This is a genomic window from Crossiella sp. S99.2, assembly GCF_023094165.1.
GTDB lineage: Bacteria > Actinomycetota > Actinomycetes > Mycobacteriales > Pseudonocardiaceae > Crossiella.
In genome coordinates this window covers 1-99,518 of the sequence record NZ_JALMDK010000023.1, presented here as the reverse complement: position 1 = coordinate 99,518, position 99,518 = coordinate 1, and the positions used below count along the sequence as shown (strand labels likewise).

72 protein-coding genes and 1 riboswitch are annotated in these 99,518 nt (G+C 70.8%); of the genes, 38 read left to right on the top strand and 34 right to left on the bottom strand.

Features of this window, described 5'->3' with window-relative positions; all coding sequences use genetic code 11:
* Positions 1–331: 331 nt before the first annotated feature.
* Entirely contained in the window at positions 332–1,903 is a 1,572-nt protein-coding gene (locus MZC64_RS45385; protein ID WP_247765784.1) for a GGDEF domain-containing protein, read from the top strand.
* A gap of 68 nt (positions 1,904–1,971) precedes the next feature.
* Here the strand turns inward: MZC64_RS45385 and MZC64_RS45380 are convergent, their stop codons facing one another.
* Positions 1,972–2,511 (bottom strand): hypothetical protein, encoded by a 540-nt coding sequence (locus tag MZC64_RS45380; protein WP_247765783.1) that lies wholly within the window; start codon positions 2,509–2,511, stop codon positions 1,972–1,974.
* 138 nt (positions 2,512–2,649) lie between these two features.
* On the opposite strand from MZC64_RS45380, the gene MZC64_RS45375 reads away from it, so the two are divergent.
* Genes MZC64_RS45375 through MZC64_RS45345 form a run of 7 tightly spaced genes read left to right on the top strand, consistent with a single transcriptional unit; the run spans position 2,650 to position 9,761 of the window.
* Positions 2,650–4,155, top strand: coding sequence for an ABC transporter substrate-binding protein (locus MZC64_RS45375; protein WP_247765782.1), 1,506 nt, complete (start codon positions 2,650–2,652; stop codon positions 4,153–4,155).
* 8 nt (positions 4,156–4,163) lie between these two features.
* Positions 4,164–5,111, top strand: a complete 948-nt coding sequence (locus MZC64_RS45370; protein ID WP_247765787.1) for an ABC transporter permease — start codon at positions 4,164–4,166, stop codon at positions 5,109–5,111.
* Complete coding sequence (locus tag MZC64_RS45365) at positions 5,108–5,935, top strand: ABC transporter permease (RefSeq protein WP_247765781.1); 828 nt, start codon at positions 5,108–5,110, stop codon at positions 5,933–5,935. The genes MZC64_RS45370 and MZC64_RS45365 overlap by 4 nt, the downstream gene beginning before the upstream one ends.
* Complete coding sequence (locus MZC64_RS45360) at positions 5,932–6,756, top strand: ABC transporter ATP-binding protein (protein WP_247765780.1); 825 nt, start codon at positions 5,932–5,934, stop codon at positions 6,754–6,756. Before MZC64_RS45365 ends, MZC64_RS45360 begins: the two co-directional genes overlap by 4 nt.
* Positions 6,749–7,558, top strand: coding sequence for an ATP-binding cassette domain-containing protein (locus MZC64_RS45355; protein ID WP_247765779.1), 810 nt, complete (start codon positions 6,749–6,751; stop codon positions 7,556–7,558). The genes MZC64_RS45360 and MZC64_RS45355 overlap by 8 nt, the downstream gene beginning before the upstream one ends.
* 26 nt (positions 7,559–7,584) lie before the next feature.
* Positions 7,585–8,358, top strand: a complete 774-nt coding sequence (locus tag MZC64_RS45350) for an SDR family NAD(P)-dependent oxidoreductase (RefSeq protein ID WP_247765778.1) — start codon at positions 7,585–7,587, stop codon at positions 8,356–8,358.
* 14 nt (positions 8,359–8,372) lie between these two features.
* Positions 8,373–9,761: an amidase gene (locus tag MZC64_RS45345; RefSeq protein ID WP_247765777.1), complete on the top strand. Its 1,389-nt coding sequence runs from the start codon at positions 8,373–8,375 to the stop codon at positions 9,759–9,761.
* Here MZC64_RS45345 and MZC64_RS45340 read toward each other — a convergent pair.
* A complete protein-coding gene (locus MZC64_RS45340) occupies positions 9,758–11,092 on the bottom strand; it encodes a salicylate synthase (protein WP_247765776.1) in 1,335 nt (444 codons plus the stop codon). The two genes, MZC64_RS45345 and MZC64_RS45340, sit on opposite strands and share 4 nt — an antisense overlap.
* Before the next feature lie 198 nt (positions 11,093–11,290).
* Here MZC64_RS45340 and MZC64_RS45335 point away from each other — a divergent pair, with 198 nt between their 5' ends.
* The gene (locus MZC64_RS45335; RefSeq protein ID WP_247765775.1) at positions 11,291–12,634 is read left to right on the top strand and encodes a lysine N(6)-hydroxylase/L-ornithine N(5)-oxygenase family protein; all 1,344 of its coding nucleotides are present in this window, start codon (positions 11,291–11,293) and stop codon (positions 12,632–12,634) included.
* Positions 12,635–12,939: 305 nt separating this feature from the next.
* On the opposite strand, the gene MZC64_RS45330 is transcribed toward MZC64_RS45335, so the two are convergent.
* Together MZC64_RS45330 and MZC64_RS45325 are read right to left on the bottom strand one after the other, a co-directional pair.
* Positions 12,940–13,674 carry an ABC transporter permease gene (locus MZC64_RS45330; protein WP_247765774.1) on the bottom strand — a complete coding sequence of 245 codons (735 nt, stop codon included), beginning with the start codon at positions 13,672–13,674 and terminating at the stop codon, positions 12,940–12,942.
* Between the two features lie 5 nt (positions 13,675–13,679).
* On the bottom strand, positions 13,680–14,573 hold the full coding sequence (locus tag MZC64_RS45325; RefSeq protein ID WP_247765773.1) for an ABC transporter ATP-binding protein: 894 nt from the start codon (positions 14,571–14,573) through the stop codon (positions 13,680–13,682).
* 136 nt (positions 14,574–14,709) lie between these two features.
* On the opposite strand from MZC64_RS45325, the gene MZC64_RS49020 reads away from it, so the two are divergent.
* The 4 genes from MZC64_RS49020 (at position 14,710) to MZC64_RS45305 (ending at position 19,615) form a co-directional block, all read left to right on the top strand.
* Positions 14,710–15,885: a histidine kinase gene (locus MZC64_RS49020; protein WP_247765772.1), complete on the top strand. Its 1,176-nt coding sequence runs from the start codon at positions 14,710–14,712 to the stop codon at positions 15,883–15,885.
* A complete protein-coding gene (locus tag MZC64_RS45315) occupies positions 15,882–16,487 on the top strand; it encodes a response regulator transcription factor (RefSeq protein ID WP_247765771.1) in 606 nt (201 codons plus the stop codon). Before MZC64_RS49020 ends, MZC64_RS45315 begins: the two co-directional genes overlap by 4 nt.
* A gap of 45 nt (positions 16,488–16,532) precedes the next feature.
* Positions 16,533–18,062: an amidohydrolase family protein gene (locus MZC64_RS45310; protein WP_247765770.1), complete on the top strand. Its 1,530-nt coding sequence runs from the start codon at positions 16,533–16,535 to the stop codon at positions 18,060–18,062.
* A 194-nt stretch (positions 18,063–18,256) separates the two neighbouring features.
* Positions 18,257–19,615: an amidohydrolase family protein gene (locus MZC64_RS45305; RefSeq protein ID WP_247765769.1), complete on the top strand. Its 1,359-nt coding sequence runs from the start codon at positions 18,257–18,259 to the stop codon at positions 19,613–19,615.
* 27 nt (positions 19,616–19,642) lie between these two features.
* On the opposite strand, the gene MZC64_RS45300 is transcribed toward MZC64_RS45305, so the two are convergent.
* From MZC64_RS45300 to MZC64_RS45270, 7 genes are all read right to left on the bottom strand, one after another.
* Entirely contained in the window at positions 19,643–20,521 is an 879-nt protein-coding gene (locus MZC64_RS45300; RefSeq protein ID WP_247765768.1) for an ECF transporter S component, read from the bottom strand.
* Positions 20,518–22,122: an ABC transporter ATP-binding protein gene (locus MZC64_RS45295; RefSeq protein ID WP_247765767.1), complete on the bottom strand. Its 1,605-nt coding sequence runs from the start codon at positions 22,120–22,122 to the stop codon at positions 20,518–20,520. Before MZC64_RS45295 ends, MZC64_RS45300 begins: the two co-directional genes overlap by 4 nt.
* The gene (locus MZC64_RS45290; RefSeq protein WP_247765766.1) at positions 22,119–23,234 is read right to left on the bottom strand and encodes an energy-coupling factor transporter transmembrane protein EcfT; all 1,116 of its coding nucleotides are present in this window, start codon (positions 23,232–23,234) and stop codon (positions 22,119–22,121) included. Before MZC64_RS45290 ends, MZC64_RS45295 begins: the two co-directional genes overlap by 4 nt.
* Position 23,235: 1 nt before the next feature.
* On the bottom strand, positions 23,236–24,096 hold the full coding sequence (locus MZC64_RS45285) for an LPXTG cell wall anchor domain-containing protein (RefSeq protein WP_247765765.1): 861 nt from the start codon (positions 24,094–24,096) through the stop codon (positions 23,236–23,238).
* Positions 24,093–26,852, bottom strand: a complete 2,760-nt coding sequence (locus MZC64_RS45280) for a prenyltransferase/squalene oxidase repeat-containing protein (RefSeq protein WP_247765764.1) — start codon at positions 26,850–26,852, stop codon at positions 24,093–24,095. Before MZC64_RS45280 ends, MZC64_RS45285 begins: the two co-directional genes overlap by 4 nt.
* A gap of 83 nt (positions 26,853–26,935) precedes the next feature.
* A riboswitch (cobalamin riboswitch) is annotated at positions 26,936–27,061 on the bottom strand.
* A 17-nt stretch (positions 27,062–27,078) separates the two neighbouring features.
* On the bottom strand, positions 27,079–27,501 hold the full coding sequence (locus tag MZC64_RS45275) for a helix-turn-helix domain-containing protein (protein ID WP_247765763.1): 423 nt from the start codon (positions 27,499–27,501) through the stop codon (positions 27,079–27,081).
* A gap of 187 nt (positions 27,502–27,688) precedes the next feature.
* On the bottom strand, positions 27,689–28,135 hold the full coding sequence (locus MZC64_RS45270; RefSeq protein WP_247765762.1) for a hypothetical protein: 447 nt from the start codon (positions 28,133–28,135) through the stop codon (positions 27,689–27,691).
* Between the two features lie 220 nt (positions 28,136–28,355).
* On the opposite strand from MZC64_RS45270, the gene MZC64_RS45265 reads away from it, so the two are divergent.
* Positions 28,356–30,140 carry a fatty acyl-AMP ligase gene (locus MZC64_RS45265; RefSeq protein WP_247797796.1) on the top strand — a complete coding sequence of 595 codons (1,785 nt, stop codon included), beginning with the start codon at positions 28,356–28,358 and terminating at the stop codon, positions 30,138–30,140.
* Here MZC64_RS45265 and MZC64_RS45260 read toward each other — a convergent pair.
* Positions 30,116–31,348 (bottom strand): PucR family transcriptional regulator, encoded by a 1,233-nt coding sequence (locus MZC64_RS45260; protein WP_247765760.1) that lies wholly within the window; start codon positions 31,346–31,348, stop codon positions 30,116–30,118. The two genes, MZC64_RS45265 and MZC64_RS45260, sit on opposite strands and share 25 nt — an antisense overlap.
* 265 nt (positions 31,349–31,613) lie before the next feature.
* Between MZC64_RS45260 and entS the strand changes: the two genes are divergently transcribed.
* From entS to panD, 3 genes are read left to right on the top strand one after another with little or no spacing between them, the layout of a single operon-like run.
* The gene (gene entS, locus MZC64_RS45255) at positions 31,614–32,897 is read left to right on the top strand and encodes an enterobactin transporter EntS (protein WP_247765759.1); all 1,284 of its coding nucleotides are present in this window, start codon (positions 31,614–31,616) and stop codon (positions 32,895–32,897) included.
* A 43-nt stretch (positions 32,898–32,940) separates the two neighbouring features.
* The gene (locus MZC64_RS45250; protein ID WP_282106942.1) at positions 32,941–33,153 is read left to right on the top strand and encodes an MbtH family protein; all 213 of its coding nucleotides are present in this window, start codon (positions 32,941–32,943) and stop codon (positions 33,151–33,153) included.
* Between the two features lie 35 nt (positions 33,154–33,188).
* Entirely contained in the window at positions 33,189–33,611 is a 423-nt protein-coding gene (gene panD, locus MZC64_RS45245; RefSeq protein ID WP_185003290.1) for an aspartate 1-decarboxylase, read from the top strand.
* Positions 33,612–33,711: 100 nt separating this feature from the next.
* Here panD and MZC64_RS45240 read toward each other — a convergent pair whose 3' ends face one another.
* The 4 genes from MZC64_RS45240 to MZC64_RS45225 form a co-directional block, all read right to left on the bottom strand.
* Positions 33,712–34,716, bottom strand: coding sequence for an iron-siderophore ABC transporter substrate-binding protein (locus tag MZC64_RS45240; protein ID WP_247765757.1), 1,005 nt, complete (start codon positions 34,714–34,716; stop codon positions 33,712–33,714).
* 134 nt (positions 34,717–34,850) lie between these two features.
* Positions 34,851–35,846, bottom strand: a complete 996-nt coding sequence (locus tag MZC64_RS45235) for an iron-siderophore ABC transporter substrate-binding protein (protein WP_247765756.1) — start codon at positions 35,844–35,846, stop codon at positions 34,851–34,853.
* Positions 35,847–35,976: 130 nt separating this feature from the next.
* Positions 35,977–45,504, bottom strand: a complete 9,528-nt coding sequence (locus tag MZC64_RS45230) for a non-ribosomal peptide synthetase (RefSeq protein WP_247765754.1) — start codon at positions 45,502–45,504, stop codon at positions 35,977–35,979.
* Positions 45,501–53,018 carry a non-ribosomal peptide synthetase gene (locus MZC64_RS45225; protein WP_247765752.1) on the bottom strand — a complete coding sequence of 2,506 codons (7,518 nt, stop codon included), beginning with the start codon at positions 53,016–53,018 and terminating at the stop codon, positions 45,501–45,503. The genes MZC64_RS45230 and MZC64_RS45225 overlap by 4 nt, the downstream gene beginning before the upstream one ends.
* A 120-nt stretch (positions 53,019–53,138) precedes the next feature.
* On the opposite strand from MZC64_RS45225, the gene MZC64_RS45220 reads away from it, so the two are divergent.
* The 6 genes from MZC64_RS45220 (at position 53,139) to MZC64_RS45195 (ending at position 62,666) form a co-directional block, all read left to right on the top strand.
* Complete coding sequence (locus tag MZC64_RS45220) at positions 53,139–56,561, top strand: amino acid adenylation domain-containing protein (protein ID WP_247765750.1); 3,423 nt, start codon at positions 53,139–53,141, stop codon at positions 56,559–56,561.
* A gap of 7 nt (positions 56,562–56,568) precedes the next feature.
* The gene (locus MZC64_RS45215) at positions 56,569–58,188 is read left to right on the top strand and encodes a (2,3-dihydroxybenzoyl)adenylate synthase (RefSeq protein ID WP_282106941.1); all 1,620 of its coding nucleotides are present in this window, start codon (positions 56,569–56,571) and stop codon (positions 58,186–58,188) included.
* Between the two features lie 120 nt (positions 58,189–58,308).
* Positions 58,309–59,337, top strand: a complete 1,029-nt coding sequence (locus tag MZC64_RS45210) for a FecCD family ABC transporter permease (RefSeq protein WP_374205899.1) — start codon at positions 58,309–58,311, stop codon at positions 59,335–59,337.
* Positions 59,334–60,386: an iron chelate uptake ABC transporter family permease subunit gene (locus tag MZC64_RS45205; protein ID WP_247765748.1), complete on the top strand. Its 1,053-nt coding sequence runs from the start codon at positions 59,334–59,336 to the stop codon at positions 60,384–60,386. Before MZC64_RS45210 ends, MZC64_RS45205 begins: the two co-directional genes overlap by 4 nt.
* 4 nt (positions 60,387–60,390) lie before the next feature.
* A complete protein-coding gene (locus MZC64_RS45200; RefSeq protein ID WP_247765747.1) occupies positions 60,391–61,221 on the top strand; it encodes an ABC transporter ATP-binding protein in 831 nt (276 codons plus the stop codon).
* A 101-nt stretch (positions 61,222–61,322) separates the two neighbouring features.
* A complete protein-coding gene (locus MZC64_RS45195) occupies positions 61,323–62,666 on the top strand; it encodes an ABC transporter substrate-binding protein (protein WP_247765746.1) in 1,344 nt (447 codons plus the stop codon).
* Positions 62,667–62,802: 136 nt separating this feature from the next.
* Here the strand turns inward: MZC64_RS45195 and MZC64_RS45190 are convergent, their stop codons facing one another.
* Positions 62,803–63,180 (bottom strand): STAS domain-containing protein, encoded by a 378-nt coding sequence (locus tag MZC64_RS45190; protein ID WP_247765744.1) that lies wholly within the window; start codon positions 63,178–63,180, stop codon positions 62,803–62,805.
* A gap of 15 nt (positions 63,181–63,195) precedes the next feature.
* Positions 63,196–63,789, bottom strand: a complete 594-nt coding sequence (locus tag MZC64_RS45185) for a short chain dehydrogenase (RefSeq protein ID WP_247765742.1) — start codon at positions 63,787–63,789, stop codon at positions 63,196–63,198.
* Positions 63,790–63,875: 86 nt separating this feature from the next.
* Here MZC64_RS45185 and MZC64_RS45180 point away from each other — a divergent pair, with 86 nt between their 5' ends.
* Positions 63,876–64,757: a helix-turn-helix domain-containing protein gene (locus tag MZC64_RS45180; RefSeq protein ID WP_247765740.1), complete on the top strand. Its 882-nt coding sequence runs from the start codon at positions 63,876–63,878 to the stop codon at positions 64,755–64,757.
* Here MZC64_RS45180 and MZC64_RS45175 read toward each other — a convergent pair.
* Complete coding sequence (locus MZC64_RS45175; protein ID WP_247765738.1) at positions 64,708–65,064, bottom strand: hypothetical protein; 357 nt, start codon at positions 65,062–65,064, stop codon at positions 64,708–64,710. The two genes, MZC64_RS45180 and MZC64_RS45175, sit on opposite strands and share 50 nt — an antisense overlap.
* A 66-nt stretch (positions 65,065–65,130) precedes the next feature.
* On the opposite strand from MZC64_RS45175, the gene MZC64_RS45170 reads away from it, so the two are divergent.
* Entirely contained in the window at positions 65,131–65,919 is a 789-nt protein-coding gene (locus tag MZC64_RS45170) for an AraC family transcriptional regulator (RefSeq protein ID WP_247765736.1), read from the top strand.
* 81 nt (positions 65,920–66,000) lie between these two features.
* On the opposite strand, the gene MZC64_RS45165 is transcribed toward MZC64_RS45170, so the two are convergent.
* Positions 66,001–66,468, bottom strand: coding sequence for a MarR family transcriptional regulator (locus tag MZC64_RS45165; RefSeq protein WP_247765734.1), 468 nt, complete (start codon positions 66,466–66,468; stop codon positions 66,001–66,003).
* A 34-nt stretch (positions 66,469–66,502) separates the two neighbouring features.
* Here MZC64_RS45165 and MZC64_RS45160 point away from each other — a divergent pair, with 34 nt between their 5' ends.
* Positions 66,503–67,654, top strand: coding sequence for a PP2C family protein-serine/threonine phosphatase (locus MZC64_RS45160; RefSeq protein WP_247765732.1), 1,152 nt, complete (start codon positions 66,503–66,505; stop codon positions 67,652–67,654).
* Here MZC64_RS45160 and MZC64_RS45155 read toward each other — a convergent pair.
* Both MZC64_RS45155 and MZC64_RS45150 read right to left on the bottom strand, forming a co-directional pair.
* Positions 67,651–68,298 (bottom strand): response regulator transcription factor, encoded by a 648-nt coding sequence (locus MZC64_RS45155; RefSeq protein ID WP_247765731.1) that lies wholly within the window; start codon positions 68,296–68,298, stop codon positions 67,651–67,653. The genes MZC64_RS45160 and MZC64_RS45155 overlap by 4 nt on opposite strands.
* Positions 68,295–69,449 carry a sensor histidine kinase gene (locus tag MZC64_RS45150; RefSeq protein ID WP_247765730.1) on the bottom strand — a complete coding sequence of 385 codons (1,155 nt, stop codon included), beginning with the start codon at positions 69,447–69,449 and terminating at the stop codon, positions 68,295–68,297. The genes MZC64_RS45155 and MZC64_RS45150 overlap by 4 nt, the downstream gene beginning before the upstream one ends.
* A 145-nt stretch (positions 69,450–69,594) precedes the next feature.
* On the opposite strand from MZC64_RS45150, the gene MZC64_RS45145 reads away from it, so the two are divergent.
* From MZC64_RS45145 to MZC64_RS45130, 4 genes are read left to right on the top strand one after another with little or no spacing between them, the layout of a single operon-like run.
* The gene (locus MZC64_RS45145) at positions 69,595–70,956 is read left to right on the top strand and encodes a hypothetical protein (RefSeq protein WP_247765785.1); all 1,362 of its coding nucleotides are present in this window, start codon (positions 69,595–69,597) and stop codon (positions 70,954–70,956) included.
* The gene (locus MZC64_RS45140; protein ID WP_247765729.1) at positions 70,953–71,357 is read left to right on the top strand and encodes a FixH family protein; all 405 of its coding nucleotides are present in this window, start codon (positions 70,953–70,955) and stop codon (positions 71,355–71,357) included. The genes MZC64_RS45145 and MZC64_RS45140 overlap by 4 nt, the downstream gene beginning before the upstream one ends.
* A gap of 11 nt (positions 71,358–71,368) precedes the next feature.
* A complete protein-coding gene (locus MZC64_RS45135; RefSeq protein ID WP_247765728.1) occupies positions 71,369–72,484 on the top strand; it encodes a hypothetical protein in 1,116 nt (371 codons plus the stop codon).
* Positions 72,485–72,489: 5 nt separating this feature from the next.
* Complete coding sequence (locus MZC64_RS45130) at positions 72,490–73,017, top strand: hypothetical protein (protein WP_247765727.1); 528 nt, start codon at positions 72,490–72,492, stop codon at positions 73,015–73,017.
* Between the two features lie 92 nt (positions 73,018–73,109).
* Here MZC64_RS45130 and MZC64_RS45125 read toward each other — a convergent pair whose 3' ends face one another.
* Both MZC64_RS45125 and MZC64_RS45120 read right to left on the bottom strand, forming a co-directional pair.
* Positions 73,110–73,763 carry an SUMF1/EgtB/PvdO family nonheme iron enzyme gene (locus MZC64_RS45125; RefSeq protein ID WP_247765726.1) on the bottom strand — a complete coding sequence of 218 codons (654 nt, stop codon included), beginning with the start codon at positions 73,761–73,763 and terminating at the stop codon, positions 73,110–73,112.
* 12 nt (positions 73,764–73,775) lie between these two features.
* Complete coding sequence (locus tag MZC64_RS45120) at positions 73,776–74,585, bottom strand: oxidoreductase (protein WP_247765725.1); 810 nt, start codon at positions 74,583–74,585, stop codon at positions 73,776–73,778.
* Between the two features lie 98 nt (positions 74,586–74,683).
* On the opposite strand from MZC64_RS45120, the gene MZC64_RS45115 reads away from it, so the two are divergent.
* A complete protein-coding gene (locus tag MZC64_RS45115; protein ID WP_247765723.1) occupies positions 74,684–75,484 on the top strand; it encodes a LuxR C-terminal-related transcriptional regulator in 801 nt (266 codons plus the stop codon).
* Between the two features lie 52 nt (positions 75,485–75,536).
* Here MZC64_RS45115 and treZ read toward each other — a convergent pair whose 3' ends face one another.
* From treZ to MZC64_RS45090, 5 genes are all read right to left on the bottom strand, one after another.
* Positions 75,537–77,264, bottom strand: a complete 1,728-nt coding sequence (gene treZ, locus MZC64_RS45110) for a malto-oligosyltrehalose trehalohydrolase (protein WP_247765721.1) — start codon at positions 77,262–77,264, stop codon at positions 75,537–75,539.
* Positions 77,261–79,552, bottom strand: a complete 2,292-nt coding sequence (gene treY, locus MZC64_RS45105) for a malto-oligosyltrehalose synthase (RefSeq protein ID WP_247765717.1) — start codon at positions 79,550–79,552, stop codon at positions 77,261–77,263. Before treY ends, treZ begins: the two co-directional genes overlap by 4 nt.
* A gap of 31 nt (positions 79,553–79,583) precedes the next feature.
* Complete coding sequence (gene glgX / locus MZC64_RS45100) at positions 79,584–81,746, bottom strand: glycogen debranching protein GlgX (protein ID WP_247765716.1); 2,163 nt, start codon at positions 81,744–81,746, stop codon at positions 79,584–79,586.
* A 114-nt stretch (positions 81,747–81,860) separates the two neighbouring features.
* On the bottom strand, positions 81,861–82,532 hold the full coding sequence (locus MZC64_RS45095) for a bifunctional 2-polyprenyl-6-hydroxyphenol methylase/3-demethylubiquinol 3-O-methyltransferase UbiG (protein WP_247765715.1): 672 nt from the start codon (positions 82,530–82,532) through the stop codon (positions 81,861–81,863).
* Positions 82,529–82,798, bottom strand: a complete 270-nt coding sequence (locus MZC64_RS45090) for a glutaredoxin domain-containing protein (protein ID WP_247765714.1) — start codon at positions 82,796–82,798, stop codon at positions 82,529–82,531. Before MZC64_RS45090 ends, MZC64_RS45095 begins: the two co-directional genes overlap by 4 nt.
* 171 nt (positions 82,799–82,969) lie before the next feature.
* Here MZC64_RS45090 and MZC64_RS45085 point away from each other — a divergent pair, with 171 nt between their 5' ends.
* On the top strand, positions 82,970–84,184 hold the full coding sequence (locus tag MZC64_RS45085; RefSeq protein ID WP_247765713.1) for an MFS transporter: 1,215 nt from the start codon (positions 82,970–82,972) through the stop codon (positions 84,182–84,184).
* A gap of 403 nt (positions 84,185–84,587) precedes the next feature.
* Positions 84,588–85,787: a diguanylate cyclase gene (locus MZC64_RS49015; RefSeq protein ID WP_247765712.1), complete on the top strand. Its 1,200-nt coding sequence runs from the start codon at positions 84,588–84,590 to the stop codon at positions 85,785–85,787.
* Positions 85,788–85,791: 4 nt separating this feature from the next.
* Here MZC64_RS49015 and MZC64_RS45075 read toward each other — a convergent pair whose 3' ends face one another.
* The 5 genes from MZC64_RS45075 to MZC64_RS45055 all read right to left on the bottom strand — a co-directional run bounded on the left by MZC64_RS45075 (position 85,792) and on the right by MZC64_RS45055 (position 90,833).
* Positions 85,792–87,225, bottom strand: a complete 1,434-nt coding sequence (locus MZC64_RS45075) for a caspase family protein (RefSeq protein WP_247765710.1) — start codon at positions 87,223–87,225, stop codon at positions 85,792–85,794.
* A complete protein-coding gene (locus MZC64_RS45070) occupies positions 87,226–87,579 on the bottom strand; it encodes a hypothetical protein (RefSeq protein ID WP_247765708.1) in 354 nt (117 codons plus the stop codon).
* Between the two features lie 121 nt (positions 87,580–87,700).
* Positions 87,701–89,149 (bottom strand): caspase family protein, encoded by a 1,449-nt coding sequence (locus MZC64_RS45065; protein ID WP_247765707.1) that lies wholly within the window; start codon positions 89,147–89,149, stop codon positions 87,701–87,703.
* Between the two features lie 6 nt (positions 89,150–89,155).
* On the bottom strand, positions 89,156–89,515 hold the full coding sequence (locus MZC64_RS45060) for a hypothetical protein (protein WP_247765705.1): 360 nt from the start codon (positions 89,513–89,515) through the stop codon (positions 89,156–89,158).
* Between the two features lie 160 nt (positions 89,516–89,675).
* Positions 89,676–90,833, bottom strand: a complete 1,158-nt coding sequence (locus MZC64_RS45055; RefSeq protein WP_247765703.1) for a glycoside hydrolase family 88 protein — start codon at positions 90,831–90,833, stop codon at positions 89,676–89,678.
* Positions 90,834–91,081: 248 nt separating this feature from the next.
* On the opposite strand from MZC64_RS45055, the gene MZC64_RS45050 reads away from it, so the two are divergent.
* From MZC64_RS45050 to MZC64_RS45030, 5 genes are read left to right on the top strand one after another with little or no spacing between them, the layout of a single operon-like run.
* Positions 91,082–93,970, top strand: a complete 2,889-nt coding sequence (locus MZC64_RS45050; protein WP_247765701.1) for a glycoside hydrolase family 95-like protein — start codon at positions 91,082–91,084, stop codon at positions 93,968–93,970.
* Between the two features lie 14 nt (positions 93,971–93,984).
* On the top strand, positions 93,985–94,809 hold the full coding sequence (locus tag MZC64_RS45045) for a polysaccharide lyase (RefSeq protein ID WP_247765699.1): 825 nt from the start codon (positions 93,985–93,987) through the stop codon (positions 94,807–94,809).
* A 16-nt stretch (positions 94,810–94,825) separates the two neighbouring features.
* Entirely contained in the window at positions 94,826–96,841 is a 2,016-nt protein-coding gene (locus MZC64_RS45040) for an NPCBM/NEW2 domain-containing protein (RefSeq protein WP_247797795.1), read from the top strand.
* Entirely contained in the window at positions 96,838–98,064 is a 1,227-nt protein-coding gene (locus MZC64_RS45035; RefSeq protein ID WP_247765675.1) for a Gfo/Idh/MocA family oxidoreductase, read from the top strand. Before MZC64_RS45040 ends, MZC64_RS45035 begins: the two co-directional genes overlap by 4 nt.
* Positions 98,061–99,314, top strand: coding sequence for an ABC transporter substrate-binding protein (locus MZC64_RS45030; protein WP_247765673.1), 1,254 nt, complete (start codon positions 98,061–98,063; stop codon positions 99,312–99,314). The genes MZC64_RS45035 and MZC64_RS45030 overlap by 4 nt, the downstream gene beginning before the upstream one ends.
* The last annotated feature ends 204 nt before the right edge of the window (positions 99,315–99,518 follow it).

Below are 99,518 nucleotides of genomic sequence, written 5' to 3'. Positions count from 1 at the left end.
GAAGCTAAGTCCTCCAGCGCCGATGGTACTGCATGCGTGAGCGTGTGGGAGAGTAGGACGCCGCCGAACTAAATTTGAGAAGGCTTCCGGCCCCGTGGGTTCGCCCCGGGGCCGGAAGCTTTTTCGCATTTGGGCCTTGTTTGTGCCCTTTAGTGCATTGAATTCATTGACCGAAAAACGCAGAGTGCATGTTGCACATTGCCGGTCAGGGGTGCCGTTGTCACCCGATCAGGTCGACAGTTCTGGCGGCTATTACTACAGTGGTCCGGTCCCTGCATATCCGCCGCTTTAGTCGACAGCGGGAGCAATGGCCGCGCGAACGTTCCGTGTGTTGACCACGACGACCCTGGCTGGGTTGTCGTTGCTGGTGGTCGTCACCAGTTCGGGGATCTTGTCCCCCTGGGCGTCGATGATCACGGACAAGGCGTTTCAGCTGGTAGCGGCCTTGTTCGCAGTGTTCGGGTACTCCTGGACCGCCCGCGGTCGCACCGGGGTCGGCCGGCGGTGGCGGAACTGGATGGCCGCGGCGAGCATCGGGCTGGCCTTCGGGCTGGCGGCGCTGACCGTGGGCTCGATGGTCGGGATGACCCGGACAATCGCGATTGTGGCCTCCGCAGCCTTTGTGATGGCGCCATTGCTGTCCATGGCCGGGGTGGTCGAACTGGCCCGCGGTGAGCATTCCGAGGTGGCCGCGCCGGTGGCGAAGCGGCGCTACGGCGGGGCGATGCTGCTGGTGGACGCGCTGATCATCCTCGGCTCGCTGTCCTTCCTGTTCTGGGTGGCCTCGGCCATCCCCAGCGGGGCGCCCCGCTCCTGGTTCAGCAGCGGTCCCGGCATGATCACCCTGCTGGTGCACCCGGCCGCCTACGTGGTGCTGCTCGGCGTGGTCGCCACCCTGTCCCGGATCCGGCAGACCGCGCGGCAGCTGCCGGTGGTCTTCCTCAGCGTGGCCTTCGCCTGCCAATCCGCCTCCGGCTGGCTGTTCGCCTACCTGATCTCCAAGGGCACCGGGCACGTGCCACCGATCGCGGACGTCGGCTTCATGGCGGGCACCCTGATCTTCGCGCTGGCGCCGTGGGCGCCGGTGGAACGCGGGCCGGCCGGGCGCGACCCGGGCAGGTTGCAGGCCGGGGACTACCTGCACCTGGTGGTGCCGTACGTGCCACTGGTGATCACCGGCGTGTTCATCGCGATCGGCACCGCGCTGGGCATCCAACTGGGGATCTGGCAGGTCTACCTGGGGCTGTTCTGCGTCGGCCTGATCATGGCCCGCCAGCTGCTGACCTCCGCGGACAACATGCAGCTGCTCAAGCGCCTGCAGGACAGCCAGCGGCAACTCGAACATCAGGCCTACCACGACTCGCTCACCGGACTGGCTAACCGGGTCGTCTTCCGGGAACGGCTGAGCGGGGCGATCCGCAGCCGGATCGACGAGCACCGGCCGCTGATGCTGCTGTTCATCGACGTGGACGACTTCAAGGCTGTCAATGACAGGTTCGGACATGCCGCAGGGGACGCGGTATTGCGCGCGGTCGGTGAACGGCTGCGTGGTTGCGTGGTCGCCACGGACACGGTGGCGCGGCTGGGCGGGGACGAGTTCGGGGTACTGCTCGACGGCACCGACCACCCGCCGGAAGAGGTCGGCGAGCGGGTGCTGTCCGCGTTGCAGGTCCCGTACGCGATCGCCGGGCAGCAACACGTGGCCAGGGCCAGCATCGGCGTGGTGTGCCTGACCGTGTTCGAGCACGACCTGACCGCGGACAAGCTGCTCGGCCTGGCCGACGCCGCGATGTACTCGGCCAAGCGCCGCGGCAAGGGCAGGCTCATCGTGCACGGCACCGGCGTCGAGGTCACCGCCGCCGCCCCGCCCCGCACGCCGAGTTGGCCCAAGTCGCACGCCTAGTTGGCCCAACCGGGCGTCCCACTTTGCCCAACTGGGCGTGCCGGTGTGGCCAAGTGGGTGGGGGCGAGCTAGCAGCCTCCGAGGTTGACGCGGAAGGGCTCCAGCAGGCCGATCGGGGTTGACTCGCCTGGCTGGTGCAGCTCGACTGTTCGCTGTGATCGGAACGGTTCGCTGACCGGGGGGAAGGTCCGGGCGCGGCCGACCAGCTGCAGCGGGGTCGAGGTCCGCAGGTGCAGGGGCCTTCCTGAACCGGGGGAACGTTCGATGTCCACCGCGCAGTGCAGGAACAGCGCGCTCACGCCAGGGGCCTCGGCGCCGCCGGTGTCGACCAGGCTGGTGGGGGCCGAGTCCGGTTCGGTTCGGGTGATGGTCACCTTGCCGAGGTGCGGGTGATCGGCCAGCAGATGGAAGCCCAGGACGCGGAGCCGGCTGCGGCCGTCGACGGAGGCTTCGGCGCGCAGGCGCAGGCCGCCGGAGAAGAACAGCAGGACCGGGCGGAGGCCGAGTTGCAGGCCGACCCGGGGTGCGAAGGCCAGTAGCGGCACCTCGGTGCCGGGCTTCGGCGGTGTGGACCGCCGGGCGAGCTGTACTGGTGCGTTGCCCTCCACGTTCGAACCTCCCTACCCCAGTACTGACAACGCGTTCTCTGCGCAAGCTAACCCGGGATGACACACACCACCGGACTCAGTGCGGATTTGCACCCGTTGGGGGCGGCCAACGGTCGGTGAAAGCCGTAGTGTGCCGACATGCGACGATCATCCAGCGGACTGCGCGCGGTCGCGTCGCTTCTCGTCCTCAGCGTCGTTTTCGCCGGATGTTCAGCGGGTGAGTTGGCCACCGCACCGGCTGATCCGAACACCGTGAGCATCGGTTTCACCGCTGAGCCGCAGAACTTCGACTTCACCAGGACCGACGGGGCCGCCATCCCACAGGTGTTGCTCGGCAACGTCTACGAGGGTCTGGTGAAGCGAGACGAGGGGGGCCGGATCGCGCCGGGACTGGCCGAATCGTGGACGGTGAGTCCCGATCGGACGGTCTACGACTTCCGGCTGAGGCCGAATGTCCGCTTCGCGAACGGGGCGCCGTTCAGCGCCGAGGACGTGAAGTTCAGCCTGGAGCGGGTGCGCACCGACTGGGCGGTCTCCCTCAAGTCCACAATGGACGTTCTACGCCAGGTCGATGTGCTCTCCCCGCTGCACGCCAGGGTGGTGCTGAACCGGCCGAGCAACGGCTGGCTGTTCGCCATGACCGGGCGGGTGGGCGCGATGTTCACCCCGACCGGCGTCAACGAGCTGGGCACCCGGCCGGTGGGCACCGGACCGTACGAGGTGTTCTCCCGGACCAGGGGCGATTCCATCGTGCTGCGGGTCCGCGAGGGCTACTGGGGATCGCGGCCGGCCTACACCACCGTGCAGCTGAAGTACTTCCGCGATCCGACCGCGCTGAACAACGCGCTGCTGAGCAACGGCATCGACGTGATCTCCACCGTCGGCGCGCCGGACTCGATCCCGCAGTTCACCCAGGACCGCCGGTTCACCGTGCTGGAGGGCACCACCAACGGCGAGGTGGTGCTGTCCTTCAACAACCGCCGGGCGCCGCTGTCGGATGTGCGGGTGCGCCGGGCGCTGACCCACGCCATCGACCGGGCCGCGTTGCTGCGATTGGCCTGGGCCGGGCGAGGGGTGCTGATCGGCAGCATGGTCCCGCCGACCGACCCGTGGTTCGAGGACCTCACCGGCGTCACGCCCTACGATCCGGACCAGGCCCGGAAACTGCTGCGCGAGGCCGGGGTGAGCGGGCTGAACCTGACCCTGCGCATCCCGAACCTGCCGTACGCGATCTCCTCGGCCCAGGTGATCAAGTCCTACCTGGACAAGGTCGGCGTGACCGTGGGCATCGAGCCGGTGGACTTCCCCTCGGTGTGGCTCAAGCAGGTGTTCACCGAGCACGACTTCGACCTGTCCATCGTGCAGCACGTCGAGGCCCGCGACATCGACAGCTTCGGCAACCCGAACTACTACTGGGGCTACGACAACCCGGCCGTGCGCACCCAGCTGGACCGGGCCGACCAGGTCGATCCGGACACCCAGAACCGGCTGATGCGCGAGGTCGCCCGGACCATCGCCAGGGACGCGGCCGCCTGCTGGCTGTTCGTTTTCCCCAACCTGGTGGTGGCCAGGACCAAGGTGAGCGGGCTGCCGCGCAACGAGATCGGCGAGTCCTTCGAGTTCGCCCGGCTGGGCAGGCAGTGACCGCGGCGATGCTGCCGCGACTGGCCCGGCGTACGGCGATTCTGCTGGTCAGCACACTGATCGCGTCGGTGGTGGTGTTCGCCTTCCTCGCCGTGCTGCCCGGTGACCCGGCCCAGGTGGCGCTGGGCCTGAGTGCCTCGCCCGAGCTGGTCGAACAGACCCGGCGCGAGTTCGGCACCGACCGGCCGCCGGTCGCCCAGTACCTGGACTGGCTCGGCGGGTTCGTCACCGGCGAGTTCGGCCGCTCCTACGTGACCAGGGAACCGATCGGCCCGCAGCTGCTGGACCGGCTCGGCGTGACCGGATGGCTGGTCGGGGCCGGGATGCTGGTGGCGCTGCTGATCGCGGTGCCGGCCGGGGTGTACGCGGCGGTGGCGCGGCGACGGGCAGGCGGGGTCGCGGTGTCCTGGCTGAGCCAACTCGGCCTGGCCGTGCCCGGGTTCATCGCCGGCATCCTGCTGGTGCAGTTGTTCGCGGTGCGCTGGCAGCTGCTGCCCGCCGGGGGCTGGACACCGCCGGTGCGGGATCCCCTCGAATTCCTGCGCGGACTGATGCTGCCCGCGCTGGCCCTGGGCTTGGTGCAGGGTGCGGTGCTGACCAGGTATGTGCGCTCCGCGGTGCTGGACGTGTCCACAGAGGACTATCTACGGACGGCGCGGGCGAAGGGGCACACCAGGTTCAGCGCGCTGCTGCGGCACGGGCTGCGCAACGCCGCCGGACCGGTGCTCACCGTGCTCGGCCTCCAGCTCAGCACCCTGCTGATCGGCGCGGTGGTGGTGGAGCGGGTGTTCGTGCTGCCAGGACTGGGCAGCCTGCTGCTGGACGGGGTCGCGGCCAGGGACCTGCTGGTGGTGCAGAACGTGGTGATGGTGCTGGTGTGCGCGGTGCTGCTGGTCAACTTCGCGGTGGACGTGCTGCACACGGTGCTCAACCCGCGGCTGCGGCAGGCCACGTGAGCGCGCGCGAAGGCCGCTCGGCCAGCCTGTGCGCCGGGACCGTCCTCATTGGACTCGTGGGCTGCGCCGCGCTGCTGTCGCTGGTGTGGACCCCGCACGATCCGACCCTGGTGGACGCCACGCTGCGGCTGACCGGGCCGGGGCCGGAGTACTGGCTGGGCACCGACCGGTTCGGCCGGGACATCGTCAGTCAGCTCATGGTCGGCGCGCAGACCACCCTGCTCATCGGGCTGGTCTCGGTGGGCGCGGCGGCGCTGCTCGGCACCCCGCTGGGCGTGCTGGCCGCACTCGGGCCGCGCTGGCTGGACGAACTGGTGATGCGGGCCAACGACCTGCTGCTGGCCTTCCCGACCCTGTTGCTGGCCATCATGTTCGGCGCCGTCTTCGGCGCGGACACCAGCACCGCGATGATCGCCATCGGCATCGCCACCGTGCCCGGGTTCGCCCGGATCGCCAGGGCGGCCACCGCGCAGGTGCGCTCGGCCGAGTTCGTGCTGGCGGCGCGGGCCGCCGGGCGCGGACGGACCGGGATCGCGGTGCGGCACGTGCTGCCCAACATCGGCGGCCTGGTCATCGTGCAGGGCTCGGTGTCCTTCGCGATCGCGGTGCTGGCCGAGGCGGCCCTGTCCTACCTGGGCTTCGGCACCCGGCCGCCGACACCGAGCTGGGGCCGGATGCTGCAGGAGTCCCAGGAACTGCTCTCGGTGGAACCGCGGCTGGCGGTGGCGCCCGGGATCGCCATCGCGGTGGCGGTGCTGGGGTTCAACCTGCTCGGCGACGGGTTGCGGGATCGGTTCGACCCGCGGCTGGCAGGTCGCCGATGAGTGTGCTGAGGGTGGCGGAGCTGACCGTGTCCACTGTGGACCGTGCGCTGGTGCGCGGGGTGTCCTTCGAGGTGGCGCGCGGTGAGCGGGTCGGGTTGATCGGCGAGTCCGGGTCCGGCAAGACGATGACCGCGGCCGCGGTGATGGGGCTGCTGCCCGAGGGGGTGCGGGCCAGCGGGTCGGTTCGACTGTCCGGAGTGGACGATGACCTGCTCCGGCTGCGTGAGCGGGAACTGGCCAGGGTGCGCGGGCGGCGGATGGCCATGGTGTTCCAGGAGCCGATGACCGCGCTCAACCCGGCCATGCGGGTGGGCAGGCAGGTCGCCGAGACGATGACCCTGCACCGCACCAGAACCCGCCGGGCGGCCAGGGCTGCCGCGGTGGAGTTGCTCGACCAGGTGCGGCTGCCCGATCCGGCGATCACCGCGCGGGCCTACCCGCACGAACTCTCCGGCGGGCAGCGGCAGCGGGTGCTGCTGGCGATGGCGCTGGCCAACGATCCCGAGGTGCTGATCTGCGATGAGCCGACCACCGCGCTGGACGTCACCGTGCAGGCCAAGCTGCTCAGGTTGATCCGCGCGGTCACCGAGGAACGCGGCACCGCGCTGCTGTTCATCACCCACGACCTGGCCGTGGTCGCCGACATGTGCGAGCGGGTGCTGGTCATGCACGGCGGCAAGGTGGTGGACGCCGGCCCGCTGCCCGGCCTGTTCACCAGCCCCCGGCACCCCTACACCCAGGGCCTGCTGGCCGCCTCCGACCTGGAGAAACTCGACGAGCACGGGAAACTGCGCACGATCACCTGGAATGGCGATGACTGAACCCCTCATCCAGGTCCGCCACCTGCGCCGGACCTACCGGCGGGCCCGCACCTCGCTGCTGCGGCCCGGCGCCGAGATCCCGGCGCTGCGTGAACTGTCCTTCGACATCGAGTCCGGACAGCGCTTCGGCGTGGTGGGCGAATCCGGGTCGGGCAAGTCGACGCTGGTGCGGCTGCTGGCCGCGCTGGACAAACCCACCGCCGGCTTGATCCGGTTCCAGGGCAAGGAGATCACCGGACTGCCCGAGCGGCGGCTGAGGTTCCTGCGCCGGGAACTGCAACTGGTGTTCCAGGACCCGATGGGCTCGCTCAACCCGCGACTGCGGGTCGGCGACATCATTAGCGAACCTCTGGTGGTGCAACGGATCCCGGGACGCAGGGAACGGGTGGCCGAACTGCTGGCCGCGGTTGGACTGCCGGTGGACGCCGCCGACGGGTACCCGCATCAGTTCTCCGGCGGGCAGCGGCAGCGGATCTCTCTCGCCCGGGCGCTCGCGCCCAAGCCCAGCGTGCTCATCGCCGACGAACCGGTCAGCGCCCTGGATGTCTCGGTGCGGGCGCAGATCCTCAACCTGCTCGACGACCTGGTGCACCGGTACGCGCTGACCCTGGTGCTCGTCTCGCACGACCTCGGCGTGGTGCGGCACGTCTGCGACACCGTGGCCGTGCTGCGCCACGGCGACCTGGTCGAGCTGGGACCGGTGGCGAGGGTCTACGGCGCGCCCCAACAGGACTACACCGCAGGGCTGATCGCGGCCGCGCCGAGTCTGGCGCGGTCGCTGGCCCGGTTCGACCCAGAGTGATTCGGCCAGAGTGAGGAGTGTCCACAATGGACTATTCGAGCCTGTTCCGGTTGGACGGCAAGACCGCCGTGGTGCTCGGCGGCGGCAGCGGCATCGGCCGTGAGTCCGCACGGGCACTGGCCGCGCACGGGGCCAAGGTCGTGTGCGCGGACTACAACCAGGTCACCGCACGGGAAACCGCCGAACTGATCGGCCCGGCCGCCAGCGCGGTCCAGCTCGACGTGCTGGACTCCGACGCGCTGGCCAAGACCGCGGCCAGCCTCGGCCAGATCGACATCGTGGTGCTCACCGCAGCGGTCAACGTGCGCAAACGGCTGCTGGACTACACCCGCGCCGAATTCGACCGGGTGATCGCGCTGAACCTGACCGCCACCTTCGAGGTGGTGCGGGCCTTCGGCGGGGCCATGGTCGAACGCGGCAGCGGCAGCATCATCGCCTTCTCCTCGATCCGCGCGGTCACCGTGGAACCCGGGCAGGGCGCCTACGCCGCGACCAAGGCGGGCATGGTGCAGCTGCTGCGCACCGCGGCCGCGGAGTTCGGGCCCGCCGGGGTGCGGGTGAACGCGATCGCGCCCGGCGTGGTGGAGACCCCGCTGACCCAGCAGATCAAGAACAGTCCCGAGTGGTACCAGGCGTATGCCGACAAGAACGCGCTCGGCCGGTGGGCGAAACCGCAGGAGCTGGCCGGGGCGGTGGTGTACCTGGCCTCGGAGGCGGCCAGCTACGTCACCGGCTCGGTGCTCAGCGTGGACGGCGGCTGGACCGCCGTCGACGGCCGCTTCGACCCGCCGGCGAGCTGAGAGGAAACCCCGGTATGGCAACGGAACTGCCCGACCTGACCGCCGTCGAGCTGCTGGACGGCTACCGCACCGGCGACCTGTCCCCGGTGGCGGTGACCGAGGCGGTGCTCGCCCGGATCGGCGCCTGGGAACCCGACCTCCAGGCCCTCTACGCCCCCGACCCGGCCACCGCGCTGGCCCAGGCCAAAGCCGCCGAACAGCGCTGGCGGCGAGGTGAACCACAGGGTGCGCTGGACGGTGTGCCGGTCACCATCAAGGAGAACATCGCCACCGAGGGCGTGCCGGTGCCGCTGGGCACCGCGGCCACCGAACTCGCGCCCGCGCCGGTGGACGCGCCGCCCGCGGCCCGGCTGCGGGCGGCGGGCGCGGTGTTCCTGGCCAAGACCACCATGCCCGACTTCGGCATGCTCACCTCCGGCCTGTCCAGCTTCCACCCGCTCACCCGCAACCCGTGGCGGCTGGACCGCAACCCCGGCGGCTCCAGCGCGGGCGCCGCCGCGGCCGCCGCGGCCGGGTACGGGCCACTGCATGTGGGCACCGACATCGGCGGCTCGATCCGGCTGCCGGCCGGACTGTGCGGACTGGTCGGGCACAAGCCGAGTTTCGGGCGGGTGCCGGTGGATCCGCCGTTCCTGGGCCGGGTCGCCGGACCGATCACCCGCACCGTGGCCGACGCGGCACTGCTCATGTCCGTGCTCGCCCAGCCCGACGACCGCGACTACTGGAGCCTGCCGCCCGAACAGATTCCCTGGCAGCAGCTGGACATCGAGGTGAAGGGCCTGCGGATCGGGTTGCAGGAGGAGGCGGGCGCCGGACTGCCGGTCGAACCCGAGGTCCTGGCCGCGGTGCGGGCCGCGGCGGCGGCGTTCGAGGCGGCCGGGGCGATCGTCACCCCGGTGCGGCCGTTCCTCACCCAGGAGGTCCTGGACGGGCTCGATCGGTTCTGGCGCACCAGGTTCGCCGCGGACCTGGCCGGGTGGCCGCCGGAACGGATCGCGAAGATCCTGCCCTACATCAGGGACTGGGTGTTCGACGGGTCCGAAGTGGACAGTCTGGCGGTGTACCGCGGCTTCGCCCAGATGGACGTGATGAGCGCGGCGGCCACCAGGGCCTTCCGCGAGTACGACTTCGTGCTCAGCCCGGTCTGCCCGGTGGTTTCCTTCGGCGCCGAACAGGCCTCACCGGTGGACGATCCGGCGAAACCCTTCGAGCACATCGGGTTCACCGTGCCGTTCAACATGTCCGGCCAGCCCTCGCTGTCCCTCAACGCGGGTTACAGCGCGGACGGGTTGCCGATCGGCGTGCAGATCACCGGCAAACGCTTCGACGATATCGGGGTGCTGCGGCTGGCTCGCGCGTTCGAGCAGCTCCGGCCGGCACAGCGGCCCTGGCCGACGAACTAGTTGCCGCGTACCAGGTGGGGGGCGACGCTGCGGAGCTTCTCGCAGGTCTCCTCCAGCTCGCGGTCCGGATCCGACTGCTCGATGATGCCCGCCCCGGCACGCAGCCAGGTCCGGCCCGCGCGCTGGAACACCGTGCGCAGCACCAGCGCCGCGTCCAGGGTGCCGTCGCTGTCCGCGCGGAACACCGCGCCGCTGTACAGCCCGCGCGGCTCGGACTCGTGCCGGGCGATGGTCTCGTAGGCCGCGCGCTTGGGCACGCCGGTGGAGGTGACCGCGGGGAACAGCGCGGCGAAGGCTCCCCAGGGGCCCTCGCCGGCGGGCAGTTCGCCGGTCACCGTGGAGGCCAGGTGCTGGGCGCTGCCGCGCTTCTTCACCGACATGAACCCGTGCACGTCCACGCTGCCCGGCCGGCACAGCTCGGCCAGCTCGTCGTGCGCGACCTTCACCGAGATCGCGTGCTCGTAGATCTCCTTGCTGTCCCGCAACAGATCCTGTTCCAGGCGCTGGTCCTCCTCGGCGGAACCGGTCAGCGCCCTGGTCCCGGCCAGCGGCTGGGTGGTGACCCGGCCGTGCGCGTCCACTTCGAGGACCGTCTCCGGGCTGAACCCAGCGGCCCGGATCCCGCCCAGATCGAGCAGGAAGGAGCGGGCCGGGGTGTTGCGGCGGCGGCCCACCAGGTAGGTGCCTGCCAGGTCCACCGGCTGCTCCACCGGGACAACTCTGGAGAGGATGACCTTCTGCAGGCGGCCCGCCCGGATCTCCTCGATCGCACCGGCCACCGCGGCCCGGTACTGCTCCGCGCCCGCCTCGCCCAGCTCCACCGGCACCGCCTGGTACGTGGGTTCGGCGACCGGTTCGGCCAGCAGCGCGGCGACCTTGGCCAGCAGCGCAGGATCGGTGCCGGTGACCACCGCGGCGCCCTCGGTCAGCCGGGCCTCCACGGCCGGGATCACGAAGTGCAGCAAGGGATCCTCGCCCACCTGGTCCAGCAGGCCCGCGTGCGCGTAGGCGAACTCGAACCCGGCCCAGCCGTAGGCGCGCCAGCCGGTGAAGGGGAGTTGTGCGAGCAGTTCGCCGATGCGTTCCAGCGGGGTGCGCTGCCAGGGCAGGGTGCGGTGTAAGTCGCCTGCGACCAAGGTGATCTCGGTGCGGGTGACGGTGATCCGGGCCGCCGCGCCCAGCGCCACCGCGAACTCGCCGGAACGCTCGTAGAGCACGTGCGTCTCGCTCAGTCCCGCCTCGGTCAGCCGGGTCGCCACGAGCAGCGGATCGGCCACCAGATCGACCGTGAGCTGCTCGTTGTCCTGTCTGGCTGGCGCTTCGAGCGGCACCGGCGTCCTCCACCACTCAAGATCGGACGGTTCTGGTAGGCAACGCTAACTTAGGTTAGGCTAAACACCTAGCCTGGGCGGGGCGACTGTGTCGTGCGCGGCATCTGGGCGTTGTGAACTTGACAGGGGCCCGTCTGATTGTTTCGGTAAGGCTAACCTAAGTTTCCAGTGCCGTGGCTCGGCAGTGAAGGGGCAAGCGTGTCGACTGCGACCGAGGAACGAGAGAGTCCGGTCCTGGACTTCGTGGGCATTGGGTTCGGTCCGTCCAACCTCGCGCTGGCCGTGGCGATGGAGGAGCGCAACCAGCAACAGCCGGACCAACGGCAGTTGCGCGGGGTGTTCTTCGAGAAGCAGCCGCGGTTCGGCTGGCATCGCGGGATGCTGATCGAGGACACCACGATGCAGGTCTCCTTCCTCAAGGACCTGGTCACCATGCGCAACCCCACCAGCCCGCACAGCTTCCTGTGCTACCTGCAGGACAAGGGCAGGCTGGCCGACTTCATCAACCACAAGATGCTGTTCCCGACCAGGGTCGAGTTCCACGACTACCTGGAGTGGGTGGCCGGGCGGTTCGAGCACCTGGCCGAGTACGGCAGCGAGGTGGTCGAGCTGCGCCCGGTGCACACCGCCGACGGCGTGATCGACTACTTCGACGTGGTGGTGCGCAAGGACGGCGAGCTGACCGAGCACCGCGCCCGCAACATCGTGCTGGCCGCCGGGCTGCGCCCGAACCTGCCCGCGGATGCCGAGGTCTCCGAACGGGTCTGGCACAACCAGCAGTTGTTGCACCGACTGGAGGAGCTGCCCGAGTCCGCGGCCAAGCGGTTCATCGTGGTCGGCGCCGGGCAGAGCGCCGCGGAGACCACCGAGTATCTGCACCGGCGCTACGCCGACGCCCAGGTGCACGCGGTGTTCGCCCGCTACGGCTACGCGCCCGCCGATGACAGCGCCTTCGTCAACGGCATCTTCGACCCGGAGGCGGTGGACTACTTCTTCTCCGCCAGCGACGAGGTCAAGCGGATGCTGCTGAACTACCACCGCGGCACCAACTACTCCGCGGTGGACATGGACCTCATCGACCAGCTCTACGCCCGGGTGTACCAGGAGAAGGTCCGGGGTGTGCACCGCATGCACATCCACAAGATCTCCCGGCTGACCGAGGTGCACGCCACGCCGAACGGGGTCCGCGCGGTGCTGCGGTTCCTGCCCAACGGCGAGATGAGCGTGATCGAGGCCGACGTGCTGGTCTACGCCACCGGCTACCGGCCGGTGGACCCGTTGTCGCTGCTGGGCGAACTCGGCGAGCACTGCCACCGGGACGAGCGCGGCGAACTCCGGGTGGACCGGGACTACCGGGTGTCCACTCAGGACGGTGTGCGAGCCGGGATCTACTTGCAGGGCTCCACCGAGGCCAGCCACGGCATCACCTCGACCCTGCTGTCCAACACGGCGGTCCGGGTCGGGGAGATCCTGGACTCCATCCTGCTGGCCACCGAACGGCCACCGGCTGAGCTGGTCAAGGACCAGGCTGTGCCCGCCTGATCTGAAGCCCCTGAAACGGAGAACGCCCGTGCGACCCCTCCAGGCGCACGGGCGTTTCCTTGCCAGGTTCGGCCACCCCGCTGGCGAGAAGACCTGGCGCGCACTTCGACCGAGCGTTCACTAGTTGCGAAAAGGCGTGGCGCGCAGCGACACGGCGGGCCTTTCACCGGCGGCGGGGTGCCGATTTTTCGCGTTGCCTTGTCGTGCGTCCGACGCATCCGAAGCTTGCTTCGCGTGCGGCGGATGCACGACGAGGCGACTCAAGAGCGAAAAATCCCGCGCGCGGAGCGCGCCAATGTGACAGCTCAGCGCGGTTCCCAGCGGTAGAACTTTGCGGTGATCACCCCCAGCACCACCGCGGACAGCGCGATCCCGGCGGGCAGGATCAGGGCGATCTCGGACAGCTGGATGCCCGCGCCTCCACCGCCCCAGCCCTTGGCCAGCATGTCGGTCGGCCCGTTCAGCGGCATCAGCATGCCGAGGGTGCGGGCCAGGTCGGAGTCGGCGAAGGTGGCGATCATGCCGCCGAGCGCGGCGACCAGCACCGGCATCGCGGTGATCTGGGTGACCTCGACACTGGAACTGAGGCTGGCCGTGGCCGCGCCGGCGAGCAGTGCGATCGCCGCGCCGAGCAGGATGCCGCCCAGGGCCAGCAGCGGGTTCTCCGGCAGTGGGGCGCCGATGGCCACGCAGAAGGCCAGGTAGCCCAGCATCTGCGCCAGGGTGACCACGATCAGCGGGGTGACCATGCCGGCGATCAGGGCCGCGTCGGTGATCTCCGCGGTGCGCATCCGCTTGAGCACCAGGGACTGGCGGCGGGCGGTGAACACCGTGGTGCTGACCAGGAAGGTGGACACCAGCAGCACGATCATGAAGCTGTGCGCGAACATCGAGCCCCAGCCGGCCGCGGTGTCCGGCCGGTCGTTGGAATAGGCCACCACGCACATCGCCACCGGCACCCCCAGCACCGATGCCGCGTTGATCTTCTTGCGCAGCAGCAACTTCAGCTCGGTCAGGCCGAGCAACACAGCGGCACGCATGCCGGTCATCCCTTCTCCGACGTCGCGAGGAAGACCTCGTGCAGTGAGGCCGGGCTCGCGTTGAGGTTCTCCAGCTCCAGCCGGTGCTGGCCGGCCCAGTTCAGCAGGGTGGTGAGATCCGTTTGCAGGGCAAGGGTTTCCACCCTGACCCGGTGACCGTCCACTGTGGCCGAGCCGTGCAGTGGCGGCAGGGCAGGGGCGTGCGGGGGCAGGTCGGCGGTGATGGTGGCCGGGCGACCGGAGAGCACCTCGTGCAGCGTGCCGGAGATCTGCGCGATCCCGTTGTGCATGATGGTCACCTGGTCGGCCAGCGCCTCGGCCTCCTCCAGGTAGTGCGTGGTCAGCAGGATGGTGCTGCCGGACTCCTTCAGCTCCCCGACCCTGGCCCAGAGCCGTTGCCGGGACTCGGGGTCCAGGCCGGTGGTCGGCTCGTCCAGCACCACGAGTTCGGGCGCGCCCCAGGTGGAGATGGCGAAGTCCAGCCGCCGCCGCTCACCGCCGGAGAGCTTGTCCACCTGGACATCCGACCGGTGCGAAAGGTCCACTCTGGACAGTGCGGTGGCCACCTTGTCGGTGCGGCTGGACAGGCGTTGCCACAGTCGCAGGGTCTCGGCCACGGTCAGTTCCTCGATCAGCCCCGCGTTCTGCAGCATCACCCCGGTCCGGGCCTGCACCTGGTAGCGGTCGGCGTGCGGGTCCAGCCCGAGCACCCGGACCCGGCCCTGAGCGGGCTTGCGGAAGCCCTCGATCACCTCCAGGGTGGTGGTCTTGCCTGCCCCGTTGGTGCCCAGCAGGGCGAAGGTCTCGCCGCGGCGTACGGTGAAGTCGATCCCGCGCACCGCGGCGAACTCGCCGTAGCGATAGTGGAGGTCCTCGACCTCGATCACGTTGCCGTTCATGAGGGCAAAGTTAGGGATCCGGCGGACACGCGGGCAGTGTGCGATGTCAGGGGGTGGCATGACGGGTGTCGTCTCCGGGCATGACAGGTGTCATCTCCTGGGCGGCGCGAACGCCGCGCGCTGCTAGTTTTGGCTGGTGACGGCCATCAAGGAGCAGGAGTCGGCGTCAGCCGCGGCGCTGGAGCACCTCCGGAAGTACTGCCGGGACGCCCTCTACGGCGGCGCCGGCCTGGCGGTGCTGTTCCCGTTGCTGTCCCTGCTGAACTCCCCGGAGCTGAGCCCGGTCCGGGTGGCGGTCCTGCTCGTGGGCTGGGCGACGTTCAACGTGCTCTTCCTGCCCGGCGCGCTGCGGCTGCTGCGCGATCCGTGGCGAGTGCGGCCGCTGCGTTCCGGGGTGCCGTTGCTGGCGCTCGGGCTGGCGCTCACGTTGCTGGCCCTGGTGTGGGGCGCCGTCGGGATGTTCTGGGCGGTGCTGCCCGGTCTGGCCTGCGCGGAGTTGCTGCTCAACCGGTCGGTCCGGTACGTGTGGCCGCTGACCGGGGTGCTCTCCGCGGTCTTCGCGGGGCTGGCGCTGCTGGCCAACGCGACGGCGGGCGTGCCGGACCTGGGCCGCCAGGTGATCATGTCGGTGGTGCTGCTCGGGGTGACCTGCTACCTGCAGGAGACCACCGCGCGACTGTGGCGGTCCAGCCGGGAGCTGGACAACGCGCGGCTGGCCGCGGCCGAACTGGCCGCCACCAAGGAACGGTTGCGGCTGTCCCAGGACCTGCACGACATCCTCGGGCACGCGCTGGAAGTGGTGTCGTTGAAGAGTGAGCTGGCCGCCCGACTGTCCACTGTGGATACCCAGCGGGCGCACGACGAGATGGTGGAGGTGCAGGAGCTGGCGCGCGGGGCGTTGCAGGACGTGCGGACACTGGCGCACGCGCAGCGCGGCACCGATCTGGTGGGTGAGCTGGCCGGGGCGCGGAAACTGCTGGCCTCGGCGGAGATCCGGTGCGAGGTGGACGCGCGGCCGGAGGAGTTGTCCGCGGCGCAGCGGGAGTTGTTCGGCTGGGTGTTGCGGGAGGCGGTGACCAACCTGCTGCGGCACGCCGACGCCCGCCGGTGCTGGATCACCCTTGCCGGGCAAGGGGAATCGGTGGTGCTGCGGGTGGGCAACGACGGGGTGCTGGACGCGGGGGAGTGGGGATCGGGGCTGGCCGGACTGGCGGCGCGGATCAGCGGGGGCGGCGGCGAGTTCAGCGCGGTGGCGCGGGACGGGGAGTTCGTGGTGACCGCGAGCCTGCCGAAGCCGGCGGTGACCCGGTGATCAAGGTGGTGCTGGTCGACGACGAGCGGCTGACCCGGCAGGCGGTGGCCGCGTTGCTGGGCCTGGAACCGGATCTGACCGTGGTCGCCGATGTCTCCGACGGGTTGCAGGGCCTGGCCGCGGTGGCCGAGCACGGGCCGGATGTGGTGGTGCTGGACGTGGAGATGCCGGGGCTGGACGGGCCCGCGGTGGCCGCCCGGCTGGCGCGGGAGTTCCCGGCGGTGCGGGTGGTGATGCTGACCCGGCATGCCCGGCCCGGGGTGTTGCGGCAGTCGTTGTCGTTGGGGGCCAAGGGGTTCCTGGCCAAGAATGCCCCGGCTTCGTTGCTGGCCGAGGTGATCCGGCGGGTGCACGCGGGTTTGCGGTACGTGGACCCGGAGTTCGCCGCGGACGCGCTGGCCGAGGCGGACTGCCCGCTGACCGAGCGGGAGCTGGACGTGCTGCGGCAGGTGCACGACACCGCGACCGCGGCCGATATCGCGGCCGCGGTGCACCTGTCCGCGGGCACGGTGCGTAACTACGTGTCCTCGGCGATGGCCAAACTGGGGGCGCGGACCAGGGCGGAGGCGGCCCGGATCGCCCGGGAGCACGGCTGGCTGTGAAATTGGGGGTGACTTGCCCCAGGGGGATGGGGCCATCATGGGGTCATGACCAAACTGGGGGTCAACCGACGTGAGTTCATGAGCTGGATGTCCAGGAGCGGGGTCGCCCTCGCCGCTGCTGGAGGACTGTGGCCGGCGCTGGCCGGTTCGGCCGGTGCGGACACGGTGCAGGTGACCGTGTTGCGCGGGGCCACCCTGATCGACGCGACCGGTGCCGCGCCCTGCCCGGACTCGACCGTGGTGCTGGTGGCGGATCGGATCGTCGCGGTTGGCGGCGCCGGCCTGGCCGCACCGGCTGGGGCCACGATCATCGACCTGCGCGGCAAGTACCTGCTGCCCGGGTTCTGGGACATGCACACGCACCTGATGCAGTTGCGCACCATCGTGCCCAAGTCGCACCTCGTGTACGGGGTCACCGGGGTGCGGGAGATGTGGGGGCTGCCCGAATCGCACCAGGCCCGGCGGGAGTTCGAGGCCGGGACCGCGCTTGGGCCGCGCATGGTCATCGGCAGCGCGATCATCGACGGGCCCGCGTCCTTCTATGGCAGGGGCATGCTGATCGTGCGCACCGAGGCGGAGGCGCGGGCCGCGGTCCGGGCCGAGCACGCCAAGGGCGCGGAGTTCGTCAAGGTGTATCAGATGCTCACGCCCGAGCTGCTGACCGCGATCGCGGACGAGGCGGAGAAACTGGGACTGCGCATTGCCGGGCACCTGCCGGATTTTGTGCCGGTGGACGCGGCGCTGGTGTTGCGGCAGAAGTCCTACGAGCACATGTTCGGGTTCCTGTTCAGCACTTCGCGGGAGGAGGCTGAGTACCGGCGGAAGATCGCGGAGTTGCCGTTTGATCCGGCGGCTTCGTATCCGTGGTTCCGGGCGGTGCGGGAGTTGGAACGGCAGGCCGGGGACTCGTTCAGTCCGGCTAAGGCGGTCGCGCTGGCGCGGAAGATGCGGGAGCGGGATGGCTGGTTGTCGCCGACGTTGCGGGTGCTGCACATGGTGACCTCGCCGAAGGAGACCTTTGCCGGGGATGAGCGGATGAAGTACCTGCCGCCGTTCTACAAGGAGTCCTGGGCGAATGGGGCGGCCGGGTGGGCGCCGGTGACGCCGGAGCAGATCGCGCAGCAGCGGGAGTTCTACGAGCGGCAGCTGCGGTTGGTGGGGATCCTGCACAAGGCCGGGGTTGGCGTGATCGGCGGGACGGACTGCGGGAATCCGTACTGTTTCCCGGGTTCTGGGTTGCATGACGAGCTGGAGCGGATGGTCGCGGCCGGATTGTCGCCGATGGCGGCCTTGCAGACGGTGACCCGGGATGCGGCCCGGTATGTGGGGCTGGCTTCGTCGGTGGGGACGGTGTCGGTGGGGAAGAAGGCGGATCTGCTGGTGCTGGACGCGGATCCGTTGGCCTCGATCGCGAATACCCGGCGGATTCACTCGGTGGTCAGCCGGGGGCGCGTTTTCGGGCCTGCGGATCGGGTGCGGTTGCTGGGGGAGATTGAGCAGGCCGCGCTGGAGTTCCAGCCGCCGACGGCTGGGGCTCGGAGTGCGGCCGTGGTGATGCCCGGGAGTTGTTGCTGACACTTCTGGGTGGCGAGGCTTGAACTTGACGTTACGTCAGGGTGCAGGCTGCGGGCATGAGTGAGAACGGGACGAGTCGCCGGGAGTTCCTAGGGTGGCTCAGTGGGATCGGGGCGGCCGCGGTGGCCGGGAGCTGGTTGGGCTCAGGGGTGGCCGCGGCCGCTGATTCTGTTGCGGTGCAGGTGTTGCGTGGGGTGACGCTGGTGGACACCGGTGCTTCCTCCGTGCGCCGGGATGCCACGATGGTGTTGGGGGACGGGCGGATTCTCGCGGTGGGTGGGCGGGAGCTGCCGTTGCCGGCGGGGGCGGAGGTGTTTGATCTGCCTGGGAAGTATGTGATTCCGGGGTTGTGGGACATGCACGTGCATGGGGCCTACCTGGAGAAGATCACCTTGCCGTTGTGCCTGTTGCACGGGGTGGTGGGATTCCGGGAGATGTGGGGGTTCCCGCAGCACCACGACCTGCGGCGGCGGATCGAGGCCGGGGAGGTTTTCGGTCCTCGGTTGATTATCGGGAGCGCCATTATCGACGGGCCGGATTCGGTGTTGCCGATGTCGCTGATCGTGCGGACGCCGGAGCAGGCGCGGCAGGCCGTGCGGGATTCGGTGGCCGGTGGGGCGGATTTTGTGAAGGTGTATCCGTTCCTGGATCGGGTGTTGTTGCGGGCGGTGGCGGAGGAGTGCCGGGTTTTGGGGGTGCGGTTCGCCGGGCACGCTTCGGATCATGTGTCGATGAGTGAGTCGAGTTCGCTGGGGCAGCGGACTTTTGAGCACATGTACGGGTTGTCGCTGGCGACGAGTACGCGGGAGGGGGAGTTGCGGCGGCGGATCGCGGGGATGCCGTTGGATCCGGCGGATCCCTTTGTGTGGTTCAAGGGGGTGCGGGAGATCGAGCGGGAGGCTGCTGCTTCGTACAGCGCGGCCAAGGCTCGGGTGCTCGCGCATCAGTTGCGGCGCAATGGTTCCTGGCAATCTCCTACGTTGGTTGCGATGCGGGTCTACTCCTCGCCGGCGGAGGAGTTCGCGGGGGATGAGCGGATGAAATACCTGCCGCCGTTTTACAAGGAGTACTGGGCGGGGCAGTTGGCTCGGTGGGCTCCGGTGACGGCGGCGGAGATTCGGCAGCAGCGGGAGTACTTCGCGGCCCGGCTACGGATGGTGGCGGAGCAGCATCGGTTCGGGGTGGGGACGCTGCTGGGTACTGATGCGGGGAATCCTTATGTGTTTCCCGGGTTTTCGGTGCATGAGGAGCTGGAGTTGCTGGTGCGGGCCGGGTTGTCGCCGATGGATGCGTTGCGGGCCGGGACTTCGGAGGTGGCTCGGTTCCTGGGGGAGGCGGAAGGGGCTGGGACTTTGCGGGTTGGGCAGCGGGGGGATGTTGTTGTGCTGGATGGGGATCCGTTGGCTTCGATTACGAACACGCGGCGGATTCACCTGGTGGCGACGCGGGGGCGGGTGATCACCGCGGCGGATCGGGTGCGGATGCTGGCGGAGGTGGAGAAGGCCGCGTTGGAGCCGCCGGTGGGGGGCGCTGCGCGCGTCGCGTGTTGCTGAGCGGTCGAGTTGGCCCAAGTCGTACGCCTAGTTGGGCAAACTGGGCGTCCCACTTTGGCCAACTGGGCGGTCGGTGAAGGTGACGGGGGCGTCGAAGGCTGCTCGCCTGGAGGCTCGGCGTAGTACGGCCAGCACCGCGTGGCCGGTGAGCAGGATGGCGATGGTGTTGGTGATGGCTCTGCCGGTGTCCCAGCCGAAGCTGGAGGTGATGAGGGTGAAGATGAAGAAGCGGTGCAGGTTGTCGGCCAGGGGGGCGCCGGGGATGTAGCCGAGCTGGGTGTCGATGGTGGCGGTGAAGGGCCAGAACCACATGTTCATCACGAAGCCGAAGGCGTAGGCGGCGAAGATGCCGTAGCCGATGAGCATGGCTATTTCCCAGCGGCCCTTGACTTTGCGGGGGAGCAGTCCGGCGCCCAGGCCGATCCAGGAGCTGGCGATCATTTGGAAGGGGAGCCAGGGGCCTACGCCCGCGGTGAGCAGGGCGGAGGCGAACAGGGAGGTGGAGCCCAGGACGAAGCCGAAGCCGGGGCCGAAGACCCGGCCGGCCAGGACCAGGAGGAAGAAGACGGTTTCGATGCCTGCGGTGCCTGCGCCGAGGGGACGGAGGGCGGCGTTGATGGCGGAGAGGACGCCGAGCATGGCCAGGGCTTTGGTGTCCATGCCGCCGGTGGTGATTTCGGCCAGGATGATCGCGAGCAGGACGGGGAGGGCGATCAGGAAGATCAGGGGGGCGTCGTTGCTGTGCGCGATGGCTTCCGGCTGGGCGATGGCGAAGAGGGGCCAGAGGAACATGGCCAGGCCCGCGAGGGAGGCGATGGTGAGGACCAGGGCGGTGCGGGGGCTGACACGGAGGGCCCGCGGGTCGAGGGTGGGCGTCAGCTTCGCGGGCTTGGGTTGTGTGGTCATGACAGGGCCTCGGCTACTTCGGCGACCGTCAACCAGGGCTGGGGGTTGAGGATTTTGGCTACCTGGGGGGCGAAGGCGGGGCTGGCGATGATGATGTCGGCGGTGGGGCCGTCGGCGACGATTTCGCCTTCTGCCATGACGGTTACCCGATCTGCTGTGTTGGCAACGAGTTCTACGTCGTGGGTGGCTATTACGACGGTTCGGCCTTCGTTGGCCAGGGTGCGGATGAGGGTGGCGAACTCTTTTTTGGCGGTGTAGTCCAGGCCTCGGGTGGGTTCGTCGAGGAGGATTACGTTGGGGGCCGCGGTGAGTTGGATGGCCAGGACCAGGGCGAGACGTTGGCCTTCGGAGAGGTCTCGGGGGTGGGTGGTGTCCTGGATGTTGGGGGCCAGGCGGTTCAGGATGGTGCGGCAGGTGCCTTGGGGGGACTGGCTTTCCTGGTCGGCTTCGGCGCATTCGGCGGCGACGGTTTCCAGGTAGAGCAGGTCGCCGGGGGTTTGCGGGACCAGGCCGACCAGGGACCGGGCGGTGGCGGCGGAGACGGTGCGGGGGTCTTGGTTGTTGACCGAGACGGTGCCGCTTTGGCGGGGGCCGGAGCCTTGCAGGGCCCAGAGCAGTGAGGATTTGCCGGAGCCGTTTCGGCCCATGAGGGCGAGGATCTGGCCCTGGTGGAGGGAGATGGTCAGTTCGCGGACGGCGATTACCTGGCCGTAGCGGACGGTGATGTTGTTGGCGGAGAGGGTGGCTGGGGAGTGGGTTTGGGTTCTGCCTTGGGTGGGTTGGGGTTTGTCGGCTAGTTGGGCTCGGAGGGGGGCTGCTTGGCGGCGGGCGTCCCGGATGGAGAGGGGGAGGGGGGACCAGCCTGCGAGGCGGCCTAGTTCGACCACGGGGGGTGCGATGGTGGTGGATTGCAGGAGGGTGGCCGGCGGGCCTTGTTCGAGGGTTTTGTTGCCGGGTAGGTGGATTAGCTGGTCCGCGTATTGGACTACGCGTTCCATCCGGTGTTCGGCTACCACGACGGTGACGCCCAGGTCGTGGACCAGGCGGGTGATGGCGGCCAGGACGTCTTCGGCCGCGGTGGGGTCCAGGGCTGAGGTGGGTTCGTCGAGGACGAGTACCCGGGGGTGGGTGGTGAGGACGGAGCCGATGGCCACTCGTTGTTGCTGGCCGCCGCTGAGAGTCCTTAGTGGACGGTTGCGGAGTTCGGCGATGCCGAGGAGGTCGAGGGTTTCCTCTACTCGTTTGCGCATGACTTCTGGCGGGATGGCCAGTTGTTCCATGCCGTAGGCGAGTTCTTCCTCGACGGTGTCGGTGACGAAGCCGGCCAGGGGGTCCTGGCCTACGACTCCGACCAGGTGGGCCAGGTCTCGGGGTTTGTGGGTTCTGGTGTCCAGGCCGTTGATGGTGACCCGGCCGCGCAGGGTGCCGCCGGTGAAGTGCGGGACCAGGCCGTTGATGGCGCCAAGGAAGGTGGACTTGCCGGTGCCGGTGCGGCCGGTGACCAGGCAGAGTTCGCCCTCGCCGATTTCCAGGTCCACTGTGGACAGTGTGGGTTCGCTGGCGCCTGCGTACTGGATGGAGACCTGCTCGAACCTGATCACCGGTGTTGCTCCGTGGTGGGTGGGGGTGGGCTGAGCCAGGCGGGCAGCACGGCGATGAGCACACCGAGGGTGGGCAGGACGGACAGTTCGGGCCAGGCCAGCGGGTTCAGCGAGGGGTAGAGGTTGGCCGGGTCGACCGCGCCGGTGAGGAAGAGCAGGGCGCCCGCGGTGATGCCGGTGGCGGCGACCAGGATTTCCGGCAGGTGCCAGTGGTCGGGGCGGTAGATGCTGCGCTGGACTCGTTTGCCGCCGATGACGAAACCCGTTGCGGCGATGGCGAGTCCGCCCACCAGGAAGGGCAGGCCGAGGGCCCGGGGTGTGGTGCCGTCGAGGAGGCCGTAGACGCCGACGCAGACGCCGGAGAGGCCGAGTAGTACCAGGGTGCCGGTGAGCAGGCGGGATCTGGGGCTCGCGGTGCCGCGGCGGCCGTAGCCGCGGGAGTCCATCGCGGCGGCCAGCAGCAGCGAGCGGTCCAGGGCGTCGGCCAGGACCGGGATGACGATGCCGCGCAGGGCGCGCATGCCGCGTTGCCTGCCACCACGCAGGCGGCGGGCGCGGCGGACCCGGTGCACGCTCTCAATCAGTTGCGGGGCCACGGAAAGGGCGACCACGACGGCCGAGCCGACCTCATACAGGGCGCCGGGGACGGCTTTGAGCATGCGTTTGGGGTTGGCCAGGGCGTTGGCGGCGCCCAGGCAGATCAGCATGGTGGCCAGGCGCAGGCCGTCGTAGAGGCCGCCCAGCAGTTGTTCGGCGGCCACCGGGCCGAACAGGCGGATGCCCGCGACCAGTTCGGGCAGCACGATCTGCGGCAGGGTGAACAGGACCGTCTCGCCCTGGCCGCCGCCGAAGATGATCCGGAACAGCACCCGCATCAGGATGATGAACGCGCCGAACATCAGGTACATCCGGAAGGCCAGCGCCCAGGGCGCGTTGCCGCGGCGGCTGACCACCACGTATCCGGCCACGGCCAGGATCATGATCAGCAGCAGCGGGTTGGTGGTGCGGCCGGCCGCGGTGGCCAGGCCCAGCGCCCACACCCACCACGCGCCGGGATGGAGGGTGCGGGGCAGCCGGGCGGACAGCCGCGTCACGGCTTGGGTCAGGGTCACGTCAGCTCGGGTTGTCGGCGTTGCGGCGGCGACGCCAGGCCAGCAGGCCCGCGCCGAGCACGAGCACGGCCACCGCGCCGATGCCGAGTGCGGTGGAGAGCGGGAAACCCTGCTCCGGTTTGGGTTTCTCGGCTTCCACGCCGCCGGTCCAGGCCAGGCCCTCACTGGTGGACGGCGGTGCGCTCGACGAGGTTGGCGTGTCCGAAGTGGACGGTGGGGTGGTCGCCGAGGTGGGTTCGCCGCTGGGCGGCGGGGTTTCCGAGCTGGGTGGCGGGTTCGCGCCAGGCGGCGGCTGACCGCCGGGTGGTGGGTTGCCGCCGGGGGGCGGTGGGTTGCCGGGTGGCGGCTGGTTGGTGCGTGGCGGTTGCTGGGGGTTGGGGCGCTTGGGGGCGATGCGGGGGGCCGGGTTGGACTCGGCGGTGCGGTCCTTGGAGAAGGACCAGCCCTCGAAGCTGCCCGGCGGGGGCGTCCGGTTCAGCACGCCCAGCTGGCTGTAGGTCCAGCCGCCGCCGTTGGGCGCGTGCCAGTAGGACCAGTAGGCGCTGGCCGGCGGGGTGTCCATGCAGGGCTCGGTGTCCGAGCCCGGTTTGCCCTCGATGCGGCAGACGAACGCCTCGCCCCAGCGGGCGGTGCCGGTGATGTTGATGCCCGCGGCGCGCAGCGCGGCATGGCCGCTGGCCTGTTTTCCTGGCGCACAACGGATGATCGTGCTGCCGCCGAGCTGCTGGAAGTCGATGATCACGGTGACGCCGGTGTCGTCGGGGCAGTAGCCGGGGGTGCCCGCGGCGAAGGCCGGTGGCGCGCCGATCGTCGTGCCCGCGAGGACCGCGAGCACGACGATCAGCCTGTGTAGTGCGGTCATGCGGCTCGCCGCCTGCGGGTCAGCACCACCATGGCCGCTCCGGCGCCCAGCAGCAGCGCGCCCGCGAGCAGGGTTTCGGAGACCTCGGCGCCGGTGCGGGCCAGTGCGACCGGGCGGTACTGCGGCTGCGGGGCCGGGCCGGGATCGTTGCCGGGCGCGGGGTCCGGCTGCGGCGGGTCGGTCGGTTTGGGCTCGGGTTTCGGGTCGGCAGGCTTGGCCACCCGCTCGGCCGGCTTGACCGGGCCGTTGTCCTTGGTGAGGAAGGACTTCCCGGCGGTGGCGGGCAGGGCCTGGGCACTGGCCAGGAGGTTGCTCTCGGCGCCGGGGTTGAGCGGCAGGCCGCCGTCCTGGCGTTGCAGGCTGAGCAGCCAGGCGCGGCTGTCCTTGGCCTCCTGGCGCACACCGAGCAGGCCCATGGTGGCGTAGGCGGTGCTGTTGACGTTCTGGCCACCCGGTCCGGTCCAGGAACCGTTGCCCTGGCGCAGTTTCTCCAGCGCGCGCACCGACTCGGTCAGCGCGGTCTTGCGTTCCTGGCTCAGCGCGCCGCCGCCCTTGGGCACCGCGTTGAGCGCCTGCAGGGCCAGGCCGGTGGCATCCGGGATGCCAGTGGCACAGCCCTCGGCGGCAGGGAAGCCGACCGGCATGGTGGCGTCCTTGCAACGGGCCGCGACCAGTGCGGTGGCCGCCTTGTCCGCGCGGGTGGAATCACCCACCGCGGTCAGCGCGAGGATGCCGAAGGACTGGCCGAAGGTGTTGGCGTTGTTGCCGAAATCGCTGATGTCGGCGAATCGGCCGTTGTCCCCGAGCAGTCCGCTGAGCTGGTCCACCAGGTCGATGCCGCCGACCGCGCGCGGGTTCTTCCCGGCCAGGGTGAACAGAAAGGCGAGCTTGGCGGTGGCCCCGGCGTAGCGGGCGCCCGGCTTGTCGAAGCCCTTGCCCTGGGTGTAGGTCTCGACGCTGTCCTTCTTGTCCAGGAAGGCCAGCACCTTGGTCAGGCTGCTGGGCTGCCTGCCGGAGAGCAACAGGCCGTAGGCCACGTCCGCGGTCTGGCCGTAGTCCACAAAGGACTGTGTGCCCGCGGTGACCTCCACGTGGTCGCCATTGACCAGTTTGCCGGTCAGGTACTTGGCCAGCTTGCCGTTGGGGCCCGCGTCCGGGACGTCCGGACCCAGTTCACCGAGCGGCACCCCGGCCAGGGTGAGCAGCGCCTGCGCGGTGGCCCGGCGCCAGGAGTCCTGCGCGCCCGGCAGTTCGGGGAAGCCGTCCTTGACCGCCTCGTCGAACTGGGCGCGGTTCCAGGCGATGCCGCCGGCTTGGGCGCTGGCCTTGCCGCCGTTGTCCTTGGTGAGCTGGTGCGAGCGGACGAACTCGGCGGCCCGCTCGGCCGCCTTGGTCCGGCCACCGGCGGCCAGTGCCTGCCCGCCGAGTCCGGTGCTGTTGGTGTTGGAGGGCGCGGTCGGGCCGGAGCCGCCGATGCCGCCGGCCTCGTCCTGCTTGCTCTCCAGCCAGTTCAGCCCTTTGGTGGCCGCGTCCGCCGCGCCGGTGCTGCCGGTTTTGGCCGCGGCCAGCAGGGCCTGTACCGCCATCCCGGAGGAGTCCGGGTCCAGCACCGCCGTGGGGTCCTCGTCGCAGCGGGCGCCGGTGGCGCCGAAGCTGGTCCAGGACAACCGGAATCCGCCTGTCGCGCACTGCTGCTTGACCAGGAAGTCCACCACCGGCTGCGGGACTCCGCCGCTGCGGGCCAGGCCCAGCACCGCGAAGCTCTGGCCGAACAGGTTGGTCTCGGACTTCGGTTTCACGTCCCGGTCGCGCAGCTCGCCCGCGTACGCGCCCGCGTCGGCGCCCGCGATCAGGTTCAGCGTCTCCTGACGCAGGTCGACGCCGCCGAAGTCGGTCGGGTCCACGCCCGCGGCCACCGCGCCCAGCAGTGCTTTCGCGGTCTGGTCGCCCTGGCGTTCGTTCGGGTTCTCACTCCACGGGTTGCCGATGTAGTCCAGCACGGTGCGTTCCAGCGCACCGGTGATCTGCTGCTGGGCCGCCGGATCCGCCTTGGTGGCCACCAGCGCGAACAGCGCGTCCAGGGTCAGCCCGTGGTCGGGCTTCTCGGGGCCGACCATGCCGGGCAGCAGGCCGTCCTTGAGAAAGCCGGCCAGCCAGCGGCTCGCCTCCGGACCACCCGCGGCGACGTCGTCGGTCTTGGGCGTGGTCTTGGTCTCCGGCTTGGGCGTGGTCTTGGGCGCGGCCACGGTGGGCCGGACCGGGGCCACTCGCGGCGGCGGGTTGGTGCTGCCGGTCTTGTCCTTGGAGAAGGACCAGCCCTCGAAGCTGCCCAGCGGAGGCTTGCGCCCGGTCACGCCGGAGGTGCTGTAGGCCCAGGCGCCGCCGTTGGGCGCGTGCCAGTAGGCCCAGTACGCGCTGGCCGGCGGGGTGTCGATGCAGCGTTCGGTGTCCGCGCCCGGCTTGCCCTGGATGCGGCAGATGAACGCCTTGCCCCAGCGCCGGGTGCCCTCGACGACGAAGCCGGAGTTCTCCAGCGCGGTCAGCCCGGATGCCTGCTCGCCGGGCGCGCAGCGGATCTCGGTGTCCCCGCCCAGCTCCTGGAAGTCCACCACCACGGTGACCCCGTTGCCGTCCGGGCAGTAGCCGGGACTGCCGGGGACCGGTGCCGGCGCGGCCGCGGCCAGTGGCGCGGCCATGGTCAATAACAGTGCTGCCCCGGCGAACGCGGACAGCGCTCGCCGCCAGATCTGGTTCATCCCCAGTGCCTTCCTCGCGGTGGTCGAGTCCGGCAGGCGCACAGGGGAGCCAACCGGCTCCACCCTGTAGTCCTCGACAGATGAAGCCGCGCAGCTCAGTCAGGCAGTCCGGCTCGCGATCGGGAAGATCGCCTACGGTTGCGGGTCAGCGCCGGGATTTGACCGGCTTCCCCTGTACTGAGACAGATCCTGACGGTACGGCGCGGTATGGCGAGGACACAAGCGGCTAGGAGGAGGGCTGCGGCACGTCCGCGGCCCGCTGGTCGAAGGCCCGCCGCGCGGTCACCACCTGCGGCAGGTTGCCGGTGGACCAGGCGCGCACCGCGGCCAGTGGCTCGGCGGCCGAATGGCCCAGCTCGGTCAGCTCGTAGTCCACCCGCAGCGGCACGGTCGGGTACACGGTGCGGGTGACCAGGCCGTCGCGTTCGAGGGTGCGCAGGGTCTGGGTGAGCATCTTCTGGCTGATGCCCTCCAGCTTCACCCGGAGCTGGCCGAACCGGCGCGGGCCGTCCTCCAGCGCGCCGATGGTCAGCGCGGTCCACTTGTCGGCGAGCATGTCGAGCAGACCCCGGCAGGGGCACTGGCGGGAGTAGACGTCCCGCACCTCCGCATCGGGGATCCAGTCCGTCTTCACCTGCGTACTTCCCATGGGTAACTTGGTATCACATGGAGTGCAGGGGTGGGAATGACGCGTGCGGTGGTAGCGGACTAGACCACCCGCGGCCAGCCCACTTGGCCCAACCCGGCGTACGACTTTGGCCAAGCCGGCGTACGAGTTGGGCCAACTTGGCGTCCGTAACGGCCAACTCGGCGTACGACAACGGCCAACACGCGGGTTAGGTTTCGCGGTGTTCGGTGATGGGGGAGGGGACCATCGCTTCGGTGACGGCGTGGCCCATGCGGCGCAGGGCGGCTTCGATGGCGAGGCGGATGGAGCCGTTCATCGGGAGCAGCGGCAGCCAGGGTTGGGCGTTCCACTCGGGGCCGCGTAAGCCTGGGCTGACCGTGACGCTGGCCAGCTCGTCGTTGGGCAGCACCAGTTCCAGGCGCGCCTGGCGGACCACGACCTCGGCGCTGTGCTCCGCCCGGGGCGGGGGCACCGGTTCGTACTGGGCGGCGACCAGCCACTCCAGGTCATCGCTGATCCGCTGGACGGACTCGGCGATCCCGATCAACAGTTCGGCCCGGCGGTACTGGCAGCTCTCCTCGGTCGCCTGGCGCAAACGCCCGGCCACCTCGGTGAGGGCCACTGCGGCCTCGGACTCGGTTCGGCACTCCACCATGTCGTGATCAACGGCACGGCCACGAGAAAGTCGCGGTTCCCAATCGTTGTCACCCGATTGTGTAAGGCGACTTGTCACCTGGCTCACAAAATTCCCAGCGGGCGGGACTGAGCCGGGTTTGTGGTCGGCGGAATGTCACCGGGGTTCACCTCCTGGCTATTGACAGTGTTCCTCGTTGATAAATAGCGTCCAGCTCGGGGAAGTCGGAGGAGAAACCATTGTGATCGGGTCTTTTCGTGCTGCCGCACTAATTCCGCAACAGCTCTTCCATAAGCTGGACCAGGGCGGATTGTCGCTGCCGGACAACCTCAACCGCTGGGCGGCCGGGTTCGGCGATCAACCGGCGCTGACCTTCCTGGACCACCACGGTCCCCGTCCGCTCGGCGAGGCCGTCGTGCTGACCTGGGCCGAGCTGGACCGCAGGGTCAGCGCGGTCGCCGCCTGGATCCAGCGCCGCGCCTGCCGTGGCCAGCGCGCGGCCATCCTCGCCCCGCACGGGCCGGACTACGTGATCGCCTTCCTGGCCGCGTTGCGCGCCGGGATCATCGCGGTGCCGCTGTTCCCGCCCGGCCATCCCGGCACGGTGGGCAGGCTGGCCGCGATGTTCGCCGACTGCGGGCCGCGGCTGGTGCTGACCACCCGCGCCCAGCTGGCCGCGGTGGACGGGTTCCTGGACAGCCACGGCCTGCGCAAACCCGAGGTGGTCGCGGTGGACGCGCTGCCCGACGCGATCGGCGCCGAGGTCGAACCGGCCTGGCACACCGGCGACGACGTGGCCTACCTGCAATACCCGCCGACCTGGACCGGCGCCCCCTGCGCGGTCCAGGTGACCTTCCGCAACGCGGTGGACAACGCGCTCACCCTGGTCGAGTCCATCGGCGCGCTGCCCGGCCAGTCGCCCTCGGTGAGCTGGCTGCCGCTGCACCACGCCGAGGGCCTGCTGCTCGGGGTGATCGCGCCGGTCGCGGTGCGGGCCCGCGCGGTGCTGATGGACCCGGCCGCGTTCCTGCTCAAACCCGAGCGCTGGCTGCGCGCCCTGACCGCGAACCCGGGTGCGGTCAGCGCCGCGCCCGACTTCGCCTACGGCTACTGCGCGGCCCGGATCGGCGCCCAGGAGAAGGCGGTGCTGCGGCTGGACCACGTGCGCGCGCTGTTCGTGGACGGGGCCAGCGCGCAGGCGCAGACGCTGAGCCGGTTCCTGGCCGCCTTCGCCGAATGCGGACTCCGCCCCGAAGCGGTGCGCTGTGGCTACGGGCCGGTCGGCGCGGCCGCCCTGGTCTCGGTGACCACCGCCGAACCCCGGCGCACCGGTTTCGACCGGGCCCTGCTGCGCCGGGGCCGGGCCGAGCCACGCGCGGAGAACGCCCCCGACGCGCTGACCCTGCTCTCCAGCGGCACCCCCACCCGGCACCGGGTGCGGATCGTGGCCACTGGATCCACGCTCGATCCCGCAAGCGGATCTTCGGCAAACGGCCGGACACTCCCCGACGGCGCGGTCGGCGAAGTCTGGGTCTCCGGCGCGCTCGGCCCCGGATTCTGGGGCAGGCGCAAGCCGGGCGAGCGGCCCTTCGGCAACCGCCTGCCGGACGCGGACGCCCCGGCGCACGGCTGGCTGCGCACCGGGGACCTCGGCCTGATCGACGACGGCGAGCTGTACGTGCTCGGCCGGGTCGGTGAACTGCTGACCGTGCGCGACCGCCAGCACTACCCCTACGACGTGGAGGCCACCGTGGGCGGCGCGCATTCCGCGTTGCGCGCGCACCAGGCCGCGGTGTTCACCGTGCGCGAGTTCGACCGGGTGCTCACCGTGCTGGTGGCCGAACGGGTCCGGGAATGCTCCACCCAGCAGGTGGCCGGTCAGGTCCGGCGCGCGGTGACCGCCCGGCACGGCCTGGTGCTGGACCGGGTCGTGCTGGTGGACAGCGGACGGCTGCCGCGCACCCCGGATGGGGCGGTGTGCCGCGCCACCACCCGGGACCGCTACCTGACCGGCGGCTTCGACTGACCGGGCGGACCAGCCGTTCCTGACTGGCGCAGCCGGGCGGCCCGCAGCACGAGTTCCAGCTCGAAGCGGGCCGCCGGATCGGTCAGCGTTTCCCCGAACAGGCTCTCCAGCTGGTGCAACCGGTATCGCACGGTCTGCGGGTGGATGCCTAGCCGGGCGGCCACTTCGGGCGCGCCGCTGCGGGTCTCCAGCCAGGCCAGCAGGGTCTCGGTGAGCCGCTCGCGCTGGCGCGGGGTCAGCTCGGCCAGCGGCGCCAGCACCCTGGTGGTCAGCTCGTCGAGCAGGAAGTCCTCGTGCAGCAGCCACAGCGTGCACAGGTGGTCGGCGCAGTGCTGCACCTCCAGCGCGGGCAGGGTGCCCGCGCGCATCAGGTTCAGCGCGTGCCGGGCCCAGCGCAGCGATTCGGCGGCGTTGGCCAGCTCCACCGTGGGGCCGACCGCGACCAGCCAGTCCTGCAGCGGTCGGTCCAGCAGCCGCTCCTGCTCGGCGCCGGCCGGGATGAGCAGGCAGGGCGCACTGCCCTCGAAATCGACCAGGATGGCCCGGTCCAGGCGTGGCTCGCCCTTGTTCACCCGGTCCGGCCGCGGCTCCAGGGCTACCGCGCACACCCGGTCCGGCAACTCCCACTCGGCGGCCGCGGCCAGTTCGATCACCAGGTGCCGTGGGTTGGGCGGATCGGCCAGCAGCACCTCCAGCAGCCGCCGGCGCCGGCGTTCCCTGGCGCCGGTGGCCCGCTGCTGGGCGGCCACGTAGCCCTCCACCGACAGCGCGGCCAGCTCGTCGATGTGCGCGAACACCGCCTCGCCGAGCAGCCGCATGGTGTCCACCGACAGGTGCACCCGCTCGCCGAAGTCGGTCAGCCGCCGCCAGGCGATCCGCGCGCCGAGCCGGTAGGCCCGCTGCAGCGTGTCCAGGCTGCGGCCCTCGTGGAACTCACCGCGGCCCAGTCGCCGGTACATCTCCGCGATCGCCGGTTTCGGCGCGCCCGGGTCGGCCACCCGGTCCACGAACTGCATCAGCGCGTACTCGATCCCATCGCTGATGATCTGCCCGAACGACTCGTCGAGCGGCCGGGAGTACTCGGGTATACCGCGTTGGATCTCGCCGAGTATCTGGTTCGCCACATCCGGGACCTCGGCCCGCATCAGCGGGGCCAGATCGCGGGAGAGGACTTTCCACGGGTCCATGCCCGTGCGCAGCTGGTTCACGCCCGACTCCAATGGCGGAGGAGGTCGAAGCATTTCAGGGAGGGGTCAACAATGCTGTGCTGATCGTCCGTTGTCATCCTTCGAAGGAACTACATCCCATGATCCGGCCTGTTTCCTGGAAAGAGCGCTCTCATTTGTTCCTCCCGATCAAAAACCGCTGGTCGGTGTACTCCGTCACTCCTGCTAACGAGCGGGATGGGCCTGGGGGAACGCAACCGTTCGCGCCGGATGTCGGGTTTAGGTAAGCCTAAGGTAAGTTCCGGGGGTGCGACTCGGACAGTTCGTCATGGACACCGCCCCGCTGCGCAGCAGCCCGCCGTTCCGGCTGGTCTTCGCCGTGCAGGTGATCGCCATGGTCGGCACCAACCTCACCGTGGTGGCGGTCAACCTGCAGATCTTCGCCATCACCCGGTCCTCGCTGCAGGTCGGCCTGGTCAGCCTGGTGCTCGGGGTGGCCCTGCTGGTCGGGCTGCTGGCCGGCGGCGTGCTGGCCGACCGGGCGAGCAAACGCCTGATCATCGTGACCACCCGGCTGGGCATGGTGCTGGTGCTGGGCCTGCTGGCCTGGAACGCCACCCTGGACTCGCCCAGCCTGGCCCTGATCTACGTCACCGCGATCCCGGCCGGGCTGATCAGCGGACTCGGCGCGCCCGCGCTGATCGCGGCCACCCCGGCGCTGGTCGGCCCGGAGAACCTGGCCGCGGCGGGCGCACTGACCGCGATCACCACCCAGATCGGCGCCATGGTCGGCCCGCTGCTGGCCGGGTTCATCGCCGAATCCTGGGGCCTGGCCGTGTGTTTCGCCCTCGACGGGGCCACCTTCCTGCTCGGCGCGGTGCTACTGGCCTTCCTGCCCAAGCTGGAGCCGGAGGGTTCGGTCGAACACGCGCACCCAGTGCGCTCCATCGTGGAGGGCTTCGCCTTCCTGCGGCGCAGCCGGGTGGTCACCGGCCTGCTGCTGATCGACGTCTGCGCGATGGTCTTCGCCATGCCGTACGTGCTGTTCCCGGAGATGGGCGTGGCCGTCTTCGGCGGCGAGTTCGCCACCGGGCTGCTCTACGCCGCCCCCGCGGTCGGCGCCTTCCTGGCCGCGCTGACCAGTGGCTGGACCGCGACCGTGGCCCGCTCCGGACTGGTGCTGATCGGCTCGGTGTTGTTGTGGGGCCTGGCCGTGATCGGCTTCGGGCTGAGCCCGGCGCTGTGGGTGGCGCTGCTGTTCCTGGCGGTGGCCGGCGCGGCCGACACCATCTCGGAGATCCTGCGCCGCACCCTGTTGCAGCACCACACCCCGGAACGGCTGCTCGGCCGGGTGGGCAGCATGTGGCTGGCGCAGGCCACCACCGGCACCTCCGCGGGCAACGCGGTGATGGGCGGCCTGTCCCGGCTGCTCGGTTCCGGCATGGCCCTGGTGGCCGGTGGCGCGGTCTGCGTGCTCGGCGTGGTCGGCCTCGCGATTGCCTTGCCTGAGCTGCGTAAAGCCACGTTGAGCGGACCCAGCGCGGACGAGCGCGAACGCGTCACAGATGGTTGCAAGGTTAGCTTTACCTAACCTAAGCTGCGAGACGTTTGGACAGTCGCTCAAGGAGTTGTGGATGAACCCGCTGGATGACGAGAACGGCACGTTCTACGCCCTCGTCAACGAGGAGGGCCAGTACTCGCTGTGGCCGGTCTTCGTGGACGTGCCCGCAGGCTGGACGGTCGCCTTCGGCAAGGACTCCCGGGCCGCCTGCCTTGAGTTCATCGAGCGGAGCTGGACCGACATGCGCCCGAAGAGCCTTGTCGAGGCCATGCGCGCCGCGGACTGACTTCTCACCTGACGTGCTACGAAGGAGAGCGCCACGTGCGGCGTACGTTGATGAACGGCAAGATCCACCGGGCTACCGTGACCCAGGCCGACCTGCACTACGTCGGTTCGGTGACCATTGACGCGAACCTCTTGGAAGCGGCCGACATCGTCGAGGGCGAGGTCGTGCACATCGTCGACATCACCAACGGCGCCCGCCTGACCACCTACGCCATCACCGGCGAGCGCGGCAGTGGCGTGATCGGCATCAACGGCGCGGCCGCGCACCTGGTGCACCCCGAGGACATGGTGATCATCATGTCCTTCGCGGAGTTCACCGAGGAAGAGCGGGCCACGCACGTCCCGCACGTGGTGCACGTGGATGAGCGGAACCGGATCCTGGCCCTGGGCAACGATCCGGCCGAGCCGGTGCCGGGCAGCGAGCAGCTGTCCGGCCGCGTGGTCGCGGCCGCGCACTAGACCAGCGGCGGCCGGCGGTTCGGGGCCGGCGGCAACCGCGTACGAGGGCGGTCACCCGGGGTGCGGGTGACCGCCCTTCCTTATCTCACAACGGTTATGCTCAGGCCGCGGTCTTCTTCACCGCGGCGGAGAGCATCGGCACCAGCTTGTCGATGGCGTAGGGGATGCTCAGCGGTGACGGCGCGCGGATCGAGTGGAACTCGGGCAGCGCGAGGATCAGCTTGCCGCCCTTGCGCACCACGGCCAATTTCTGGAACAGCGGGTTCTGTTCGACCGCGTCCCGCTGCTGCTCGTTGCCGTAGTAGCTGAGCAGCACGTCCTGGTCGAGCAGGTCGAACTTCTCCGCGCTCAGCTCGACCGCGAAGGTGCCGCCGGGCTGGTTGCGGATGTTGTCCGGCAGCACCAGGCCGAACTCGCCGAGCAGCTTGGTCGCGGTGTCCTCAGTGGACTTGAGCAGGTGCACGGTGCCCGCCTGGCCCGCCACGAAGTAGCCGAACCTCTTGCCGGTCAGCTCCGGATTGGTCTTGCGGACCCCGGCGATCCTGGCCTCGGCCTCGCCGATCACCTGATCCGCCAAGGCTTTCCGGCCGATCGCCTGACCGACCTGCCGGGTGACCTGCTGCCAGCTGTCCTGGTACGAACCGGTCTCATACCCGGTGGTCGGCACGATCGCGTTCAGCTTCGACCAGTACTTGTCCAGGCCGGCGTCGAAGTTGGCCAGGATCAGGTCCGGTTCGAGCTTGAGCACCTGTTCCGGGTCGAACCCGTTGTCGCCGGGGACCAGCAGGGTGGGCGTGGCCCCGCCGAGTTTCGCCTTGGCCCACGGGGTGATCCCGTCCGGGTGCCCGTCCATCCGCACCATCGCGATCGGCTGCACACCGAGGGCGAGCAGCGCGTCCTGGTCGGCGGTGCTGAGCGCCACGATCCGCTTGGGCGGCGCGGTGATCGTGGTGCTGCCCAGCTTGTGCTTGAGGGTGACCGGGAAGGCGTCGGTGGATGCGGTGGTCTGCGGGGCTTGTTCGCCACCGCCGCCGCAGGCGACCAGGGTGCCGAGGCCGAGCAGTGCGGTGGCCGCGGCCGCGAGTAGTCGGGTTCCGGTTGTCATGTGGGTGTTTCCCCCCTGTGTTCGGTGTTGGACGGAGTCCTCGGTTACCGCACAACGACAAGGGCCGCGCTGACGAGCAGCGCGGCCCCGGTCCTGTGCGCTGGGCCGGCAGGACTCACCGGCTCAGTCCGGCATCAGGCAGCGGTCTTCTTCACCGCGGCGGACAGCTTCGGCACCATCTTGTCGATGGCGTACGGGATGCCCAGCGGCGAGGGGTTGCGGATCGAGTAGAACTCGGTCAGGTCGATGACGATGTTGCCGCCCTTGCTGACCACCTTGAGCTTGCTGAACAGCGGGTTCTGCTCGACCTCGCGCTGGTGCTGCTGGTTGCCGTTGTAGTAGGTGACCAGCACGTCCTGGTCGAGCACGTCGAAGCGTTCCGCGCTCAGTTCGGCCGCGAAGCTCGCCCCGGGGAGCTGCTGGATGGCCGGCGGCAGCACCATGCCGAACTCGCCGAACAGCTTGCTCGCGGAGTCCCCTGCCGACTTCAGCACGTTCATCGTGCCGGTCCGCCCGGTGACCCCGAAGGCGAACTTCTTGCCGGTCAGCTCCGGGTTGCTCGTCTTGATCCCGGCGATCTTGCCCTCGACCTCGGTGACCAGCTTGTCCGCCTCGGCGGACTTGCCGACGGCCTGGCCGACCTGGCGGGTGACCTGCTGCCAGGTGTCCTCCACCGGACCGGTCTGGAAGGCCGTGGTCGGCACGATGTCGTTGAGCTTCTTCCAGTACTTGTCGATGTAGAAGTCGTAGCCGGCCAGGATCAGGTCCGGTTCGAGCTTGAGCACCTGTTCGACGTCGATGCCGTTGTCGCCCACGGTGAGCAGGGTCGGCGTGGCGCCGGTGACCTTGGCCTTGCTCCACGGCGCGATGCCGTCGGCCATGCTCGTCTTGATCGTGGCGATCGGCTGGATGCCCAGTGCCAGCAGGGCGTCCTGGTCGGTCTCGCCGAGCACCACGATCCGCTTGGGCGCGGCCTTGATCGTGGTGGTGCCGAGCTTGTGCGTGATGGTGATGGGGTAACCCGGCGCGGCACCGGCCGACGTGTCCTTCGGAGTGCCGGCGTCACCGCCGCCACCGCACGCGGTCAGGCCCAGCACCAGTGCCGCCCCGGCCGCGACCAGACGAACCATTCGACTCGACGACCTGTGCGTTCGCGTCGTCATACAGATGTCCTTCTTTCCTGGCGACGATTAGGTTAGCCAACCCTAAACGACGAGTTCGGTTCCGCGATCACGGGACGGTCCGCTGGCGGTAACGGAATTACTGCACTTGCCCAGCCCCGTTCCGCTCCAGTGCGGCGGTGAGCACCGGCCCGAACGCGGCGACCGCGTCGGGGGAGAGCAGCTCGTCGTGCGGGTAGGGCAGCTCCTGGTCCTCGATCCGGCCGGTGGCCAGCGCGGTCCAGTTCGCTGCGCCGGTGCCGGCGGATCCCTTGGCGCTGAACAACACCAGCGGTCCCGAGTAGACCGGGTAGCCGGTTTCGGGCAGCAGCCGGTCGTGGGTGGTCCAGGCCCGGATGAGTGCCTCGGTGGTCTGCTCGTCGGCGGTCAGGCGCAGGCGGTCCCGGATCTGCCCGGCGGAGAGGGGTTCGTCCGGGGGCAGGGCCGGGTCGGCTGGCTGGGCGTCCAACACCGCGAGGAGGGCCACGTCCGCGCCGTCGGCCTGGAGCAGGCCGGCGATGGCGTGCGCGAGCTGACCGCCGAAGGACCAGCCGAGCAGGTGGTACGGGCCGCTGGGCTGCACGGTCCGGATCCGGCGCAGGTGTTCGCGGGCCAGCGCGTCGAAGCTCGGCACGTCCTCGCCCGTCACCACCGGGGACTGGAGGCCGTAGAGCGGCCGGTCCGCGTCCAGGTGCGGCACCAGCGCGGCGTAGGGCCAGGCCAGGCCGAAGCCGGGGTGGATGGCGAACAGCGGTGGCTGGGCGCCTTCGGGGTGCAGGGCCAGCAGTGGGGCCAGCGCCGGGTCGGCGCCGTCGGCAGACCCGAGCCGGTCGGCCAGCGCGGCCACGGTGGGCGCGGCCATCACCGCGCCGACCGAGACGCCCTCGACGCCGCTGGCCCGGATCCGGCTGACCAGTTGCATGGCCAGCAGCGAGTGGCCGCCCAGCTCGAAGAAGCTGTCGTCCACGCCGACCCTGGGCACGCCGAGCACCTCGGCGAAGACCTGGCACAGCACGGCTTCCCGCTCGGTGCGCGGTCCCCGGCTGGACACCTTGGCGCCCAGGTCGGGGGCGGGCAGCGCGGCCCGGTCGAGCTTGCCGTTGACGGTCAGCGGCAGCGCGTCCATGGCCACGAACGCCGAGGGCACCATGTATCCGGGCAGGCGCTGCCCGGCCCACTCGCGCAGTTCCTCCGCTGTTGCCGTGCCGACGATGTAGGCGACCAGGAGTTTGACGCCGGGCAGGTCGGTGTCGGCGGCGATCACCGCGACCTGCCGGACACCGGGGTGTTCGGCCAGGGTGGTGTCGATCTCGCCGATTTCCACCCGGTAGCCGCGGATCTTGACCTGGTCGTCGGTGCGGCCCAGGTAGTCGATGGTGCCGTCCTGGCACCAGCGCACCAGGTCGCCGGTGCGGTAAAGCCGGTCACCGGGCGCGCCGAAGGGGTTGGCGATGAAGCGGTCCGCGGTCAGCGCGGCCCGGTCCAGGTAACCGCGGGCCAGGCCGATGCCGGCGATGTACAGCTCGCCCGCCACCCCGGGCGGGACCGGGCGCAGGTACTCGTCGAGCACGTGCGCGGTGGTGTTGAAGATCGGGCGGCCGACGGTGGGGGTGTCCCGGTCGGTGGTGCCGCCGCCGAGGGTGTTGATGGTGTATTCGGTTGGGCCGTAAAGGTTGTAGCCCAGCACGCCGGGGGTGTCCCTGAGCGTTTCCCACACCTGGTTGGACACGGCCTCGCCGCCGAGCAGCACGAGCACGGGGCGGTGGCCGGGGTTCTCGTCGAGCAGGCCGTTGTCGATGAGCTGCTGGCAGTAGGTCGGCGTCACGTTGATGACGTCGATGGCGTGCTGGTCGCAGTAGGCGGTGAGGGCTTCGGCGTCGCGGCGCAGTTCCTCGTCGCAGACGTGCACCTCGTGGCCTTCGACCAGCCACAGGAGTTCTTCCCAGGACATGTCGAAGGAGAAGGACACGGTGTGCGCGATGCGCAGTCGCCGTCCGGCCTCGGCCACCACCGGGTCGAAGATCTCGGCGCGGTGGTTGAACTGCATGTTGGTCAGGCCGCGGTAAGGCGTGAGCACGCCCTTGGGTTTGCCGGTGGAGCCGGAGGTGTAGATGACGTAGGCCGGGTGTTCCAGGCGGTGCGGGTCGGTGCGGTGGAAGCCGCGGCGTTCGGTGTCGGCGAGATCGTTGCCGGGCAAGGAATCCAGCTCGGCCGCGGCCGCGTCCAGCAGCACCGTGGGGGCCGAGGTCGCGGGCAGGGTGGCGGCGACCTCGGTGGTGCTGACCAGGCAGACCGCCTTGGCGTCGGCGAGCATGAACGCCAGCCGCTCGGCCGGGTAGTCCAGGTCAAGCGGCAGGTAGGCGGCGCCGGTCTTGAGCACCGCGAACAGGGTGGCCACCATGTCCGCCGAGCGCGGCAGGCCAAGGGCCACCACGGTTTCCGGTCCGGCGCCGCGACTGACGAGCAGCCGGGCGATCCGGTTGGCGCGCTCGTTCAGTTCGGTGTAGTTCCAGCGGATCTCACCGGGCAGGTCCGGATTGGCGACCAGGGCGGGCGCGTCCGGGGTGCGGGCGGCCTGCTGTTCGAGCAGGTCGGCGATGGTGAGCGCGGGGATCTCGCGTTCGGTCCGGTTCCAGGCGTCCAGGCGGGCCCCGGCCGCGCCGAGCACGTCCAGTTCGCTCATCCGCACGTCCGGCCGGGCCACGGCCTGTTCGAGCAGGTCGAGCAGCCGGTCCAGCAGGTTGGCCGCGGTGGTCCAGTCGAACAGGTCGGCCGCGTACTCCACGTCCAGGCCCATGCCGTCGGTGTCCGTGCCGTAGTCGCGCAGCACGAAGTCCAGGTCGAACTTGGCGGTCGGCGGGTCGAACCGGCCCTCGGTCACGGTCAGGCCGGGGAAGATCGCCGCGCCGGTGCCCTGGTTCTGGTAGCCGACCATCACCTGGAACAGCGGGTTGCGGGAGAGCGTGCGGGTCGGGTTGAGCGTTTCGACCAGGCGCTCGAAGGGCACGTCGGCGTGGCTGAGCCCGGCCAGGTCGGTGCGCCGGACCCGGTCCAGCAACTCGGTGAAGCTGGGGTTGCCGCTGACGTCGGCCCGGATGACCAGGGTGTTGACGAAGAACCCGATCAGGTCGTTGAGCGCTTCCTCGTCCCGGCCGGCCACCGGGCTGCCCAGCGGGATGTCGGTGCCCGCGCCGAGCCGGTGCAGCAGGGCCGCGACCGCGGTCTGGAACAGCATGAACACGGTGGCGTCCTGGCCGCGGGCGAGTTGCCGCAACCGCACCGCCAGGTCCGGGCCGATCTCCCGCTGGATGGTCTCGCCGCGGAAACTGGCCACCGCCGGGCGGGGCCGGTCGGTGGGCAGGGACAGCTCCTCGGGGATGCCCTCCAGTTCCCGCCGCCAGTAGCCCAACTGCTTGGCCTGCAAGCTTTTCGGGTCGTCCGGCGCGCCGAGCAGGGCGCGCTGCCACAGCGCGTAGTCCGCGTACTGCACCGGCAGCGGGGTCAGCTCCGGGGCCCGGCCGTCGTGCCGGGCGGCGTAGGCGGCGGTGAGGTCCTCGACGAAGGGCCGCAGCGACCACTCGTCGAAGGCGATGTGGTGGAACACGGCCAGCAGCACCGAGTCGGCCGGGCCGAGGGTGAGCACGGCCAGCCGGATCGGGTGGTCGGCGGCCAGATCGAAGGGCACCGCGATGGCCGCGGCCACCGCGGCGTCCAGCTCGGCCTCGGCCACCGCGGTCACGGTGACCTCCGGGGTGATCTCCGCGACCGGCCGGATCCGCTGGTACGGCAGGCCTTCGTGGGTCTCGATCACCGTGCGCAGGCTCTCGTGCCTGGCCAGCACATCGGCGAAGGCCGCGCGCAGGGCGGGCAGATCCAGCTCGCCGTGCAGCCGGACGCCGGTGGGCACGGTGTAGGCGCTGCCCGCGGTGTCCATGTGGTCCAGCAGCCAGAGCCGTTGCTGGGCGAAGGAGAGCGGGATCCGCTCGGGGCGGGCGCCCGCGGTGAGCACCGGCTGGACGATCGCGGGTGCGCTGTCCAGGGCCTTGGCGGCGAGTTCGGCCACGGTGGGGCAGGTGAACAGGTCCCGGATGGCCAGGTCCACGTCGAGTCCGGTGCGGGCCTTGCCGATCAGCCGGGCGGCCAGCAGCGAATGCCCGCCCAGGTCGAAGAAGTTGTCCGCCACGCCGACCTTGGGCACGCCGAGCACCTGGGCGAACAGCTCGCACAGGGCTTCCTCGGTGGGGTTGGCCGGTGGCCGTCCGCCGCCGGCGCCCGCCGCGAGGTCGGGGCTGGGCAGGGCGCGGCGGTCGAGCTTTCCGTTGGTGGTCAACGGAAGTCGTTCCATCGTGATCAGGGCGGCGGGCACCATGTAGTCGGGCAGCACGGCCTTGAGGTGGTCGCGGACCCTGGCCACCAGGCCGGAGTTGTCCCTGGCCGCGGACGGGTTGTTGGCGTAGCCGGACAGCGCGGAGTTGCGGGCCCTGGTCGGGGCGTAGGCGCCCAGCAGGATTTCGTCCTGGGCCAGGGTGAACACCGCGTCGTAGCTGCCGTCGGTGGTGTCGGACCAGGTGAGCAGCAGCCGGTGCCCGGACTGGGCGGCCAGTTCGTGCAGGGCCTCGGGTTCGACACCCACGCTGGTCTTCGGATTGAGCAGGCTGCGTGCGCCGGTGACCGGAGATCCGGCCTCCAGCGCGCGTTGCGCGGCGACCTCGGCGGTGAGCCGGGCGTTGGGGATGCGGGTGATCCGCAGCGAGTCCGGGCGGTCGGCCAGCCGGGCGGCCAGGTCGAGCGCGCCGTCCCATGGCAGCGCCGGACCGTCCACAAGGGACAGTGTATCCGCGCCTGCCTTGCGCAGCACCACGTCGTAGCGGTGCCGGGACAGCTCGTTGTGCATGTGCCCGCGCTTGATCCGCAGATCCACCCCCGCGAGGGTGGGCAGGTGGTCGCCGAGGGCGGTGAAGTAGTCCGGGTCGACCAGGAGTTCCTTCTCCAGCAGCACGGCGCGTTCGATCGCCTTGCGCAGCGCGGCCTCGTCGGTGCGTTCGTCGGCGCGGCCGAGCTGGATGGCGGTGTGGAAGGTGCGGGCCAGCCGCAGGTTGCGCACATCGCCGACGAACAGCGCGCCGCCGGGGGCCAGGAGGTCCAGTGCCTTGCCGATGACCTCGGTGAGGTAGTCGATGTTCGGGAAGTACTGGATCACCGAGTTGATCACGATGGTGTCGAAGTGCCCGGCGGGCAGGCCGTCGGTGTCGTGTGCGGGCCGGCAGCTCAGTTCGATCTTGGCGGCCAGTTCCGGGTCGGCCAGGAGGTCGTGGCCGAGTTTGTCGATGACCGGGGCGGCGAAGTCGCAGGCCCAGTAGGACTCGGTGTCGCGGGCCAGGCCGGAGAGCAGCAGGCCGGTGCCGACGCCGATTTCCAGCAGCCGCTTGGGTTTCAGCTCGCGGATGCGGTCTAGGGTGGCGGCCCGCCACTCGCTCATGTCGGTGAACGGGATGGGGTCGCCGTCGTAGCTGCTGTCCCAGCCCGCGTAGTCCTCGTCGAAGACCGCGGTGGGGATCTCAGTGTACTCGTCGCTGTAGATCTGGTTCCACTCGGCGATCTGTTCGGCCTCGACCTCCGAGCGGGCCTCGTCCCCGCTGACCTCGGCGGGCACCAGATAGCCGAGAAGTCGTTTCACCCCAGGCAGATCGGTGTCCGCCGCGATGACCGCGGCCTGGGCGACCTCGGGGTGCGCGGCCAGCGCGCTCTCCACCTCGCCGATCTCCACCCGGTAGCCGCGGATCTTGACCTGGTCGTCGGTGCGGCCGAGGAAGTCCAGGTTGCCGTCCTGGCGTTCGCGCACCAGGTCGCCGGTGCGGTACATGCGTTCGCCGGTGGCGCCGTAGGGGTCGGCGATGAAGCGGTCGGCGGTGAGGCTGGGGCGTTTGAGGTAGCCGCGGGCCAGGCCGACGCCGGAGATGTACAGCTCGCCGGGCACACCGACCGGCACCGGCCGCAGGTAGGCGTCCAGGATGTAGGCGCGGGTGTTCCAGATGGCCTTGCCGACCGTGGAGGTCGCGCTGTCCTCGGTGCCGCCGCCGAGGGTGTTGATGGTGTATTCGGTTGGGCCGTACAGGTTGTAGCCGAGCACGCCGGGGGTGTCGCGGAGTGCGGTCCAGACCTGTTCGGACACGGCCTCGCCGCCGAGCAGCACGAGCACCGGGCGGTGGCCGGGGTTTTCCTCCAGCAGGCCGTTGTCGATGAGCTGCTGGCAGTAGGTGGGCGTGACGTTGATGACGTCGATGGCGTGCTTGTCGCAGTAGGCGGTCAGCGCGAGGGCGTCCCGGCGCATGTCCTCGGTGAGCACGTGCACCTCGTGGCCTTCGACCAGCCAGAGCAGTTCTTCCCAGGACATGTCGAAGGAGAAGGACACGGTGTGCGCGATCCGCAGCCGCCGCCCGGCCGCCTCGACCACCGGGTCGAAGATGGCCACCCGGTGGTTGAACTGCATGTTGGTCAGGCCGCGGTACGGGGTGGCCACGCCCTTGGGCTTGCCGGTGGAGCCGGAGGTGTAGATCACGTAGGCCGGGTGTTCCAGCCGCCATGGGTCGGTGCGGTTGAATCCACGGCGCTCGGCGTCGGCGAGATCGTTGCCGGGCAAGGATTCCAGCTCGGCGGTGATCTCCGGCGAGTCCAGCAGCACGTGCGGGACCTCGGTGTGCGGCAGCGTCGGGTCGACGTCCACAGTGGACAGCACGCACAGCGGCACGGTGTCGGTGAGCATGAACTCCAGCCGGTCGGCCGGGTAGTCCAGATCCAGGGGCAGGTAGGCGGCGCCGGTCTTGAGCACCGCGAACAACGCGGCCACCATGTCCGAGGACCGCGGCAGGCCAAGGGCCACCACGGTTTCCGGCCCGGCGCCATGCTGGACCAGCCAGCGCGCGATCCGGTTGGCCCGCTCGTTCAGCTCCGCGTAGGTGTGCCGGACCTGCCCGAAGACCAGCGCGGTCGCCTCGGGCGTGCGCGCGGCCTGCTGCTCCAGCATGTCCGCGATGGTGGTGTCCGGCACCGGGTTCGCGGTGTGGTCCCAGCCCTGGCGCAGGTGGGTCAGCTCGTCCGGCAGCAGCACGTCCAGCGCCGAGCACGTGGTGTCCGGCGCTTCGACGAGCGTGCGCAGGATCTGCACGTAGCGGGCCACGACCCGATTGATCTCGGTGGCGGCGAACAGGTCCTCGCGGAACATCGCGCGGACCACGGTGCCCTCACCAGGGTCGACCACCATGGTCAGGGGGTAGTGCGTCGCGTCGCGGATCTCCTGGCCGATGACCCGCAGCGCGTGATCCGGGCCGAAGGTCTGCTCCCGGTCCGGCCGGGGCACGTTGCGGAAGACGAACAGGGTGTCGAACAGCGTGGGGTGGCCCGCCATCCGCTGCAGCTCGGCCAGGTTCAGGTAGGGGTAGTCGAAGAGCTGGGCCTTGCTCCACTGCACCGAGGCCAGCACCTCGCCGATGGTGGCCTCGGCGGTGGCGGTGACCCTGGTCGGCACGGTGTTGAACAGCACGCCGACGGTGGTCTCGATCCCCTCCACATCGGGGTGGCGGCCGGAGACGAGGGTGCCGAAGACGACGTCCTGCCGACCGGTCAGCCGGCCCAGCAGCAGCGCCCAGGCCGTCTCGTACAGCGTGCTGGTGGTGATGCCCAGCTCCCGGCAGCGGGCCTGCAACCCGGTCACCAGCGCGGCGGGCAGCGCGACGGACAGCTCGCCGTTGGCGGTCAGCTCAGCACGCAGGTCGGCGGCCGGCGCCAGCAGGGTGGGTTCGTCGATGCCCGCCAGCGCGCGCTGCCAGGCCGACCGGGCGGCGGCGAGGTCCTGGCCGCCGAGCCAGTCGAGGTAGGTGCGGAAGGAGGTGACCGGACTGCGTTCCTCGGCCACGGCGTCGGTGTAGAACTTGAGCAGGGACAGCAACATCTTGCCGGAGGCCCAGCCGTCCAACAGGATGAGCTGGGAGGTCATGATCAGCCGGTGGCTGTCCGCGCCGAGCTGGGCCAGGCCGAAGCGGATCAACGGCGGCTCGGTCCGGACGAAGCCGCGTGTCCGCTGCGCGGCGGCGAACTCGTCGAAGGCGGCGTCCGCGCCCGCGGTGGCTACCGCCGAGGTCAGGTCGGCGTAGTCGAACGGGACCTCGAAGCGTTCCGGCACCACCTGGATGGTGGTGTCCTCGACCGTGACGAAGGCCGCGGTGAGGTTCGGGTACTTCACCAGGGTGCGCCGCACCGCCTCGGCGAAGGCGGCGACCTCGACCGGGCCGCGCAGGTCCAGCACGACCTGGCGCAGGTAGACGTTCTGGTCGTCGCCGTCAAGCATGAGGTGGAAGAGCAGCCCCTCCTGCATCGGCGACATCGGCAGCACCTCGGCGATCCCGGCGCCGTCGAGCGCACTGGCCACCGCGTCCCGCTGGGCCGAGGACAGCGGATCCGGCTGCCCCGGCGTCGCTTCGGCCAGTGCCCGGCCCACCGTGGCGAGCAGCCGGTCCCCGTCCAGTCCGGGCAGGGCCGAACTGTGCCAGCTGATCGAGGTGTGCACCCTGGCGTGGGCGGGGTCGAACCAGACGCCGAACCGCAGCAGGTACCGGTCTGAGGCCGGGCCGCCCGCCGCGGGCAGCGGGTGGTCGCCGAGGTCGGTGACGCCGTGCTCCAGCAGGATCGCGGCCGCCCGCACCTCGTCGAAGGCGGCGGCGGTCTGCGCGCTGAGGTGCTTCGCGACGCCGTACTCGGTCGCGGCGCCCGGCTCGATCGCCAGTGCCTCGGCCACGGTCGCCGGTGCGGCCAGGTTCGCCGCGGTGAGCAGCACCGGGTGCACCCGGCGCAGATCGCCGACGGTGCGGGCGAACCTGGCCCGGCCGCCGTCGCGGCCGGACTCGGCGAGGTCGAACAGGATCCCGTCCGCGGGCTCGCCGACCACCTCGGTCAGCGCGGTGACCATCGCCGAGACGGCGGCCGCGCGCGGATCCCCGGCGGGCCGCAGCGGCAGCACCGCCCCGGCGCCGAGCCACTGCCCGTCGGCCGGGACGTCCTCGGCAGCCCAGGGGGCGGGCAGGTCGAGTTCGTCGACCTGGTCGGCCAGCACCAGCCACGGTTCGATCCGGTCGGCCAGCGCGGGATCGGCCGCGAGCCGGTCCAGTTCGGCCCGGTACTCCCGCACCGGGGCTCCGGTCCCGGCCGCGCCGTCGGCCAGCAGGGCACGCAGGTCGTCGAGCAGGATCTGCCAGGACGGGCCGTCGACCACGGTCTCCGCGGCGGCGAGCACCAGCAGGTCCTCGGCGCCACGGCGGAGGCAGAGCGCGGCCAGGCCGGTGGTGTGTGCCAGCCGGGCGCCGAGCCGGTCGGCCGCCTCGGTGATCGCCTCCGCCGCGGTGTCCGCACCGGATTCGACCACCCCGGCCCAGATCGGGGCGGCGCCGAGCGCGTCATGGGCGGCCACCAGTGCGGTGACCGCGGCCAGCGTGCCTGCCTCGGCACCGCCAGCCGGGAGCGAGAGCACCCTGACCCCGACCGGGACGGGGGAACCGGGGAACGCCTCGGCCCACCAGCATTCGGTGGCGCTGGGCGCGAGCTGGTCCGTGCCGGACTGCCTGGATGTGGTGCTCAACTCTGCTGCTCCGATGCGGTCGTAGTGGTCACTGCCTCGTGCCAGAGGTCCAGAAGTTCGCGCAACCTGCCGGGGTCGACGCTCTCGTCGCCGGTCAGGCGCAGCACCCAGATCCCGGGGCCAGGGGTGTAGGCCGCCTCGACCGGCCAGCCCGGATAGGGCGCGGAGTCCGGGCTCGCCGCCCGCAACAGCACCTGGCCGCTGGGCGCGTCCGCCAGCGCCTTGCCCGCCCGGCCGGTGTGCCGGACGGTGGGGTAGCCGAGGCCGCGCTCGTCCCAGCCGTCCAGATCAGCGCCCCGCTCGTCGAAGGCGAGTGGGTAGACCACCGACAGCGGGCCTGCCGTGGCGCTGAGATCGCCGGTGGGCTGCTTGGCCAGTCGCCGGGGGTCCGCCATCCGGTCCACGAGTTGCGGGGTGCCAGCCGGGACCGCGCCCCACCGGCGCAGCGCGGTGAGGAACCCGGCCACCAGCTGCTCCTCCTCTGCGGGGCGCGCGAGGGTGACGGTGTGCCGGGTGATCGCCCCGCCGGTCCGGCCGGTCCGGGCCGCAGCCGGGATCGCGCCGGTGGTCTCCAGGATCGCGGTGCGCCACAACTCCAGCGCCGCCGCCTGCTGCGCGGCCAGTTCGGTCAGGTGCTCGGTCCAGCCCTGGAAGCTGCCTGCCGAGGGCAGTTCGGCGCGCGGACCGTCCTGGAGCAAGATGACCAGCTCGTCCGCGAGCAGTTCCAGCGAGGCCGGATCGGCCGCCAGTCCGTGCGCGAGCAGCAGCAGCCGGTGCGGTCGGCCGGTCAGCAGGGTGACCCGGAAGACCTCGCCCGCGCCGATGTCGATCGCGGCTGCGGCGGCCGTGTGCGCCGCCTCGGCCTCGGTCGCCGTCGCCGGCACGCTGAGCACGCGGTGCCCGCTGGGCAGCAGGTGGGCTCGCCACAGCCGGCGGTTGCCGGTGTCCACGACCAGGCCGAGCGCGTCGTGCCGGTTGGTGACGATCCGGATGGCCTCGGCGAGGCGGCCCGGATCGGCGCCGGGCGGTAGTTCCCTGGTGGTGGACACGACGAACTCGTCGACCCCGAGTCCGCTGGCGCGCAGCCAGTGCACCAGTGGGGGCAGCGCGATCGGGACCGGAGTCCCGGCCTCGGCCGAGAGCTCGGGCTCGGCCGCCGCGACCGCCGCGGCGATCCGGGCGATTGTCTGGTGCTGGAAGACGTCCTTGACCCCGACCGGGATCCCGGCCCGCCGGGCGATGGCCGCCGTCCGCGCCGCGCTGATGCTGTCGCCGCCGAGGGCGAAGAACCCCTCGTCGATCCCGAAGCCGGTGGCGCCCAGCACCTCCGCGAACACCTCGTGCAGCGCCCGCTCGGTCGCGGTGCCCGGCTCCCGGTACGCGTCGGCGGCTCGCGGTGTGGCCGGTTCGGGCAGCGCGGCCCGGTCGACCTTGCCGTTGGCGGTCAGCGGGAGCCGCTCCAGCGGCACCAGCACGGCGGGCACCAGGTGCTCCGGCAACCGGTCGGTCAGCTGCCGCAGGAGTGCGTCCAGGTCCAGCCGGGAGCCGGTGCGCGGGACCAGGTAGCCGACCAGCCGGGCGCCGCTCTGTCCTTTGTGCACGGTCACGACGGCCTCGGCCACGCCGGGCTGCTCGCGCAGCACCGCCGCGGTCTCACCCGGCTCGATCCGCACGCCGCGGATCTTGACCTGGTGGTCGGTGCGGCCGATGAAGTCCAGCGCGCCGTCCGCCCGCCGCCGGACCAGGTCGCCGGTGCGGTACAACCGGCTGCCCGCCGGTCCGTGCGGATCGGCGATGAACCGTTCCGCCGTGCCCGCCGGGCGGTTCAGGTAGCCCTGGGCCAGTCCCGCGCCTGCCAGGTACAGCTCTCCCGGCACGCCGACGGGGACCGGGCGCAGCGCGTCGTCCAGCACATGGCAGCGGGTGTTCCACAGCGGCAGGCCGATCGGGACCTTCGGCTCGGTGGAATCGCGGTCATGACGCCAGAAGGTGACGTCGATGGTCGCCTCGGCCGGGCCGTACATGTTGTAGATCGCGGCGCCGAGCAGGTCGCCGGCGCGCCGGGCCAGGCTCGCCGGCAGTGCCTCGCCGCCGCAGAACACCCGGCGCAGCGAGGTGCAGCCGGCCGCGGCGGGCTCGGCGAGGAATGCCTCCAGCATCGGCGGCACGAAGTGCAGGGTGGTGACCGAGCGCGCCGTGATCAACCGGGCCAGGTACTCCGGGTCCCGGTGACCGTCCGGCCGGGCCACCACCACCGCGGCGCCCTCGGCCAGCGCCCAGAAGAACTCCCAGCCCGAGACGTCGAAGCCGACCGGTGTCTTGTGCAGGACGCGGTCCTCGGCCCGCAGACCGTGGTGGTCCTGCAGCCAGGCGAGCAGGTTCACCACCGCGCCGTGCGGCACCACCACCCCCTTCGGCCTGCCGGTGGATCCGGAGGTGTGGATCACGTAGGCCGGGTGGTCGCGGGTCAGCGTGGTGGTCCGGTCCGCGTTGGTGAGCGCGGTGGCGGGCAACGCGGCCAGCCTGGTCGCGGTCGCCGGATCGTCGAGCCGGACCAGGCCGGGATGCCCGGCGAAGGCCGCCGCGGACTCGCCCGCCGCGACCACCGCGACCACGTCGGCCGCCGCGGCCATGTCGAGGCGGCGCCGCGGTGGGTGCCCGGGGTCCAGGGCCAGGTAGGCCGCACCGGTCTTGAGCACCGCGAACAGTGCGGTGAACAACTCGACCGAACGGGGCAACTCGATCGCGACCACCGCACCGGGCCCAGCGCCGTGCGTGCGCAGCAGCCGGGCCAGCCGGTTGGCCTCGGTGTGCAGCGCCCGGTAGCTGACCTCGGTGTCCTCGAACAGCACCGCGGTGGCCTCGGGGGAGCGGCCTGCCTGTGCCTCCAGGCGGTCCACCAGCGTCCCCGCCGGGATCTCTCGCGCGGTGTCGTTCCACCCCTGGTCCAGGCCTGCTCGCTCCGCGGGCAGCAGGATGTCCACAGTGGACAGACGCTGATCCGGGCCGGCGAGCACCTGGCGGAGCAGGAGTCGCAGCCGTTCGGCCAGCTCGGTCACCAGCTCGTGGTCGAACAGGTCGGTGCTGTACACGATGGTGCCGTGCACGCCGTCCTGCTCGGTCTCGCCCAGATGCACGCTCATGTCGAACTTGACCGAGCCGGTGGCCGGCAGGAATGGCTCCGCGGCGACACCGGGCAGCCGGAGCGGGTCGCCGCCGTCCTGGCGGGGCACCAGCATCACCTGGAACAGCGGCGAACGGGCCAGGGAACGTTCCGGGCGCAGCCGTTCGACCACCCAGTCGAAGGGCACGTCGGCGTGCTCGTAGGCGGCCAGGTCGGTCTCCCGCACCCTGGCCAGCAACTCGGTGAAGCTGGGATCGCCGCCCAGATCGGTCCGCAGCACCAGGGTGTTGGCGAACATGCCGATCAACCCGTGCAGGTCGGGGTCGGTCCGGCCGGCGATCGGTACGCCGAGCGGGATGTCCGTGCCCGCGCCGAGCTTGTGCAGCAGGGCGGCCACCGCCGCGTGCAGCACCATGAACACGCTGCCGCCGGTGCGCCCGGCCAGCTCCCTGGCCGCGAGCAGCATTTCGTGTGGGAGGCGGAAGTCCAGCAGGTTGCCACGGTGGCTGGCCACCGCGGGGCGCGGGCGGGAGGTGGGCAGGGTCAGCTCCGCGGGCGATCCGGCGAGCTGCCGTTCCCAGTAGTCGAGCTGAGCCGCGGCCGGCGTGCCGGGTTCCGTGCGGTCGCCCAGCACGGCCCGGTGCCAGCCGGTGTAGTCCGCGTACTGCACCGGCAGCGGCGGCAGGTCCGGGCGCGAACCCGTGGTGCGGGCCTGGTAGCCGTGGGCCAGCTCGGCGAACAGCGGCCCGAACGACCAGTCGTCGGCCGCGGTGTGGTGCAGCAGCACGAGCAGCACCACCTCCTCGGCCGCGGTCCGGAAGAGAGTGGCCCGCACCGGCAGTTCGGTCGCCACCAGGAACGGCCGCGCGGCGTCCTGCTCGAGCTGGGACCGCAGTTCGGCCTCCGGCCAGTCGCGGGCGTCGACCTGGGTTGGCCGCCAGTGGGCGAGCGCCTCCTCGGCGGGCAGGATCCGTTGCTGGGGCAGGCCCTCCGGGCCCTCCACCAGGAGGGTGCGCAGGGTCTCGTGCCTGCGTAGCAGGTCGGTCAGCGAGCCGGTGAGCGCGTCCAGGTCCACCGGGCCGCGCAGTCGGATTCCCCGGGAGATGGTGTAGGTGGCCGAGGGACCGTGCAACCGCTCCTCGAACCACATGCCCAGCGCCGCGAACGAGGCCGGCACGGGTTCGGTGCGGGCGATCTCGCGTACCGCGGGCCTGCCGGAGCCGGTCGTCGCCACCAGGGCGGCGAGCGAGCGGACGGATCGGGCCTCGAACACCTGCTTGAGCGTCAGTTCGGCGCCCAGCTCGGCCCTGACCCGGCTCACCAGGCGAGTGGCCAGCAGCGAATGCCCGCCCAGGGCGAAGAAATCGTCCTCGATGCCCACCGCGGGCACCCCGAGCAGTTCGGCGAACAGCCCGCACAGCAGCCGTTCCCGGTCGTCGCGGGCTTCGCCGCCCGCACTGGCGGCCTCGGGCGCGGGCAGCGCGGCGCGGTCGAGTTTTCCGCTGGGGGACAACGGGATCGCGGGCAGTTCGACCAGAACCGCCGGTACCAGGTGGCTCGGCAGGTGATCCGCGAGTCGGTCGCGCAGGCCCTCGGTGGAGCCGACCACGTAGCCGACCAGGCGGGTCTCGCCGCCGATCTCGCGGGCCACCACCACCGCGTCGTCCACAGTGGACTCCACGCGCAGGACCGCCTCGATCTCACCTGGTTCCACCCGGAAACCGCGGATCTTGATCTGCTGGTCGGCGCGGCCGAGGAACTCCAGCACCCCGTCCGCGCGGCGGCGCACCAGGTCGCCGGTGCGGTACAGGCGGCTGCCGGGTGGGCCGAAGGGGTTGGGCAGGAAGCGTTCCGCGGTGCGGGCCGGTGCGCCCAGGTAGCCGCGGGCCAGGCCGTGGCCCGCCAGGTACAGCTCGCCGGGCACGCCGAGCGGACTGGGCTGGAAACCGTGGTCGAGCACGTAGGCCTGGGTGTTGGCCACCGGGGTGCCGATCGGCACCGGACCGGTCGCACCCGGCCGGTGGGTCTGGGCGAGGCTGTCGCCCGCGGCCTCGGAGCAGCCGTACAGGTTGACCACCCTGGCCTGGGGCCAGCGGGCGGCGACCGCGTCGGCCAGCGCGGCGGGCAGGGCCTCGCCGCTGGTGATCCAGGTGCGCACCGAGTCCAGCGCGCCGGGCGGGGCGATGTCGAGCAGGGTGGCGAGCAGGCTCGGCACCACGGTGACCAGCTCGATCCGCTGCTCGTCGACGAGCTGGACCAGCCGGGCCGGATCGGCGGCGGTGGCCGCGTCGGCCAGCACCACGGTGGCCCCGGCGACCAGCGCGCCGAGCAGTTCGGTGGAGCCGTCGATGAAGCTGAGCGGGCTCTTGGCCACCCGGACCCGGTCCTGGGTCAGCGCCCGGCCCCAGGCCAGCCGGTTGGCCAGCGCGAGCTGGGTGCCCTGCACGGCCTTGGGGCGGCCGGTGGAGCCGGAGGTGAAGATCACGTACGCCGGGTGCTCGGCCGAGGGGCGGCGGGGTGGTTCGCTGGAACCGTTGTCCGCCAAGGAGAACACCTGCTCCGGCGGCAGTCCCGCGGTCGCGGCGAACCCGGGTTCGCACAGCACCAGGTGCGGGGCCGCGTCGGTGAGCATGAGCGTGATCCGCTCGGCCGGGTAGGCCAGGTCGATCGGCAGGTAGGCCGCGCCGGAGCGGACGATCGCCAGCAACGCCACCACCAGCTCGGCCGAGCGGGGCAGCGCGAGCGCGATCGTGCGTTCCGGGCCCGCGCCGCGAGCCGCCAGCCGCGCGGCGAGTCGCTCCGCGCGCTCGGCCAGTTGCCGGTAGCTGAGCCGGTCCGCGCCGAAGACCAGCGCGGTGGCCTCCGGGGTCCGCTCAGCCTGGTCGAGGAACTGTTCGGCCACCGAACGCCAGTCCGCCCCGGCCGCGGTGTTGTTGAAGCCCTCGACCAGCGCGGTCCGCTCCTCGGGCCCGAGCAGGTCGAGACGGCTGATCGGAGTGTCCGGAGTGGACAGTGCGGCGGTCAGCAGGTGTTCCAGGTGGCCGAGCAGGCGGGTGATCCGGTCGGCGGTGAACAACTCGGTGCGGTAGGTGGCCTCGAACAGCAGGGTGTCCTCGGTGAGGATGGCCTGCAGGCCAAGGTCGGTCTGGGTGGTGCCGTTGTCCACGTGCCGCCAGCTCGCCCGCACGCCGGGCAGGTCCAGGGTCAGGATCTCCCCGGCGATGAAGGCCAGCACCACGTCGAACAGCGGGGCGTGGCCGGGTGCCCGGCGCGGGCGCACCGCGTCCAGCAGGCTGTCGAAGGGCAGCGACTGGTGCGCGAAAGCCTCGCGGGTGCCGGTGCGCACCCGGTCCAGCAGCTCGCGGAAGTCCGGTTCGCCGGCCAGATCGGTGCGCAGCACCAGGGTGTTGCCGAAGTTGCCGACCAGGTGTGCCAGCTCAGCCTGCTCGCGGCTGGTGGCCACGGTGCCGAGCGCGAGGTCGGTGGCGCCGGTGTAGCGGTGCAGCAGCGCGCTGGTCGCGGCCAGCAGCACCATGAACGGGGTCACGTTCTCCCGGGCGGCGAACTCGCGAAGTCGTTGCGGCAGCGCGGAATCGAACCGGCGGACGATCAGGTGACCCGCTTCGGCCTGCTGGGCAGGGCGCGGGTGGTCGGTGGGCAGGTCCAGCGGCTCAGGGGTCGGGGTGAGCCGCTCGCGCCAGAACGTCAGATCCGCCTCGGGGGCCTGCCAGGTGGTGCGCTGCCAGGCGGCGAAGTCGGCGTACTGCACCGCCGGGGCGGGCACCTGGGCCGCGCGGTAGCGGGCGGCCAGCTCGCCGAAGAGACCGTGCCAGGTCAGCCCGTCGCAGGCGATGTGGTGCACCACCAGCACCAGCGCGTGCTCCCGCGCGCCCAGCCGGAGCAGCACCGCGCGCAGCGAGTCCTCAGCGCTCAGGTCGAAGGGCGCCGCGGCGAACTCGGCCGCCGCCGCGTCCGCGGCCGCCTCCAGGTCCGCCGAACCGGTCAGCTCGTGCGCGGACAGTGTGAAACTGCTCTCCTCGGCGACGACCTGATGCGCCGATCCGTCGGCCTCGGCGAGGTAGCGGGTGCGCAGGATCTCCTGGTTCCGGACCAGCTCGCCCAGCGCCCGCCCCAGCGCCGCCTCGTCCAGTTCGCCGGAGAGCCGGATGAGCATGGCGACGTTGTACGCGGCGCTGTCCGGCCGGCTCTGCTGGTGCACCCACATGCTCTGCTGGGCAAAGGACAATGGCGTGCGCGCCGAACGATCCCGGGGCTTGATCCGGTCGGGCGCGACGTCCTCGGCGATGCCCGCTTTGGCCATGAGCTGGCGCATCAGAGCGCGCCGCTTGGCTGCGGCGGCGTCGTCCCGCGCGCCCGGTTCGTTCGTCATCAGTCGTTGTCCTCGGAGAGCGCGGAGCAGGGGCTATGAGGTAAACCTTGCTTAGGTTAGCCTCACTTTTGCAAGAGGCCAGTGTGCCATGCAGCCTGGATCACAAGGGAGCACAAGCCCGTGTCGAGCAGCCCGACCGCCGATGACCTGCGCCGTGAAGTGGCACAACTGGTGGACCGCACGCCGGAGGAACTCCTGGACGCGGACAACCTCATCGAGCTGGGGCTGGACTCGATCCGGCTGATGCGGCTGGCCGGGCAGTGGCGCAAGCGCGGCATTGAGGTGACCTTCGCCGAACTGGCCGAGCGGCCCAGCCTCGGCGAATGGTTCGAACTGCTCAGCGGACGCCTCGCTCCCGCGCCCGCCCCGGTGGCGCCCGCCGCGCCGGTCGAGCGCTTCGACAGCGCCGCCGAGTTCCCGCTGGCCCTCATGCAGCACGCCTACTGGGTCGGTCGCGGGGACGGGCAGGCGCTCGGTGCGGTGGCCGCGCACCTCTACGTCGAGTTCGACGGTGGCGAGGTCGACCCGGACCGCTTCGCGCCCGCGGTGCGCGCCTTGGTCGCCCGGCACGGCATGTTGCGGGCCCGGCTCACCGACGACGGCCGCCAGCGTATCCAGGACCAGCCCAGCTACGACGCGCTCACCGTCGAGGACCTGCGCGAACACGCCGACGCCGAGGCCCGCCTCGCCGAACTGCGCGAGCAGTGGTCGCACCAGATCCTGGACATCGAGGGCGGCCAGGTCTTCGCGCTCCAGCTCACCCGGCTGCCCGGCGGGCGGAGCAGGCTGCACGTGGACGTGGACATGGTCGCCGCCGACGCGCTCAGCTTCCGGGTGCTGCTCGCCGACCTCGCCGCGCTCTACCAGGGCGACACCCTCGCCCCCATCGACTACAGCTACCCGCAGTACCTCGCCGAGCGTGCCCCGCTGCGCCGCGAGGCATGGGAACGCGCGCGCAGCTGGTGGCAGAGCAGGCTGCCCGAACTGCCCGCCGCGCCCGACCTGCCGCTGGTGCCCGAAGCCGACCGCGGCGACAGCCTGCACACCGTGCGCAAGCACCTGTGGCTCGCGCCCGAGGACAAGCAGCGGCTGATCGAACGCGCGCACCAGCACCGGATCACCCCGGCCATGGCCCTGGCCACCGTGTTCGCCGAGGTGCTCGCCGCCTGGAGCGGACAACCCCGGTTCCTGCTCAACCTGCCGCTGTTCGACCGCGAGAACACCCACGCCGACGTCGGCAAACTGGTTGGCGACTTCACCAGCTCGGTGCTGCTGGACGTGGACCTGTCCGAACCGCGCTCCTTCCTGGAGGACGCGCGCAGGCTGCAGGCCCGCATGCACACCGACGCCGCCTACGCCGACTACTCCGGCGTCGAAGTGCTGCGCGACCTCTCCCGCGCCAACGGCGAACAGATCCTGGCCCCGGTCGTCTACACCAGCGCGCTCAACCTCGGCGAACTGTTCGACGACAAGGTCAAGGGCAGCTTCGGCGAACCGGTGTGGATCATCTCCCAGGGCCCGCAGGTGCTCCTGGACGCCCAGGTCACCGAGGTCAACGGCGGGCTGCTGGTCAACTGGGACATCCGCGAGACCGCCTTCCCCGCCGGGCTGATGGACGCCATGTTCGAGGCATACCGCACCCTGGTGCACTGGCTCGGCTCGGCCGACTCGGACTGGCAGCAGCCGGTGCCCGCGCTGCTGCCCACCGCCCAGCTCACCACCCGCGACACCGCCAACGACACCGCCGCGCCGCGCTCCGGTCGCCGCCTGCACGAAGGATTCTTCAACCAGGCCAAGGAAACCCCGGACGCGCCAGCCGTGCTCTGGGGCGCCGACGGCGAACTCAGCTACCGCGAACTCGCCGACCGGGCCCGCCGGGTCGCCGGCGCGCTGCGCACCCGCGGCGTCGAAGCCGGCGAGGCCGTCGCGGTCACCCTGCCCAAGGGCCCGGACCAGCTCGTCGCCGTGCTCGGCGTGCTCGCCGCCGGGGCCACCTACGTGCCGGTCAGCGTGGAACAACCGGCCGCCCGGCGGGAACGCATCCACGCCAGGGCCGGGGTGCGCCTCGTCCTCGACGCCGACCGGCTCGCCGAAGCCCTGCGCGCCGAACCCGTCGAACCCGTGCTGGGCGAGCCGGAAATCCCCGCCTACGTGCTGTTCACCTCCGGCTCCACCGGCGAGCCCAAGGGCGTCGAAGTGCCGCACCGGGCCGCGATGAACACCATCGACGACCTCAACGCCCGCTACCAGATCGGCCCCGCCGACCGCACCCTGGGCGTGTCCGCACTCGACTTCGACCTCTCCGTCTTCGACATCTTCGGCCCGCTCTCGGCCGGCGGCGCGATCGTCCTGGTCGGCGAGAACGAACGGCGCGAGGCCGCGGACTGGGCCACCCTGGTCCGCGAGCGCGGGGTGACCATCGTCAACTGCGTGCCGCCACTGCTGGACATGCTGCTCACCGCGGGCAACCTGGGCGACACCCTGCGCCTGGTGCTGCTCGGCGGCGACTGGGTCACCGTCGACCTGCCCGGCCGCCTGCGCGCCCAGGCCCCCGCCGCCCGCTTCGTCGGCCTGGGCGGCACCACCGAGACCGCCATCCACTCCACCGTGTGCGAGGTCACCGGCGAGGTGCCGGCGCACTGGATCTCGGTGCCCTACGGCACCCCGCTGACCAACGTGCGCTGCCGGGTGGTCGACGCCCGCGGCCGGGACTGCCCGGACTGGGTGGCAGGCGAACTCTGGATCGGCGGCGACGGCGTGGCCCTGGGCTACCGCGGCGATCCGGAACGCACCGCCGACCGGTTCGTTGTCCACAATGGACAGAACTGGTACCGCACCGGCGACCTCGGCCGCTACTGGCCGGACGGCACCCTGGAGTTTTTGGGCCGCCGCGATCACCAGGTGAAGCTGCGTGGTTTCCGGATCGAACTCGGCGAGGTCGAATCCGCGCTTGGCGCCCTGGACGGCGTCGGCCGCGCCATCGCGGGCGTGACCAGGGCGCCCGGCGCGGCCCTGGTCGCCGCGGTGGCCGCCACCGGCGTCACCGGCGAGGAACTGCGCGAGCAGGTCCGCCAGGCGTTGCCACCGCACATGGTGCCCGAGCGGATCGTGGTGCTGGCCGAGCTGCCGCTGACCGCCAACGGCAAGATCGACCGCCGTGCGGTGCAGCAGCTGTGGGCCGATCAGGGTGACCGCAAGCCGTTCGTGCCGCCGCGCACCGCGCTGGAGAAGGTCGTCGCGAGTGTCTGGCAGGAGGTGCTCGGCGGCGCGCAGTTCGGCCTGGACGACGACTTCTTCCAGCGGGGCGGCGATTCCGTGCTGGCCACCACCATCGTCAGCAAGCTGCGCGAGGCGCTGGACACCACGGCCGTCTCGGTGAAACTGCTCTTCGCCACCCTGTCGGTGGGTGCGATGGCCGGCCAGCTGGCCGAGCGCGAGACCACCCCGGGCCGGCTGGCCCAGGTCGCCGAGATCTACCTGGCCGTGCTGGCGATGTCGGCCGATGAGGTCGAGGCCGAACTGTCCCGCACCGCGGGCGAATGAGGGCGTGATGATCGAGAATCAGTCCACAATGGACGGTTTTGTGCCGTGGCCGGACGAGTACGCCGCGCGCTACCGCGAGGCGGGGCACTGGCAGGACGTCCCGATCGGGGAACTCCTGCGCGACTGGGCTTTCCAGCACGGCGACCGCACCGCGCTGGTGGACGGCGACCGGCGGATCAGCTACGCCCAGCTCGACGCCGCCGCCGACCGGATGGCCGCCGGACTGCTCGAACTCGGTGTCCGCCAAGGGGATCGGGTGGTGGTCCAGCTGCCCAACGTGGCCGAGTTCGTGGTGCTGCTCTTCGCCCTGCTCCGGGTGGGCGCGGTGCCCGCGCTGACCCTGCCCGCGCACCGCTCGCACGAGATCGGCCACCTGGCCGAGCTGTCCGAGGCGGTCGCCTACGTCATCCCGGACACCTTCGGCGGCTTCGACTACCGCGAACTGGCCCGCGAGGTCACCGCCCGGGTCCAGTCGGTCCGGCACGTGCTGGTGCTCGGCGATCCCGGCGACCTCGGCACCGCACTGTCCACAGTGGACGCCGACCCGGTGGCGCTGCCCGAGGTGAACCCGGCCGACGTGGCGGTGCTGCTGGTCTCCGGTGGCACCACCGGTCTGCCCAAGCTGATTCCCAGGACTCACAACGACTACGCCTACAACGCGCGTGCCAGCGCCGAGGTCTGCGAACTCACCCAGGACGACGTCTACCTGGTCGCACTGCCGGTGGCGCACAACTTCCCGCTGGCCTGTCCCGGCGTGCTGGGCATCCTGGGCGTGGGCGGCAGCGCGGTCTTCCTCTCCGATCCCAGTCCCGACAACGCTTTCCCGCTGATCGAGCGGGCCGGGGCCACCGTCACCGCGCTGGTGCCGCCGCTGGCCATGCTCTGGGGCCAGGCCACCGAATGGGAGGACGGCGACCTGTCCTCGCTGCGCCTGCTCCAGGTCGGCGGCGCCAAACTCGCCGCCGAACCCGCCCGCGCGCTGCCCGGCCAGCTCGGCTGCCGGCTGCAACAGGTCTTCGGCATGGCCGAGGGCCTGCTCAACTACACCCGCGCGGACGATGACGAGGAGATCGTGGCCATCAGCCAGGGCCGCCCGCTCTCCGCCGACGACGAACTGCGCGTGGTCGACGCCGACGGCAACGACGTCCCGGCGGGGGAGACCGGCGAACTCCTGGTCCGCGGCCCGTACACGATCCGCGGCTATTACCGCGCCGCCAAGCACAACGAGACCGCGATCACCCCGGACGGCTACTACCGCAGCGGCGACCTGGTCCGCCAGCTGCCCAGCGGCCACCTCGTGGTCACCGGCCGGGTCAAGGAGGTCATCAACCGCGGCGGCGAGAACGTCTCGGCCGAGGAACTCGAAGAGCACCTCCTCGCGCACCCCGGCATCCGCCAGGTCGCGGTGATCCCGGTGCCCGACGACATGCTCGGCGAACGCGTCTGCGCGGTCATCGTGCCCGAGGGCGAGGCCCCCGCGCTGCGCGAGCTGAAGACCTTCCTCACCGCCCGCGGCCTGGCCCAGTACAAGCTCCCAGACCTGCTGGAGCTGACCGGGGATCTGCCGCGCACCGCGGTGGGCAAGATCGACAAGCGCGAGGTGGCGGCCCGGCTGGCGAAGCCCTGACCAGCCGGAGCCGGTCGTCACGCACCGTGTTCTGATCGACACCGGACCGCAACCGCTCGGGTGACCCCCGTCATTGAGCCATTGAACCCCTTTAGTTAGCCTCGCCTTAGTTGAACCGTCATGGGGCAGAAGGGGGACAGGGTGATCTCGGCCGGTAGCGCCACCCGAGGGGCCGGGCTGCTCGGCGCCGTCGGGGTGCTGGTGCTGGTGTGCCTGCTCAGCATCGCCATCGGTGCGCGGAGCATCCCGCTGTCCGAGGTCTGGCAGGCGCTCTGGTCGCCGTCGGACTCCACCGAGTCCCTGGTCATCCACGACCTGCGCATCCCGCGCACCCTGCTCGGGCTCGGCGTCGGTGCGGCTCTCGGGCTGGCCGGCGCGCTCATGCAGGCGCTGACCCGCAACCCGCTGGCCGACCCCGGCCTGCTCGGCGTCAACCTGGGCGCCTCCGCGGCGGTGGTGATCGGCATCGGCTGGTTCGGCGTCGGCGCGGCGGGCGGCTACGTCTGGTTCGCCTTCGCCGGGGCCGCGGCCGCCGCGGTGCTGGTGTTCCTGCTCGGCTCGGCCGGACGGCGGGCCGCCACCCCCGAACGCCTGGTGCTGGCCGGGGTGGCGATCAGCGCGGCGCTGAGCGCGTTCATCTCCACCATCGTGCTGCTGGACAACAAGACCTTCGACCAGTTCCGCTACTGGGTGGTCGGCGCGCTGGCCGGGCGCAAGATGTCCACCGTCATCGAACTGGCCCCGTTCCTGCTCGCCGGGATCGTGCTGGCCCTGCTGCTGGCCCGCTCGCTCAACGCGGTCGCCCTCGGCGAGGAAGCCGGCCGGGCGCTGGGCGCCAACATCGGCCGCACCCGCGCGCTGGGCGCGATCGCGATCACCCTGCTTTGCGGCGCGGCCACCGCCGCCGCCGGGCCGATCGGCTTCGTCGGACTGGCCGTGCCGCACATGGTCCGCGGCTTCACCGGCCCCGACCAGCGCTGGCTGCTGCCCTACTCGATGGTGCTGGCCCCGGTGCTGCTGCTGGCCGCCGACATCCTCGGCCGGATCCTGCTCGCACCGGGCGAACTGGAGGTCGGCGTGGTCACCGCGTTCCTCGGCGCGCCCGTGTTCATCCTGCTGGTGCGCCGCCGGAAGCTGGTGGCGGCATGACCGACCTGGCAGCCAAGCCCCGCCCGTCCCGCGTGCTGCGCAGCCGCGGCGGCCACTTCTCGCTGCGCCTGCACGGCCGCACCGCCGCCGTGGTGCTCGGCCTGGTGCTGGCCATCCTGGTCATCGGCGCGTTCACCCTGACCATCGGCGAGTACGAACTCACCGTCGGCCAGGTGCTCTCCGCGCTGGCCGGCGAGGGCGGCCGGGCCGCCCAGTACGTGATCACCGAGTTCCGGCTGCCGCGCTGGCTCACCGGCCTGCTCATCGGCGCCGCGCTGGCGGTCAGCGGCGCGCTCATGCAGAGCCTGGCCCGCAACCCGTTGGGCAGCCCCGACTTCATCGGCTTCACCACCGGCGCGGCCACCGGCGGCATCCTGATGATCATCGCAGGCGCGAGCGCGGCCCAGCTGGCCTTCGGGGCCATCGCGGGCGGCCTGCTCACCGCGCTGGCCATGTACCTGCTGGCCTTCACCAGGGGCGTGCACGGCTCCCGGCTGGTGCTGGTCGGCGTCGGGGTGAACGCGATCCTGATCGCGGTCAACTCCTACCTGATCAGCCGGGCCGACCTGCGCGATGCCACCATCGCCCAGGCCTGGCTCACCGGCAGCCTCAACTCCCGCGGCTGGGAACACGTGCTGCCAGTCGGCATCGCACTGGTCCTGCTGCTGCCACTGGCCTTCACCATGGCCCGGCGGCTCGCGCTGCTGGAGATGGGCGATGAGGCGGCCAGCGCGCTCGGCGTGCCGGTGCAGCGCAGCCGGGCCGTGCTCATGGTCACCAGCGTGGCGCTGGCCGCGGTCGCGGTGGCCTCGGCCGGACCGGTCGCCTTCGTCGCGCTGATGGCCCCCCAGTTGGCCCGGCGGCTCACCAGGGCCGCCTCCCCGGTGCTGGTGCCCACCGCGCTGATGGGCGCGTTCGTGGTCTCACTCAGCGACTTCGCGGCACAACGGCTCTTCTCCCCGGTCGCGGTGCCGGTCGGGGTCATGACGGCGGCGGTCGGCGGGATCTACCTCGCCTGGCTGCTGGCCACCGAATGGCGAGGAAGGTAGATCGATGGCGGTGGAACACAGCGAGCCCCGGCTGCACGCCGAGGACCTGACGCTGGCCTACGAGGCCCGGATCGTGGCCGAGGGACTGGGCGTGCGGATCCCGGACGGATCCTTCACCGTGATCGTCGGCCCGAACGCCTGCGGCAAGTCCACCCTGCTCAAGGCGCTGTCCCGGATCCTCAAGCCCAAGGCAGGCGCGGTGGTGCTGGACGGCGCGGCGATCTCCTCCTACCCGGCCAAGGAGGTCGCCCGGCGGCTCGGCCTGCTGCCGCAGACCTCCATCGCGCCCAGCGGGATCACCGTGGCCGACCTGGTCGCCCGCGGCCGGTACCCGCACCAGCGGCTGCTGCGCCAGTGGTCCACCGAGGACGAGGCCGCGGTGGCCGAGGCACTGGCGCTGACCGGCGTGGACGAGCTGGCCGAGCGGTTCGTGGACGAACTCTCCGGCGGGCAGCGGCAGCGGGTCTGGCTGGCCATGGTGCTGGCCCAGCAGACCCCGATCCTGCTGCTGGACGAGCCGACCACCTTCCTGGACATCGCGCACCAGGTCGAGGTGCTCGACCTGTGCGCCGACCTGCACGAGCAGCGCGGACACACCCTGGTCGCGGTGCTGCACGACCTCAACCACGCCTGCCGCTACGCCACCCACCTGATCGCCATGCGCGGCGGCCGGATCGTGGCCCAGGGCGACCCCAGGGAGATCGTCACCGCCGAGCTGGTGCGGGAGGTGTTCGGGCTGGCCTGCCGGGTCATCCCGTGCCCGGAGACCGGCACCCCGCTGGTGGTGCCCGCCCGCCGGGTCCGCGAGCAGACCCCGGTGGCCGCCGCCGGCTGATCCACTGTGGACCGGAGATCATTCGGTCCCGAAGGATTTGGTCCGAAAGACCACAGCCACAGGGCTTGCCGCAGTGGCAGCGGTTTTGTCAGCATCGGGCCATGACTTTCCGCCCGGTCGCGCTCGCCCTGCTCGGCGTGCTGCTGGCCGGCTGCGGGGCGGTCACACCGGGACTGGTGCAGTTGCGCTACTCCACCGAGACCCCGGCCGCGGCCGGGGACATCGCCGGATTCAGCTGGGCCATCCGGCGCGAACCCCGGTCACTGGACTGGCTGCGCGGCGGCGAACCGCCAGAGGACACCGTCACCGCGAACCTGTGCGAACGGCTGCCCGGACTGGCCACCGAGATCGCCACCCCGGACCCGCTGACCCTGATCTACCGGCTGCGCGACGGCATCCTTTTCCACGACGGCCGCCGGCTGACCGCCGCGGACGCGGTCGCCAGCCTGCGCCGTTCGGCCGACCGCGGCCTCGGCGGCGCCCAGGCGCACCGCTTCGACAAGGTGGCCAGCATCAGCGCGACCGGGCCCCTGGAAGTCACCCTGCGGCTGCGCCAGCCCGATCCGCTGCTCGCCCACGCCCTGGCGGGCAACGCCGGTGTAGTGGCCAGCCTGCGATCCCTCGCCGCCGGTGCACCGTCCACATCGGACGGTTGCAGTGGCCCGTTCCGGCTGGCCGAATGGGTTCCCGGCTCGCACATCCTGCTCACCCGCTTCGACGGCTACTGGAACCAGGCCGAACGGGCCAGGGCCGGTTCGGTCCGGTTCACCTTCGCCGACGGCCCCGCGCTGATCAACGGCCTGCTGGACTCCTCGATCGAGGGCAGCTACCTGGCCAGCCCCACCGCGATGGTCCGGCTGACCCGCAGCATCACCGGCCGGGTCTACTTCGGCCAGGGCGACACCCTGGCCGCACTGGACCCGCGCCCTGGCGGCGCCCTGGCCGACCCGCGGTTGAGCCGGGCGCTGTCCCTGGCCCTGGACCGCGAGGCCATCGCCCGCGCCGCCTACGCCGGCCTGGTCCAGCCCACCGAACCACCCGCTGCCGACAGCGATGCCGAGGGCACCATCCTGGCCGCCGGCGCCAGCCCCCAGCTGCCACGCTCCGCGCTGGACCAGGCCCGCCAGCTCGTCGCCGAGGCCGAACCACTGCGCCAGGACCTGGTCCTCCAGGCCGGCAGCGGCCTGGAGGCGACCGCGGTCGCGCACGAGGTGCTCGCCGCCTGCGCCCGGATCGGCCTGCCCGCCCGGATCGGCGAAGGCCGCGCCGACCTGACCCTGGTCACCGGCGCCCCCACCCTGGCAGACCCGGCCTGGACCCGCTGGATCCCGCTGGTCCAGCTACCGAACACGCTCTACCTCAACCACCGGATCACCGGCGCCCCCACCGGCCCGTCCTACCTGAACCACCCCTGGGCAGCCAAAGTAGGCCGCAGCAAGCACTGACCCACCCACACCGTGTTGGCCGTTGTCGACGGTGTGTTGGCCGTTATGGACGGCGAGTTGGCCCAACTGGTACGCCGGTTTGGCCGAAGTGGGCGTACCAGTTGGCCCAAGTGGTACGAGAGGGCGGAGCACGCGGTCAGGGCAGGGCTGACTGGACGTCGTCGAACAGCTCGAAGGTGCGTAGCAGGCCGGTGGCCTCCAGGGGGCGGGTGACCGAGCGCGCGGTGGACACCAGCCGCAGTTTCACCGACTTCTCGGTCGCGGCCCGTTCGAATTCCACCAGCGCGGCCAGTCCGCAGGAGGCCAGGAAGGACACCCCGCCCAGGTCCAGGACCAGCAAGGGTGGGGCGGCGGTGAGCTGGTCGTGCAGGGCCGTGCGCAGTGCGTCCACGGTCAGCAGGTCGATCTCGCCGACCGCGGTCAGCACCAGGGCGTCGCCTGCGGAGCGGGTCGACAACTCCAGCATCTGCTGACTGTGCTGCGGCTCGCCCGGTTCGTGCGTCGCTGGAATCACCGTTCTACCGTAGCCCTACGTTTGCCGGGCGACAACTAATGTGCCCCCGGTGAGTCCGCCCTCCTCCACCGCCCGCGCGTAGGCCAGCGCCACCTCCGCCGCGGGCACTCCATCCGTGGCCGACCCCAGGGTTTCCCGCACCCATCCTGGCGCCACCAGGTTCACCCGCAACCCACGCGGCAACTCCAGTGCCGCCGCGGCCACGAACGCCGCCAGCCCGGCATTGACCAGCGCGCCGAAACTGGCCCCCGGCAACGGTTCCACGAACGTGCCCCCGGTCAGCGTGACCGATCCGCCGTCCCGCAACCGGGGGATTGCGCTACGCAGCAACCGCACCTGTCCGAGCAACTTCCCGTCCAACCCCCGGGTGAACTCGGTGTCACTGCCCGCGTCCACCATGGTCAGCCCGCCACTGGCCGCACAGCACACCACCGCGTCCAGCTCCGGCACCCCGGCGAGCACCGCCGCCACCGACTCCGGCCGCTCGATGTCCACCGCGAGTTCACCCGACCGGGAGGCGCTCAACACCGTGTGCCCGCGCTCCCGCAACACCCGCACCACCGCGGACCCGATCGTCCCGGACCCGCCGATCACCAGCACGTTCACCATGCCGCCGATCGTGCCCGCAGCCCTGCCCGGTTGCCTGCCCCTGTCAGGTGCAGGAAATCCGCGGCGAACTCGCGCATGCTGGAGCCATGGACACGGTTTTGGGCGAGTTCCTGCGATCCCGCCGCGCCCGCCTCACCCCGGCCGCCGCCGGTCTCGCCGACTACGGCGACCGCCGCCGCGTCCCCGGCCTGCGCCGCGAGGAACTGGCCCACCTGGCCGGGGTCAGCGCCGGCTACTACACCCGCCTGGAACAGGGCCAGAGCCAGAACGCCTCCGCCGCTGTCCTCGATGCCCTGGCCAACGCCCTCCAGCTGGACCAGGACGAACGCGCCCACCTGCACACCCTGGCCCGCCCGGCGCCCAAGGCCCGCCGCCGCAGACGTCCCGAACGCCTCCAGCCACACCTGCGCACCCTGGTCGCCACGCTCAACCTGCCCGCGCTGATCCTGGGCCGCCACACCGACATCCTGGCCTGGAACCCCCTCGCGCACGCCCTGCTCGCCGGGCACCTGGACCCGGCCGCCCCCGACACCCCGGCCACCCGCCCCAACTGGGCCAGGCTCTTCTTCCTGGACCCGCATCTGCGCGAACTCTTCGGCGACTGGGCGGGCAAGGCCAGGGACACCGTCGCCGACCTGCGCCGCATCGCCGGTCACCACCAGGGCGATCCCGCGCTGGCCGAGTTGATCGGCGACCTGGCGCTGTCCAGCCCCGAGTTCAGCGCGCTGTGGTCCGGCCACCCGGTCCGCGACTGCGCCAGCCACCACCGCGACTACCGGCACCCGGTCCTCGGCCGCCTCACCCTGACCGACGACCTGCTCACCCTGCCCGACACCGAGGGCCAGCGGCTGGTGCTCTTCCACGCCGAACCGGGCTCGGCCTCCGCGACCGCGCTGGAGTTGCTGGGCGGCACCGTGCTCACCCCGGGCGTCGCTCCCGCGCCAGCACCGCGCCACCGGACAGGATGACCAGCGCCACCACGTCAATCCAGGCCACCCTGGTCAACTCCGGATTCACCGGCGTGTTCGCCACCACCACAAGCAGGAAACTGCCAAAGCTGATCCCACTGCCAAAAACCGCCGCCGGACGCCAGCTCGGCCGGAACGCCCCGATCACACAAATGACACCGATCAACGCGAGCAGCACCGCGCGATGCCGCATCAGCACCTGCAAATCCGCACCGGCGATCTCCACGCCATAGGCCGATTCCGCGCTCGACACCGACAACGCGCCCACCCCCGGCAGGATGTTGATCAGCCCGGCCAGTACCAGCAAACCCTGCCCCAGACGCGTTCTGCGCATTCCGTTTCCCTCCCGGTGGTCTGTGCGATCATCGCCGACATGGACACCGGTCCGCTTCCAGAAACGTGCTGTCCTGACCCGGCGGCCACCATCTGGATCCGGCTGGGCCAGGCCGTTTACCGGGGTCCGTCCCTGCGCCTTGACCCGCATTCCGGCTCGGTGGACTGCCTCGCGGTGGGCCTCGACCAGCCGTTCACGCTGTGCGCGGACGGCATCGGCGAACGCAAGTCGCGCAGCGCGCTGATCCCCGCGCGCACCCGGCACCAGATCATCGCCGACGGCCAGATCCTGTTCTACTACCTGGACCCGCACACCGCCCTGGCCAACCATCTCCGGGGCCGGATGCGCGAACACACACCGATCGCGCACTTCGACCACCCGGACGAGCAAGACCTGATCCGCCATTTCCAGCGCGACATCGCACCCGATCCGGACACCCTTTTCGCCCTACTCGGCACGCCCGGCGCAGGTCAGGTGGACGAGCGAATTCGCACGGCCCTGGACATCATGCGCGCCCACCCGGAAAACCAGTGCGGCGCCGCCGAGATCGCCGCCCAGGTGCACCTGTCGACCTCCCGGTTCCTGCACCTGTTCGCCGCGCACACCCGCACCAGCTTCCGCCAGTACCGGCTGTGGACCCGGATGCTGCGGATGGCCGCCGCCATCGCCGCAGGGCAGGACCTGACCACCGCCGCCAACGCGGTCGGCTTCGCCTCCGCCGCCCACTTCAGCACCAGCTTCCACCGCATGTTCGGCCTCAACGCCAGCACCCTGCTCGCCGGCGGCACCCGCATCGTCCTCGCCGCCGCGGAGGAAGTTGCGGGATGACAAGGATCTATGGCTAGAATCCTTGCCTCATGACAAATACCTGGCTGGGTCTAGGCATGGAGGACGGGAATGCGGTGGCGACTACGCCGTGTCCTCACGGTCCACGCCCAGCGCGCCCGAGGCCGAGTGGAAGCCGGCGAGCCCGGCCAGCAACGCGGTCTGCTCTGCCGGGCTCATGCCGTCGAGCACCCGGCGCAGTTCGGCCTGGCGGGCGCCCCGCAGTTGCGCCAGCAGCCGGGAACCGTCCTTGGTGAGTTCCAGCGACACCTCACGCCGGTCCGCCAGGTTGGACCGCCGCGCCAGCAGGCCCGCGGCCTGCAGCCGATCGCACAACCGGCTCGCCGAAGAGGGGATCGCGCCCAGCTCCTCGGCCAGTTTGCCCAGCGTGATGGACCGGTGCCGCTCCACCACGACCAGCGCGCCCAGCTGCGAGGCCGATACCTTGGGGTGGACACTCTCCGCGGCGCGTCCCCACACGATGACCAGTGTTTCCGCCGCAGCCTCCACCGCGGCCGCGAGTTCGGCCGGACGGTGACTGTGGTTCCTCACCAGGGCAGTACTCCACTCAGGCAGGTGTCTTGACATGCGTGCCAACCGTCTCGCCTTCGCTGAGCGTGCCATGCTCCGCGCGCCCGCGCACGATCTGGGTGAGGTCCTGGCGGACATTCTGCACACCGAGTACGGGGCGAGTGGCACTGAGGTGTTCCTCGCCGACTACCGCATGCTGGCCCTGCAACCCCTGCGCGCGGAAGCCCCCGCCCCGATGGCGATCGCGGGCACCCCGGCCGGCCTGGCCTTCGGCGGCCAGGAACCGGTGCGCCGCACCGAGGACACGCACGAGGTCCTCTACCTCCCGATGACCGTCCGCGGTGATCGCTTCGGCGTGCTCCGGGTGTCCTTCTCCAGTCAACCCGCCGAGGAGGACGCCGAGGAGCTGGTCGACCTGGCGCACGCCGCCGCCCAGGCGTTCCGGGTGGCCGAGACCGCCACCGACCGCTTCCGGCACGCCCGCCGGGCCGAACGCCTGACCCTGGCCGCGGAGATCCAGTGGCAGCTGCTGCCCGGCCGGGGCCTGGAACGCGCCGAGTTCACCCTGGCCGGCCAGCTGGAACCGGCCTACGCGGTGCGCGGGGACAACTTCGACTGGACCGCCGACGCCGACTCGGTGACCGTCGCGGTCACCAACGGCATGGGCGAGAGCGTGGACGCCGCGCTGCTCACCAGCCTGGCCATCAACGCCCTGCGCAACGCCAGACGAGCAGGCGTCAGCCTGCCGGACCAGGCCGCACTGGCCGACCAGGCCATCTGGTCCCAGCACGGCGGCCGCCAGCACGTCTCCACCCTGCTGCTCCGGCTGGACATCGCCGACGGCCGGGTCACCGCCATCGACGCCGGCTCGCCCCGGATCTGGCGGCTGCGCGCGGGCGAGGTGGCCCCCGTGCACCTGGAACCGCAGCTCCCGCTGGGCATGTTCGACAGCACCGTCTACGTGGAGCAGGAGTTCAACATCCGGCCGGGCGACCGCCTGTTCCTGCTCAGCGACGGCATCTACGAGTCCGTCTTCAACGGCCGCCGCTACGCCGACAGCCTGGAACGTTTGCTCAAGACCACCGCCAACCTGCACCCTGGCGAGGCGATCCGGGCCCTGTTGCACGATCTGCGCGCCTTCTGCCAGGACCAGTACCTGGACGATGACGCGGTCGGCGTCTGCCTGGACTGGGTCGGGCGGCCCTAGACCAGGCCGTTGAGGTGCGCGTACACCACCGCGTGCACCCGGTCCCGCAAGCCCAGCTTGGCCAGGATCCGGGACACGTGGGTTTTCACCGTCTCATCGCCCACGTGCAAGGCCGCGGCGATCTCCGCGTTGCTGCACGCCCGCGCGACCAGGAGCAGCACCTCCCGTTCCCGGGTGGTCAACGACTCCAGTCCCGGGGCCGAGGCGGGCGGCGCGATACTCCCGGCGAACCGGGCGATCAACCGCTGGGTGACCGAAGGATCTATCAACGCGTCCCCGCGCGCGGCCACCCGGACCGCGGTCAGCAACTCCTCCGGCGGCAGGCTCTTCAGCAGGAACCCGCTCGCCCCGGCCCGCAACGCCCGGTAGACGTACTCGTCGTTGTCGTAGGTGGTCAGCACGACGACCTTGGTCCGGTTCTCCGGCGCGGCCAGAATGGCCTCGGTGGCGCTCAACCCGTCCACCTTGGGCATCCGGATGTCCAGCATCGCCACATCCGGCCGCAACCGGGCCACCTCGGCCACCGCGGCCCGCCCGTCCGCGGCCTCGCCCACGCACTCCAGATCCGCCTGTGTGCTCAGCAAAGCCCGCAACCCCGAGCGCAACATCGCGTGATCGTCGGCCAGCAGCACCCGCACGGTCATCCCCGTACCCCCAGCGGAAACGTCACCGAGGTCGACCAGGTCCGCCCGTCCGGGTCCACCCCGTAGGTCGCTACCCCGTCGAACATCCCCGCCCGGCTGCGAATCCCGGCCAGCCCGCGCCCGCCGCCCGACTCCGGATCCCGCGACACTCGCACCGCCATCGTGTTGCTCGCGCGCACTTCCAGGGCCCCGGTCCGGAACTCCAGTTCCACGTCCACCCCGCCGGAATCCCCGTGCCGCAACGCGTTCGTGAGCATTTCCTGGATGATCCGGTACAGCGTGATGCCCAGCGAGTCCGGCACCGCCCTCGGCTGCCCGCTGCGCCGCAACCGTGCCGGTATCCCCGCCGCCCGCACCCCGTCGAGCAACTCGTCCAGGTTCGCCAGCCCCGGTTGCCGCGCGCCGTCCCCGTTGTCCCCGTGCAGCAGGTCCAGCAGATGCCGCAGGTCCACCATCGCGGCCTGGCTGGCGCTCTCCACCGCGTGCAGCGAACCGGCCGCGGCCGCAGCTCCCGGGGTCAGGCTCAGCCGGGCCGCCCCGGCGTGCAGGTTGATCGCGCTGACGTGGTGTGCGATCACATCGTGCAGGTCCCGCGCGATCGCACTGCGCTCCCTGGCGATCGCCTCGGCCATGGCCTGTTCCGCGTCCCGTTGCTCCCGTTCGGCCCGCTGCTCCAGCTCGGCCAGGTAGGCCCGCCGCGCCGTGGTGTACCGCCCGACCAGCCAGGGCAGCACCGCCCCGGTCAGCACCGCCACCGGCCACAGGCGCCACACCTCCGGCCGGTACAGCAGCTGGGTGGCCACCCGGGTGATCACCAGCACGCCGAGCGCGGTCCACGCCTGCCACCCGGACAGCCAGGCCCCCGCCCGGTAGCCGGCGATCATCAGCCCGGCATCGTTGCCCGGCACCATCAGCAGCGGCGAGGCCATCTGCACCAGCCCGTGCAGGGCGGCCAGCACCCCCGAATGCCGGGCCGGGCCGGCCAGCGCCGCGTCCACCAGGACCACCGCGGCCAGTGCCGCCCACTCCGGCCAGTTCCGGCCGCAGCCGGTCATCAGGAACAGCAGCGAGTCGGTCAGCGTGCACACCGCGGCGACCAGCACCGACTGCCGGGACAACGACCGGCTCGGCTCGTTGGCGCCAATGCGCATGACCCGTCCTCCCCACCACATCCGCCAGGCCGACCCTGAGATGATCCGACACCGCCCCCGGAGGCCGAGTCCCCCGTGCGGGGGAGCCCGGATCACCCTGCGCCGTGACGCTTTCCGCCCCAGCGGACCCTAACGTCCAGCGGTGATGGACATCTCCGGCAGTACGCGAGCAACGGTGCTGGTCAGCCTGGTGTGCGCACTCGGCCTGCTACTCGGCCCCGGCGTCGCGCTGGCCGACGGCGCGGACACCGGCGCGGACATCCAGGTCGCGCAGACCCTCGGCGAGCGCGAGCTGACCGTGGTGATCCGCACCGTCGAACCGGTGCCGGGCCCGGTGCAGGTGGACGTGGTCACGCACGCGGGCAGCCCACCCGGCGAACTCGCGTTGCGGCTGTCCAGCTCCGGCGTGCAGTTCAGCGAGGCCAGGGTGCGGCTCGGCGCCACCCCCGGCTTCCACCGCGGCACGCTGAGCGTGGACCGGGCGGGCCCGTGGGAGTTGGCCGTGGACGACGGCAACCGGGTGGCCACCATCCCGTTCGTGGTCCCGGCCAGGGTGAAGTCCACCGCGGAGAACACCGTGTACGGCGGGTTCGTCGCGGCCGGGATCCTGCTGCTGGCCGCCCTGCTGCTGGCCCTGCGCGGCCACGGCCTGCTCGCGGTGGCCCCGGCCGCCGGGATGATCGCCGCGCTCGCGGTCGCGGTCACCGCGGCGCTGTTGTCCGCCACCGTGCCGCCGCCACCCGCGCCCGGCTCGGTCTGGGATCCGACCTACGACAACGTCGCCGACCCCTACGCCCGGCCGCCGCAGCCTGCGATCGATCCGGCCCGGCCGCCGGTCACCGTGATCGCCGACCAGGTTGGCGAGGACCTGCGCCTGGCCATCACCGACGGGGCCACCGGGCAGCCGGTGGACGACCTGCTGGTGCACGACAACGCGTTGGTGCACCTCGTGGTGGTCTCGCCGTCGGGGCGGTTGTGGCACCTGCATCCGATCCGGGTGGCGGCGGGGGACTACCGGGCCCGGCTGATCGCGCCGGAAACCGGTCGGTACGCGGTGGCGGCCGAGGTGGCGCGCCGGGGCGGTGGGCGTCAGCTGGCCCGCACTTCCTTGCAGCTCAACCAGATCGCGCCCTCGGTCGCGCAGCTGGAACAGGTCGAGCTGACTCGGGTGGTCGAACCCGCCGGCACGCCGAGCACGCTGACCGCGCGGTTCGGCAAGGCGGATCTCCAGCCCTGGCTGGGCATGCTGGGGCATTTGATCGTGGTCGGCCCGGTGCGCGGGGAGATCGCGGATTCGCCGGTGTGGGCGCATGTGCACTCGATGATCCCGCCCACTCCCGGGCAGCTGGCCCGGCCGGACGAGAGCGTGGCCGCGTACGGGCCGGATGTGCCGTTCACCTATAGCTTTCCGTTGCCCGGCCGGTACCTGGTGTGGGCGCAGGCCGAACGCGACTACGCCGTGCGCACGGTCGCCGCGGTCATCGACGTGCCGGCGGCGGCCCGATGAGGAAGCCGATTCTCCTTGCCGCGGCGGTACTTCTGGTCGTCGCCGGGCTGCTGGTGTTCTTCTGGCCGCGAGCCGAGGCAGGTACCACGACCGCGAAACAGAGCACGCCCAAGCACACCGTCGAGCTGTCCATCACCGACCCGAAACCCGGGGACAACACGGTGATCCTGGCGGTGACCGAGCGGAACGGGCGGCCCGCCGCGGTGGACCGGGTGAGCGTGGAACCGGTGATGCCGCAGATGGGGCACGCGCTCACCCCGGTCAGCGCGGTGGCCGAGGCGCCAGGGCGGTTCCGGGCGCACGGCTACCTGTTCCACATGTCCGGACCGTGGCAGGTCACCGTGGTGCTGCACGGACCGTCCGGGGTCGACCGGGTCGCCTTTCCGTTGCTGGTCAAGTGAGAGGAACGCCAATGGAGATCACCGCGCCGGCCGCGACAGCGGTGTCGACGAGCGCGCCGAAGGGGTTGGTCGCGGCCGGGTTCGTGCTTGGCGGCAGTGTGCTGTCGCTGACCGGGCTGACCTGGGACATCCAGTGGCACAGCGATGTCGGGCCGGACACCTTCTTCACACTGCCGCATTTGTTGCTGTACTCGGGTAGTGCCATCGCCGGGATCGCGAGCCTGGTGGTGGTGCTACTGACGACCGTGGCCGAGCGGGCCGGCCGACCGGTGGATCCGATCGTGGGTGGGCGTGCGGTCGGGGTGTTCGGCCGTACGTTCGCCGCACCGGTGGGGTATCTGATCTCCGGGCTGGGTGCGGCTTCGTTCCTGTTGTACGGGTTGTGGGATCAGTGGTGGCACTCGCTGTACGGGTTCGACGCGGTGATCGCCTCGCCGCCGCACATCGGGTTGCTGCTGTCGGTGGCGATCACCATGGTGGGCACGGTGATGGTGTTCGCGACCGCGCGGCACCAACGCTGGGGCGTGATCGGCGGACTGATCGGCCTGGCGGTGCTGTTCGGGTTCAGCACCGTGATCACCATTGGGCTTGGGCAGATTCCGACCGGGCCGGTGGAGCCGGTGGCGGCGGGGACGGCGTTTCTGGCCGCGCTGATCCTGATTCTGGGTGCCAGGCTGCTGGATCGGCCTGGTGGCGCGCTGGGTGTGGCCGCGGTGCTGGCCGCGTTGCAGGCGGTGTTCTGGTGGTTTTCACCTTGGGCGGCAAGGGTTTACGCGGATTCGATCGGATTGCCGGTGCGGGACTACGTGGACGGGGTGCCTGATCTGCCGTCGCTCTGGCCGTTGAGCTTGTTGGTGGTCGGTGGGCTGGTGGAGCTGGTGCTTGGGGTTGCGCGGCGCGGCGGGAATCTGGCGCGCGCCGGCTGGATCGCCGGGGGAGTGGCGGGTCTGGTGGTTGGCGGGCTGGCGCCGGTGCAGACGGTGTTGTTGCGGAGTTTGCCGTTGCCCGGTGCGGAGGTGCTGATCGGCACCGCGGTCGCCGGGTTGGTGCTGGGTGCGGTCGGCGGGTTCTTGGCGGTGCGGTTCGGCGGGATGCTGCGGCAGCTCGCTCCGGTGCGGGAAGGATGAGCGGGATGCGCAGAACTGTGGCGGCGATGCTGGGTGCGGCGGCTCTGCTGCTGGGCTCGGCCGCGCCCGCGCTGGCCTACGAGCCGGTGAACGTGGTGCATGCGGAGACGGTGCAGGCCGGGCCGTACAAACTGACGGTCGGCTTCAGCACCTGGCCGCTGAAAGCGTTGCAGTCACTGGACTTCAGCTTCGCCCCGGAGGGCGGCATCCAGGGACGGTCCGGCACGTTGACCGTGCTGGGACCGGATGTCACCCGGGAGCGGCCGCGGCCGTTGGTGCGGCATCCGCGCAAGCGGGAGGTGTGGGGACTGGACGTGCAAAGCCTGCCCACAGAAGGAAACTGGACGCTCAAGTTCACTGTGGACGGTGCGCAGGGACCTGGTACCGGGCAGGTGAGTGTGCCGGTGCTGGAACAGCCGGGGCCGCCAATGGGGTTGAGCTGGGCGATCAGCACGTTGCCGTTGTTCGGCCTGGTCGGGCTGCTGGTGGTCGCCTGGCGGCGGAGCAGGCCGGAGGTCGCGCCCGCCCACTGACCCCAACCTGTCCACACCCCACCCAACGTCGAGTTGGCCCAAGTCGTACGCCTAGTTGGCACAACCGGGCGTACCACTTTGGCCAACTCGACCTAGCCGCCTGTTGTACGGCGGGCGAGGCGGAAGCCCACGTCGTCGATGGCGAAGGTGGGGTGGCTTCGCCTGCGGACACCGGCCCGGCAGCTCCAGTGTTCGTCCAGCCAGCCGCCGCCTTTGAGCACGCGGTAGGCGCCGTAGACCTCGGGGTCGTACAGGTCCCAGCACCACTCCCAGACGTTGCCGAGCATGTCGTGCAGGCCCCAGGGGTTGGCGGCCTTTTCGCCCACGTTGTGCGGTTGTTCGCCGGAGTTGTCGCGGTACCAGGCGATGTCGTCCAGAGGGCCGTAGCGGGGAGTGGTGGTGCCTGCTCGGCACGCGTACTCCCATTCGGCTTCAGTGGGGAGGCGATAACCCGTTGCGGCCTGGTTCCACTCGACTTCGTCCGCGTCGATCAGGTATGCCGGGGTCAGGTTTTCCTGGTGGGATTTGGTGTTGCAGAAGGTGATCGCGTCCAGCCAGGAGAGGGTTTCCGCCGGGAGGTTGTCGCCCTTGGCAGTGCTGGGGTGGTGGCCGGTCACTGCGGCGTACTCGGCTTGGGTTACCGGGTGGGCGGCCAGGTGGAACGGGAGCAGGTCGACTGTCCAGGTGCGCTGGGTGCGGCGGTCGGACAGGGTGGCCTGGCCTCCTGGGATGGCGATCATCTTCATGGTGCGGCGAGTTTATCGGCGGAGCTGCCGGGTGCGGTCCAGGTCGTTGGCCACCGCCGCGAGTTTGCCCTGGATGGCCTGGACCGCGTCCTCGCCGAGGGGGAGGCGCAGCGGCAGGTCGGGGAGGTCCAGGGCGGTCAGGACCGCGGCGGCGGCTTCGGCTGGGTCGCCGGGCTGGGTGCCGTGGCTGTCGGACCGGGTCTGTCGGACCGGGTTGACGGTGGCTTCGTAGTCGGGGATCGGTTTCGTGCTGGTCAGGCTGGGGCCGGCGAATTCGGTGCGGTAGGCGCCGGGTTCGACGATCAGCACCCGGATGCCCAACGGGGCCACTTCGCCTGCCAGGGCTTCGCTGGCCTGTTCCAGGGCGCCCTTGGCGGCGCAGTAGGCGCCGACGCCGGGGAAGGCGAGCAGGCCGCCCATGCTGGTCAGCTGGACGATGGTGCCGGTGCGGCGGGCTCGCATGTGCGGCAGGACCAACTGGGTCAGGCGGATCGGGGCGAAGAACATGACCTCCATGATGTTGCGGAGGTCTGCCTCGGGGGTTTCCTCGATGGCGCCGACGTAGCCGAAACCGGCGTTGTTGACCAGGATGTCGATGCGGCCGTGGGTGGCCAGGGCCTGGCCGATGGCGTGTTCGCAGGCGGTGGGGTCGCTGACGTCGAGCGGCAGGACCGTCACGCGGCCGGGGTTGGCCTCGGCTACCGCCTTCATGGTCTCGGGGCGGCGGACGGCGGCGATGACCGTGTCGCCCGCGTTGAGGGCGGCCTGGGTGAAGGCCGCGCCGAAACCGCTGTTGGCGCCAGTGATGAACCAGATTCGCATGGGGGAGAGCCTGCCCGGGGTGCGGGATGGGCGGGTATGGCCCGATGGTGGAAGGTTCCGGGTTGCTGTGCCGGGTTGGCACGGCATACAACGGGGGTATGGCTATCGAACCGCGGGCCGCCCGGCGAGCCCTGGTGGAGACTCCGGGGCCGCCGCGGCCGTTGCCGGACGGCGAGGTGTTGCCGCCGGAGGACTATCGGCGGCTGGTGGGAGTGCTGGAGGCGGTGGACCGGGCGCCGGACCTGGAAGCCTTTTCCGAGGCGCTGGTGCGGGCGTTGCAGACCTGGTTCGGGTACAGCACGGTGGTGGTGTTGCACGGGCGCACCTTGGCGGAGGCGTTACGTGGCGGGGCCGGGGTGAAGACGGGGTACTCCGAGGCGTTCCTGGCGGAGTACGCGACCCAGTGGATCGCGGCCGATCCGTTCCTGACGCCGAAGGCGTTCGCGCTGCTGGACGAGCGGGGTGTGGTGACGCTGGGGGAGCTGCTGGCGCCGGAGCACCAGGCGTACGTGGACGGGTTCCTGCGGCCGCACGGAATCAACGACAAGCTGGGCGCGGTGATCGACGGCGGCGCGGCCGGGGTGCTGTACGTGGGCGCGGTGGTGCGCGGCGCGGCGACCGTGCCGGTGCGGGATGTGGCGGTGTTACGGGTGCTGCGGCGGCACCTGGCGCCACTGGCCGCGGAACAGCTGGGGCGGCCGCGGGTCCGGGAGTGGCGGTTGACGCCGCGGGAGCGGGAGGTCGCCGAGCTGGCGGTGCAGGGGCTGACCAATCCGCAGATCGGGCGGCGGCTGTTCATCGGCGCGGACACGGTGAAGAAGCACCTGAGCCGGGTCTACGCGGAGACCCGGACCGCGACCCGGACTCAACTGGCGGTGCTGTTCCGCTCCATGCCCTGACCAGGTCATCCGGCGTCGAGTTGGCCAAAGTCGTATGCCCACTTGGGCCAACTCAGCGTACGACTTGGGCCAACTCGACGATGGCGAAGGACTCCGCGGGGAGGGTGAGGGTGTTGGCGGGGGTGACCGGGGCTGAGGACAGCAGGACGGTGTGGGACGGGATGGGCAGGGTGATCTCGGTGGCGGCCAGGTTCACCGCCACCCGGAGCGGGCCGCGGTGCAGGACGAGCCAGCGGGACTGTTCGTCGTAGTCGACCTGGAGGTGGTCCAGGCGCGGGTCGGACAGGGCCGGGTGCTCGCGGCGTAGCCGGATCAGGTTCCGGTACAGGGCAAGGATCTCGGCGTGCTGTGGGGTTTCCGGCTCGGACCAGTCCACTGTGGACTGTGTGAGGGTCTGGGGTGACATGGGGTCCGGGACTTCTTCCTCGGCCCAGCCGTGGTCGGCGAACTCGCGGCGGCGGCCGGTGCGCACCGCCTCGGCCAGCTTCGGGTCCGGGAAGGTGGCGAAGAACTGCCACGGGGTGCGGGCGCCCCATTCCTCGCCCATGAACAGCATCGGCGTGTACGGGCCGGTGAAGACCAGGGCCGCGCCGCAGGCCAGCAGGCCGGGGGACAGCGTCGCGGAGAGGCGGTCGCCGGTGGCGCGGTTGCCGATCTGGTCGTGGTTTTGCAGGTAGGCCAGGAAACGGTGGCCGGACTGGCGGTGCGGGTCGATCGGGCGGCCGTGCGTGCGACCGCGGAAAGAAGACCAGGTGCCGTTGTGGAAGAAGGCTTCCCGCAGCGTGCGAGCGAGGGATTCCAGGGAGCCGAAGTCGGCGTAGTAGCCCTGGCGTTCACCGGTGAGCGTGGTGTGCAGGCAGTGGTGGATATCGTCGTCCCACTGCGCGTGCAGGCCGTAGCCGCCCGCCTCGCGCGGGGTGACCAGGCGGGCGTCGTTGAGATCGGACTCGGCGATCAGCGTCAGCGGGCGGCGCACATGCGCGGACAGCGCCGCCACCTCGACGGCCAGCTCCTCCAGGAGGTGGGTGGCGCGGCGGTCGGACAGGGCGTGCACCGCGTCCAGGCGCAGGCCGTCCACATGGAAATCACGCAGCCAGGACAGCGCGTTGTCCAGCACGTACCGGCGGACCTCGCCGGAGTCCGGACCGTCCAGGTTGAGCGTGGGCCCCCAGATGGTCTGCCCGGCGAAGTACGGGCCGAACCGGTCCAGGTAGGCCCCGGACGGGCCGAGATGGTTGTAGACCACGTCCAGGATGACGCCCAAACCCTTGCTGTGGCAGGCGTTCACGAACCCTTTGAAGCCGTCCGGGCCGCCGTAGGACTCCTGCGCGGCGTACCAGAGCACCCCGTCATAGCCCCAGCCGTGCGGGCCGTCGAAGGAGTTGACCGGCATGACCTCCACGAAGTCCACGCCCAGCTCCACCAGGTGGTCCAGGCGCTCGATCGCGGCGTCGAAGGTGCGGCCGGGAGTGAAGGTGCCGATGTGCAGCTCGTAGATCACCGAACCGGGCAGCGCGCGGCCGGTCCAGCCGGAGTCGGTCCAGGCGAACTCGTGCCGGTAGACCCGGGACAGCTCGTGCACACCGGCGGGCTGACGCAGCGAACGCGGATCCGGCAGCACGGTGGGGTCCTCGTCGAGCAGATAGCCGTAGTCGTTGCCGGACAACGGTTCCGCCGGTCGCCACCAGCCGCCGTCGTGGCGGGCCAGCTCGTGCGTGCCGCCGTCCAGGCGCAGCCGGACCCGCCCGGCTTTGGGCGCCCACACACTGAAGTCGGTCATGCCCGCACCAGCAGCGCGACCGGGTACGGGGACAGCAGTTCGGCCAGCCGCGGACTGCCGGAGACCGGCCGCCCGGTCAGCGCGTCCGTCCAGGAGCCGTCGCCGATCGGCAGCGGCAGGATGGTGGACCGCCAGCCGCCCGCGGCGCCCAGGCCGACCGGCAGCCGGGTGGCCACCGCGACCAGGTCCAGCTTCGGGCCGCGGGCGAAGGCGAAGGCATGCTCGGCCGAAGGGCCCTCGGCGTCCAGGGGCCGGTAGCCGGTGAACAGCTCGGGCCGGTCCCGGCGCAGCCGCAACGCCTTGGCGGTCACCAGCAGCTTGGCCGCGCCGTCCTCGTCCACCTCAGGCAGCCAGCCGGAATCAATGCGCGCCAACAGTTCCCGCCGCGCCGGGAAGTCCACCGGCCGCCGGTTGTCCGGATCCACCAGGGACAGGTCCCACAGCTCGGTGCCCTGGTACACATCGGGCACCCCCGGACCGGCGAGCTGGATCAGCTTCTGCCCCAGCGAGTTCGACCAGCCGTGCGCCCGGATCGCCTCGGCGAAGGCGGTGACGTCCTTGGCCAGTTCGGCATCGGCCAGCACCCGCTCCGGCCAGGCGGCCACCAGCGCGTCGAACTCCGGGTCCGGGTCGGTCCAGGAGGTGGCGATCTTGGCTTCCTTGGCCGCCTTGGCCAGGTAGTCGCGCAGCCGCTCCTGGCTGATCGGCCAGGCCCCGACCAGGGTCTGCCAGGCCAGCAGGTTCAGCGAGGGCTCGGGCAGCCCGGCCCGCGCGGTCCACCGGCGCACCGCCCCGGCGAACTCGTCGCGCACCTCGGCCAGCACCGCCAGCCGCGCCCGCACGTCCTCGGACCGCTTGGTGTCGTGGGTGGACAGCGCGGTCATGGTGCCCGGCCGGCCTGCCTCGCGGGCGGCGTTGCGGAAGTGCAGTTCGGCCACGGACACCCCGAACCGGTCCAGCGCGCCGCCGACCTCGTTCAGCGCGGCGAAGCGGGTGCACCGGTAGAACGCGGTGTCCTCCACGCCCTTGGCCATCACCATGCCCGAGGTCTGCTGCACCCGCCGGGTCAGCTCGCACTCCGGGTCGGTGAGCATCCGCTGCCCGGCCAGGCTGATCACGTCGGAGAGGTCCGGCCGGGCCATGCTGGCCGCGGCCAGCGCCGCGCACAGCGGTCCGCGTCCCTCCGGCAGGTAACTGCGGTAGACGCGGAAGGAGGAGAGCAGTTCGGCGATCCCGGCCTCGGCCCGCGCGGGCTCGAATTCGGGCAGCAGCCGGGCGATCCGGCGCACCTCGGCGGCCAGGATGGTCGAGGCCGCCCGGCGGCGGCAGCCACGCTCGACCTCGTGCACCTGCACCGGCACCCCGAGTTCGGCGGCCAGCCGGGTGAACACCGGTTCGCCCTTGGGGTCGATGAACACCCCGCAGATCTCGCGCAGCGCGTCGTAGCCGGTGGTGCCGTCCACCGGCCAGGAGGTCGGCAGCGCCTCGTCCGTGCCGAGGATCTTCTCCACCACCAGCCAGGCCGTCGGCGCGGCCGTGCGCAGCCGCCGCAGGTAGCCGCCGGGGTCGGTCAGGCCGTCCGGGTGGTCGATCCGCAACCCGGTGACCTGCCCGGCGGTCAGCCAGCGCAGCAGTTCGCCGTGGGTGGCCTGGAAGACCTCCTCGTCCTCCACCCGCACCGCGGCCAGCTCGTTGATGTCGAAGAACCGCCGGTAGTTCAGCTCGGTCGAGGCCCGCCGCCAGTCGACCAGGCGGTAGTGCTGCCGTTCGTGCACCGCCCGCGGCGTGCCCTCCGCGGTGTCCGGCGCCAGGGGGAACCGGAGGTCTCCGTAGACCAGGCAGTCCTCCTTGACCTGCAACTCGTCCAGGGCGGCTTCGTCGTCGGCGAGCACCGGGATGAGCAGCGGCCCGTGCGACCACTCGATGTCGAAGTAGTGCGCGCACGGCGAGGTCTGGCCGTGCTTGAGCACGTCCCACCACCACGAGTTGGCCGCGGCGTCGGCCACGCCCATGTGGTTGGGCACGATGTCCAGCACCAGCCCCAGTCCGCGCTGCCCGAGCTTGGTGCTCAGCGCGGCCCGCCCGTCCGCCCCGCCGAGTGCCTCGGAGGCTTTGGTCGGGTCGACCACGTCGTAGCCGTGCGTGGAGCCGGGCGCCGCCTGCAGCACGGGGGAGGCGTACAGCGCGCCCGCGCCCAGCCCGGCCAGGTAGTCGGCCAGTTCGGCGGCGTCGGCGAAGGTGGTCTCCGCGTTGAGCTGCAGCCGGTAGGTCGAACTCGGCGTGGTCATCGGTGGTGCCCCCGTCGGTGGAGTGAGCTGGTCAGTCGGTGCGCTGGAGCACGAGCAGCGAGCGGTCGACGACCTTGATCGTCTCCCCGCCGCGGACAGTCCGGGCACGGGTGGGGGTGCCGCCCGCGATCACCCCGGTCACCACTCCGCCGCCGGAGCCGCCGAGGGCCTCACCGGTGGCGGTGTCGAGCACGACCGCCCAGGTATTGCCATAGCCCGAATTGGGCACGGTCAGCTCCAGATCGCCGTCGTGGGCGTTGAAGCAGAGCAGGAACGAGTCGTCGGTGACCCGTTCGCCGCGGGCGTCCAGGTCGGTGATGCCGTCGCCGTTGAGGAAGACCATGATGCAGCGCCCGAAGCCGGATTCCCAGTCCTGTTCGGTCATCTCCTCGCCGGAGGGGGTGAACCAGGCGATATCGCGCAGCTCCTCGCCCTTGCGCACCGGCCGGCCGCGGAAGAACCGCCGCCGCCGGAACACCGGGTGCTCCCGGCGCAGCCGCGCGGTGGCCCTGGTGAAGTGCAGCAGGTCCACAGTGGACTCCAGCAGCGACCAGTCCACCCAGGCGATCTCATTGTCCTGGCAGTAGGCGTTGTTGTTGCCGCGCTGGGTGCGGCCCAGTTCGTCGCCGTGGGAGAGCATCGGCACGCCCTGGGCCAGGAACAGGGTGGCGATGAAGTTGCGCCGCTGCCGCGCCCGCAACGCGTTGATCTCCGGATCCTCGGTCGGGCCCTCGGCGCCGCAGTTCCAGGAGCGGTTGTCGTCGTGCCCGTCCCGGCCGTCCTCGCCGTTGTCCTGGTTGTGTTTCTCGTTGTAGGACACCAGGTCGTTGAGGGTGAAGCCGTCGTGCGCGGTGACGAAGTTGATCGAGGCGTACGGGCGGCGGCCGTCGTCCTGATAGAGGTCGGACGAACCGGTGATCCGGGAGGCGAACTCGCCCAGTGTGGCCGGTTCCCCGCGCCAGAAATCGCGCACGGTGTCCCGGTACTTGCCGTTCCACTCCGTCCACAGTGGAGGGAAGTTGCCCACCTGGTAGCCACCCGGCCCGACGTCCCAGGGTTCGGCGATCAGCTTGACCTGACTGATGATCGGGTCCTGCTGCACGATGTCGAAGAACGCGCTCAGCTTGTCCACGTCGTAGAACTCGCGGGCCAGGGTGGAGGCCAGGTCGAAGCGGAAGCCGTCCACCCGCATCTCGGTCACCCAGTACCGCAGCGAGTCCATGATGAGTTGCAGGGTGTGCGGGTTGCGCGCGTTGAGCGAGTTCCCGGTGCCGGTGTAGTCCATGTAGTGCCGCGGGTCGTCCTCGACCAGGCGGTAGTAGGCGGCGTTGTCGATGCCGCGCCAGGACAGCGTCGGCCCGAGGTGGTTGCCCTCGGCGGTGTGGTTGTAGACCACGTCCAGGATCACCTCGATCCCGGCCGTGTGCAGCGCCCGCACCATGGCCTTGAACTCCTGCACCTGGTTGCCCTGCGCGGTCACCGCGGCGTAGCCGTCGTGCGGGGCGAAGAAGGACAGGGTGTTGTAGCCCCAGTAGTTGGTCAGGCCGCGCTCGGCCAGGTGGTGGTCGTTGATGAACTGGTGCACCGGCATCAGCTCGACCGCGGTGACGCCCAGCTCCTTGAAATAGTCGATCATCACTGGGTGCGCCAGCCCGGAGTAGGTGCCGCGCAGCTCGGCCGGGAGGTCCGGGTGCGCGATGGTCAGCCCGCGCACGTGCGTCTCGTAGATCACCGTCTGGTGGTACGGGGTGCGCGGCGGCCGGTCGCTGTTCCAGTCGAAGAACGGGTTGATCACCACCGACTTGGGCACGTGCGGCGCGGAGTCCAGGTTGTTGCGCGCGTCGTGGTCCTCGAACCGGTACCCGAACAGCGACTCGTCCCAGTCGATCTGGCCGTGCACGGCCTTGGCGTAGGGGTCCAGCAGCAGTTTGTTCGGGTTGCAGCGCAGGCCGTGTTCCGGGTCGTGCGGCCCGTAGACCCGGTAGCCGTAGCGCTGACCAGGGCCGATGCCGGGCAGGTAGCCGTGCCAGACGAACCCGTCGACCTCGGGCAGCACCACCCGGCTCTCCGCGCCGTCCTCGTCGAAGAGGCAGAGTTCGACCCGCTTGGCGACCTCGGAGAACAGGGTGAAGTTGGTCCCCGCGCCGTCGTAGGTCGCGCCGAGGGGGTAGGCGTGGCCAGGCCACGGCCGCATGGCTGCTCCAGGGGGGTTGTCGCGGGACGACGCTGTCCTGTGGTTATTGCCCGGTTTCCGGCGCGACAACGCTAGCGAAGGGAGAGTTCCGCAACGCGGCGGGTGTGTGAACAGTTACCGGGGGCGCTCGAACTCGGCCACCCAGCAGCTGCCCCGGCTCGGCCTGCCGGTGTCCTCGACCTGCTCCACCCGGCGTTCCACCAGGTCAGCGCCGGTGAAGCTGTCCAGGTCGGCCCGGGTCAGCGGCCACGGCGGCCCGTCGGACTCGGCGGGCGGCGACTCGGCGTGCCGGGCGATGACCAGCAGCGTGCCGCCGGGCGCCACCAGGTCCCGCACCCCGGCCACCGCGGCCGGGCGCAGCTCGCCGGGCAGGGCCTGCACGGTGAAGATCTCCACCACCAGGTCGAAGGCGCGCCGCCAGTCCGGCGGCAGCGCGAACAGGTCCGCGGTGGTGTAGTGCACGGGGGAGTCCGGGCGGCGTTCCCGGTTGGTCCGGATCGCGGTCTCGGCGATGTCGAAGCCGGTGGTGGCGAAGCCCAGGCCGGCCAGGAACTCTGCGTCCGCGCCCAGCCCGCAGCCGACCACCACGGCCCGCCGCCCGGCCCTGGAGGGCTCCCTGCTGGCCGCCCAGGCGGCCAGCAGCGGTTGCGGGACCTGGCGATCCCAGGGCAGGTCCACCTCGCCGTCCGTGCCCGCCCGGTAGAGCCGGTCGAACCAGGCGGTGGGGGCGCCCTCGGCGAGCGCCTCGTGCGCGAGCCTGCCCGCCAAGGGCTCCCAGTCGGTCATGCCTGTGGCAGCAGGGCGGGGGCGTGTTCGCGGACCGCGGCGGTGACCTCGCGCAGGCTCGGGTTGACCATCGCGGCCGGTCCGACGAAGACCGTCGGCACGATCTCGTTCCCGTTGGCCACCGACCGCACCCGCGCGGCGGCGTCCGGGTCCTCCCAGATGTTGACCTTGGTGTACGGCAGGCCCGCCTGGGTCAGCGCGCGCTCCAGGTTCATGCAGAAGCCGCAGCCAGGGCGCCAGTAGAACTCCACCGCGTTCTCGCTCATACGTCACGTTTACCCGCCGCTACCGCCCCCCGCCAAATCAGGCTTGCCTACCAGCGGTTTGCGCGGATTCCGGGTACCCACCGTCACCGGGGAGCACCCTGTGTTGCTCTTTTCCGGTACGACCTGCGCCGAAGGCAGCGTGCGCATTCGTGCGCTCTTAGGGTGTTCGATGTGTCGCGGCAGGGTGGGTTCGTTGCGGCGTTCGGAATCGCCGAGTTCCGTGCGCTGTGGCTCGCGGAACTCCAATCGGTGATCGGAGATCAACTCGCCAAGGTCGCGCTCTCGCTGCTGGTCTTCGAGCGCACCCGCTCGGCCCTGCTGACCGCAGGGGCCTACGCGCTGACCATGTTGCCCCAGCTCGTCGCCGGTCCGCTGCTGTCCTGGCTGGCCGACCGGTATCCGCGCCGCACGGTCATGGTGCACACCTCACTTGCCCAAGCGTTGCTGGTCGGTCTGATGGCCGTGCCCGGCATGCCGCTGTGGCTGGTCGCCGCGCTGCTGGTGCTGGTCCAGCTGGTGCAGGCGCCCTTCGCCGCGGCCCAGGCCGCCACCGTGCCGGTGGTGCTGGAAGGCGAGGTCTACCAGGCCGGACAGGCGCTGCGGCAGATCACCGCGAACGCGGCCATGCTGCTCGGCCTGGCCGGCGGCGGGCTCGCGGTCGGCCTGCTCGGCCCGCACCTGGCCCTGGCCGTGGACGCGCTCACCTTCGCCCTGGTCGCGCTGCTGGTCCGGCTCGGCGTCAAACACCGCCCCGCGGCTCGGGAGGCGCCCGCGACCGCCGCCCGGCGCAGCTCCGGGGTGCTGCTGGTGTGGCGGAACCGGCGGCTGCGCGCGCTGCTGGGCCTGTCCTGGCTGGCCGGGATCGCGGTGGTGCCCGAGGGACTGGCCGCGCCGCTGGCCGCCGAGTACGGGGCCGGACCGGCCGCGGTGGGCTGGCTGCTGGCGGTGGACCCGGCCGCCTACGCGCTGAGCACCTTCCTGCTGACCCGCTGGACCAGCACGGAGACCAGGTTGCGGCTGCTCGGGGTGTTCGCGGTGGGTTCGGTCGCGATGCTGCTCGGCTTCGCCGGGGTGGGCCTGACCGGCGCGCTGATCCTGCTCGCGATCTCCGGCGCGCTGGCCGCCTACCAGGTCACGGCGGCGGCCGAGTTCATGGCCGCGGTGCCGGACGCGGACCGGGGCGCGGCCTATGGCGTGGCTCGCACCGGGCTCCGCGTGGTGCAGGGTTTGGGGGTCGTCGCGGGCGGCGTCTCAACGGAATTGATCGGCAGCCCGAGCACGACGGTTACCCTGGCAGGGGCCGTGGGCCTGGTCCTGGCGGTTCCGGCCGCGTGGGCATGGCGGCGGGCGCGTCAGGAAGGGCCGGTGAGTCCGTCATGGGTGTGAGACTCAGCGGTTGCCGGTCACACGGTGTCGCAAACGGGGTACACCGGTGTAACGACGCCGGGCTGCGGCGCCGACAAACCAAGCGAGAGTCACCAGTCGCGGTCAGTCACGGGAATCACCTCCGGTGGGCTGCGGTGGGTGCGGGCGAAAGGGGACGGCCATGACCTTCACCAGTCGCGGTCGGACACGGAGACCACCTCCCCGGGAGGTCAGCGCCACGCTCAGGCCGCAGCTACACGACACCCGTGTGCCGGGCACACGGGATAGAGGTATGAACAGTGTGGGGGGTCAGTCGCACACGGGCCAAACGAAGAAGCGGGAATCGTCGCGACGAATTCGCCCGAGTAAATGGGCGCTGTGGAGTCTGCCTCGGCGGGTAATCGTTTATCTGCTGGTAGTCGAGGTGGCGGTGCTCGCCGCGCTGATCACGTCCGTGCTGGCCATGACCGTGCCCGACGGCCGGGAATGGCTGACTTGTCTAGTCCTCATCGCCTGCGGTGGGACGCACGTGCACCTGTCCAGGCGCACCGAGGAACAACGCCGCGGCAGTGCGCCCGGCCCGCATATTGATCTTACGAGTATCTGGACGCTGCCCGCGGTTCTGCTGTTGCCGGTGCCGTTGATGGCATTGGTCGTCATCGCCATTCGCACCCAGCGTTACCTCATCGCGCGCCGCCCGCTGTTCCGCTTCGCCTTCAGCACGAGCAGCATCCTGTTCGCCGCGCTGGCCGCGCGCGGCATGCTCGACCTGCTCGGCGTGCCGGCCTGGACCACCGCGCACCCGCTGACCATGCTCGCCGAGGCGGGCACCACGCTGGCCGCCGCGCTCACCTACGGCCTGACCCAGCTGCTCGTGGTGGCCGGCGTGATCGCGCTGAGCATGCCCAAACCCGCCCTAGCCGAACTCTTCGGCACCGCCCCGGACAACGCCCTGGAAGCGATGACCATCGCACTGGGCGCGGTGGCCGCCGTGGTGCTGATCCACAACCCGTTCATCGCCATCGCCCTGGTCCCGGCCGCGGCGGTGCTCAACCGGATCGCCCTGCTCCGCCAGCTCGAACGGGACGCCTCCACCGACTCGCTGACCGGCCTGCTCAACCGCCGCGGCTGGCTGGACCGGGCCAACCGCACCCTGGTCCGCGCCGACCACCGGGCCGCCCTGCTGATGCTGGACCTGGACCACTTCAAGTCCATCAACGACACCTACGGCCACGTGGCCGGCGATGACGTGCTGCGCGCGGTGGCCGAGGTCCTGCGCGAGAGCACCAGGGCAGGCGACCTGGTCGGCCGCTGGGGCGGCGAGGAGTTCATCGTCCTGCTGCCCGAGGTCTCTCGCCTCGAAGCGCACACCGTGGCCGAGCGCATCCGGGCCAAGGTGCGCGAGATGCAGGTCCCGACCACGCACCGCCGCGGCGGCCATGTGGTCATCATCGAGGACCGCACCACCTCGGTCGGCCTCGGCATCTCCCCTGACCACGGCCCGGACCTGGACAGCCTGGTCGCGGCCACCGACGCGGCGCTGTACCGGGCCAAGGAAAGCGGCCGGGACCGGGTCGAACCGGCCGAGGCCGCGCTCCACCTGCCCGAACAACGCGAGCACTGACCGGTCACCAGCGCAGCTTGCTGAGCCTGCGCAGCAGGTAGATCGCGCCCAGGAACGCCTCGGCCACCAGGAAGTGGATGCCGAGGCTGAGATCCTTGGTGTTGACCGCCGCGGCCAGCACCGCCACCGCCAGCGGCGGCAACGCGGCCCAGAGCAGCAGATTCGCCGTGTGGAAGAGCCGCAGGGCCAGCCGCGGCCGCACCTCCGCCAGCGCGGGCCACCGCGGCCCGCGCAACACCTGGATCCGCCACCGGTTGCGCAACACCATCCCCGCGGCCCCCGCCAGCACCGGCAACACCACTGTGGTGGCGGTGAACCCCGACCGCACGAACGCCTCCAGCACCGCCCCCGCGGCCAGCGCGGTCAGGTAGCCGGTCAGCAGCCACAGTCCGGCGGTAGTCAGCGCCGAGCCGAACACGCGGAGGTAGTAGGCGCGCGGCATGGGCCGGCCCCGCAGGTACTCGGCCGTGGGCGGGCCCGGCGGCACGTAGGGCACCGGCCCGGTCATCGTCGGGACCGGCTCCGGCACCTCCCGCGCCAACGCGGCCAGCGCCGCCTCCACCACCGCGGGCCCCGGCTTCGCCACCGCTGGCTCCGGCCGCCTCGGCGCTACCGGCTCCGGCTCGGGCGTCACTGGCTCCGGCCTGACCGGCATCGCCGTCACCCCGCCCGCCGGTACCGCGCCCCCCGTCACGCTCGGCCGCCCGGGTTCCCGCCGCAGCAACAGATCCCCGCTCAGATCCCCCAGACTCCCCTTCGGCCGTGGCAACTCCCGCCGGGCCAGCGCGGCCGAGACCGACCGGAACAACTGCTGCACCGTCAACGGCGCCTCCCGCACCGGAGCCCCGTCCCGCAGCAACCGGATCACCTCCCCGGTGAACGCGGTGTGCCGCTCACCCGCGGGGGAATGCGAGCGCTCGTTCCGCGGCGAGGACGCGATCACCGCCGTCCCCCGCACGTCCACCTCCTGGATGTCCACCCCCGCCCCGGCCATCGTGCGCACCGCCAGCCCCGCGTAACAGCAGTCCAGCAACAACACCCGGGTCCGCGCCGGCGAGGACTCCACCACCTCCCGGATCGAGTCGAACGGCACGCCCGTCCCCCACAGGTTCCGCGGACTGGTCAACCGAACCCCCAGGAACAACTGCTCCCGCACCTGACTCCGGATCCCATGCCCCGCGTAATAGACCAGCAGCAGATCCTCGGCCTGCTCCGCCGCCTCGCCCAGCCGCTCCAGCAGGCTCGCGGGCGAGTCCGGTGTGTCGATCACCGTGCACTGCGCGGGTTCGAGGATGCCGGTGTCCGGATCGGTCAGCGCCCGGCGCAGATCGGCCAGGTTGTCCCCGACCGCGGGCAACGGCGGCAACTCCTCGGCATGCGCGTAGTGACTGGTGCCGATCAGCACCGCCCGCGACAACCGGGGATCCGGCGCCCGCATTCACGCCCCGCCGTCAAGAACCCTGCGCACCTCGGCGAGCACGGCCTGCGCCTCATCCGCCGACCCCGCCTGCACGGTGACTTCCCGCCCCTGCGCCTTGATCTTCAATGACACCCGGCGCGCCTCGGTCCGCCGCCCCAGCCAGCCGAACAGCGACCGCACCAGCACCGTCGCCGTCCCACTGGTCACCAGCACCACCACAGCCTCCAGCTCCGCCCCCAGCTCACCGGGCCGGACCGGGGCGTCGACCAGCTCCACCCGGCCACGTAACTCGTCCTCATCGCGCAACCACCCGGCCAGCTCCCGCAACTGCTCGGACCCGCCGCCACTGATCGCGACACTCGCGCCGGTCATCACGCCCCCTGCACGGTCGGCTACCCAGAGCGATGACGCTATCCCAGCGGATCCGGTGTGTGGGAGCGGAGAAATCACGTCCACGCAAAGATTCGGCGTAGCCGCAGGAACAGTCCTGTGGTCACGCAGATCGAGTCGCGACGCCTCGCGAGCGTCGAGCGGTGCGGCGGTAGAGCAGGTAGCCGCAGCCCCCGAACCCCTCGGCCCACAGGATGATCGCGCCGGGGGAGGAGGAGCGGTCTCTGTCTTGGCCGAGAGTCTGCATGATCCCGATAACGGCGATGGCCAGCAGCACGATCACCACGAAGAGCAGGACTACTGTTGCCCGATTCAACCGTTGGGCCAGCACTGGATTGACATCGGCAAGCGCCGGGCGGGGACGGTCGGTCCGCTGCTGGTGCCTGTGTCGGCGATACAGGCCGCCCGCGCAGAGTCCGACGACGACAAAGGCGAACACGCTTGTGCCGACACTGCCTGCCGGACTGACAGTCGACACCGCGCTGCCAATGACGCTGGTGACGAGACTGTCGATGCCGAATGGGAAGAAGGTCAGTACCCCCAACCACAGCAGGAAGGTCACCAACAGCCGACCAGCCTCCGGCAGGTAGGTCCGGAGCGACGCGGGCGACGGCGTGCCCACAGGCTCCGCCACAGGTGCGGCCGCGGACGGTATGCCCCGCCCACCGGTGTCCTTGGATGTCGTCGGTTCGGGAAGGTCCGTCCGCGCCTCGGCAACGGGCGGTGCGACCGCTGGCTCCGGTGGCCGCGGCGGTTCTGGCCATGGCAAGGGCGGTGGCGGTGGCTCAGCCAGGGGAGGCTGGGGCACGACCACCGGAGGCGGCCTGCGGAGCAGCAGATCGCCACTGGTGTCGCCGCTGCTCATCTTGGGGGACGGGAGGCCGCGCTGGGCCAGGGCCGTGAACACTGAGCGGTACAGCTCCTGCACGGTCAGCGGCTCCTCGGGTAGCGGGGAGCCGTTGCGCAGCAACTTGATCACCTCGTTGGTGAACGCGGTGTTGCGTTCGCCGAGAGGTGAGTGCGAGATCTTGTTTCGCGGGGACGAGGTAATGACGGTCGTGCCCTGCACCAGGACATCCCGGGTGCCGATCGACCCGCCGGACATCGCACCAAGCGCAAGCCCCGAATAACAGCAGTCCAGGAGCAGCAACCTGGTGCGCGCCTTGCTGTTCTCGATGATCTCCCGCATTGAGTCGAACGGCACGGCGCTGCCCAGCAACTGGTCGCTCCGGCTTTCCCGCACAGTGAGGTAGAGCCGCTCGCGCTGGTCGTGTCGTAGGCCGTGTCCGGCGTAGTAGACCAGCAGCAGGTCTCGCGCCTGATTGGCCGCCTTCTCCAGCCGCACCAGCATGCTCTTGGGCGAGTCCGGAGTGTCGACCACAGTGCACTGCGCCCAGTTCAGGATGCCGGTCACCGGATCGGTCAGGGCGGCTAGTAGATCACTGAGGTTGTGCCGGACCGCAGGCAGGTTCGACAGGTCCTGATCGTCGGCGTACTCGCTGGTGCCGATCAGGACCGCTCGGGATAGGGAAGGTTCGGCGGTGGTCGGCATGGGTGATCACTCTCCGCTGCCGAGAGCCTTGGTCACCTGGTCCAGTACCGAGTCCAGGTCCTGAGCGGATCCGCACCCGATCTCGAGTTCCCGGCCGTCCTTGGCGTGCAGGCGCAGTGTGACCCGGCCAGCCTCCTTGCGGCGGGCCAGCCAGTCGAACACCGCGGTCACCATCGCGGCCGCCGTACCGCTGGTGACCAGCACGACGATGGTGTCGATCGCGCCGCCCATCTCGCCAGGACGAATCGGCTGATGGGACAGGCTGACCTGGCCGCGTAGCTCCTCCTCGTCGCGCAGCCATGACGCCAGCCGCCGCAGCTCGTCCTCGTCGGCACCGTCCAGACTGATGTGCACGGCTTCGGTCACGCGAGCCCCCTTTGATCACCAAGAGTCAGTAACCCTACTCGGGGTGACTGGGAGATCACGCAGTGGGCTGCCCGGATTGTCCACTGTGTAGCTCAGCTGAGATAACGCCGTGATCGCTGGTCCCGGCCCTCGACAGGGACCAGCGATCACGGCGGACAGGTCAGGCGCCGGTTTTGCGGAGTTGTTCGTTCATGATCAGGAATGCGCCCAGGCCGTGGAAGTCGTTGGTGTTGCGGGGGCGGGCCAGGTAGTAGGACAGGTTGCCGACGTTGGTGCCCTCGCTGATGTCCTTGATGTTGGTCAGGCCGTCCGAACCCAGGCTCGCCTTGGCCAGCACGCCCTGGTAGCCCTTGCGGCTCACCGCGCTGAGGCTCGCGTCCAGGTAGCCGCGCTCGACGCCGCGGGAGATCATGAAGGTGTACATCGCCGAGGCGGAGGTTTCCGTCCAGTTGCCATTGGCGGTGGGCTTGTCCACGACCTGGAACCAGCGCCCGGTCGCGGCGTCCTGGTAGCGCTGGTAGCCGCGGGCCAGGTGTTGCACCATGGCGATCACCTCGGCGCGGCGGGGGTGGTTGGCGGGCAGGACTTCCAGGATGTCGATGGCGGTCATGCCGAACCAGCCGATGGCCCTGGCCCAGTGTTCGGCGGAGTGGCGGCCGGGGTTCTTCGCCCAGGGTTCGGAGCCGTCCTCGTCGTAGGCGTGCCACAGCAGACCGTTGTCGCGCTTGAGGTTCTTGAAGTAGGCGGCCAGGTTGCGCACGGCCTCGTCATAGCCGTAGGTCTCGTTGTACTGCTTGGCGTAGCCTGCGATGAACGGCTGCGCCATGTACACCCCGTCCGCCCACAGCTGGCCGACCTTGCTGGCGGCGTGGAACATGCCGCCGTCGCTGGTGCGCGGGTAGCCCGGGAACCGGTTGCGCAGTTTGTCCGCGGCCTTCTTGTACTTCGCCTGCCCGGTCTCGGTGTGCAGGATGATCAGCAGGGTGGCGGCGCGCATCGAGTCCAGGTTGGTGAAGTTGTTGCTGATCTCGCCGTTGCTGTTGACGAAGCGGTCCACCCACGCCTTGATGTAGTCGAAGTACTTCTTCTCCCCGGTGCGCTTGTAGACCAGGTACTGGCCGTACAGGTACAGCCCGCGCGTGTAGCTCCAGCCGCCCAGGGTGGCCGGGGTGTGGCGCTTCATGGTCGAGTCCACGACCGCCTTCGACCAGTCATCCGGCGCTGTTGGTGCGGCGAGGGCGGCGGGGGCGGCGGGGGCGGTGGTCAGGGCCAGCAGCAGACCGAGGACCAGCCCGCGGGCGCGGGTTGTGGTGATCACGTCGTCCACCTCTCGATGTAAAGGTAATCATCCGATCTCAACTGAGAGCGGCGGCGGCGAGTGGGTGGCGGTTCGTCCAGCACACCGGGGTCAAGAGGGACTGTCAAGGGTAGGAAGTCGTTGTCCTGCCGTTGGCGTAACCGGGGCTGCGCCTTGACGCCCGATTTGGCCCGTCCTACGCTCGGGTCGGTCACACATCCGATCTTTGAGCAACGTTTACATGCTTGAACAGTGAGGACATGGTGTCGATGGACGAGGGGACCGCGGGCATCTCCCGCCGGGGCTTCCTGGGGGTGGCGGTGGCGGGCTCACTCGCCGGATCGCTGGCCGGGCCGCTGGCCGCGGAGAGCCTGGCCGCCGAGTCCGCCGACGGGGCTGGGCTGCGCGACCGGATGCGTTCCGAACACGCCTGGGCGGAATTCCTTGGCGCGCAGGACCTGCGCTGGGCCCGGCTGCCGCGCACCTGGTACGAAGGACCCTTCCTGGGCAACGGTTTCCTGGCCACCAGCGTCTACCGCGAACCCGGCGCGAACGCGCTGCGCTTCACTGTCGACCACAGCCAGGTCCAGGACCACCGCCCGGCCTTCGGCAACGAGTGGGGGGTGGCCCGGCTGCCGGTGGGCAGGCTGCTGCTCACCCCGGCCGGCACGATCACCGGCGTGGATCTGCGGCTGGATCTCTGGCAGGCCGAACTGCGCGGCACCGTCACCACCGACCGCGGCACCCTGGAGATCCGCGCGATCGTCCACAGTGTCCGGTCGCTGCTACGGCTGACCGTGCGACCGAGCCTGGGGGAGAAGGACTTCACCCTCGCCTTCCATCCGGCCGAGGCGATCAGTCCGCGCACCATCCGCGAGGAACCGCCGAAGAACTTCACCCGCAACCCGCCACCCGAACTCCGCACCGCGGGCGACCTCAAGACCGTCGTCCAACCCATGGTCGCGGGTGGTCAGACCGCCACCGCCTACCGGGAAGCCAAGGGGCGCAACGAGACCACCCTGCTGCTCTCGGTCGCGCACACCCACCCGGACGCCACCGCCGAGCAGTTCGCCCGCACCACCGTGCGCCGCGCCGCGCTCACCGGCGAGGGCGAACTGCTGCGCGAGCACCGGAACTGGTGGCACGACTGCTATCGCCGCAGCTTCCTGTCCATTCCGGACGGTCTGCTGCAGAGCTTCTACTGGATCCAGCTCTACAAACTCGCCAGCGCCTCCCGGGCCAGCGGACCGGTGATGGCCACCACCGGACCCTGGCTGGAACCCACGCCCTGGCCCTCGGTGTGGTGGAACCTCAACGCCCAGCTGCAATACTGGCCGGTGCACGGCTCCGGCCACCCCGAACTGGACCCGATCCCGCGCACCCTGGCCACCCACCGGCAAACCCTCATCGACGGCCTGCGCCCGGAGTACCGGCACGATTCGGCCGGACTGCGCCGCAGCACCGACGCCCAGTTCGACGACGCCGGATTCGTCGGCGTGCCAGGACAGTTCTCGCCCGACCCGGAGGTCGGCGACCTGCCCTGGCTGCTGCACAACGTGTGGCTCACCTACCGGCACAGCATGGACGAACGTCTGCTGCGCGAGGTGCTCTACCCGTTGCTGCGCAAGGCGATGAACTACTACCTGCACTTCCTCGCCCCCGGCTCGGACGGCAAACTCCACCTGCCACCAACGTATTCCCCGGAGTACGGCAGCGCGCCGGACTGCAACTACGACCTCGCGCTGATCCGCTGGAGCTGCGCCACCCTGCTCGAATCCGTGCGGCTGCTGCGCATCCACGACCCCCTGGCCGCGCGCTGGCAGGAGGTGCTGGACAAGCTGGTCGACTACCCGGTCGACGGCAACGGCTTCATGATCGGCGCGGGCGCCCCGTTCGCCACATCGCACCGGCACTACTCGCACCTGCTCATGGTCTACCCGCTCTACCTGGTCAACGCCGAACAACCCGAGCACCGCGACCTCATCGACCGCTCACTCAAACACTGGATCAGCTTCGAGGGCGCGCTGCGCGGCTACAGCTTCACCGGCGCCGCCTCCATCTCCAGCCAGTTCGGCCGCGGCGACGACGCGCTGAAGTACCTGCGCGAACTGGTCGCCCGCTTCCTCCAGCCCAACACCATGTACTACGAGGCCGGGCCGGTCATCGAAACCCCGCTCTCCGGCATGCAGTCCCTGCACGACATGCTCTGCCAGAGCTGGGGCGGCATCATCCGGATCTTCCCCGCGGTGCCCGGCGACTGGGCCGAGGTCACCCTGCACGACTTCCGCACCGAGGGCGCGTTCCTGGTCAGCGCGATGCGCCGCAAGGGAAAAACCGACTTCGTGCGCATCCGCAGCCTGGCAGGCGAACCCTGCCGGGTGCGCACCGGCATCCCCGGCCGCCTCGCCGTACGGGACCGCCACGGCCGCCCGCACCGGTACAAGCAAGGTGCGGACAACACCATCGAGATCGAACTGCGGCGCGGCGAGGAAGTCATCGTGCACGCGGCGGGCGCCCGCCCCGATCTCACCATCGCCCCGGTCAAGGTCACCACACCCGCGCCGCCCTGGGGTCTGCCGCCACTGCCGCCCGGCGGCGACATGGTGACCGTCGACCTGGAACCCTTCTACACCAACGACGGCATCACCAACGAGTTCTACCTCGGCGACGGCGACTTCGACGGCACCGGCCGCACCTACCCCTCCGGCGCGTTGCCACAGAACGGATCCCTCACCAACGACGGCGTGCCGTTCCGCTTCACCAACGGTCACGAAGGCACCAGGAACAACATCATCGCGGCCGGTCAGACCGTGGAACTGCCCGAGGGCAACTACCGCAGGCTGCACATCCTGGGCGCCAGCGACAACGGCAACACCGACAGCACCGTCACCCTGCACTACACCGACGGCACCGCCACACCCGTGAAGTTCGCGCTCACCGACTGGCTCGCCTCCGCGGCCTTCGGCGAGAGCGAAGCGTTGCGCACCAACCAGATCCACACCCGCACCGGGCCCGCCCCGCTCCGGGCCGCGGTGTTCCACCAGGTTCTCGCCGCCGACAGCACGCGGCGACTGCGCGCGATCACCCTGTCCGCCAACGCGAAACCCCGCTCGCACGTGTTCGCCGTGACAGTGGAGAAGGTCACCAACCCTGCCTGAGGAAGGGGACTTCCATGTCCGATGAACCCCAACGTATTGATCGCCGGAAAGCCCTCAAACTGGGCGCGTTCGGCGCACTGGCCGCCGGCGGGCTGGCCACCCCGCTACCCGCCCTGGCCGCCCCGGCCTACACCAGCGCGGTCGAACCCCGGCCCGCCGACTGGGCACTGCGCTGGAACCCCAGCCCCGCCGTGGACAAACTCCAGGCCTTCGAGGGCCTGGAGGACGACCGATCCGGCTCGCATCCCGGCGTCAAGCACATCCACGCCCTGGCCGACCACTGGCGCTTCGACATGCACACCAGGGACCGCGACGGCTCCGACCGGCAGCGCAACGAGTCCAAGGGCATGCGCAGCGGCGGCACCCTGCACAAGATCCAGGAAGGCCAGACCTGGCGGATCACCTACCAGACCTACATTCCCAGCTCGCTGACCGCCACCACCAGGTTCAGCCACATCTTCCAGATGAAGGTCCAAGATGTCGGTGGGCCGCTGATCACCATGACCCTGCGCGAGCGCAACGGACCCAAGATCGAGATGCTCACGCTGCGGGACAACGACGCCAACACCGTGCACGCCCCGGTGCCGCTGACCCCGTTGCAGAACAAGTGGATCGACATCGAGTTCGAGGTCAAGGCGGTCAACAGCGGCGGCTACGTGCGCTGGGTGATCAAGGACGGCGGCCGGGTGGTGCAGGACTACCGGACCACCGCGGTGGACATGTGGCGCAACAAGAACTACCTGCGCCCCAAGTGGGGCATCTACCGCAGCATCGAAAGCTCCGGACTCAAGGACTGCTACCAGCTCATCCGTGGCTACAAGGGTTACATCCTCCAGTGACAGCAAGGGAGTAGCGGTGAACAGGTTGGCGCGCAAGCTGATCGCGACGATCGGCGCGGCAGGCACCGTGCTCGGGCTTCTGGTGGCGCTGCCGCAGCAGGCGGCGGCGTTGCCGGACGGGCAGGCGCTCACCCCGCCGATGGGCTTCAACAACTGGAACGCCACCGGATGCGCGGTGGACGAGAAGCTGATCAGGGACACCGCCGACCTGTTCATCAGCAAGGGACTCAAGGACTCCGGCTACGAATACGTCAACATCGACGACTGCTGGGCCGCGCCGGAACGGGACCCGGTGACCAAACGACTCACCCACCACCCGGAGCGTTTTCCCAGCGGTATCAAGGCATTGGCCGACTACGTGCACGCCCGCGGCCTGAAACTGGGCATCTACACCAGCGCGGGCACGGTCACCTGCGCCAAGACCATGCCCGGCGGCCTGGACCACGAGGAGATCGACGCCCAGACCTTCGCCGACTGGGAGGTCGACTACCTCAAGTACGACAACTGCAACAACCAGGGCCGCCCGGCCATCGAGCGCTACACCAAGATGCGCGACGCGCTGAAGAAAACCGGCCGCAAGATCGTCTACTCGCTGTGCGAGTGGGGCGAGAACAAGCCGTGGGAGTGGGGCAAGGAGGTCGGGCATCTGTGGCGCACCACCGGTGACATCACCGACACCTGGGCCAAGATGGTCGACATCCTGAAGAAGAACGCCCCGCTGGACAAGTACGCCGGACCGGGGCACTGGAACGATCCGGACATGCTGGAGATCGGCAACGGCGGCATGACCGACACCGAGTACCGCTCGCACTTCAGCCTCTGGTCGATCATGGCCGCCCCGCTGCTGATCGGCGCCGACCTGCGCAAGGTCACCCCGGCCACCTTCGACATCCTGAACAACCGCGAGGTCATCGCGATCGACCAGGACAAGCTCGGCAAACAGGGCCGGGTACTGTCCAACAAGGACGGTCGCTGGACCTTCGTCAAGCCACTGGCCAACGGCGACGTCGCGGTGGCGCTGTTCAACGAGACCGAGGTGGCCGCGAAGATCGGGGCCACCGCGGCCGAACTCGGGCTGCCCCAGCGCGCCGGGTACAAGGTGCGGGACCTGTGGCAGCACAAGAACTTCCAGACCGCGGGCGAGGTCTCCGCGGTGGTTCCGCCGCACGCCACCGCGATGTACCGGATCTCCGCCGGGCACGACTGGGCCTGGCAGCAGCCCGCGGTCAGCACCGGCCTGGAACTGGACTCGCCCGTCCCCGGCATCCCGGCCAACCTCACCCCGGCCGGCCGCAGCTTCCAGGTCGGCGTCTTCGCCACCAACCTGGCCCGCACACCGATCTTCGAGCCCAAGCTCACCCTGGCTGTGCCGCCGAAGTGGCACGCCCGGCTGGTGCGCACCGACCGCCGCTGGCTGCTGCGCACCGGGGAAACCGTGCGCGCGATCTACGAGGTCACCGTGCCCGCCACCAGCCCCGACGGTTTCGCCAAGCTGCACAACGGACTGGAGTACGCCTGGGCCGGGGCGAACAAGGTGAAGTTGGGCGGTGAACAGGAACTCATCGTGCCGCCGATGGTGCCCGGCACGGTCAGCAGCCTCGGCGACGTGCGCTCGGCGGTGGAATCCGGCGGCTACGGCCCGATCGAACGCGACATGTCCAACGGCAGCTACCGGCCCAAGGACGGCAAACCGTTGACCATCAACGGCCAGCGCTTCGCCAAGGGTCTCGGCGGACACGCGCCCAGCACCCTCACCTACTACCTCAACGGCCGCTGCGACAGCCTGCGCACCACCGTCGGCATCGACGACGAACGAGACGAACGGCAACTCGGCTCGGCCACCTTCGAGATCTGGGCCGACGGCCGCAAGGTCGCCGACAGCGGCCTGCGCACCTGGCGGGACGACGCCGTGCAGCTGGCCGCCGACCTCAAGGGCGCCCGCTACCTCAAGCTGGTGATCACCGACGGCGGCGACGGCGTGCAGTTCGACCGCGGCGACTTCGCCGACCCCGTGCTCACCTGCCACCTGTGAGGAAAGCCTTGACCCGCAAGCGGTACGCACTCATCGGCGCGGGCCACCGGGCCGCCACGTTCCTGCACGGCCTGGCCGTCGAACACGCCGGGACAGCGGAACTGGTGGCACTGGCCGATGTCAACCGGACCCGGCTGGCCGCGCACAACCGGCGGCTCGCCGGGCTCGGCGCGGACCCCGTGCCCGAGTACCCGGCCGCGGACTTCCTGACCATGCTGGACCAGGAATCCGTGGACACCGTGCTGGTGACCACAGTGGACAGCACGCACGACGAGTACATCGTGGCCGCGCTCAACGCCGGCCGCGACGTGATCACCGAGAAGCCGATGACCACCGATCCGCAGCGCTGCCAGCGCATCCTGGACGCGGTGGCGGCCACTGGCGGCCAGGTCACGGTGGCCTTCAACTACCGGTACCAGCCGGTGTTCGAGCGGCTCCGCGAGATCATCGCGGCCGGCGAGATCGGCGAGATCGGCTCGGTGCACTTCGAGTGGCTGCTGGACACCCGGCACGGCGCGGACTACTTCCGCCGCTGGCACCGGGACAAGGCCAACTCCGGCGGACTGCTGGTGCACAAGGCCACCCACCACTTCGACCTGATCAACTGGTGGCTCGACTCCGAATCCGCCGAGGTCTACGCCCAGGGCCGATTGTTCTTCTACGGACCGGAAAACGCCAGACGACACGGTCACGACCCGGCCCCCTTCACGCTGTCGCTGGACGAAGACCCGTGGCTGCGCGAGCTGTACCAGGAAGCCCAGCACGAGGACGGCTACCGCCGGAACCAGGACGTCTTCGCCCCCGGAGTGTCCATTGAGGACGATCTCGGGGTGCTCGCCCGCTACCACTCCGGGGCCACCCTGACCTACCACCTGACCGCCTACTCGCCGTGGGAGGGCGTGCGGGTGATGGTCAACGGCAGCCACGGCAGGCTCGAACTGGAGGTGGTGGAGGCCGATCCGGGCGGGCAGCCGCACGGCAGCCTGTGGCTGCGCAAGTTCTGGCAGCCAGCACAGCAACTGCCGATGTCCGCGGAGGAAGGACACTCCACCGCGGACCGCCGGTTGTGCGCCGCCCTGTTCGGCCCGGCCGCCGAGGATCCCACCGGCAAGCGCGCCGACCACCTGGCCGGCGCGCGCTCGCTGCTGACCGGCTTCGCGGCCAACCGCAGCCTGGTCACCGGCACACCGGTGCGCACCACCGATCTGGGGGTTCGATTATGAGGAAACAGGCACTGTTATTGGTGCTGGCACTGCTGTTCGGCCTGTCGGCCTGCGGTGGCGGCGCGGCCGACGGGGAAACCAGGCTGCGGTTCGTATGGTGGGGCAACCAGGACCGGGCCACCCTCACCGAACGCGCGGTCCGCCTGTTCGAGCAGCAGAATCCGGGCGTGCGGGTGGACACCACGTTCACCGCCTTCGGCGCCTACTGGGAGAAGCTGGCCACCGAGACCGCGGGCGGCAACCCGCCCGATGTGCTCCAGATGGACTACCGCTACCTCAACGAGTACGCCGGCCGCGGTGTGCTGCTGGACCTGGCGGCCAGTCTGGGCAAGGAGATCCGCACCGCGGACTGGAACCAGGGGCTGATCGGCTCCGGCAAGGTCAAGGACAAGCAGGTCGGAGTGCCGTTCGCGCAGAACGCCACCACCATCGTCTACGACCCGAAACCCTTCGCCGCCAAGGGCGTCCCGGAGCCGAAACTCGGCTGGACCTGGCAGGACTACCTGGCCCAGGCGACCAGGCTCAGCGAGGGCCAGGTGGCCGGGGCAACCGATTTCGCCGGGACCGAGGACGTCTTCGAGATGTGGTTGCGGCAGCACGGAAAACAGCTCTACACCGCCGACGGCCAGTTCGCCTTCGGCGAGGCCGACCTGCGCGAGTTCTGGCAGCTGGCCGCCCGGTTCCGGGCCGCGGGCGCGTTCAACCACGTGGAGCTGACCTCCGGCCTCAACCAGGGCCCGGAACAAACTCCGCTGGGCCGCCGCCGCACCGCCACCGAACACAGCTACGACAGCATTTTCGGCGGCTACCACGCGATCCGGCCCGGCGAGCTGAAACTCGCGCCCTACCCCAGTGACGACCCGAAACAGCTCGGCCAGTACCGCAAACCCTCCCAGCTGCTCTCGGTGTTCGCCCGCACCAAGCAGAAAGCGGCCGCGCTCAAGCTGGTCGACTTCCTGCTCAACGACGAGGAGGCGGGCAAGATCCTCGGCGCCACCCGCGGCCTGCCGCCCAACCTCAAGATCCGCGCCCAGGTGGCGCAGACCCTGCAGGGCGCGGACCGGCAGGTTTACGACTACGAGACCGCGCTGGACCCGCACCTGGGCGATGCCCCGCCACCCCCGCCCAAGGGCGACGGCGCGGTGTACAAGCTGATGCAGCGCCTCAACGAGGAGGTCGTCTTCGGCCGCAAGAGCATCGACGAGGCGGTCAAGCAGTTCTTCGCCGACGCCACAAGCCACCTCAGATAACCCGAGTGTTGGCCGTTGTCGTACGCCGAGTTGGCCAAACTCGTACGGGTAGTTGGCCCTACTGGGCGTACCACTTGGGCCAACTCGACCGGCGGCGGTCCGGAACGGCCAACGTGGCGTACGAGTTGGTGGTTTCTAGGGGTCGTTGCATCGTCTGAGGTCAGGAAGCACGATGACCTTCCCGATCCGCCCCGACCGCACACC

Excerpts from the sequence above, each read along its gene's own strand:
- MZC64_RS45375 (WP_247765782.1), top strand. The coding sequence starts at position 2,650 with ATGCGACGATCATCCAGCGGACTGCGCGCGGTCGCGTCGCTTCTCGTC.
- MZC64_RS45370 (WP_247765787.1), top strand. The coding sequence starts at position 4,164 with ATGCTGCCGCGACTGGCCCGGCGTACGGCGATTCTGCTGGTCAGCACA.
- MZC64_RS45360 (WP_247765780.1), top strand. The coding sequence starts at position 5,932 with ATGAGTGTGCTGAGGGTGGCGGAGCTGACCGTGTCCACTGTGGACCGT.
- MZC64_RS45355 (WP_247765779.1), top strand. The coding sequence starts at position 6,749 with ATGACTGAACCCCTCATCCAGGTCCGCCACCTGCGCCGGACCTACCGG.
- MZC64_RS45350 (WP_247765778.1), top strand. The coding sequence starts at position 7,585 with ATGGACTATTCGAGCCTGTTCCGGTTGGACGGCAAGACCGCCGTGGTG.
- MZC64_RS45345 (WP_247765777.1), top strand. The coding sequence starts at position 8,373 with ATGGCAACGGAACTGCCCGACCTGACCGCCGTCGAGCTGCTGGACGGC.
- MZC64_RS45330 (WP_247765774.1), bottom strand. The coding sequence starts at position 13,674 with ATGCGTGCCGCTGTGTTGCTCGGCCTGACCGAGCTGAAGTTGCTGCTG.
- MZC64_RS45325 (WP_247765773.1), bottom strand. The coding sequence starts at position 14,573 with ATGAACGGCAACGTGATCGAGGTCGAGGACCTCCACTATCGCTACGGC.
- MZC64_RS45310 (WP_247765770.1), top strand. The coding sequence starts at position 16,533 with ATGACCAAACTGGGGGTCAACCGACGTGAGTTCATGAGCTGGATGTCC.
- MZC64_RS45300 (WP_247765768.1), bottom strand. The coding sequence starts at position 20,521 with ATGACCACACAACCCAAGCCCGCGAAGCTGACGCCCACCCTCGACCCG.
- MZC64_RS45285 (WP_247765765.1), bottom strand. The coding sequence starts at position 24,096 with ATGACCGCACTACACAGGCTGATCGTCGTGCTCGCGGTCCTCGCGGGC.
- MZC64_RS45280 (WP_247765764.1), bottom strand. The coding sequence starts at position 26,852 with ATGAACCAGATCTGGCGGCGAGCGCTGTCCGCGTTCGCCGGGGCAGCA.
- MZC64_RS45275 (WP_247765763.1), bottom strand. The coding sequence starts at position 27,501 with ATGGGAAGTACGCAGGTGAAGACGGACTGGATCCCCGATGCGGAGGTG.
- MZC64_RS45270 (WP_247765762.1), bottom strand. The coding sequence starts at position 28,135 with ATGGTGGAGTGCCGAACCGAGTCCGAGGCCGCAGTGGCCCTCACCGAG.
- MZC64_RS45250 (WP_282106942.1), top strand. The coding sequence starts at position 32,941 with ATGAACCCGCTGGATGACGAGAACGGCACGTTCTACGCCCTCGTCAAC.
- MZC64_RS45240 (WP_247765757.1), bottom strand. The coding sequence starts at position 34,716 with ATGACAACCGGAACCCGACTACTCGCGGCCGCGGCCACCGCACTGCTC.
- MZC64_RS45235 (WP_247765756.1), bottom strand. The coding sequence starts at position 35,846 with ATGGTTCGTCTGGTCGCGGCCGGGGCGGCACTGGTGCTGGGCCTGACC.
- MZC64_RS45225 (WP_247765752.1), bottom strand. The coding sequence starts at position 53,018 with ATGACGAACGAACCGGGCGCGCGGGACGACGCCGCCGCAGCCAAGCGG.
- MZC64_RS45215 (WP_282106941.1), top strand. The coding sequence starts at position 56,569 with ATGATCGAGAATCAGTCCACAATGGACGGTTTTGTGCCGTGGCCGGAC.
- MZC64_RS45210 (WP_374205899.1), top strand. The coding sequence starts at position 58,309 with ATGGGGCAGAAGGGGGACAGGGTGATCTCGGCCGGTAGCGCCACCCGA.
- MZC64_RS45205 (WP_247765748.1), top strand. The coding sequence starts at position 59,334 with ATGACCGACCTGGCAGCCAAGCCCCGCCCGTCCCGCGTGCTGCGCAGC.
- MZC64_RS45200 (WP_247765747.1), top strand. The coding sequence starts at position 60,391 with ATGGCGGTGGAACACAGCGAGCCCCGGCTGCACGCCGAGGACCTGACG.
- MZC64_RS45195 (WP_247765746.1), top strand. The coding sequence starts at position 61,323 with ATGACTTTCCGCCCGGTCGCGCTCGCCCTGCTCGGCGTGCTGCTGGCC.
- MZC64_RS45185 (WP_247765742.1), bottom strand. The coding sequence starts at position 63,789 with ATGGTGAACGTGCTGGTGATCGGCGGGTCCGGGACGATCGGGTCCGCG.
- MZC64_RS45180 (WP_247765740.1), top strand. The coding sequence starts at position 63,876 with ATGGACACGGTTTTGGGCGAGTTCCTGCGATCCCGCCGCGCCCGCCTC.
- MZC64_RS45170 (WP_247765736.1), top strand. The coding sequence starts at position 65,131 with ATGGACACCGGTCCGCTTCCAGAAACGTGCTGTCCTGACCCGGCGGCC.
- MZC64_RS45160 (WP_247765732.1), top strand. The coding sequence starts at position 66,503 with ATGCGTGCCAACCGTCTCGCCTTCGCTGAGCGTGCCATGCTCCGCGCG.
- MZC64_RS45155 (WP_247765731.1), bottom strand. The coding sequence starts at position 68,298 with ATGACCGTGCGGGTGCTGCTGGCCGACGATCACGCGATGTTGCGCTCG.
- MZC64_RS45150 (WP_247765730.1), bottom strand. The coding sequence starts at position 69,449 with ATGCGCATTGGCGCCAACGAGCCGAGCCGGTCGTTGTCCCGGCAGTCG.
- MZC64_RS45145 (WP_247765785.1), top strand. The coding sequence starts at position 69,595 with ATGGACATCTCCGGCAGTACGCGAGCAACGGTGCTGGTCAGCCTGGTG.
- MZC64_RS45140 (WP_247765729.1), top strand. The coding sequence starts at position 70,953 with ATGAGGAAGCCGATTCTCCTTGCCGCGGCGGTACTTCTGGTCGTCGCC.
- MZC64_RS45135 (WP_247765728.1), top strand. The coding sequence starts at position 71,369 with ATGGAGATCACCGCGCCGGCCGCGACAGCGGTGTCGACGAGCGCGCCG.
- MZC64_RS45130 (WP_247765727.1), top strand. The coding sequence starts at position 72,490 with ATGCGCAGAACTGTGGCGGCGATGCTGGGTGCGGCGGCTCTGCTGCTG.
- MZC64_RS45125 (WP_247765726.1), bottom strand. The coding sequence starts at position 73,763 with ATGAAGATGATCGCCATCCCAGGAGGCCAGGCCACCCTGTCCGACCGC.
- MZC64_RS45120 (WP_247765725.1), bottom strand. The coding sequence starts at position 74,585 with ATGCGAATCTGGTTCATCACTGGCGCCAACAGCGGTTTCGGCGCGGCC.
- MZC64_RS45115 (WP_247765723.1), top strand. The coding sequence starts at position 74,684 with ATGGCTATCGAACCGCGGGCCGCCCGGCGAGCCCTGGTGGAGACTCCG.
- treZ (WP_247765721.1), bottom strand. The coding sequence starts at position 77,264 with ATGACCGACTTCAGTGTGTGGGCGCCCAAAGCCGGGCGGGTCCGGCTG.
- treY (WP_247765717.1), bottom strand. The coding sequence starts at position 79,552 with ATGACCACGCCGAGTTCGACCTACCGGCTGCAGCTCAACGCGGAGACC.
- glgX (WP_247765716.1), bottom strand. The coding sequence starts at position 81,746 with ATGCGGCCGTGGCCTGGCCACGCCTACCCCCTCGGCGCGACCTACGAC.
- MZC64_RS45095 (WP_247765715.1), bottom strand. The coding sequence starts at position 82,532 with ATGACCGACTGGGAGCCCTTGGCGGGCAGGCTCGCGCACGAGGCGCTC.
- MZC64_RS45090 (WP_247765714.1), bottom strand. The coding sequence starts at position 82,798 with ATGAGCGAGAACGCGGTGGAGTTCTACTGGCGCCCTGGCTGCGGCTTC.
- MZC64_RS45075 (WP_247765710.1), bottom strand. The coding sequence starts at position 87,225 with ATGCGGGCGCCGGATCCCCGGTTGTCGCGGGCGGTGCTGATCGGCACC.
- MZC64_RS45070 (WP_247765708.1), bottom strand. The coding sequence starts at position 87,579 with ATGACCGGCGCGAGTGTCGCGATCAGTGGCGGCGGGTCCGAGCAGTTG.
- MZC64_RS45065 (WP_247765707.1), bottom strand. The coding sequence starts at position 89,149 with ATGCCGACCACCGCCGAACCTTCCCTATCCCGAGCGGTCCTGATCGGC.
- MZC64_RS45050 (WP_247765701.1), top strand. The coding sequence starts at position 91,082 with ATGGACGAGGGGACCGCGGGCATCTCCCGCCGGGGCTTCCTGGGGGTG.
- MZC64_RS45045 (WP_247765699.1), top strand. The coding sequence starts at position 93,985 with ATGTCCGATGAACCCCAACGTATTGATCGCCGGAAAGCCCTCAAACTG.
- MZC64_RS45030 (WP_247765673.1), top strand. The coding sequence starts at position 98,061 with ATGAGGAAACAGGCACTGTTATTGGTGCTGGCACTGCTGTTCGGCCTG.